114 protein-coding genes and 1 pseudogene (1 of these 115 cut by a window edge) are annotated in these 115,057 nt (G+C 49.0%); 44 read left to right on the top strand and 71 right to left on the bottom strand.

The genetic code is table 11. From position 1 onward, the window contains the following. From H6A12_RS01885 to H6A12_RS01845, 9 genes are all read right to left on the bottom strand, one after another. Positions 1-1,014, bottom strand: partial view of an NAD(P)/FAD-dependent oxidoreductase gene (locus H6A12_RS01885; protein WP_204444220.1) — the 5' portion only. 168 nt of this gene lie to the left of the window's left edge; the window shows 1,014 of its 1,182 coding nt (coding positions 1-1,014); the start codon lies at positions 1,012-1,014; its stop codon lies beyond the left edge, outside the window. A 100-nt stretch (positions 1,015-1,114) separates the two neighbouring features. Then, positions 1,115-1,273 carry a ribbon-helix-helix protein, CopG family gene (locus H6A12_RS01880; RefSeq protein WP_345941208.1) on the bottom strand — a complete coding sequence of 53 codons (159 nt, stop codon included), beginning with the start codon at positions 1,271-1,273 and terminating at the stop codon, positions 1,115-1,117. A 21-nt stretch (positions 1,274-1,294) separates the two neighbouring features. Further along, positions 1,295-2,347, bottom strand: coding sequence for a Gfo/Idh/MocA family protein (locus H6A12_RS01875; RefSeq protein ID WP_204444219.1), 1,053 nt, complete (start codon positions 2,345-2,347; stop codon positions 1,295-1,297). Between the two features lie 21 nt (positions 2,348-2,368). Next, positions 2,369-3,340, bottom strand: coding sequence for a sugar phosphate isomerase/epimerase family protein (locus H6A12_RS01870; protein ID WP_204444218.1), 972 nt, complete (start codon positions 3,338-3,340; stop codon positions 2,369-2,371). A 22-nt stretch (positions 3,341-3,362) separates the two neighbouring features. Then, the gene (locus tag H6A12_RS01865) at positions 3,363-4,085 is read right to left on the bottom strand and encodes a sugar phosphate isomerase/epimerase family protein (protein WP_204444216.1); all 723 of its coding nucleotides are present in this window, start codon (positions 4,083-4,085) and stop codon (positions 3,363-3,365) included. An 18-nt stretch (positions 4,086-4,103) separates the two neighbouring features. Continuing rightward, on the bottom strand, positions 4,104-4,901 hold the full coding sequence (locus tag H6A12_RS01860) for a sugar phosphate isomerase/epimerase family protein (RefSeq protein ID WP_204444214.1): 798 nt from the start codon (positions 4,899-4,901) through the stop codon (positions 4,104-4,106). Beyond that, positions 4,898-5,497, bottom strand: a complete 600-nt coding sequence (locus H6A12_RS01855; protein WP_204444212.1) for a uridine kinase family protein — start codon at positions 5,495-5,497, stop codon at positions 4,898-4,900. The genes H6A12_RS01860 and H6A12_RS01855 overlap by 4 nt, the downstream gene beginning before the upstream one ends. Beyond that, positions 5,487-6,578, bottom strand: coding sequence for a Gfo/Idh/MocA family protein (locus tag H6A12_RS01850; protein ID WP_204444210.1), 1,092 nt, complete (start codon positions 6,576-6,578; stop codon positions 5,487-5,489). The genes H6A12_RS01855 and H6A12_RS01850 overlap by 11 nt, the downstream gene beginning before the upstream one ends. A 64-nt stretch (positions 6,579-6,642) precedes the next feature. Next, positions 6,643-7,650 carry a substrate-binding domain-containing protein gene (locus H6A12_RS01845; RefSeq protein WP_204444208.1) on the bottom strand — a complete coding sequence of 336 codons (1,008 nt, stop codon included), beginning with the start codon at positions 7,648-7,650 and terminating at the stop codon, positions 6,643-6,645. 190 nt (positions 7,651-7,840) lie between these two features. On the opposite strand from H6A12_RS01845, the gene H6A12_RS01840 reads away from it, so the two are divergent. The 3 genes from H6A12_RS01840 (at position 7,841) to H6A12_RS01830 (ending at position 10,699) form a co-directional block, all read left to right on the top strand. Continuing rightward, on the top strand, positions 7,841-8,293 hold the full coding sequence (locus H6A12_RS01840) for a hypothetical protein (RefSeq protein ID WP_204444206.1): 453 nt from the start codon (positions 7,841-7,843) through the stop codon (positions 8,291-8,293). A 148-nt stretch (positions 8,294-8,441) separates the two neighbouring features. Next, positions 8,442-9,671 carry a 6-phosphofructokinase gene (locus H6A12_RS01835; protein ID WP_204444204.1) on the top strand — a complete coding sequence of 410 codons (1,230 nt, stop codon included), beginning with the start codon at positions 8,442-8,444 and terminating at the stop codon, positions 9,669-9,671. Further along, a complete protein-coding gene (locus H6A12_RS01830) occupies positions 9,668-10,699 on the top strand; it encodes a transglutaminase domain-containing protein (protein ID WP_204444202.1) in 1,032 nt (343 codons plus the stop codon). The genes H6A12_RS01835 and H6A12_RS01830 overlap by 4 nt, the downstream gene beginning before the upstream one ends. A gap of 40 nt (positions 10,700-10,739) precedes the next feature. On the opposite strand, the gene H6A12_RS01825 is transcribed toward H6A12_RS01830, so the two are convergent. The 8 genes from H6A12_RS01825 to H6A12_RS01790 all read right to left on the bottom strand — a co-directional run bounded on the left by H6A12_RS01825 (position 10,740) and on the right by H6A12_RS01790 (position 22,675). After that, positions 10,740-11,555, bottom strand: a complete 816-nt coding sequence (locus H6A12_RS01825) for a LicD family protein (RefSeq protein ID WP_204444200.1) — start codon at positions 11,553-11,555, stop codon at positions 10,740-10,742. A 12-nt stretch (positions 11,556-11,567) separates the two neighbouring features. Further along, a complete protein-coding gene (locus H6A12_RS01820) occupies positions 11,568-12,992 on the bottom strand; it encodes a lipopolysaccharide biosynthesis protein (RefSeq protein WP_204444198.1) in 1,425 nt (474 codons plus the stop codon). A 16-nt stretch (positions 12,993-13,008) separates the two neighbouring features. Next, the gene (locus H6A12_RS01815) at positions 13,009-14,001 is read right to left on the bottom strand and encodes a glycosyltransferase family 2 protein (RefSeq protein WP_204444196.1); all 993 of its coding nucleotides are present in this window, start codon (positions 13,999-14,001) and stop codon (positions 13,009-13,011) included. Then, complete coding sequence (locus tag H6A12_RS01810; protein WP_204444194.1) at positions 14,001-15,434, bottom strand: O-antigen ligase family protein; 1,434 nt, start codon at positions 15,432-15,434, stop codon at positions 14,001-14,003. Before H6A12_RS01810 ends, H6A12_RS01815 begins: the two co-directional genes overlap by 1 nt. Positions 15,435-15,494: 60 nt before the next feature. Then, positions 15,495-17,312, bottom strand: a complete 1,818-nt coding sequence (locus H6A12_RS01805; RefSeq protein WP_204444191.1) for an aminotransferase class I/II-fold pyridoxal phosphate-dependent enzyme — start codon at positions 17,310-17,312, stop codon at positions 15,495-15,497. A gap of 18 nt (positions 17,313-17,330) precedes the next feature. After that, positions 17,331-18,452: an NAD/NADP-dependent octopine/nopaline dehydrogenase family protein gene (locus H6A12_RS01800; RefSeq protein ID WP_204444189.1), complete on the bottom strand. Its 1,122-nt coding sequence runs from the start codon at positions 18,450-18,452 to the stop codon at positions 17,331-17,333. Between the two features lie 181 nt (positions 18,453-18,633). Beyond that, a complete protein-coding gene (locus H6A12_RS01795) occupies positions 18,634-20,706 on the bottom strand; it encodes a glycoside hydrolase family 3 C-terminal domain-containing protein (RefSeq protein ID WP_204444186.1) in 2,073 nt (690 codons plus the stop codon). Positions 20,707-20,794: 88 nt separating this feature from the next. Continuing rightward, positions 20,795-22,675, bottom strand: coding sequence for a beta-N-acetylhexosaminidase (locus H6A12_RS01790; protein WP_204444184.1), 1,881 nt, complete (start codon positions 22,673-22,675; stop codon positions 20,795-20,797). A 501-nt stretch (positions 22,676-23,176) separates the two neighbouring features. Here H6A12_RS01790 and H6A12_RS01785 point away from each other — a divergent pair. Beyond that, positions 23,177-23,401 carry a helix-turn-helix domain-containing protein gene (locus H6A12_RS01785; protein ID WP_204444182.1) on the top strand — a complete coding sequence of 75 codons (225 nt, stop codon included), beginning with the start codon at positions 23,177-23,179 and terminating at the stop codon, positions 23,399-23,401. A gap of 20 nt (positions 23,402-23,421) precedes the next feature. Here the strand turns inward: H6A12_RS01785 and H6A12_RS01780 are convergent, their stop codons facing one another. Both H6A12_RS01780 and H6A12_RS01775 read right to left on the bottom strand, forming a co-directional pair. Continuing rightward, on the bottom strand, positions 23,422-25,191 hold the full coding sequence (locus H6A12_RS01780; protein ID WP_204444180.1) for an ABC transporter ATP-binding protein: 1,770 nt from the start codon (positions 25,189-25,191) through the stop codon (positions 23,422-23,424). A 13-nt stretch (positions 25,192-25,204) separates the two neighbouring features. Next, positions 25,205-26,956: an ABC transporter ATP-binding protein gene (locus H6A12_RS01775; protein WP_204444178.1), complete on the bottom strand. Its 1,752-nt coding sequence runs from the start codon at positions 26,954-26,956 to the stop codon at positions 25,205-25,207. 244 nt (positions 26,957-27,200) lie between these two features. Between H6A12_RS01775 and H6A12_RS01770 the strand changes: the two genes are divergently transcribed. From H6A12_RS01770 to H6A12_RS01755, 4 genes are all read left to right on the top strand, one after another. Next, on the top strand, positions 27,201-28,727 hold the full coding sequence (locus H6A12_RS01770; protein ID WP_204444175.1) for a YifB family Mg chelatase-like AAA ATPase: 1,527 nt from the start codon (positions 27,201-27,203) through the stop codon (positions 28,725-28,727). A 116-nt stretch (positions 28,728-28,843) separates the two neighbouring features. Continuing rightward, positions 28,844-29,101 (top strand): hypothetical protein, encoded by a 258-nt coding sequence (locus H6A12_RS01765; RefSeq protein WP_204444173.1) that lies wholly within the window; start codon positions 28,844-28,846, stop codon positions 29,099-29,101. Between the two features lie 19 nt (positions 29,102-29,120). Then, on the top strand, positions 29,121-29,609 hold the full coding sequence (locus H6A12_RS01760; RefSeq protein WP_204444171.1) for an RNA polymerase sigma factor: 489 nt from the start codon (positions 29,121-29,123) through the stop codon (positions 29,607-29,609). Further along, positions 29,599-30,378, top strand: a complete 780-nt coding sequence (locus H6A12_RS01755) for an anti-sigma-I factor RsgI family protein (RefSeq protein WP_204444169.1) — start codon at positions 29,599-29,601, stop codon at positions 30,376-30,378. The genes H6A12_RS01760 and H6A12_RS01755 overlap by 11 nt, the downstream gene beginning before the upstream one ends. A gap of 99 nt (positions 30,379-30,477) precedes the next feature. Here the strand turns inward: H6A12_RS01755 and H6A12_RS01750 are convergent, their stop codons facing one another. From H6A12_RS01750 to H6A12_RS01725, 6 genes are all read right to left on the bottom strand, one after another. Further along, complete coding sequence (locus H6A12_RS01750; protein ID WP_204444167.1) at positions 30,478-32,178, bottom strand: recombinase family protein; 1,701 nt, start codon at positions 32,176-32,178, stop codon at positions 30,478-30,480. 87 nt (positions 32,179-32,265) lie between these two features. After that, complete coding sequence (locus tag H6A12_RS01745; RefSeq protein WP_204444165.1) at positions 32,266-32,544, bottom strand: hypothetical protein; 279 nt, start codon at positions 32,542-32,544, stop codon at positions 32,266-32,268. A gap of 9 nt (positions 32,545-32,553) precedes the next feature. Next, entirely contained in the window at positions 32,554-33,438 is an 885-nt protein-coding gene (locus tag H6A12_RS01740; RefSeq protein WP_204444163.1) for a ParB/RepB/Spo0J family partition protein, read from the bottom strand. Further along, a complete protein-coding gene (locus tag H6A12_RS01735) occupies positions 33,435-34,742 on the bottom strand; it encodes a relaxase/mobilization nuclease domain-containing protein (RefSeq protein ID WP_204444161.1) in 1,308 nt (435 codons plus the stop codon). The genes H6A12_RS01740 and H6A12_RS01735 overlap by 4 nt, the downstream gene beginning before the upstream one ends. A 46-nt stretch (positions 34,743-34,788) precedes the next feature. Continuing rightward, positions 34,789-35,091: a plasmid mobilization protein gene (locus H6A12_RS01730; RefSeq protein WP_204444159.1), complete on the bottom strand. Its 303-nt coding sequence runs from the start codon at positions 35,089-35,091 to the stop codon at positions 34,789-34,791. A 623-nt stretch (positions 35,092-35,714) separates the two neighbouring features. Continuing rightward, positions 35,715-36,389 carry a DNA/RNA nuclease SfsA gene (locus tag H6A12_RS01725; protein ID WP_204444157.1) on the bottom strand — a complete coding sequence of 225 codons (675 nt, stop codon included), beginning with the start codon at positions 36,387-36,389 and terminating at the stop codon, positions 35,715-35,717. 164 nt (positions 36,390-36,553) lie between these two features. Between H6A12_RS01725 and H6A12_RS01720 the strand changes: the two genes are divergently transcribed. From H6A12_RS01720 to H6A12_RS01690, 7 genes are read left to right on the top strand one after another with little or no spacing between them, the layout of a single operon-like run. Then, positions 36,554-36,760: a helix-turn-helix domain-containing protein gene (locus H6A12_RS01720; protein ID WP_204444156.1), complete on the top strand. Its 207-nt coding sequence runs from the start codon at positions 36,554-36,556 to the stop codon at positions 36,758-36,760. Between the two features lie 15 nt (positions 36,761-36,775). After that, on the top strand, positions 36,776-38,182 hold the full coding sequence (locus H6A12_RS01715) for an HsdM family class I SAM-dependent methyltransferase (RefSeq protein WP_204444154.1): 1,407 nt from the start codon (positions 36,776-36,778) through the stop codon (positions 38,180-38,182). Then, a complete protein-coding gene (locus H6A12_RS01710; protein WP_204444151.1) occupies positions 38,175-38,948 on the top strand; it encodes a DNA methyltransferase in 774 nt (257 codons plus the stop codon). Before H6A12_RS01715 ends, H6A12_RS01710 begins: the two co-directional genes overlap by 8 nt. Positions 38,949-38,953: 5 nt before the next feature. Beyond that, positions 38,954-39,409 carry a hypothetical protein gene (locus H6A12_RS01705; protein WP_204444149.1) on the top strand — a complete coding sequence of 152 codons (456 nt, stop codon included), beginning with the start codon at positions 38,954-38,956 and terminating at the stop codon, positions 39,407-39,409. Positions 39,410-39,420: 11 nt separating this feature from the next. Then, positions 39,421-39,768: a hypothetical protein gene (locus tag H6A12_RS01700; RefSeq protein ID WP_204444147.1), complete on the top strand. Its 348-nt coding sequence runs from the start codon at positions 39,421-39,423 to the stop codon at positions 39,766-39,768. Between the two features lie 15 nt (positions 39,769-39,783). Continuing rightward, the gene (locus H6A12_RS01695) at positions 39,784-40,671 is read left to right on the top strand and encodes a hypothetical protein (protein WP_204444145.1); all 888 of its coding nucleotides are present in this window, start codon (positions 39,784-39,786) and stop codon (positions 40,669-40,671) included. Between the two features lie 4 nt (positions 40,672-40,675). Beyond that, positions 40,676-41,155 carry a hypothetical protein gene (locus H6A12_RS01690; protein ID WP_243415255.1) on the top strand — a complete coding sequence of 160 codons (480 nt, stop codon included), beginning with the start codon at positions 40,676-40,678 and terminating at the stop codon, positions 41,153-41,155. A gap of 46 nt (positions 41,156-41,201) precedes the next feature. Here H6A12_RS01690 and H6A12_RS01685 read toward each other — a convergent pair whose 3' ends face one another. From H6A12_RS01685 to murQ, 9 genes are all read right to left on the bottom strand, one after another. Continuing rightward, positions 41,202-41,576: a TnpV protein gene (locus H6A12_RS01685; protein WP_204444141.1), complete on the bottom strand. Its 375-nt coding sequence runs from the start codon at positions 41,574-41,576 to the stop codon at positions 41,202-41,204. 4 nt (positions 41,577-41,580) lie between these two features. Then, on the bottom strand, positions 41,581-41,766 hold the full coding sequence (locus tag H6A12_RS01680) for a hypothetical protein (protein ID WP_204444139.1): 186 nt from the start codon (positions 41,764-41,766) through the stop codon (positions 41,581-41,583). A 217-nt stretch (positions 41,767-41,983) separates the two neighbouring features. Then, complete coding sequence (cysK, locus tag H6A12_RS01675; protein WP_204444137.1) at positions 41,984-42,922, bottom strand: cysteine synthase A; 939 nt, start codon at positions 42,920-42,922, stop codon at positions 41,984-41,986. A gap of 72 nt (positions 42,923-42,994) precedes the next feature. Continuing rightward, a complete protein-coding gene (locus H6A12_RS01670) occupies positions 42,995-44,134 on the bottom strand; it encodes an exo-beta-N-acetylmuramidase NamZ family protein (RefSeq protein ID WP_204444135.1) in 1,140 nt (379 codons plus the stop codon). Then, entirely contained in the window at positions 44,131-45,177 is a 1,047-nt protein-coding gene (locus tag H6A12_RS01665; RefSeq protein ID WP_204444133.1) for a serine hydrolase domain-containing protein, read from the bottom strand. The genes H6A12_RS01670 and H6A12_RS01665 overlap by 4 nt, the downstream gene beginning before the upstream one ends. 14 nt (positions 45,178-45,191) lie before the next feature. Further along, positions 45,192-45,896: a PIG-L deacetylase family protein gene (locus H6A12_RS01660; protein WP_204444131.1), complete on the bottom strand. Its 705-nt coding sequence runs from the start codon at positions 45,894-45,896 to the stop codon at positions 45,192-45,194. 25 nt (positions 45,897-45,921) lie between these two features. Next, a complete protein-coding gene (locus tag H6A12_RS01655; RefSeq protein ID WP_204444129.1) occupies positions 45,922-46,896 on the bottom strand; it encodes a GNAT family N-acetyltransferase in 975 nt (324 codons plus the stop codon). Between the two features lie 94 nt (positions 46,897-46,990). Beyond that, positions 46,991-47,878 (bottom strand): N-acetylglucosamine kinase, encoded by an 888-nt coding sequence (locus H6A12_RS01650; RefSeq protein ID WP_204444127.1) that lies wholly within the window; start codon positions 47,876-47,878, stop codon positions 46,991-46,993. After that, the gene (murQ, locus tag H6A12_RS01645; protein WP_430623622.1) at positions 47,875-48,777 is read right to left on the bottom strand and encodes an N-acetylmuramic acid 6-phosphate etherase; all 903 of its coding nucleotides are present in this window, start codon (positions 48,775-48,777) and stop codon (positions 47,875-47,877) included. The genes H6A12_RS01650 and murQ overlap by 4 nt, the downstream gene beginning before the upstream one ends. Before the next feature lie 192 nt (positions 48,778-48,969). Here murQ and H6A12_RS01640 point away from each other — a divergent pair, with 192 nt between their 5' ends. Next, positions 48,970-50,112 (top strand): aldo/keto reductase, encoded by a 1,143-nt coding sequence (locus tag H6A12_RS01640; protein WP_243415254.1) that lies wholly within the window; start codon positions 48,970-48,972, stop codon positions 50,110-50,112. A gap of 70 nt (positions 50,113-50,182) precedes the next feature. Here H6A12_RS01640 and H6A12_RS01635 read toward each other — a convergent pair whose 3' ends face one another. The 3 genes from H6A12_RS01635 to H6A12_RS01625 form a co-directional block, all read right to left on the bottom strand. Continuing rightward, positions 50,183-51,694 carry an IMP dehydrogenase gene (locus H6A12_RS01635; protein WP_204444123.1) on the bottom strand — a complete coding sequence of 504 codons (1,512 nt, stop codon included), beginning with the start codon at positions 51,692-51,694 and terminating at the stop codon, positions 50,183-50,185. A 124-nt stretch (positions 51,695-51,818) separates the two neighbouring features. Next, entirely contained in the window at positions 51,819-53,570 is a 1,752-nt protein-coding gene (gene pyk / locus H6A12_RS01630; RefSeq protein ID WP_204444121.1) for a pyruvate kinase, read from the bottom strand. A 135-nt stretch (positions 53,571-53,705) separates the two neighbouring features. Continuing rightward, the gene (locus H6A12_RS01625; RefSeq protein WP_204444119.1) at positions 53,706-54,464 is read right to left on the bottom strand and encodes a heparan-alpha-glucosaminide N-acetyltransferase; all 759 of its coding nucleotides are present in this window, start codon (positions 54,462-54,464) and stop codon (positions 53,706-53,708) included. Between the two features lie 179 nt (positions 54,465-54,643). Between H6A12_RS01625 and H6A12_RS01620 the strand changes: the two genes are divergently transcribed. The 15 genes from H6A12_RS01620 to H6A12_RS01550 all read left to right on the top strand — a co-directional run bounded on the left by H6A12_RS01620 (position 54,644) and on the right by H6A12_RS01550 (position 70,021). Beyond that, positions 54,644-55,027: a cell division protein ZapA gene (locus H6A12_RS01620; RefSeq protein ID WP_204444117.1), complete on the top strand. Its 384-nt coding sequence runs from the start codon at positions 54,644-54,646 to the stop codon at positions 55,025-55,027. Continuing rightward, a complete protein-coding gene (locus H6A12_RS01615; protein ID WP_204444115.1) occupies positions 55,017-57,092 on the top strand; it encodes a U32 family peptidase in 2,076 nt (691 codons plus the stop codon). The genes H6A12_RS01620 and H6A12_RS01615 overlap by 11 nt, the downstream gene beginning before the upstream one ends. Positions 57,093-57,108: 16 nt before the next feature. Then, on the top strand, positions 57,109-57,564 hold the full coding sequence (gene dut, locus H6A12_RS01610) for a dUTP diphosphatase (RefSeq protein ID WP_204444113.1): 456 nt from the start codon (positions 57,109-57,111) through the stop codon (positions 57,562-57,564). After that, positions 57,554-57,823 carry a DUF4321 domain-containing protein gene (locus H6A12_RS01605; RefSeq protein ID WP_204444111.1) on the top strand — a complete coding sequence of 90 codons (270 nt, stop codon included), beginning with the start codon at positions 57,554-57,556 and terminating at the stop codon, positions 57,821-57,823. Before dut ends, H6A12_RS01605 begins: the two co-directional genes overlap by 11 nt. 6 nt (positions 57,824-57,829) lie before the next feature. Then, complete coding sequence (locus tag H6A12_RS01600) at positions 57,830-58,384, top strand: Maf family protein (protein ID WP_204444109.1); 555 nt, start codon at positions 57,830-57,832, stop codon at positions 58,382-58,384. 162 nt (positions 58,385-58,546) lie between these two features. Next, positions 58,547-59,566, top strand: coding sequence for a rod shape-determining protein (locus H6A12_RS01595; RefSeq protein ID WP_204444107.1), 1,020 nt, complete (start codon positions 58,547-58,549; stop codon positions 59,564-59,566). A 149-nt stretch (positions 59,567-59,715) separates the two neighbouring features. After that, positions 59,716-60,585: a rod shape-determining protein MreC gene (gene mreC, locus H6A12_RS01590; RefSeq protein ID WP_204444105.1), complete on the top strand. Its 870-nt coding sequence runs from the start codon at positions 59,716-59,718 to the stop codon at positions 60,583-60,585. An 18-nt stretch (positions 60,586-60,603) separates the two neighbouring features. After that, the gene (mreD, locus tag H6A12_RS01585; RefSeq protein WP_204444103.1) at positions 60,604-61,125 is read left to right on the top strand and encodes a rod shape-determining protein MreD; all 522 of its coding nucleotides are present in this window, start codon (positions 60,604-60,606) and stop codon (positions 61,123-61,125) included. A gap of 20 nt (positions 61,126-61,145) precedes the next feature. Continuing rightward, positions 61,146-63,389, top strand: a complete 2,244-nt coding sequence (locus H6A12_RS01580; RefSeq protein ID WP_204444101.1) for a peptidoglycan D,D-transpeptidase FtsI family protein — start codon at positions 61,146-61,148, stop codon at positions 63,387-63,389. 117 nt (positions 63,390-63,506) lie between these two features. Further along, a complete protein-coding gene (locus H6A12_RS01575; RefSeq protein ID WP_204444099.1) occupies positions 63,507-64,229 on the top strand; it encodes an AAA family ATPase in 723 nt (240 codons plus the stop codon). A gap of 46 nt (positions 64,230-64,275) precedes the next feature. Continuing rightward, positions 64,276-64,674, top strand: coding sequence for a methylglyoxal synthase (gene mgsA, locus H6A12_RS01570; RefSeq protein WP_204444097.1), 399 nt, complete (start codon positions 64,276-64,278; stop codon positions 64,672-64,674). Between the two features lie 193 nt (positions 64,675-64,867). After that, positions 64,868-66,208 carry a histidine--tRNA ligase gene (gene hisS / locus H6A12_RS01565; protein ID WP_204444095.1) on the top strand — a complete coding sequence of 447 codons (1,341 nt, stop codon included), beginning with the start codon at positions 64,868-64,870 and terminating at the stop codon, positions 66,206-66,208. A gap of 19 nt (positions 66,209-66,227) precedes the next feature. Next, the gene (gene aspS / locus H6A12_RS01560; RefSeq protein ID WP_204444093.1) at positions 66,228-68,012 is read left to right on the top strand and encodes an aspartate--tRNA ligase; all 1,785 of its coding nucleotides are present in this window, start codon (positions 66,228-66,230) and stop codon (positions 68,010-68,012) included. A gap of 43 nt (positions 68,013-68,055) precedes the next feature. Continuing rightward, positions 68,056-68,688, top strand: a complete 633-nt coding sequence (locus H6A12_RS01555) for a hypothetical protein (protein WP_204444091.1) — start codon at positions 68,056-68,058, stop codon at positions 68,686-68,688. A 34-nt stretch (positions 68,689-68,722) separates the two neighbouring features. Then, positions 68,723-70,021, top strand: a complete 1,299-nt coding sequence (locus H6A12_RS01550; RefSeq protein ID WP_204444089.1) for an AI-2E family transporter — start codon at positions 68,723-68,725, stop codon at positions 70,019-70,021. Between the two features lie 58 nt (positions 70,022-70,079). On the opposite strand, the gene H6A12_RS01545 is transcribed toward H6A12_RS01550, so the two are convergent. From H6A12_RS01545 to uxaC, 6 genes are read right to left on the bottom strand one after another with little or no spacing between them, the layout of a single operon-like run. Further along, on the bottom strand, positions 70,080-71,255 hold the full coding sequence (locus tag H6A12_RS01545) for a Gfo/Idh/MocA family protein (RefSeq protein ID WP_204444086.1): 1,176 nt from the start codon (positions 71,253-71,255) through the stop codon (positions 70,080-70,082). After that, positions 71,248-72,105, bottom strand: a complete 858-nt coding sequence (locus H6A12_RS01540; RefSeq protein ID WP_204444084.1) for a sugar phosphate isomerase/epimerase family protein — start codon at positions 72,103-72,105, stop codon at positions 71,248-71,250. Before H6A12_RS01540 ends, H6A12_RS01545 begins: the two co-directional genes overlap by 8 nt. Positions 72,106-72,107: 2 nt before the next feature. Next, entirely contained in the window at positions 72,108-72,878 is a 771-nt protein-coding gene (locus H6A12_RS01535; RefSeq protein WP_204444082.1) for a sugar phosphate isomerase/epimerase family protein, read from the bottom strand. Positions 72,879-72,900: 22 nt separating this feature from the next. Further along, entirely contained in the window at positions 72,901-73,719 is an 819-nt protein-coding gene (locus H6A12_RS01530; protein WP_204444080.1) for an SDR family oxidoreductase, read from the bottom strand. Then, the gene (gene uxuA, locus H6A12_RS01525) at positions 73,712-74,752 is read right to left on the bottom strand and encodes a mannonate dehydratase (protein WP_204444078.1); all 1,041 of its coding nucleotides are present in this window, start codon (positions 74,750-74,752) and stop codon (positions 73,712-73,714) included. Before uxuA ends, H6A12_RS01530 begins: the two co-directional genes overlap by 8 nt. Beyond that, a complete protein-coding gene (uxaC, locus tag H6A12_RS01520) occupies positions 74,749-76,122 on the bottom strand; it encodes a glucuronate isomerase (RefSeq protein WP_204444076.1) in 1,374 nt (457 codons plus the stop codon). Before uxaC ends, uxuA begins: the two co-directional genes overlap by 4 nt. A 110-nt stretch (positions 76,123-76,232) precedes the next feature. Here uxaC and H6A12_RS01515 point away from each other — a divergent pair, with 110 nt between their 5' ends. Then, positions 76,233-77,072: an AraC family transcriptional regulator gene (locus tag H6A12_RS01515; protein ID WP_204444074.1), complete on the top strand. Its 840-nt coding sequence runs from the start codon at positions 76,233-76,235 to the stop codon at positions 77,070-77,072. Positions 77,073-77,151: 79 nt separating this feature from the next. Here the strand turns inward: H6A12_RS01515 and H6A12_RS01510 are convergent, their stop codons facing one another. Next, positions 77,152-77,388, bottom strand: coding sequence for a helix-turn-helix domain-containing protein (locus tag H6A12_RS01510; protein WP_345941210.1), 237 nt, complete (start codon positions 77,386-77,388; stop codon positions 77,152-77,154). A gap of 128 nt (positions 77,389-77,516) precedes the next feature. Between H6A12_RS01510 and H6A12_RS01505 the strand changes: the two genes are divergently transcribed. Beyond that, positions 77,517-78,146 (top strand): hypothetical protein, encoded by a 630-nt coding sequence (locus H6A12_RS01505; RefSeq protein ID WP_204444072.1) that lies wholly within the window; start codon positions 77,517-77,519, stop codon positions 78,144-78,146. Positions 78,147-78,219: 73 nt separating this feature from the next. Here the strand turns inward: H6A12_RS01505 and H6A12_RS01500 are convergent, their stop codons facing one another. From H6A12_RS01500 to H6A12_RS01435, 15 genes are all read right to left on the bottom strand, one after another. Beyond that, the gene (locus H6A12_RS01500) at positions 78,220-78,525 is read right to left on the bottom strand and encodes a DUF3592 domain-containing protein (protein ID WP_204444070.1); all 306 of its coding nucleotides are present in this window, start codon (positions 78,523-78,525) and stop codon (positions 78,220-78,222) included. A gap of 30 nt (positions 78,526-78,555) precedes the next feature. Further along, the gene (locus H6A12_RS01495) at positions 78,556-79,659 is read right to left on the bottom strand and encodes a hypothetical protein (protein ID WP_204444068.1); all 1,104 of its coding nucleotides are present in this window, start codon (positions 79,657-79,659) and stop codon (positions 78,556-78,558) included. Then, entirely contained in the window at positions 79,656-81,002 is a 1,347-nt protein-coding gene (locus H6A12_RS01490) for an MATE family efflux transporter (protein WP_345941207.1), read from the bottom strand. The genes H6A12_RS01495 and H6A12_RS01490 overlap by 4 nt, the downstream gene beginning before the upstream one ends. A gap of 330 nt (positions 81,003-81,332) precedes the next feature. Further along, entirely contained in the window at positions 81,333-83,483 is a 2,151-nt protein-coding gene (locus tag H6A12_RS01485) for an InlB B-repeat-containing protein (protein WP_204444063.1), read from the bottom strand. A 619-nt stretch (positions 83,484-84,102) separates the two neighbouring features. Next, a complete protein-coding gene (locus tag H6A12_RS13655; protein ID WP_204444061.1) occupies positions 84,103-85,305 on the bottom strand; it encodes a helix-turn-helix domain-containing protein in 1,203 nt (400 codons plus the stop codon). 426 nt (positions 85,306-85,731) lie between these two features. After that, on the bottom strand, positions 85,732-86,133 hold the full coding sequence (locus H6A12_RS01475) for a hypothetical protein (RefSeq protein ID WP_204444059.1): 402 nt from the start codon (positions 86,131-86,133) through the stop codon (positions 85,732-85,734). Positions 86,134-86,447: 314 nt separating this feature from the next. Next, positions 86,448-87,002: a HipA domain-containing protein gene (locus H6A12_RS01470; RefSeq protein ID WP_204444057.1), complete on the bottom strand. Its 555-nt coding sequence runs from the start codon at positions 87,000-87,002 to the stop codon at positions 86,448-86,450. Then, positions 86,999-87,421, bottom strand: coding sequence for a helix-turn-helix transcriptional regulator (locus H6A12_RS01465; RefSeq protein WP_204444055.1), 423 nt, complete (start codon positions 87,419-87,421; stop codon positions 86,999-87,001). Before H6A12_RS01465 ends, H6A12_RS01470 begins: the two co-directional genes overlap by 4 nt. An 87-nt stretch (positions 87,422-87,508) precedes the next feature. After that, complete coding sequence (locus H6A12_RS13755; RefSeq protein ID WP_430623621.1) at positions 87,509-87,655, bottom strand: conjugal transfer protein TrbL family protein; 147 nt, start codon at positions 87,653-87,655, stop codon at positions 87,509-87,511. Between the two features lie 176 nt (positions 87,656-87,831). Further along, positions 87,832-88,809, bottom strand: coding sequence for a hypothetical protein (locus tag H6A12_RS01460; RefSeq protein ID WP_204444053.1), 978 nt, complete (start codon positions 88,807-88,809; stop codon positions 87,832-87,834). 110 nt (positions 88,810-88,919) lie between these two features. Further along, positions 88,920-90,359, bottom strand: a complete 1,440-nt coding sequence (locus tag H6A12_RS01455; protein ID WP_204444051.1) for a right-handed parallel beta-helix repeat-containing protein — start codon at positions 90,357-90,359, stop codon at positions 88,920-88,922. A gap of 62 nt (positions 90,360-90,421) precedes the next feature. Then, positions 90,422-91,138: a signal peptidase I gene (locus tag H6A12_RS01450; RefSeq protein WP_204444049.1), complete on the bottom strand. Its 717-nt coding sequence runs from the start codon at positions 91,136-91,138 to the stop codon at positions 90,422-90,424. 209 nt (positions 91,139-91,347) lie between these two features. Beyond that, on the bottom strand, positions 91,348-91,893 hold the full coding sequence (locus H6A12_RS01445; protein WP_204444046.1) for a TasA family protein: 546 nt from the start codon (positions 91,891-91,893) through the stop codon (positions 91,348-91,350). Continuing rightward, positions 91,886-92,356, bottom strand: coding sequence for an LPXTG cell wall anchor domain-containing protein (locus tag H6A12_RS01440; RefSeq protein WP_204444044.1), 471 nt, complete (start codon positions 92,354-92,356; stop codon positions 91,886-91,888). Before H6A12_RS01440 ends, H6A12_RS01445 begins: the two co-directional genes overlap by 8 nt. Before the next feature lie 402 nt (positions 92,357-92,758). After that, a complete protein-coding gene (locus H6A12_RS01435) occupies positions 92,759-93,181 on the bottom strand; it encodes a hypothetical protein (protein ID WP_204444337.1) in 423 nt (140 codons plus the stop codon). On the opposite strand from H6A12_RS01435, the gene H6A12_RS13750 reads away from it, so the two are divergent. Further along, on the top strand, positions 93,062-93,478 hold the full coding sequence (locus H6A12_RS13750) for a hypothetical protein (RefSeq protein ID WP_430623623.1): 417 nt from the start codon (positions 93,062-93,064) through the stop codon (positions 93,476-93,478). The two genes, H6A12_RS01435 and H6A12_RS13750, sit on opposite strands and share 120 nt — an antisense overlap. Positions 93,479-94,062: 584 nt before the next feature. Here the strand turns inward: H6A12_RS13750 and H6A12_RS13745 are convergent. From H6A12_RS13745 to H6A12_RS13350, 3 genes and pseudogenes are all read right to left on the bottom strand, one after another. Next, a pseudogene (locus H6A12_RS13745) lies at positions 94,063-94,455 on the bottom strand (relaxase/mobilization nuclease domain-containing protein); the annotation flags it as partial. A 111-nt stretch (positions 94,456-94,566) separates the two neighbouring features. Then, positions 94,567-94,842, bottom strand: a complete 276-nt coding sequence (locus H6A12_RS01425; protein ID WP_204444335.1) for a plasmid mobilization protein — start codon at positions 94,840-94,842, stop codon at positions 94,567-94,569. Further along, positions 94,740-95,177, bottom strand: a complete 438-nt coding sequence (locus H6A12_RS13350; RefSeq protein WP_243415258.1) for a cysteine-rich VLP domain-containing protein — start codon at positions 95,175-95,177, stop codon at positions 94,740-94,742. Before H6A12_RS13350 ends, H6A12_RS01425 begins: the two co-directional genes overlap by 103 nt. A gap of 337 nt (positions 95,178-95,514) precedes the next feature. On the opposite strand from H6A12_RS13350, the gene H6A12_RS01415 reads away from it, so the two are divergent. From H6A12_RS01415 to H6A12_RS01365, 10 genes are all read left to right on the top strand, one after another. Continuing rightward, positions 95,515-96,651, top strand: coding sequence for a DUF6076 domain-containing protein (locus tag H6A12_RS01415; protein ID WP_204444040.1), 1,137 nt, complete (start codon positions 95,515-95,517; stop codon positions 96,649-96,651). A 21-nt stretch (positions 96,652-96,672) separates the two neighbouring features. Further along, positions 96,673-97,551, top strand: coding sequence for a sigma-70 family RNA polymerase sigma factor (locus tag H6A12_RS13345; protein ID WP_243415253.1), 879 nt, complete (start codon positions 96,673-96,675; stop codon positions 97,549-97,551). Between the two features lie 197 nt (positions 97,552-97,748). Beyond that, positions 97,749-97,943 (top strand): hypothetical protein, encoded by a 195-nt coding sequence (locus H6A12_RS01400; protein WP_204444038.1) that lies wholly within the window; start codon positions 97,749-97,751, stop codon positions 97,941-97,943. A gap of 179 nt (positions 97,944-98,122) precedes the next feature. Beyond that, on the top strand, positions 98,123-99,934 hold the full coding sequence (kdpA, locus tag H6A12_RS01395; protein ID WP_204444036.1) for a potassium-transporting ATPase subunit KdpA: 1,812 nt from the start codon (positions 98,123-98,125) through the stop codon (positions 99,932-99,934). A gap of 12 nt (positions 99,935-99,946) precedes the next feature. Then, on the top strand, positions 99,947-102,016 hold the full coding sequence (gene kdpB, locus H6A12_RS01390) for a potassium-transporting ATPase subunit KdpB (protein WP_204444034.1): 2,070 nt from the start codon (positions 99,947-99,949) through the stop codon (positions 102,014-102,016). Positions 102,017-102,029: 13 nt separating this feature from the next. Further along, the gene (kdpC, locus tag H6A12_RS01385; protein WP_204444032.1) at positions 102,030-102,638 is read left to right on the top strand and encodes a potassium-transporting ATPase subunit KdpC; all 609 of its coding nucleotides are present in this window, start codon (positions 102,030-102,032) and stop codon (positions 102,636-102,638) included. 7 nt (positions 102,639-102,645) lie between these two features. Further along, positions 102,646-102,918, top strand: coding sequence for a CBS domain-containing protein (locus tag H6A12_RS01380; RefSeq protein WP_243415252.1), 273 nt, complete (start codon positions 102,646-102,648; stop codon positions 102,916-102,918). 307 nt (positions 102,919-103,225) lie between these two features. Continuing rightward, positions 103,226-104,137 carry a magnesium transporter CorA family protein gene (locus tag H6A12_RS01375; protein ID WP_204444030.1) on the top strand — a complete coding sequence of 304 codons (912 nt, stop codon included), beginning with the start codon at positions 103,226-103,228 and terminating at the stop codon, positions 104,135-104,137. Between the two features lie 41 nt (positions 104,138-104,178). Beyond that, positions 104,179-106,881, top strand: a complete 2,703-nt coding sequence (locus H6A12_RS01370; RefSeq protein WP_204444028.1) for a sensor histidine kinase — start codon at positions 104,179-104,181, stop codon at positions 106,879-106,881. Next, positions 106,874-107,575: a response regulator gene (locus tag H6A12_RS01365; protein WP_177646901.1), complete on the top strand. Its 702-nt coding sequence runs from the start codon at positions 106,874-106,876 to the stop codon at positions 107,573-107,575. Before H6A12_RS01370 ends, H6A12_RS01365 begins: the two co-directional genes overlap by 8 nt. Before the next feature lie 73 nt (positions 107,576-107,648). Here H6A12_RS01365 and H6A12_RS01360 read toward each other — a convergent pair whose 3' ends face one another. The 9 genes from H6A12_RS01360 to H6A12_RS01320 all read right to left on the bottom strand — a co-directional run bounded on the left by H6A12_RS01360 (position 107,649) and on the right by H6A12_RS01320 (position 114,987). Next, positions 107,649-108,026 carry a TnpV protein gene (locus tag H6A12_RS01360; protein ID WP_177646899.1) on the bottom strand — a complete coding sequence of 126 codons (378 nt, stop codon included), beginning with the start codon at positions 108,024-108,026 and terminating at the stop codon, positions 107,649-107,651. A gap of 2 nt (positions 108,027-108,028) precedes the next feature. Further along, positions 108,029-108,214, bottom strand: a complete 186-nt coding sequence (locus H6A12_RS01355) for a hypothetical protein (RefSeq protein WP_177646896.1) — start codon at positions 108,212-108,214, stop codon at positions 108,029-108,031. Between the two features lie 246 nt (positions 108,215-108,460). Continuing rightward, a complete protein-coding gene (locus H6A12_RS01350) occupies positions 108,461-110,107 on the bottom strand; it encodes a recombinase family protein (protein WP_204444026.1) in 1,647 nt (548 codons plus the stop codon). Then, entirely contained in the window at positions 110,031-110,957 is a 927-nt protein-coding gene (locus tag H6A12_RS01345) for a recombinase family protein (RefSeq protein ID WP_204444024.1), read from the bottom strand. The genes H6A12_RS01350 and H6A12_RS01345 overlap by 77 nt, the downstream gene beginning before the upstream one ends. An 18-nt stretch (positions 110,958-110,975) precedes the next feature. Continuing rightward, positions 110,976-112,508 (bottom strand): recombinase family protein, encoded by a 1,533-nt coding sequence (locus tag H6A12_RS01340; RefSeq protein ID WP_204444022.1) that lies wholly within the window; start codon positions 112,506-112,508, stop codon positions 110,976-110,978. Between the two features lie 111 nt (positions 112,509-112,619). Beyond that, positions 112,620-112,790, bottom strand: coding sequence for an SHOCT domain-containing protein (locus H6A12_RS01335; protein ID WP_204444020.1), 171 nt, complete (start codon positions 112,788-112,790; stop codon positions 112,620-112,622). After that, complete coding sequence (locus H6A12_RS01330; RefSeq protein WP_204444018.1) at positions 112,783-113,139, bottom strand: type II toxin-antitoxin system PemK/MazF family toxin; 357 nt, start codon at positions 113,137-113,139, stop codon at positions 112,783-112,785. The genes H6A12_RS01335 and H6A12_RS01330 overlap by 8 nt, the downstream gene beginning before the upstream one ends. 117 nt (positions 113,140-113,256) lie before the next feature. Then, positions 113,257-113,691: a hypothetical protein gene (locus H6A12_RS01325; RefSeq protein WP_204444016.1), complete on the bottom strand. Its 435-nt coding sequence runs from the start codon at positions 113,689-113,691 to the stop codon at positions 113,257-113,259. A 585-nt stretch (positions 113,692-114,276) separates the two neighbouring features. Further along, positions 114,277-114,987: an ImmA/IrrE family metallo-endopeptidase gene (locus H6A12_RS01320; RefSeq protein WP_204444014.1), complete on the bottom strand. Its 711-nt coding sequence runs from the start codon at positions 114,985-114,987 to the stop codon at positions 114,277-114,279. Between the last annotated feature and the right edge of the window lie 70 nt (positions 114,988-115,057).

Below are 115,057 nucleotides of genomic sequence, written 5' to 3'. Positions count from 1 at the left end.
TGCTAAGAGATAGTTTTCGCTCGTGCGCACATCCGGGAATGATGGACGTACACCGCATAGCATCTCACCGCACTGCTCTTCAAGCTGTGTATAGCATGGTGCATCAGGCGAATCCTTGACCGGAGAGGACAGCACGGACGAAATGACAGCGACACGGTCGTCATGGGTGCACAGAATCATCGGCTGACCCATCGCAGGCAATAAGACAGGTTTGTCTTCGTATCCTGAAAAGTCGGATACCGGCGCAGAAACCGCCATACGCACGACACGTGTAATTTTTGAAAGTGACGGTGCAAACGACCGCGGCACTTCCCCTGCGCAGACGATGCGTTTTGCTTTGAGCTGACGCTGTGATTCGGTTGTGAGAACAAAACGGCCGCAGGAGCCGGTCAGAAGCGCCACAGGCGTGTGTTCGAATACACGGGCACCCAGATTCACGGCTTCCACCAAGAGCGTATGAGCGAGCGCACAGGGGTCGCAGACGGCGCAGGCGTGCGGGAGCATCAGCGCACTGCTGCACGAAACGGAAGTGATGTCGCGGAGCGTGTCGGCGTTCACCCATTCGACGGCAAAGCCGTTGTGGCGGCGGATGCGGTATTCTTCCTCCAAGAAGGACTGCTCCATGCGGTTTTTGGCGAATAAGAGTGCATCCCGGCGGACAAACGGAATGTCGTGGTGCTCGCAGAATGATGCAAGCAACTCGATTGCGTCCTGATAGTCATGGAATACGCGTACGGCATTGGCGGTGGTGATGCGTTTTGCAAGGCGGGAAAGCGACGCGGCGGCAAGCCGTGTCATTGCGGGCGGAAACGACACATCCTCCGCACCGATTTCGGCAGGTGCAAGCAGTGTGACGTCCACGCCTTTTTTTATAAGCTCATAGGCAGTGAGGCATGCGGCAAGCGCGCCGCCTAAAATCACGGTATTGCACGATGCATTTGCCTGCATCCACGGATACTGCGGGATGTCTTCGCTTAACGTCCACGGCGGACGGGTGTAAACAGACGGTTTCAAAACAGACCATCTCCCTTTTGTTTTTTAAAAGTAGTATGGGGAGAAACACGTTTATTTATGCGACAAAAAGAAAAACGCCCCGTTTATACGGGGCGTTTGTTCATTTGATTTTTGTGTCGTGTTTTTGCAGATAGGCTTTTAGCACAAGGTTAATATATTGCGAAAGGGAGCGGTCACAATCCTCCGCAAGAACACGCAGCTTTTTGACGATATCCTCATCGAGTGTAATGCTGACTTTTTGTTTTAGCGGTTTCATCATGCGCTCCTTTCTTTCTGCCTATTACGCTTCAAACGGCAAAACCTGATTCAGTTCCGCCGAACGCAGTGCCGTTTCCATCACACGCATCACGCGCAGGAGCTCGTCGTGTTTGATGAGCTGTTCTTCCCTGCCCTCGATGGCAGCCATGACGTTGCGATAGAAATCTTTGATGTCGGAATCGACTTTGACAACCGGCTCGGTGTGAATCGTGTCATCGGTGCGCGGCGCCATTGTTTTGGTGAGACCTGCCGCAGTTTTGACCGGAACAGCATCGTTTTTGTCCCAGTCGGTGATGCGCACGATTTTGCCGTGAACCAAAAAGTCGTCGATCTGCACACTGCCGTTTTCGCCGAGCATATACCAGCGCGGCAGTTCGATGAAGTTGCTGGTGCCGACTTCAAGCAGTGCGGTTTTGCCGCTCTCGAAGGTGAGAATCAGCGTAAAGCCGTCATCGACTTCGTAGTTTGTGACGTGGTTTACTTTGCAGTAAATCGAGGTGATCTTCTCTTTGACCATCAAAAGCATCTGGTCAATGATATGAACGCCCCAGTCGAGCATCATGCCGCCGCCGTGCTCTTTTTTGCCGCGCCAGTCGCCCGGAATGCCGCGGGAGCCGTGCACGCGCGATTCAATGTTGAACACATCGCCGAGTGCGTTTTCGTCATACAGCTTTTTGACAGTCAGAAAATCCTCATCCCAGCGGCGGTTCTGATGCACGGTGAAAATCTTGCCGGTGCGTTTCGATGCGTCGATCATTTCGAGCAGATCTTCGCTCGAAAGCGTGACCGGTTTTTCGCTTACAACGTTTTTGCCGGCTTCCATTGCTTTGACTGCAATCGGTTTGTGGCAGTCGTTCGGTGTGGAAATTAAAATCATGTCGACGGTTTCGTCTGCGAGCAGTGCGTCAAGGCTCTCATATGCGCGGTAGCCGAGTTCGCGTGCCGCTTCCTGACGTTCTTCTTTGATATCGAACATGCCGGCGATTTCCAGGTTTTCAATGCCTGATTCAATCAGCTCACGGTGCCAGTTGCCCATGCCGCCGAAGCCCACAATGCCAAGTCTGTGTTTTGCCATGGTCGTTTTGCCTCTTTTCTCTTATGCCCACCACATTGCGCCGAGCTTTTCGTGGGTCAGTACTTCTTGTAAAAAGTCGATTGCTTTGGTAAGACCTTCGTTGACGGACATGAGCGAATCCTCATGCTCGATCGAGAGGACGTGGTCATAACCGGTCATGACGAGGTTCGAGATCATGTCTTTCCAGTATGCGTAGTCGTTGCCGTAGCCGCAGGAACGGAAGATCCAGCTTCTGTTGATCTCGTCGCCGTAGTGTTTCGTGTCGAGCACGCCGTTTGCCATCGTGTTATATTTATCGACTTTCGTGTCTTTTGCGTGGAAGTGGAAAATAGCGCCCTCTTTGCCGAGAATGCGGATTGCATATGCCGGGTCAATGCCCTGCCAAATGAGGTGCGACGGGTCGAAGTTGACGCCGATTTCCTCGCCGACAGCCGCACGCAGACGGAGTGCTGTCTCCGGATTGTAGACACAGAAGCCCGGATGCATTTCGAGTGCAAATTTATGTACGCCGTGCTGTTTTGCGAATGCAACTTTCTCTTTCCAGTACGGGATCAGTTTTTCGTTCCACTGCCAGTTGACTACCTCGGTGAAATCTTCCGGCCACGGGCAGACGACCCAGTTCGGATGTTTCGAGGTTTCGCAGTCGCCCGGACAGCCGGAGAAGCAGTTGATGACCTCGACGCCCAGTTTTTCTGCGAGCAGAATGGCGTCGGTCAGATCGTCGTCGAACTGTTTTGCGATCTCTTTGTTCGGATGGAGCGGGTTGCCGTGTGCCGACAAACCACTGATGATCATGCCGTATTTTTCGATTGTTGCTTTGAATTCATTGAGTTTTGCTTCATCGTTTAAGAGCACTTTCGGGTCAGCGTGTGCTTTGCCCGGATAGCCGCCGCAGCCGATCTCGACTGCCTCGATGCCCTTCGGTTTTAAATATGCCAATACTTCATCCAATGGTTTGTCGCCCATCAGATTGGTCAATACACCAAGTTTCATACTGTTACGCTCCTTTTTTTCCTCACAGGGATGTTACATATGCAAAGTCTGCGCGGATGGCTTCGATCTGCTCATCTTTTTCTTCGGTGGCTTCGCTTTCGACGACTGCCCACGAAAAATCGTGCGCTTTTGCGTAGTCAAACACTGCTTTTAAATCGACATTGCCTTTTCCGGCAAGAGTGCCCTCTTCCATTGTGCCGTCTTTTGCATGGAAAATGCCGGTGCGGCCCTCATAGAGGGACAGATATTTGATCGGGTCTTCGCCGCCGCGGTATACCCAGTAGACGTCGAATTCGAGCTTTAACTCCGGCACTTCTTCTGCGAGAATATCGATCAGATACTGATCTTCGTCTTTTGCGAATTCGTGGTTGTGGTTGTGGTAGTAAAGCTCCATGCCTGCCGCTTTAATTTTCGGCAGTGCTTCTGCCAGTTGTTTTGCAACTGCGCGGGTGTCTGCCGCTGTTTTGATATCCGACCACGGGCAGATGATACGGTGGTTGCCGATTGCTTTGTGGAATGCGATCATGTTGTCGGTATCGCCGCAGATTTCTTCAAGCGGGATGTGCGCGCCCATTGCGCAAAGACCGGTTTCTTTGAGCCAAGCGGCAACGTCGTCTGCGCTGTGGCCGAAGAAGCCTGCAAATTCCACACCGTCATAGCCGATGTCAGCAACGGCACGCAAGCCTGCGTGAAGATCCTCTTTGCACAGTGTGCGGATCGCATACATTTGTACGCCGTATTTCATGAAAAACACTCCTTACTCTTAAAACATCAGGCTGCGGATATATTTGATTGTATATTCCACACCCTTGTCGCCGAGCTCGCCCTGCCATACCGGCGAGTGCGGCTCGATGGACAGTGTTCCGTCATAGCCGTTTGCATAGAGCACTGCCATAAATGCACCCCAGTTTGTACCGTCTAAACCTGCCGGCGGATCGTCAAACCGCTCGCCGTCGATCATGAGGCTTCCCTTGATGTGCACATGTGCAAACCGTTTGCCCCATTTTTTCATCTCGGAAAGATAGTTCTCGCCGTTTGCATATACCGAATGCGACGGGTCGTATTTGATCCACAGGTCTTTAAGATGGCCGTGAATGACGCTCCATGCCGGATCGGAGTGGATGAAGTTGCCCCAGTGGCAGTTGCAGGTTGCAATTTTAATGCCGAACGGTTTTGCAAACTCAATCAGTTCCGAAAGATAGTTGATTGCACAGGTGTAGTTTTCATAGAGCGAAAGCTCCTCGACATAGTCGACACCCAGCACATAAACGCCGCAGCCGAGTGTTGCTGCCGCTTCGATGAGCGTGTGGTCGGCAATGCGTTCAGCCTCGTTGACGCTGCCGTCCGGCAGAGTTTTTTTGCCTGCCCAGCGGCCGACCGAGCCGGTGAACAGACCCAGTTCATCGAGGTTTTTCTTGATTTCGGCAGCGCGTGCGCCAAACTCCGCATAGCGGTTGTCGGCGTCTGCATTGACGCAGAATTCCACAAAATCAAGACCGAGTGCTTTTACTTTTTCAAAGCTTTCGCGTTCAAAGCTGTAGCTGATAATTCCAAGTTTCATGTGGGTTCCTCCCTCGTTTTCCTTGATGAAAGGCGGGCAGCGATGGCATCGCACAGCCAATCGACGCCCCGGTGCCGGAATGTACCGGATAAAATGAGATCTGCGCGGTTTTTGGTGGGTTCGACAAGCTCGTCGTGGCGAAAACAAACGGTGTCCAAATATCGGTCGGTGATTTCGTCAAACGTCTGCCCCATTGCCATATGGCGGCGGATGCGGCGGCAAAACCGCTCCTCTGCACGCAGATCGACAAAGACGGACAAGTCGCTTTGTTCGTAAATTTCGGGAAAATAGAGCGCAAACAGTCCCTCGACCAAAACCAAATCGTAAGGGCTCATAAATGCTTCCTTGCAGTCGGCAAACAGCCGCGGCAGTTCGAGCGTATCCGGGTGGTTATGCTCGGGATAGACCTTTTTCGTAAACGGTGCAGTAACGTTAGGCGGGTTTTTCTTAAAATAGTGATCCATATGGAGCACACGCACATGAAGGTGCGAAAACCGTTCCTCGATCCGATTGCACAGCGTCGTTTTCCCCGAACACGTCCCGCCGCCGACCGCGACGATCAGCGGGCGGGCAGTGCGGCTTTGATCAGTCTTCATTGTTCAAATAAACCGGTTTGCCTGTTTTTGCAGATTCGTAGATTGCTTCGAGAATCTCGGTGACGACAGCTGCCTGCTCCGGCAAAACGGTGAGCGGCGTACCTTTTGTGATTGCGTTGATCCAGGTGCGGCACTCGAAGTCCTGCGGCTCGCCGCCCAGGTCACCGTCAAAGTAGTCAACGCCGCCGGACTGCAGGTTCGGCTCTTCGACATACTGTTTGTTGTATTTGACGCCGTTGATGCGCAGGCCGCCTTTCATGTCTGCACCTGCTTTTGTACCGCAGAGCGATGTTTTTGCCTCATCCACGTCGAGGGAATTAAGCGCCCAGGAGGACTCGAGGATGATGGTTGCACCGTCTTCCATGGTAATGAAGCCGAATGCGGAATCCTCAACGGTGAATTTCTCCGGATCCCAGTCGCCCCAAGCGTTGCCTGCTTCTTTCTGATCACCGAGTTTTTTGTAGGTGGTGCCGACAACCATTTTCGGTTTGTAGTTGTTCATCATCCACAGGGTTAAGTCGAGTGCGTGGGTGCCGATGTCGATCAGCGGACCGCCGCCCTGCTCGTATTCATTTAAGAATACGCCCCAGGTCGGAACGGCACGGCGACGGATTGCGTGTGCTTTTGCGAAGTAGATCTCGCCGAGCTCGCCGTTTTCACAAGCGCGTTTTAAGTACTGAGAATCCGGACGGTAACGGTTCTGATAGCCGATGGTGAGGATTTTGCCGGTCTCTTTTGCAACTTTGACCATCTCTTTTGCTTCGGCATATGTTTTTGCCATCGGTTTTTCGCACATAACGTGTTTGTCTGCACGCATTGCGTCGATCGAGATAAAGCTGTGCGAACGGTTCGGTGTCAGCACGTGAACTGCATCGATTGTTTCGTCTTTTAACAGCTCTTTGTAGTCGGTGTAGACTGCTGCGCCTTCAACACCGTATTCTTTTGCGGCTTTCACTGCGCGTTCTTCAATGATGTCGCAGAATGCAACAAGTTCTGCCTCTTTGACTTTTTTGAGCGCCGGCAGATGTTTGCCGTTTGCAATGCCGCCGCAGCCGATGATACCAATTCTGACTTTTTCCATGATAAAAACCTCTCCTTTTTTATAGACGAGCCGGAAATGTTCCGGCGTTTAATGGACGTTTGGTTTAAGTATGCTTTTCCACCGAGTTTCGCTCGATGATCTCGTGCGGCAGTGTGATTTTCACCGCACGGTTTTCTTCGCCGCGCATCGCGTCAAGCAGAAGCGATGCCGCTTTGTAACCGATTTCATAGCGCGGCTGCTGCACCGTTGTCACAGCGGGCAGAAACGCCTTTGAAATTTCGGCGTTGTCGAATCCCATGACGGAAATATCGCCGGGAACGGAAATCCCTGCTTCGACGAGTGTGCGGATCGCACCGATTGCGCACGAATCGGAAATGCAGAACACCGCGTCAGGCAGTTCTTTGCAGGATATAAGCCGCTTTGCTGCGCGCACGCCTGCGTTGATTGAAAAGCCCTCTTCGATGATCCAGTCGGGATTCGGTGTGAGTTCGTAATCGGAAAGCGCTTGCAGATAGCCGTCCTTGCGGCAGATCGACGACGAAAGCGTGTCGCTCGCACCGAAAAACGCAATCTGCTTGTGCCCGTTTTGAATGAGGTACGAAATTGCGTCATAGGCGGCCTTTTTATTGTCGATCGAAACCGACGCCGCTAAAAAGCCGTCCCGCGGCTCGCACGCCTGTACCACAGGAATCCCGCGGCATGCTTCGGTGAGCGCTGTGCCCTCCTGCTCCGCCGATAAAAACACCGCACCGTCGACAAGCTTCGTCTGCAGCAGCGTGATTGACTGCTGTTCGAGTACGGGATCACCGTGTGTCATGCAGAGCATCACGCTGTAATGCTCCTTTGCGGCGCATTCCTCAATGCCGCGCACAACCTGCGAGTAAAACGGGTTTGAAATCGTGTTTAAAAGCACAAGGATTTTTTTCGTTGCGCCCTGCCGCAGATTCCGTCCTAAGAGATTCGGCGAATAGTGAAGCTTTGCGATGGCGTCCTGCACGCGAAGCTTTGTCTGCGGAAGCACGTTTGCCTCTTTGTTCAACACGCGTGAAACGGTTGCCACCGATACGCCTGCAAGCTTTGCCACATCTTTGATCGTTGCGATGATCCTCACCTCCCAAAGCGTTCATGTAATCCGTTACATCACGCGTTTAGAATAGCACAGAAAATCCAATTTGTAAAGAACATTTTGAGAAAAAAACAAAACATTTTTTTGGTGAGCAAGCCGGCAGAAAAAACACACTTGTAAACGGCAGAAAAACACGTTATACTTTAAAAAAGAGGAAAAAAGAGAGGGATGCTTTATGCGTGTTTGTCCGAAATGCGGCACGGTGAATAAAAACGAGCGTGTAACGTGTGCGGAGTGTCAGTCGTATATCGGTGCGGTGGAAATGACCGGCGACAGCTCATATGTCAAACAGAGTGTGGAGGCGGTGGCGAAAAAAACACAGCGGAAAAATCTGATTCATATGATTTTGTTTATTGTCATTTATCTTTCGCTTGGCGCATGCATGATTCCGGCGTGTCTTGCGGCACACGGAAATCTGAACCGACTGCTGATTCTTTTGCCGTTTTTCATTCCGTGCGGAGTGCTGTTTTTCTTCCCGTATGACCGGGTGTATCGGGTGATTCTGCGTAAACGCGGCAAGCCGGATCGTTATTTAAGCGAAAGCTGGACGATTTTTTTCCGCGTGCTGGCGTGGCTTTCGCTCGTTGTGATGTATGTGCAGTTTTATGATAATCTGGCGCGTGTCTGAGCACGGCAGCAATTTATTTGAAAAAATATAGGGAATGTCATGATTTTTGATTCGACATTCCGTCAATTCCTTGCGCAACTTGTTAAAAATAAGTATACTGAAGAGTAGTAACGGATACAATGAAACGAATACATTGCGTGGAGGAATTATGAAACAACATATTCTGATTGGATTGTCCGGCGGCCCGAGTGCTGCGATCAATGCGTCGATGGCAGGTGTGATAAAAGCCGCAGTGGAGTCATCGCATTACGACAAGGTATACGGCGCGCTGCACGGCGTTGAGGGCGTGCTCGCCGGTGAAATTATCGACCTTTCCCCGTTTTCCACAGACGAACAGCTTTCCTTGCTGGTTCAGACCCCTGCGATGGCGCTCGGTTCCTGCCGCAAAAAGCTTACCCCCGATGATTTTCCGAAAGTGGAAGAAGTGCTCTGCCGCTATGAAATCGGCGTGTTTTTCTATATCGGCGGCAACGATTCGATGGATACGGTATTAAAACTCAGCCGGTATTTAAAAGAAAAAGGCTCTCCGATTCAGGTGGTCGGCGTGCCGAAAACAATCGACAATGACCTGCCTGTCACAGACCACACACCGGGCTTTGGCAGCAGTGCGAAATATCTGTACCACACAATGCACGAGATCATTCGCGACAGCGAGATCTATCCGGTGAAAAACGTCGTGATCGTCGAGATCATGGGCAGAAACAGCGGCTGGCTTACGCTTGCAGGCGGACTTCCGATGTTTTTGGGCGGCGTGTATCCGCAGATTGTGTCCATTCCGGAGACCCCGTTTGATGAGTGTGCGTTCCTTGACACCATCCGCGAGGAATTAAAAACGCGCCACACAGTCATCTGTGCAGTCAGTGAGGGTATACGTACAAAAGACGGCAGCTATGTCGGCATGGAAACAAAGAGCGGCGCCGTCGACACATTCGGCCATGTATATTTAAGCGGTGTCGGCAAATATTTGGAGATGCTCGTTTCGCGTGAAATCGGCTGCAAAGTGCGTTCGATTGAGCTGAATGTGCTTCAGCGGTGCGCATCGCATTTGGCGTCGAAAACAGACCTCGACGAGGCGGTTTCGATCGGCAAAGCGGCTGTCAAAGCAGCAGAGGACGGAAAAACCGGCATTATGATGGTCTACCGCCGTACAAGCGATGCACCGTATACGATTGAAATGGATGCAGTCGATGTTGCACAGGTTGCAAACCTTGAAAAGAAAGTGCCGGAGAAGTGGTTTAATCTGTACGACGAATCGGTCAAACAGCAGATCTGCACGTATCTTTTGCCGCTCATCAAAGGCAATGTGACACCGATCTGTGATGAAACCGGTATCCCGCGCTATGTGAACATCCGCTCGATTCACGAGGAAAGAGAATGATGCGCAGACTGTGTTTGCGGCTTGTCTGTTTACTGACTGCCGCTTTGCTGACAGGATGTGCGGGAACGACTCAAATAAAGGACGAAAAAAACCCCGACTGTTTGAAACGAAACAGTCGGGGTTTGTTACATGCGGCGGAGTCGTTTGCGCCGTCTGTTGTACTCACGGAAACGACGCCTGCGGAAGTATCGGACATATTTTCTGATCTCCTTCGATGCCGTGCCGATTTATTCTGGCTGTCGCCTGATTACCACTATGAAGCGCAGGGCAAAACGGTGCGCGTCTTTTTTTCATATCGGATGGAGCAGGCACAGGCCGAGCACACAGCACAGCAGCTAAAACAGCGCGCCGACGAGATCATCTCGTCGGTGAGTGCATCGCTGCCGGTGGTGGAACGCACGCGGCTGCTTCATGACCGGCTGATTGCGTCGGTGTGTTATGAAACGGGCGGGTCGGATATGCCGCTTTTTGATGCGCTGATGACAGGCCGTGCGAACTGCGAGGGTTATGCGCGTGCGCTTCAGTATCTGCTGATGCGTGCGGGCATTTCGGCTTACTATGTCACCGGCGATGCGGACGGCCCGCATGCATGGCTGATGGTGCAGGACGAAAACGGTACATGGGCGCACGTAGATCCCACATTTGACGATATCGTGTGTACGGACGGGACATCGTTTGGCTCCTATGCATATTTTTGGCTCAATGACCGCGACATCTCGCGCACACACACGCTTTCTGATACTGGCATTCCCTATCCGGCAGCCGACACAGAATCGTATCCCGGCATGGTGCATGCGGGCGATCCGGATACGTTTGCACAGACGGCACGAACGGCACTCACACAGTCATCAGCGCACGGAAACGGTGCGGCGGAGATTTTGTTTAGCAAGGGCGTCAACGAGAACACCCTTTCCCTGTTAGATCAGGCAGTGATGCAAGCGGCTGAATCGTTCGGCGTGACGGTTGCGCGGCGGGTCACATCAAAAAACAGCCGCATTATTTCGTATGCAATCAAAACTGTGCAGTAAAAACACCGGCGCGGATATTCCCGCGCCGGTGTTTTGCTGTTTATTTGATTCGATATGCCGTGAAGGTATGCTGTGTCACCTGTTTTTCTTTGGGCGGCGGTGTCATATAGTCGCCGTAAACGGTGCGCAGGAACAAGTCGTACTGCGCAGGAATATAAACCATCTCCGACTCAAACGGTGCAAGGATTCGTTCTTCATAGACCTCATGCGGCATTGCGGTGCAGTTGAGCCCTGCAATCGCCGACAAATGAACGAGCTTTGAGGTGTCATACGGATAGGACGAAAGCAGTTTGGTCTGCTTTTTGACAAAATAGCGCGGGCCAATGAGCCGTGCAAACGGGACAGTCAGATATTTTACGATTGTGCGTGCAAGGCTCTTGCCTTTTGTAAGCTTCATCGATGCCATCTGAACAAGCATCCAGTTGCGGTTAATCTGTTTTTCATACGATGCATATGCCGGATCGTTCGGATCGAGTGTGCCGTCAATCGGGAAAATGTCGATATAGACGCCGAGCGAACTGCCCGGTGCCACGAGTGTTTCAACCAGACGGGTGTTTGTGTCAATCACTTTTGCAAACGGATACGGATATTTTGCGTCGTTTTGGTGGCAGACGGTTTTAACATGATCGCCGAATCCGTTTAACGTCAGCGATACAAATTTCTCATAGTCAGGACGCGGCATCATGACGTCGATGTCATCGTCCCACGGAATAAATCCCTTGTGACGAACAGCACCCAGCAGCGTGCCGTAGGTCAGCGTGTAGCGCAGGTTGTGTGCTTCGCAGAACGTGTGAAACTGCTTGAGGATATCAAGCTCGATCTGCTTTAATTCATCCAATGTAAGTGCCTGATTCATGGTAAAACTCCCCTATTCTGACCGGTTATGACGTCTTTTCATCATGGATAGAAGCTTTGCATATGCAATGCGGACGTAGTCTTTAAACAAAAACAGCGTAATTGCCGCAGCGATTACGAACATGAGAATGTCGAGCCAGATGCTGCTGTACAAATAGACCACGGAGAACAGCACGCACAGCGGAATCATATACAGCAGTGACTTCCAGCCGAACCGCAGCGGAATCGACTGTTTGATAAACAGAATCCGGACAAAATCGCAGACAAAATAGCCGCACAGCATTGCAAGTGAAGCCGCCTGCACGCCGATCAGGTCAATGAGCAAAACGGCGATCACGACGTTTACGGTGCAGGCGCACAGTGTGGAGACAAAAATCGTCTGATTTCGTTTGTAGGCGGTTAAAATATTGCCCAAAAACGTGCTCATGATGCTCACAATCGTCGCGAGCATATAAAGCGGAATGATGGCCTTGACCGGACCGTATGTGCCGCGGATAAAAAACGGGAAAATGATCGAAATAAACGGCATCAAGAGCAGATAGCCGCAAAACAGCGCTTTTGCGTAAAGCTGTACAGCCGTCGAGTAAAACGCACAGGTTTCCTTGCTTTGGTCGGATTTGTTGAATGCAAGCTCCTGCCATGCCATCGAAAAACACGAGGTGACAAGGCTGATCATGACGGCGAATTTGCCCGCCATGCCATAGTAGCCGGTCTGTTCACTGCCAAGCTGTGCAAAGACGAAAATCGTGTTGAAGCCGTTTAGCATCCAGTAGCACGCGGAGTTGATGCACAGCGGCAGAGAAAACCGCAGAATCTGACGAACCAGTTCTTTTTTGATGCCGGCGGATTTAAAGTTTGCAAACAGGCGGACCTTTGCTTCGAGAATGATGCACTGAGCGAAAATACCCAGCACATATGCGATGTACAGCGCGCTGTAATCGAAGTTTAACAGCAGTACGAGCACAAATGTCACACCGGCATTCACAAGCGTTGATACAATGCCGGATACGGCAAACAGCGAATTGTTTCCGAGCGCGCGGGAAATATAGCTGTAGAGATTCTGGAAGCACAGCGACGCGCCGTATAACAGCACAAGCCATGGATATGTCATCGGAGAAAACGCGTTAAAGATGAAAAACGCGCCGATATACAGTGCCAGAGAAGAAACAAACAGCACGATGCCGCTGTAAATGACCTGATACTGTTCCTTTTTCGATTTGTAATCGAACATAAAGCGCATGATGCCCGCCCAAACGTCCAAAAACAGGACAGAGGAAATGAGCGTGGCATACGAACAGCTGGTGTTATAAATACCGAAATCGGCTTCGGGAATGTTTGATGTGAGAATCGGCAGAAGGAAAAACGTGATGATTTTTGTGCCGACACTGCCGAACAGATAGATGACCGTCGATTTCGCGATTTTTTTGATTTCGTTCATACGTTTCCTTTCTGAATCAATGCAGTTTCTTTTTCAGATGGAATGCCATGCAGATGGCGCGCAGATAGCACCGTACGCCCAAAAAGCGCAGAATCGGCAGAAACGGCCGGTGTGTGCGCTGTGCGGAATGGGCGCAGATATCTTTGTGTGCGGCAAACAGCTCGATGGCTTTTTTGCGGTCGCATTTGTCCATGTCGTAAATGGAAGTTGCAATATTGACATAGCCGCGTGCAAGCCGGCCGGTCATCACCGGCGACGAAAGCGGCAGACCGTCGGCGGACGCAAAAAACGAAAACCAGCGGGTATACATCTTGTAACTGCTCTCATAGTGCGAGAGATTTGCTTTTTGGTGAACGAGCGAACCGGACACATCGATGCGGTAGAGATACATCGTATTGTCTGCGGCGCCGAATGTGCGCGCATGCAAAAACGCATCCAACAGCCAGTTGCCGTCCTCGTTCATGCTCATCGTCTCGTCAAACAGCAGATTATGTGTGATGAGCATCTCTCTGCGGTAGACATTCGCCCAGATTGCCCACGGGAAATCGGGCCAGGTGCCAAACAGATACGAAAGCGTGTGATCTGCATCGGTCAGTTTTGAGGCATCGAACGAATAGTCGCTTCCCGGCTGTATCGTGTTGTTTTGATACGTCTGATAGTTTTGCAGGATGATATCGGCGTGCGGATTTTTTTCAAGATACTGTGCAAGGCGCGAGAGGCTGTTTTTAAAAAGCAGGTCGTCGCCGTCGAGCCAGACGATATATTCGCCTTTTGCGGCGAATAGTCCTGCGTTGCGCGCCGAGGAAACGCCGCCGTTTTGCTTGTGAATCACACGGATGCGGTCGTCCTGTGCGGCACATTCGTCGGCGATTTGACCGGAACGGTCTTTTGCGCCGTCATCCACCAGGATAAGTTCCCAGTCGTGAAAATCCTGGGAGCGCACAGAATGAACCGTCTGTGCAAGATATGCTTCCACCCCATAAACCGGAACGATGATCGAAAAAAGCATCAGCGCGCCTCCTTTTTTTCATGCAGTCTGCGTGCAAAAACAGCGGGTGAAGTGCGGCAAAAACAGGTGTGCAGGAAAAATCCCGTCACAGCGAAGAATGTGACAGCGGCGGGCGTGTTTGCGAAAAACAGTGTCGATTCAAACGTGCCGTATACACCGATGCAAAGGATTGCCGCGAGCAAAAACAGCAGTTCAAAGCAGATTGTGCCCTCTTTTTCCTGCTGCGCACGCATCGCTTTTGTGAAAGCAGTGAAACAATACACAAGAATCAGAATAAAAATCAAAAATCCGAAAATACCGATGCTGATGAGCAGCTGCAAGTAGCTGTTGTGCACACCGCCGCCGTCAATGCCGTTTAAATTGGCATCGGGTACGGTTTCGCGCACTGCCTGTGCAATATTGCGCGGTCCTACGCCGAACAGCGGATGCCGTGCGAACGTTTTGAGCCCGGAAGTGAGCAGCAGCATACGGAATGAATCGGATGCTTCCGCGTTTTCTTCGGTGCGGTTTGTGTCAGGCGGTGTCTGGGTGCTTCCGTTTGAGGATGAGCTGCCTCCTTCTTCGGACGAAAACCACGACGAAACAGTCGTCTCAATGGTGTGGCCAATCTGCGGAAGCGCTTGTCCGGCATAGGACATCGCCTGAAAAACAAGCACGCCCGAAACCATGATGAGCGCCGCGCAGCCAATCGCCTTTTTGAGATTTTTTGAATACCGGCGCGCCGCATAGATGCACGGCATCAGCGCGATGAATACCCCCATCATCACGAGAAGCGACCGTGAACCGGACAAGCCAATGAGCGATGCTTGCAGCAGCATATTTACGATCATGAGCGCGCGGAATTTATGAAAAAGCATCCAGTATAAAAAGCTCAGCAGAATGGACATCGCGCAGATAAAGCAGTTGTTCGGGTTATAAAACAGTCCCGTAAAACGCGAAGTCGTTGCTTTGAGCGGGTAGATATTCAAAAACTGCATGACAAGGCATGCGGCGGCAACCGCGAGGGTTACAAGCACGGTTGTGAAAATGATGAGTGAAAACAGCCGTCTGGCCTGTTCTTTTTTGGAAGAAGCAATGACATAACAGCAGAAAAAGACCTGCAGGCCGCACGAATACCACGCGGAAAGATTGCTCACGATGTTTTGCGGGACATGAATCAGAATGCTCACCACGGAAACAGCAAAAAACGACACGATGAGATAGAAAAGCAGCCACAGCCGGTTGCTTTTCTTCGAAAATGATTTTTGCCGTACAAGATGTACTGCCATCAGCGGCGCGCCCCATGCATAGAGGATGAGATTCAAAACGGAGCAAAGCGCCGGCGGGAAGATGATCAGATACTGTGCAATCATCACAGCGGTCAGTGCGCACACGAAACCTTCTGTGCCGAAGATATGGGAACAAACGGAAAAAATCTTGCTGTTTTTATTCAAATAATAGGCACCTCTTTAAATAGATAAAACGAAACAAATAACAAAACGAACGAGCAGCAGTTACTCACTTAACAGCTGTTTGAGTGCGCGGACGAGCACATCATTTTCTTCGGGACGTTTGACGGCAATGCGGATATACTGTCCGCCGTCAAAGCCGCGTTTTGTGCTCAAGTCTTTGATGAGGATGTTGTGCGCACACAGCAGATGCTCGGTGACTTCTGCGGCGGTGTGCGGCGGCAGAATCTCGCACATCAGATAGTTTGCCTGCGAATCGATGACGCGCAAGCCTTTGATTTCGCGCAGTGCGGATACATAGTCACGGCGCACGTCATAGAACCGGCGCAGTGCAGCTTGATAGTCTGATTGATATTTTTCCGCAATCTGCATATAAAATTCGCCGAACGAGTTGATGTTCCAGATCGCCACATCCTGTTTGATAAACGAAATGAGCGATTCGTCGGCGCTTGCTAAAATGCCAAGCCGCACGCCCGGCACACCGTACGATTTCGAGATACTTTTGACGACAATCAGCTGCGGATACGAGAGAAGAAGCTCGGTCGATAAGAGCGACGGGGACTCCTCTTTATCACAGAAATCGACGAACGACTCGTCCACGATGAGGCGTGTGCCGGTTTCCTCCGCCCATTTTGCGAGGCGCAGGACATCGGCTTTTTTAATATAGTTGCCCGACGGGTTGTCCGGGTTGATGAGTGTCAAAACGCTGACCGGGTGCGCGGTGTAAAACGCGATCAGATCATCCGCCGTATACGAAAAATCGCTGTTTTGCGGCATAAACGGGACAATCTCCTCGCCCGCTCTGCGGTTTGGATATTCCTCAAAGGTCGGGAAAATCACGCCGATTTTTCCGGACAGCTTGGTCATGAGCGATTTAATGAGCTCTGCCGCACCGTTTCCGACAACGACATGCGAAGCCCGCAGACCGAACAGTTTTGCGGCAAGCAGGCTGTTGACGCGCATGCCCGACGGATAGTTGGCAATAAGCACTTCGAAATTCGCTTTGATTTCGTCCATCAGCTTCTGGCACGGATAAAACGGATTGACGAGATAGCAAAAATCAATCAGATGCGGATAACGCCAATAGCCGCCGAACCGGCTCTGAAGTTTTTTGAGGCGGTCTTTATCGTTTGTGAAGATCGACTCTGCAATGTCTAAATCCTGAACGTCGTCGATTTCGTACCATGCTTCGTCGTGCAGGCGGATTGCTTTGATGTCCGGTTTGTCGAGCAGGGTAATGACTTTTAATACCTGTTCGTAATATTCGTTGTTGCCGAGCGCTTTGCAGTATGCCTCCAAAAACGGCACATAGTGCGAACGCGAAAACTCTTTTGAGAATTTATAGATATTGACCGTTTTATAGTAGTTTTTGATGTCCTCAAAGCGGAATTCGTTTTTCGAACGGAAGCGGACGATGTTGTCCTCATCGTCGAGCTCGACGACTGTGCCGTCCATCCAGCTTTCAAATTTTGCAACGAGTGCCAAAGACGGCTGCGGGTCGTTTACAATGCGGTCAAGCACCGCATCCTCAAAGACAAGATCGGATTCGAGCAGGAGTGTATCCTCGTTTAAGAGATGGTCTTTTGCGAGATACAGCGAGTAGATGTTGTTTGTCTTGTTGTAGATCTTGTTTTCGACAAATTCGATCGGTGTTTTGACCGAAAGGGTTTTTATATATTCTTTGAGCTTTTCGCCCTCATAGCCGACGACGAGAATAATGCGGTTTAAACTGAGGCGGTCAAGCGATGTGAGCATCCGCTCAATCATTGTAACGCCGTTTACTTTTACCATACATTTGGTTGCGTTGTTTGTCAGTTCTTTTAATCGTTTGCCCATTCCGGCAGCCAAAATAATCGCTTGCATTGATTCGTCACCCTTTCTTCATACGATACTGGTCTGATAAAATGCATATAAATCATCTGCGCTCACAAGAGAAAACCGCTGGGGAATTGCAGTTTGTTTGCAGTCTACGCCGCACAGTATGCCGTCTTTTAAATAATGCACACCGGCGATTGATTCATACCATGAGAGGATTTTATCCATATGCGGCGTTTTGACGCCGGCAATTTCACCGAAGCCGCGCAGAATGCAAAGGCCAAACGGAAAATCCTCTGTAAAATAGCGCGACGAAAGATCCACCCTATAGCCGCCGTCTGCGGGCTTCATCGGCGATCCGATGCCGCGGAATGAACGGATGCTGCGGATTTTTTGTGTGAGAAGCGCCGGCGTTTTTGATTCATAGTGAACAGGAAGCGGAATGACACCGCTTAAATCAAAATCGGAGAGCGCACGGCAGATCGATTGCAGTTCACTGTCGCATGCAAACAGCAATTCGGACGAAGCGTCGTCCCATTCTTCATAAAACAGGATGTTATGGTCATACAGCGCATCAATCGGACGGTTTGCATACATCGCATACAGCCTTGAGGTGTGAAGAATCGGATTTGACGGCGTGAAGGTGATTGAGAGATAATTTTTCATCACGGTGCAGTCAATCGACAGCAGCTCTTTGATAACCGCGCACAGTGATGACGCCCGGCTTGCAGGAAATGCGGCAATGCGCACGGATGCTTTTTTCTGTGCACGTACATGCGCGCCGTATTCAATCAGCCGGCTGATAAACGGCACACGTTCAAACCCAAAGAACGTGCCGCCTGCTTCGATAAAAGAACGGCAAAAAAATTCCGCTCCCCCTGTCCCCGGGACAACGCCGACTGCCGTTTCCTTTTTGAGATACGGCGCAATTTGTGCAAAGCTTTGCGGGAAAACAGAAGATGGAACGGTGAAAAAGACAATCTGTGCATCTGCTGCGATTTTCGGGTCATCTGTGATGCGGACGCCGGAAACCGCTGTTTGGATGTCTGTATCGAGATCCGTCATGACCAGTGTGGGTTGAAATTTGGATGGTTTGGATGTCATGATTGTGACAGCTGCACCGTTTTTGGCCATTTGCACCGCCATTGCAGTTCCGATGTTTCCGCCTCCGACAATCGTTATATTCATAGATCAGGCTCCATTCCATTCGGGAAATCAATCAATATTTTTTTCTAACGACACACAATCTGATTTTATTTATTATATTCTTTTTTGACCGTACTGTCAATTCGATCACGCGAAAAACGCCCGAATGAAGCCGTTTTCCTGCTCCATCCGGGCGTTTTTTGTATAAAGTGCAATCAAAAAATTACATGCCAAACGATGCGTTTGCGTATGGCAGCGCGTGGAAGGTGATGTGCTCAGGCAGATAGCGGCTGCCGTCTTTGTCGGTGAGCAGAATAAACGTCGGCTCGACCTCGAGCGTGACGGTTTTTGTTTCGCCTGCCTCCAAAGCAACGCGGTCAAATGCGCACAGCTTGCAGTTTGGCGTGATGTAACGCTCTTTGCCGTATGTCGCATAGATTTCGACAACCGTTTCGCCTGCTTTGTCGCCGGTGTTTGTCACATCGACTTCGAGCGTATAGCGGCCCGGTTCGTCGTTTGCAGTCACACGCGGTGCACCAAACGAGAATGTCGTGTAGGAAAGACCGAAGCCGAACGGATAGAGCGCGTCATTCTTCATATAGCGGTAGGTGCGGCCCTCCATCGAGTAATCGGTGAATGCCGGCAGTTCGTCGAGCGAACGGTAGAATGTGACCGGTGTTTTGCCGCTCGGGTTGCGCACGCCGAATAAAAGATCAGCGATTGCGTCGCCGCCCATAACGCCCGGATACCATGCAAACAGAATCGCATTCATGATTTCGCTTGCGCGGTTTAAGTCAAGCGCACCGCCTGCAAACGGCACAAGAACCGTCGGTTTGCCGAGTGCGGCGATTTTCTCCATGAGTTCCGGCTGAAGTCCCGGGAATGCGCCCGATTTGTCGCCTGCGCCGTATTCGTTGTTTGCGTCGCCCTCTTCGCCTTCAATCGACGGGTCAAGACCCATGCACAGAATGACTGCGTCTGCCGCTTCTGCAACAGTGAGCGCCTCTGCGAAGTTATCGCGCGGACCGGCACAGCTCTCGTCGGTCAGTGCACACAGCGGACAGCCTGCCGCATACAGCACGCGTACGTCATCGCCGCAGACACGTTTTACGCCGTCAAGCACGGTGCGGTAGTCGCCGGAACGGCCGTTGTAGTTGCCTTCGAGGACTTTCGTGCTGATTGCATTCGGGCCGATGACTGCAACGGTTTTGAGTGTATTTTTATCGAGCGGCAGAACACCGTCGTTTTTGAGCAGAACGGCGCTGCGGACTGCTGCTTCGTAGGAGAGTTTGCGGTGTGCGTCGCATTCGACGAGCGAGTAATCGGTTTCTTTGTTGTAGCTGCACTCCGGATCGAACATGCCGAGTTTATAGCGGATTGCCATCAAACAGGTGACTGCGCGGTCGATGTCCTCTTCTGTGACGCGCCCTTCGTTGTATGCCTGCAATACGTGCAGGTAAACCTGTCCGCAGTTTAAGTCACAGCCGGCTTTTAATGCAAGTGCCGCCGACTCGATTGCCGTGTGGGTCACGAGGCAGAACATGTGCATGTCAGCCAGTGCACCGCAGTCGGAAACGAAATAGCCGGTGAATCCCCATTCTTTGCGGAGTTTTTCTTCAATCATCGGGTGTGCGCACGACGGAATGCCGTTGATCATGTTATATGCACCCATGACCGACTGGACGTCGGCTTCCTCGACGCACCATTTGAATGCCGGGAGATAGGTGTCGTTTAAATCAAAGTCATTGACAACACTGTCGAATCCGTGGCGGCCGCCCTCCGGTCCGCTGTGTACAGCAAAGTGTTTTGCACAAGCTGCCGCATGCAGATAGCGGTCGTCATCGCCCTCCTGCAGCGATTTAATGTATTCCTCGCCGCACACACTGGTGAGTACCGGATCTTCGCCGTAGGTTTCCTGTCCTCTGCCCCAGCGCGGATCGCGGTAGATGTTGATGTTCGGGCTCCAGAAGGTCAGACCTTTGTAAATGGAGCGGTCGCCTTTTGCAGCTGCGGCATTGTATTTGATGCGGCCCTCGAGTGCGGTGATGCGGCCGCAGTCACGCAGTGCCTCGCGCGAAAAGGTTGCGGCGAGTGCGATCGACTGCGGGAAAATGGTTGCGATGCCGGCACGTGCCACGCCGTGCAGACCTTCGTTCCACCAGTGATATGCCGGAATGCCCAGCCGCTCGATTGCCGGTGCTTCCGAGCAGAGCTGAGAGGTTTTTTCCTCGATTGTCATCTTGGAAACGAGCTCTTTTGCTTTTTGTAAGTACAGTTCATGCAGTTCCTGTTTCATGAGAAATGCTCCTTTTTTTCAATATGTGTCCGCACACGGGCGGCAACACAAACCGGCGGAATTCGCCGGTTTGTAATTTTTAATTTTTTTAATACTGGGTGTTGACGTTTGGCGTCGAGATGTAGTTCCAGAAGTTGCAGTCGACGTTTACATCCTTGTCCTCACCCGGGGTGCGGCAGTCGAACGGCAGACGCTCGATTTCTAATTCCTCGATGCGGTCGATATCGCCTGCAAGATATGCGTTTACCGTGTCTTTTGCCGTGACAATGCGCTGTTTTAAGCCGCCGATGCGGAGGTCCTGCACATCGAAGCCGCCCGGACGGTTCTCGTTGTACCACTGGGTGCGGAATGCGTGATAGAACGATTCAATGCGGCAAAGAAGCTCGTCAAATTCCTCGTTTGCCATTTTTGCAAGTGCTTCACGGTCATTCTTGTCATATGCGGCTTTTAAGCGGATGCCGATGTCGCATTTGACTTCGAGCACATGCGCGAGTTTTGCGAGGGTATCGAACACATACGAAACCGGCAGATCGCGCGAAGCCAATGCGGCGAGCGTGCGCTCACACTGCGCAAAGTGTGCCGGGAACGTTTCGTTTACATGGCAGTCGAACAGTCCCATGAGCACATCCTGGAAGAACAGGTATTTGCCCGGGTTTGTGTGCGGTACGATCGGTTCCACTTTGGTGGTGCGGTTGATGTCGCACATTTTTAAGAACTCCTCGGTGGTATAGCCGGTCATTGCCAAAACGGCATTGTTCACGCGTGCGTCGACATCGTCTGTGCCGTAGCTTTCCTCTGCGAACAGCGAAAGCACCGGCAGAATCGAATAGATCGAAGCCTCGCCGCCGTTATCTCCCCACTCGGTTGCAAATACGGTGTCGATGCCGTTTGCGCGGCACGCGTCGAGGGCGAGTTTTGTGACGTTCATGCTGTGATCGGTCGACGGAACGATACTGCTCCATTTCCAAGCGCCGCCTGCAAATGCGATCTTGTTGTCGAATTGTAAATGGCTCTTAATGCGTTTGTCATACAGATCATACGAGGTCGAGTAGTAGTCCCAGTAAACCAGGGTGACGTCTTTCGGCACGAGGTCGAGCAGGTTCTGGTCGAGCTCGCCGTCTGCGTACAGGCCGCCGAACATGAGGTTAAAGAACATGTCGCTCCAGATCATCGGTTTTAAATCGTATTTTTTGCAGATGTCGAGCACACGGCGCAGATGGTTGCACATCAGCTCGAAATGCGGTTTGTAGCCGTGTTTGTTCAAGTACTGGCCGCGGCCTAAGTAATATGCCTCGTCCATGCCGATGTGGAACACAGCGGTGTCGACGCAGTCGTGCCACGAACGGATGACGTCTTCAATGAGCGTGTATGTTTTCTCCTCCTCCACGAGCAATGTGTCGCCTGCGTCGCAGATGTCGCGGTGGCATGCCCAGCGGAGTGTCTGTGCTAAATGTGCAAGTGTCTGAATGCACGGAACGATTGTCACGCCGAACTGTTTTGCAAAATCATTTAATTCGCGGACGTCTTTTTTCGTGTAGCCCATGCGCATATAGCCGAAATACGGATGCTCCGGCACTTCGAATGTCTCTTCGTTATAAAGCAGGATGTTGTCGAGTCCCATGAGTGCGGAGTACATGATGACTTCTTTGGCTGTTTTCATATTTAACACAGCGTTGCGGGAGTTGTCGATCATGTGGCCGTTAAACGCAAACTGAGCTTTTTCATGGAGCGAAACGGTGTCGTCTGCTTCATGCTCCATGAGAGTTAAAATACCGCGGAAAAATTCGCACGGTTTTTCGAACACGATGTGCGCGTGTCCGTCTTGTTTCATAACAGTCATGCCATCATTTCCGGCTTCGCACGAAAGGGTCAGCCCGTCGTCTGCAAGGCGCACCGGAACGATTGCGGAAAGCAATTCAATCTGCGGTGCATATTGGGATGATGAGGCATCAAGTTTTAAAGTAAGCATTGGTCTTCTTCCTCCAAAAAATCGGTGTGATTTTCACACAATCTCTGCCTTTATTATACGGGCGGGATTTTAAAAAGTAAAGAGGAAATGAAGATGAATTTTTCGCAATTATTGCGCTACTTTTTTGAAGTGGTTTCAGAACAAACAGACTGTTTGTTGCGGTACTTTGAAAATATTTTTCTAAAAGGCCATGATATGAGTTTTAAGAGTAAAAATATAATTCGCCATATAATATACACAGGAATAATAATGAATCGAAATTTGCGTAAATAATAATATTTTCGCTCCATCACAAGAACGTGTTTCCATTCACCACATCCTTCGCATAAATCCAATGATTTTGAAATAATATATTTGCGTGGCGGGTCGTTTCTGTTGTTTATTTTATTCCAACATTCCAGACAAAAGGAAGCCATAAGAATCACCTCAAATATATAATAGGTCAATTTCACCCTAATTTCAATAGGGGAATTTGCCATACTCTAAAATGGGTGAAGCAATATGAACCGAATCCGCGCACTGCGCAAAGAAAAGGGATATACGCAGTTAAAAATCCAGATGATGACCGGTATTGACCAAAGCGACTATTCAAAAATCGAAACCGGCAGACGGTATCTGACATTCGAGCAATGCCGAAAACTTGCAGTCGCACTCGAAACGAGCATGGACTATCTTGCGGGACTGACCGACGAAAAACAGCCGTATCCAAGAAAAAAAGAGGACTGAAATTTCAGTCCTCTTTTTTGTTATCCTTCGATCTGTGCGGTGTACAGATGATAATAAAGTCCTTTCTTTGCCATCAGCTCGTCGTGACTGCCGCTCTCGGCAATGCCCTTGTTGCTGATATACAAAATACGGTCGCAGTTTTTGATCGTGGACAACCGGTGCGCGATAATGAACGACGTCCGTCCTTTTAAGAGCGCATTCAAGCCCTCCTGCAACAGCCGCTCGGTCTGTGCGTCGATCGAGGAGGTTGCCTCGTCGAGAATCAGAATCCGCGGATTCGAAAGCAGTGTGCGTGCAAACGCAATCAGCTGTTTTTGTCCCTGCGAAAGCCGCGAGCCGCGCTCGTTGACTTCGGTGTGGTAGCCTTTTTCCATCGCCATGATGAAGTCGTGCGCACGAACCGTTTTTGCCGCCGCGATGACTTCTTCGTCGGTTGCGTCAAGCCGGCCGTAGCGGATGTTGTCGAGAATCGTGCCCGAGAAAATGAAGCTGTCCTGGAGCATGATGCCCATCTGCGACCGGAGCGAATGGAGCGTTACACGCGACACATCGTGGCCGTCGAGCGTTACAGCGCCGCCGGTGACGTTATAAAACCGCGAAATGAGGTTGACTACCGTTGTTTTGCCGGCGCCGGTCGGGCCGACGAGTGCAATCGACTCGCCTGCACGCACATGCAGATCCATGTGCTCTAGAATATTGATCTCGCCGTCATATGAGAAGGTTACGTCGTTAAAGTCGACTCGTCCCTCAATCGGCGGGAGCGCGCCGGCATCCGGCGCATCGTCGATGGTGACCGGCTCGTCGATCATCTCGAAAATACGCTCGAGGTATGCGACGGCGTTGATAAACGTGTTATACAGGTTCGAAAGCTGTAAAATCGGCTGCCAGAACCGCCATGCATACGAGGAAATTGCAATGAGCGTACCGATTTTCACGGCAGGACCTAACATAAACAAGCCGATCAGGTACATCGCCGCAATGACGATGGTCGAGATGTTGTCGACCGAATACCATACAAGGTTTGAGGTAAACTGCGCTTTCATCCAGCTTTTGACGTATTTGCGGTTTAATTTGTCGTAGATTTCGGCGTTTTCATCCTCGCGGACAAATGCCTGTGTGATTTTTGCACCGTCCAAACTCTCGTGCAGGTAGGCGTTTAAGTTCGAGCCTTTGTTCGACACATCCTGCCAAGCACGGCGCTGTGCCGGTTTTAAGAAGAACACGACCACCACGAATACCGGAATGCCTGCCATGACGATGAGGCTTAACCGCACATCGCATAAAAGCATGAACACAGCAATCAGAATGAGGTTGAACGTTTCTAAGATGAAGTTGATGATGCCGTTTGAGAGCGCGTCCGACACGTTGTTGACGTAGTTGATGACACGGGTCAGAATCTTGCCGTGCGGACGGTCGTCGTAAAACTGAAACGGCAGCTTTTGTAAGTGTGCAAACAAATCCTTGCGGATATCATAGATGATTTCCTGGCCGACGATTGTCATGTATTTCGAGCGAATCCAGCCGAACAGAATACTGAGTGCAATCGAAATCGCCATTGCGACAGCGAGCCAGACAAGCAGCATATAGTCCTTGTTCGGGACAGCTACATCGATCGCCGTGCTTATAAGCAGCGGGCCCACAAGCGCGCAGACCGCCGAAATCGCAGAGTAAACAAGCGACAGGATCATTTTTTTGCTGTGGCGTTTGACATACACGCCGGCACGCAGTAAATGTTTTACGTTAAATGGGGTTTCGAGTGTTTCGTCGACGTCAAATCGGTTTCTTGCCATGATGATTCCCCCTTTATTCCGTCATGCCGTTTTGGAGCAGGTATACTTCGCGGTAATAGCCGGGCTGCTCCTTTAATTCGTCGTGTGTGCCGTACTGCACAATGCGGCCGCCGTCCAAAATGACGATTTTGTCCGCTCGTTTGGTGGTGGAAATACGCTGTGCAATGAAAATCTTTGTGCAGGGGAAATCGAGCGAATCGAGTGCGTTTTGGATTTCTTTTTCGGTTTCCAGATCGACTGCCGAGGTGGTATCGTCGAGAATGAGGATCGACGGACGCACCGCGAGCGCACGCGCGAGTGCAATACGCTGTTTCTGACCGCCCGAAAGACCGGTGCCGCGTTCGCCGATCAGCGTATCAAAGCCGTCGGTGAGCTTTTCGGCAAAATCAACGGATGCCATTTTTGCATATCGTTTGACTTCCTCCTCCGAAAGCGTCGAATCACCGTACGCAATGTTGCCGTCCACGGTGTCGGAGAACAAGAAGACATCCTGTGTTGCAATGCCGATGCTTCTGCGCAGGTCGTGAAGCGGCATCATGCCGACCGGTGTGTCGTCTACAAGGACTTTGCCTTCGGTGGCGTCAAAAAACCGCGGGATTAAGTTAATAAGCGATGTTTTGCCCGAGCCGGTCGGTCCCATGATGGCAACCGTTTCGCCCGGATTGATGGTCAAATCAATGTCCGAAAGCACCTGTGTGCCGTCTAACTTTAAGCCGGCGTGGGAGAAGGTTACTTTGCCTTTTACGCGGCCTAAAACCGGTGTGGCATCCGTACGGGTGATGATCGTCGAACGGGCATAATAAAGCTCAATGATTTTGCTTGCGCTCGCAAAGAAACGCTGCAGGTCGTTGATGTGCATGCCGAGCATGCGCATCGGGTTTGTGAGCGTCCAGGAAAGCGAGTTAAACAGCGTAAAGGTACCGATGGAAATGCGGCCGGTAATCAGGAAAATACCGCCCACCAGCAGCACGGAAACGGCAAGCGACTGCGACAGCGCATCTAAGATCGGGCTGTAGCGAAGCCAAGTCATCGTTGCGGCAAGATTTGCTTTTTTAAACGCTTCGTTTTTTTGGTCAAACTGTTCGTTTTCGTAATCTTCGCGTGCAAACGCTTTGACGACACGGTTGCCGGAGATGTTTTCCTGTGCGCCGGTGTTCATTTGCGAAAGCCGTTCACGCAGATCGACGTACATCGGGCCGATGCGCTTTGCAAAGCGTTTTGTGATGAGGAAAATAAACGGTGTGACCGCCAACAGCGTCAATGCAAACAGCCAGTCGGCAATCAAAAAGCAGATTGTCGTTGTCAAAAAGAGCACGATGCACTCTAAAAGCTGGCGGATGACCCAGCAGACCGTGTGACGGATCATGTCCATATCGCCGGTCAAGCGTGTCATTAAGTCGCCGGTGCGGTTTTTGCTGTAAAACCGCATATCCTGCTCCTGCATGTTTTTGTAAAGATCGCGGCGCAGACGATATGTCAGCTGCTGGGAGCAGTGCTCATAGGTCATGACGACGCCGTATGTAAATGACGTACGCAAAAGCGTAAAGCCCACAAGTAAAATGAGCCAGAAAATGAGCGTCTTAACAAGCTGCTCTGTGACCGGCGTGCCCGATTGAATCGGGTTAAAGACCGTGTCCATGATCTGTGCGGTAATGAGAGAGCCCATAAGCTGTGACGCTGCAATCAGCACCGAGCCGAACAGCGCAAAGATATAGCGCCCGTGATAGCCTTCCATGCGCGCCCAGACCCATCGAAGCTGAAACATAAAATCCCCTCGTTTCTTTTGTCTGGTATAACGATTGTAAAAAAAGAAAATGTCAGTGTCATTATAGCCGAACAAATGAAAAAGTAAAGAGGAAAACCCGTTTTCGGAACGAAAATTATGCATAAACTTCAATGCGTTTTTTTGGTTATTTTTTTTAAAAACAAAAACGCCAAAGGAAAATGTTGTTTCTTTTTTAAAAATCGAGTATACTCAAAAGAAACGGGGAAAACGAGGGGACGTTTGCATGAACAGTGTAAAAAGTGCGGGACTTTTCGGATTGGCGGGCTATCTTGTGGAGGTGGAAACCGATTTTGCGCCGGGGCTGCCGCGGTTTGATATTGTCGGACTGCCGGATACCGCTGTGCGGGAAAGCCGCGACCGTGTGTGTGCGGCACTCAAAAACTGCGGCTATACCCTGCCGGCGGCAAAAATTACGGTCAACTTGGCGCCTGCCGACTTAAAAAAAGCGGGACCTGTGTATGATCTGCCGATTTTTCTGTCGCTTCTTTTATCGAGCGGACAGCTTGCTTTAAATTTATCGAAATGCATGTTTGTCGGCGAGCTTTCGCTGTCGGGTGCGCTGCGTCCGGTTGTGGGTGTTTTGCCGATGGTGCTGAGTGCGCGCGGCGCGGGATGCAAGGCGGTGTTTGTTCCCGAAGAAAACGCAAAGGAAGCCGCTGTTGTACCGGGTATTACCGTCTACGGCGTGCCGCATGTAAAAACATTGCTCGCCTTTTTTGAAGATAAAACGTCACTGTCCCCGACGGCATATGTGTCACCCAAGAATCAGCCCGTGCCGTTTGTGCCGGACTTCTGTGAAGTCAAAGGCCAGCAGGGTGCAAGGCGTGCGCTCGAGATTGCGGCGGCAGGCGGTCATAATGCTTTGATGATCGGCGCACCCGGTGCGGGAAAAAGCATGCTCGCAAAGCGTATCGGCTCGATTTTACCTGACATGACGTTTGAAGAATCGATCGAAACGACAATGATTCATTCGGTGGCGGGACTCATTGACCGCGATGCACCGCTCATTACAGCGCGGCCGTTCCGCTCGCCGCATCATACGATTTCCGCACCGGGACTTTCGGGCGGCGGCTCGATTGTGCGTCCGGGTGAAATTTCGCTTGCACACAACGGCGTTTTATTTTTGGACGAACTGCCCGAGTTTTCGCGCGCCGCCATGGAGGTGCTCCGCCAGCCGGTTGAGGACGGCTGTGTTACGATTTCGCGCGTGTCAGGCACACTCACCTATCCGTGCTCGATGATGGTGATTGCCGCGATGAATCCGTGTCCCTGCGGCTATTACGGCCATCCCACAAAGCAGTGCACCTGTACGCCGAAGCGTGTCGAACAGTATCTTTCGCGCATCTCGGGGCCGCTTTTAGACCGGCTTGACTTGCATATTGACGTGCTTCCGGTGTCGTTTGGGGAGATTTCGTCGAACACACCGGCGGAGTCGAGTGCGGCGATCAAAGCGCGCGTGGACAAGGCGCGTGCCGTTCAGCACGAGCGGTTTCGCGGAACGAATATTTTATCAAATGCAAAAATTCCGCCGGCAAGACTGCAAACCGACTGCCGCATGACCGATGATGCAAAAGCGATGATTCAAAAGGCGTTTGATAAGCTCTCGCTTTCCGCGCGTGCATATGACCGGATTTTAAAAGTGTCGCGTACGATTGCCGATCTGTCCGGCGACGAGGTGATAAATACCCGCCATGTTGCCGAGGCAATCCAGTACCGGAGCCTTGACCGCAAATATTTCGGCAAAAAATAAGTGTCGGCGAATCGGGAAAATATTTTTAAAAAAATTTTTTCATGCATGAATGGATTGTATGATTTCAATCGTATTGTGATTGAGGAAACTCAAAACACAGATGGTTGGAAGAATTTATGATGAAGAAAATAATCATTGGCACATTGATTGCGGCGCTGGCAGCCGTGTGCTGTACGGCAGCGGTATGGGCAGCACCGAATTCCGGCGCAGGCGCAAACTTTGCGGACGAAAACGGCGACGGCGTCTGCGATAACCGTGGAACAGCCGGCACAGGCGCAAATTTTACGGATGAAAACGGCGACGGTGTCTGCGACAACCGGGCGGACACACCGGCACAAAACCGCAGCCAAAACCGATTCAGGCGAAATCAGTGAGAACAGGCAGGTTGATTGAATGCGCAGTGAGGATGAAGTGAATCGTGCAATCGGGCAATATGCCGATATGATCAAACGAATTTGCCTGATTCATCTCAAAAACGACGCCGACACCGAGGATGTGTTCCAGACGGTGTTTTTAAAATATGCGCTCAGCCGGATTGCCTTCGAAAACGAGGCGCACGAAAAAGCATGGCTCATTCGCGTGACAATCAATGCCTGCAAAGACGTGCACAAGAGCTTTTTCCGCACGCACACGGTTTCCATGGATGCATTAAAAGAGATGCAGGACAACAATCCCGCAGTGCAGAACATGGAGGTATTGGAGGCGGTGTTAAAACTGCCGGAAAAATACCGCCGTACAATCTATCTGCATTATTATGAGGGATACACTGCCCCGCAGATCGGCACGATTCTTGGCAAAAACGTGAATACGATTTACACATGGATGCAGCGTGCAAAGCAGATGCTTAGACAGGCGCTTGGAGGTGAGCAGGATGCAAAATGAAATCAAGGCGGCATTTGAATCGGTCCATGCAAACGACGCCATGAAAGCGCGTACGATGCAGTTTGTGTCAGATACGCTTGCGAAAAAGCAAAAACCGTATCGGCGCGTTTTGTTTAACAAATGGGCAGTTGCTGCATATGCATGCCTGCTTTTGTGTGCTGCCACGGCAGGATATGCGCTTTATTTTACACCTTCTTTGGTCATCAGCATGGATATCAATCCCTCCATCGAGCTGCAAATCAACCGGTTCGGCAAGGTGATCGGTACGAATGCGTATAATGAGGACGGCGAAGCGCTCGCACAGTCGGTGTCTTTGCTGCATAAGGATTATAACGAGGCAGTCAAGACGGTTGTGCAGAGTGAATCGATGCAGCAGTATCTGAAAGAGGATGAGTTTTTGTCGATTGCAGTCATTTCGGAGAATGAAGCACAGAGCGACGAGGTTTATGCAGCTGTTTCGCAGTATACGCAGAACAAGGAAAATATCGAATGCTGCAAAGTGAACGAAAGCGATGTAGCGGACGCACATACATTCGGGCTGTCGTACGGAAAATACCGGATGTATCTTGAGGTGCTTGCATACGATCAAACGATCACACCTGAGCAAGTCAAAGGGATGACGATGCGGGAAATCAAAAATCTGCTCGACGAGGAGCAGCAGGACACACAAAGCGGACAGCAGAATGGAAACGGCAGTGCGCAGCAGGGTGCAAACCAGGACGGACAGGGAAACAAACATCAATACGGCCCGGGCGGCAAAAATCAGTAAGAAAAAACAGGACGAAGCAAATGCCAACGCCAGATAAGGAAGTATTTATGTAAGGGGTACGGTGTAACTCAGAAAAATGGGTTACGCCGTACCTTTTTGTTATGCTACAAAGCGGAAGTCCTGTGGGTTTTCCCGTATTTCCTGCATCATAGCAAGGATTTCCTGCTCGGTGGGAATGTCTATCATTCCCGCCGCCGTGAAGTAAATATCCACCTTCACATAACAGTGGCCGCTTGACTTGTCGTTGTTGTGGACTTCAATGCGCTCAATCAGAGAGTTTACAAGTGCCGGGGTAAGCTTTGCAATATCCGTAAGTTCACGAAGCGTTCGGAGCAGCAGCCTTAAATCCGTAACCTTCTGCTTCGCTTCCTGCAAGGTCTTTTGACTGTCGGAAACCTCCCGCATCAGAGCTTTCTGCTCTTTTTCGTAGTTTTGAAGCATTTTGGAAAAGCGTTCATCAGAAAGTATGCCGCTTGCGTTCTGCTCGAACACCTTTTCAATCAGCCTGTCGATTTCGGCAATTCTCTTTGTGCCCTGTTCCACCGTCTGCTCCAGCCTTTTGTGTTCCTTCTGCCGCATGGCGTTTGTTTTCTTCGCCAGCATATACAGAAATACTGTTTCGTGGCACTTCACAAACTCCGATAAACCGCTGATGGCTTCAAACACAATCTTTTCCAGCACAACATCCCGGATATAGTGGATTTTGCAAGTCCCTCTGCCGTCCTTGTAGTTGGAACACCGCCAAAATTCCTGATTGCGTTTCAGGCTCTTTGCGGCGCAGAAATGCAGCTTTGCGCCGCAGTCGGGGCAGTACACCAATCCCGAAAACAGACTTGCTCTGCCTGTGGCGGTCGGTCTGCGGCGGTGTTTGCGAAGCTCCTGCACCCTCAGCCATTGTTCCTCCGAGATAATCGGCTCCTGCATATTCGGGATAACCTGATGTTCCTCCGCCGGTTTGTAAATGGTTTTATGCACCTTGTAGCTGACGGTGGTGGTCTTGAAATTCACCGCACAGCCGGTGTACTGCCTGTTTTCAAGAATACCGACAACGGTTTTCTGGTCCCAACAGTACGGATTAGCCGGTACTTTCTGTGCGTGACTTCTGCCGATAGATTCATAGTAAGCAGAGGGAACAAGGATTTGTTCTTTCTCCAACTGCCTCGCAATCTGCGACGGGCCACGCCCTGCAAGGCAAAGCGCATAGATTTTGCGTACCACTTCGGCGGCGGGCTCGTCAATCAGCCATTTCTCCTTATCATTCGGGTCTTTCCTGTACCCAAACGGAACAGAAGAAGATACCCGTTTGCCGTTATCTGCTTTTGACTGCCATATCGCACGGATTTTCTTGGAGGTCTGCGCCGCATACCACTCGTTGAAAATATTGTGGAACGGCATCATCTCCACGCCATCGCCAGTCAAAGTATCTACTCGCTCCTGTATGGCGATAAAGCGGATACCCAGCGACGGATACACCACCTGCGTCAATCTTCCCATTTCCACCTGTTCACGCCCGAAACGGGATAGGTCTTTCACAATAATGGTGCCGATTTCTCCGTTCTCCGCCATACGCTCCATACGCATAAAATTCGGTCTTTGGAAAGTGGTGCCCGATACGCCGTCATCCACGAAAAACATGGTGTTGGTGTATCCCTCTTTTCGGGCGAAGTCCTGCAAAATCTGCTTTTGATTCGTGATGGAGTTTGATTCCTCGTCCTTGTTGTCATCGTCCACGGAAAGCCTACAGTAAAGCGCCGTGATTTTTTCATCTGCCTGCCCGTTTGGTTTCGTTTCTGTTGTCATCGTTCATTTTCTCCTTTCCGGCAACAGGGCATAGCAAAGGCATATTCATCCTACTATACCCTATTGCCTTTTTCTATTGTGCGATGGTTAAATCAGCTTTTCGGACAGAATCAGTTCCTTGAATTGCTCCATTACGCATTGCCTGCCTTTGGGATTAAAATGCGTGGAGATTTCGTAGGTTGTCCCGCCAATCTTCAGCTTGAAATCGTCCTCCCCGAAGCGGCGCATCCTGCTGTAATCCAGACTGCGTTCTCCGTTTTGAGGCAGCATATAATCCACAAGACAAACCGGCTCGGTTTCGTCGATCGGCTCAGGCGGCAGAGCATATATAACTTCGTTATTCGGGTAAATCTCCGTTTTCTTCATACTGCCACCTTACCTTTCATCACGGCTGTTTCGCTTGCGTTCAAGCCGACGCTGATGTTCATACAGCAGTTTCAGAATGGTATCGGTCATCTGCTTCTGCGTGTAGTTCTTTGGGAAAAACGCCTTCAAATCCTGCACCTTAAAGCTGATACGCTCGGCCTGATTGGCTTTTTCCTCCGCCATAATCTCATAGATGCTGTCCGAGGAAAGCGTACCCTGTTGCGCCGCCTTTTTCATACGGATGCTCTGTGCGTGGGAAGGGGTGCAGTCGTTCAGGCTTATAGCGTCCAGCAGGATGTTCTGCTGTTCTTCGGACAGATAGGAAAGCTCAACGGCGGGGCTGAGGGCAATCACACCCTCGTCTACCTTTTGGAGCAGTTCGGGAACGAGGTGGGTTAAGCGGATATACCGGAACACTTGGTCCCGGCTTTCATTCCGTGCTTTGCCGATTTCAGCGGCGGTGTCCGACTTTGTCGCAAGCTGCGACAAAGTTAAATCCGTCCGCTTGCCCTGCGCTTTCATTGCCTCCATTTTCATTTTGTAGGCAAACGCCTTTTCGCTTGGAAGCATCCGTTCACGGTGGAGATTGCTGTCCACCACCGCAATTATCGCTTCGTTTCGGTCAAGGGGATAGATCAAAGCAGGCACTTCCGTCAGTCCTGCTTTTACGGCGGCGTGCAGCCTGCGGTGTCCGCTGACCACTTCATATTCGTCCGTATTTTCAATCGGGCGGACGATCAGCGGAGAAATAATACCCTGCGCCTTAATGCTTTCTGTAAGACTGTTCATATCTTCATCGTCCAGCACCTGAAAGGGATGTCCCTCAAAGGTGCGGAGCTTATCTGTTCTGATGTTTGCCGCCCTTTTCTTCGGCGGGCTGCTTGTATTTGTCATCGTTCATACCTTCTTTCTTTGTGTTTTATTGCTATGGCAGTTTCCATCTGCCGTTCGGTTTCCAGCAGTTTTTCAAATCTCGGTATCTTTTCGAGAATCGCCCTTGCGGTAGACAGTTCCTTCCGCAAAGGCTTGATTTTTGCGGTAATATCCCTCGCTTCGGCGTTCAGCGTTTCGCTTTTCTTATGGCGGTTGCGGTTATATACCGCTTGCCGCTCCTTTTCCAAAGCGGAGATTTGCACCCGTGTTTCGCTGATAAAAGTAACAAGCTCCTGCGGAGAATCCATCTGCTTCTCACACAGGAATCTGTATTCTTCAAGGGTTTTATCCAGTTTGACAACCTCCCGCCGCATTTCGGGCGAAAGCGGACGGGGAGAGGCGGGAGCGATATTGTTGCCTGTAATCAGCTTGCATAACTCGATAATCAGTTCAAACAATATCTGTATACCGTCCATCTTTTTCATTTTGCGGTATTCAATCTCAAGCAGAAGCAGCGATGTATATTTTGGCTTGTGAAAAGGCACATAGCCGATATACCGCTGATTGCCAAGCAGCCGTTCACGGATGGCGGCAGGGGTGTATTCCTTGCCCAGTCGCTCCAAGCGCACCGCCCTCTGCCAGCTTGGCGCTTTGACGGAATAGTGGGCGAAGCGCCCGTCACGCCGTATCTCATAGCCCATATCTTTGAGGCGTATCTCAAAGGCTTTGAAATTGGTGGACTGGGCAAGCGCAGCGTCAATATCCGCTTTCAAAAGCTCTCTGTGCGACATACCGACGCTCTGCTTCAGCCAGTATTCCTTTTTCTTCCCGCCGTAAAACTCGGCTTCTTTTAGGACGCTTTTTCCGTATTCCAGACATACGGCGTCAGAGATTTCACGGAGCCTGTGATGGTCGGAGATATGGTTTTCGAACTTTCTGCCGGTCTTAAAGGATACGGAGTTTATCACAAAATGGTTATGGAGATTATCGGTATTGAGGTGGGTGGTAACAACAATTTCATATTCCTTGCCCCACATACGCCTTGCGGTTTCCAAGCCGATTTTATGCGCTTCTTCGGGAGTTACTTCGCCGGTCTGAAAGCTCTGATACCCGTGATACGCCACATTGCCGCCTGTTTTGCCGAAGCGCTTTTTTGTTGCCGTCATACGCTCATAGGCTCTTTTTGCATTGCAGTTGATACCGCTGACATACATACACGCATCGGTCTTTTTATCATTGGAAACATACTGCAAGGCGACGTAGAGATCGCTGTCCACATACCTTTTGTCGATGGTTTTATCGGGATTTTCCGCATAGTCTATCACTTCCTTCAGCCTGCTTTTCACAGGCCAGAATCCCGTAGTTGCCACATCATACCACCAACCTTTCCTTTTGCGGTAAGATAAGTTCGACGGTTATCTCATCAATCAAAGCGATAATTTTTTCTTCCGTGTCCGCTGAAATTTTGCCTTCGCATACCACACAGAGTGCGTCCAATTTATCGCTGAAGGAGAAGAACACTTCGGGTAAAACAGCTCTCGGCATATATCCCAAAGCTCGCTGCCTAAGATATTCCGATACGGTCAGACCGCACCTATCAGCGTTGCGCTCAATCAGATTTTTTTCTTTTTCGCTCACACGGATAAACAGGTTTTTGTTCTTTATTTCATTCATACAACATCAATCCTTTCTTTGAATTCGGGGTATTAGGGGCGGCAGCCACTAAAGTGAAATCGGCACTTGCTGCCGATGAAAGCGGAAACTGTCAATACAGTTTCCCTGCTTGTTACGGTATACGACATCTACGCTGTCTTTTTCCCGTGGCGTTTTGCCGGTCTGCCTGAATGTCGTTTTTCTCTCCCTGCCCCGGAGTCTCACCGCAGCGTTGCTGTGCTCGCTCCTATCAAAGGGAGATCATCGCACGGTCATATCCCATCCAGCCGGTCATTCTGTTGTAACCGGCTTTCAGGTAACAAAAAAAGCCGGCACACAAATGCGTACCGACTTCCCGCAAAAGGATAGACCTATCCCTTGCGGTGGTGGCTTCACATTCATGTAACCGGCTTTGAAATTCAAAGTCGAAACTGTCCTTTACGCTTTTCTGATTGCCGACAGTTCAAGGCAATTCAGAAGCGGCGGTATTTTCTCTTAGCATACCGCAGGCATTGTCCGGCTGAAAGCCGTCTCTCTCACTCTAATGTGAAGAATGCTATTCAGTTGTAGCTCTCTTTTGAGAGTATTTTATTATACCTTATAGAACAAGTGTTTGTCAAGATTTTTGTAATAAAACGAGAATTTTATTTAAATGAATATATCAATTTGTTAATGTGAATTTTATATGACTCGTCGAGTGAAATCTTTATGCAAGTTATTTTACCGCCCAATCTTGAAAACTCAGCTAATAATTGGCCGACTCTTTCTGTTGTATCAATTTCTATTTTCTCAATTTGAGGTGCAAACGCCACTATAAAATATTCAGCATTATATCCTTGGGATAATAATGAGCAAATACATTGTAGCTGTTTGATCGCCCTTTGAGTTTTCATATTTGGTATCAGCAACACTTGCTCTGCTGTAATTACACTCTTTACCTCAACCAACGTTTTAGATGTCTTTGAGTAAAAATCGCATTTATAATTCTCAATAACTTGCTCAGGATAAAATAAACCTTTATTTTTGTTTCCAGTTAAGATTGCTTTAATAATGTGATTGGCAAATCCTGTATCAACAATCAAATAATCTTTGTCGTTTCGTATCGCAAATAAAGTATATTTAATTCGTTTGGCTGCTTTGGTCGTTTCTCTTATCAAAATTTCTTTATCATCAAGCGATATTAAACTACTGAGTTTACACGTAATTGGAACATAACACTCAAGGATTTCATCATTATATGAAATTTTGCAAATAAACCTGCTTTTTCCTTCTGACACAAATATAGCTTTATATAGTTTAAAATCAATAATATTCAACATGCAATCTACCTCGTGGTTAAAATTGTATCACAAATACCCAAGTTAATCAATCTCAAACAACCGATAGGCGGGAATTTTTTTCTTTTATATCGCAAAATTATTGCAACCTATCGAGTTCCATGTTATAATTAAAATGGTTATATCTGAAAGCGAGGTTATTCGTTATGGCTGTTTCGTATAATAAACTGTGGAAACTTCTCATTGATAAGAATATGAAAAAAATGCAATTGAAAGAAGCCGCAGGTATTGGTTCTACAACTTTATCAAAACTAAGCAAAAATCAGCCTGTATCAATGGAAGTAATGATGAAACTGTGTGGTGTCTTGGATTGTAATATTGGAGACATTATGGATATTATTGAAAAAGAATAGAAAGGAGAGCTTGCTATGAGTCTTGCTCAAAACGCTTACATAGATGCTTCTAATGTATATGAAAGCTCTCTTGAAAACAGCTATAAAAAAGACAATGGAGTTTTTTATACAGACTTACCACTTGCTGAAAAAATGTTAATGGAACTAAAACTTCCGAAAGATACAGTGATCATGGATCCTTGCTGTGGTTCAGGAGTATTTCTTTATGCCGCAAAAAAGCATGGATTTGTTAACCTTTTTGGTGCAGATCAAGATAAAAATGCTATCAAGTTTTGCTTAAATAACATTAACAATGTTTCTTTTGCTGCTTGCGACTCCATTGGCAGAACGGCTTCTACTCTATTGAGTGAATTTGAATTATCTGATCAACCGGATGTTGTTATAGGTAATCCCCCTTATGTTCCTTTGTTGGGTGATATTGAATTAAACTGTGATTATCTTTTCAGACGTAGAGTATCTGATTTTGGCAACAATCTGTTTGTGGCAGCATTAATTCGAGCTTTTGAGATTGTAAAAACCGATGGTATTGTATCTTACATAATTCCAAAAAACTTTCTACACGTAGCTGGATATAGCTTGTTGCGAAGAACTATTCTTGAAGAAAAAACGATTATATCCATTATTGATATCGGCGCTTATTTCAAGAATGTTCGAGGAGAGCAAATTATTCTTACAGTTAAAAATTGTGCAGCAGATAGAAAGCATAAAATCAAATTAAAAAAATTGTCAAGCAACCGCTTTGTATCTATGTGCAGTATTCCTCAATCATTTTACAAAGATGAAATTCTAATCTTTAACTGTTCAGAGGATTATTCGACTTATAAAAAATTAACTTCCTCATATCAAACTTTATCTGATTTATGTAATGGTTATGTTGGTAGAGGAAAATCTATGTCAAAAGATGCGATAGCAGGAAAAGAAATACGTAAATTTGGGTATAAAAATCATACTGTGCCTACAACAGGTAATAAGGTTTTTATTCAAAATATTTATAGTGCAGAAGCAGGTATAATAGCTGCTTTTGGCGGTAATATGGAAGCAACGCAGACAGTTACTGTATTCACGGACGGTGACGAAAAAATGTGTCGTTACATATTAGGCATACTTCATTCTCGCTTGTGCAATCTTTTCTTGTACAAATACTGTTATAATTACTCCAAACTTACAATGCATACAGATGCAAAATACTTAAAAAAAATACCACTTCCGTCAACTAATCAACAAGAAATATATTTTGATTCTATACTCAGTTTAGTTAGCAGATTAGAAAGCAATGATTATATGAGTCAAGAATGGTTCGACTGTTTAGAGGAATTAAATCAGATAGTGTACAAAGCATACGGTATTAACAAAAAAGAATCCGATTATATTGATTGTGAAGTAAAAAGAATTCAATCAAAAAGGTGGATACCCAATGGATAACTCTAAAAAATGCAATGATCTCACCGGCAAGGAGTGGCTTCAAAATTCTTTTAGCATTTGGCGAGATTTATCGAAAACAAAAGAAGAGAAAGAATTTAAGCATCCCGCATCCTACCCGGTTTCGTTGTGCGAAAAACTAATACGCACTTTTTCAAAAGCAAATTCGCGTGTATTAGATCCTTTTAATGGTATTGGTTCCACAACTGTTGCTGCACAAAAACTTGGATGCGAAGCTGTAGGAATCGATTTATCTGAGGATTTTTGTAATATAGCAAAACAACGTGTGGGCAAAGATGATAAAATTCAGATAATTAACGGTGATAGTTTTGAGGTGCTAAAAACACTTCCTGCAAATCACTTCGATATTTGTGTTACATCCCCACCGTATTGGGATATTCTCAATATGAAACGAAGTGCCGACCAAAAGAATGCTGTAAATTACTCTGATAAGACCAACGATGTGGGAAATATTGCAAATTATAGTGAATTTATAAATACATTATCAAACCTTTTTGCTTCAGTTAGTAGAGTTTTGAAAAAAGGTGGTTATTGTATCGTAAATGTAATGGATATTCGTAAAAAAAGCAATTTTTATCCTTTGCATAGCGATTTAGCTACAGCATTACAAAAAATTGGATTCATTTACGACGATCTAATTATTTGGGATAGACAAGCAGATTACAATAATATGCGGCCGCTTGGATATCCATACAAATTCCGTATCAATAAGGTTCATGAATACCTTTTGATATTTGTTAAGGAGTAGATGTTATGGCATTATTAGGATCCAGGGCTCTCGATATAGAGGTTAACACCGCAGACTTTTGTTTGATTTTAGGGTATTTATGTAGCCCTGGAAGAATCGGGCTTATTGAAGCACAGATTCCAGAAGAAAAAGCGTTTATGTTCGAAAGAGAATTTCCTGATGAAGAATATTACCCTATAACTCAAGGTGAAACGACAGGTGGATATTCGATGAAAAGAAGCCATCAACTTCGTATTTATTTTAACAATATAAATAATTGTCCTTCTGTTCTTCTTCCTTTTTTAGGCGAGGGAAACACTAGTTATGTGAGAAGAATCAATAAAGGCAAGTTTGTAGAGAAAATTGTTAGAGATTATGGCTTCCATTTTGGGGAATATCAAAATGTTGCAGCCATACGAGCTATTGTCTCACGCTTACATCCTGCAAATCTTACAGACTTTGATCGGGGATATAATTTGTAATGGAGGATCATATGCTAAAAAGAATTTTAGACTTTTTAAATGATATTAAGCAGAATGGCGGAGACTTCTTTATAGAAGCAGAAGCAAAACCGGGAACAATGGCCAAATTTATCAACGATTATAATCAAACTCATACTCCTGCTATCACATTATATAGCGAGGGAATAATTGTTTTACAAGAAGATGCTAACAAATGGGCTCTGGAATTAAGGCTCTATGTTCCTATTGCCCCACCCGCTGACATAGCACACTTATTTGGAAAAAACAGAGTTTATAAGGCCGAGTATTTATATCGTCTTAATGATAATAGAATTATTCGGGAATTATTCAACAATGGATATAGAATAGGCTTGAATTAAAAGGATTGTGATTGTATGAATCTAGAGATGTCTTACCTTTTAGGTATGATTTGTGGCAATGGAGAAGTGAGACGTGATGCATCAGAAACCACCATATCTGTTGAAATTCCACATAAAAAACTGGTAACAGAAAATAATAACGATGTTAGAATATATGTACGTGCAAGTATAACCGATATTCGCACAGTATTAGAACCTCTAATCGGCACAGGATTGAGCTTTACTCAGCAGGATAATTATTCTATTATCTCTTTCACTAAGAGAAATGACGAATATATGATGCGAGAAATTTTACGTTATATCGGCAATGCGGTATCCCACGAAAATATTAGAATTGATGAAGAAATTTTTTCCTTTACTCGTGATGAGAAGATATCTTTTTTGCAAGGATTTGCTGATGTGACGGGTTACATTCGCAGAAGTAACTACTTTTTTAAAAACTATATGCATCGTGTTTACTTAGAAGTGCCACATAATTGGTATTTGGTTAGCGATGTTTGTCGTTTACTTAAAGATGTTAATATTCCTGTACAGGCAATAGATTGGGCTCATCCCAATATGCGTGACGGCAATCTTGTTAAATTCAAGGAAGGGAAGCCTGATTTTTGGAAAAAAGAACATCAAATTAAAATATGGGCGAATGAATTTTTGCCCATAGGATTTGCTGTTCTGCACAAAAGAGAAGCTCTTGCTCAGTTTGCAACCGAATTAATCGATGGTCTTGAATCAGAGGGGAAAAAACCTGAAGAAGTAACTCACAAATTCTATTGGGAAGGCCGCGAAAGAAATAAAAACAAACCACATCACCCAAGCGAAAATGATGGCTTTATTCCATCCGAGATAAGAGGCAAACACTATGATTCGTGGAAGCAAATAGCCAAAGATTTAGGATATGGAGAATAAAGATATGAGAGAATTTGACTTATACCCACCAATGCAGCTATGGCTTAAAGCATACCTGAAAGATAAATACAAATCTGCTGAGGAAATAATCGTAGTTGACTCACACAGCGAACGATTGGATAGAGTTCTTAGAAAGTACGGTATCATTCAAGAAGAAGCTATCGGTGTAGATATTCAAATTGATGTTCTCGGCATAGTAAAGAAGGCAGATGAGTTCAAACTGTTTCTTATTGAAGCAAAAAAGACAAGTTTAACTCTGCGTGATTTAGGACAACTGTGGGCATACTGCAAACTAATCGATCCGGAAGAAGCGTTTTTAATGACATCTGCGGACTTGGGATCGTTAAATAAACTTTTGAATGTTTATAAAAGGGAAGATTTGCTTGATTTTGGTGATGGTAAGCGTATTAAAAAGATGAAAATAGCTATCTGGAATATGCAAGCCAATGCTCCTAATTCCGCGAGTATGATTCCGAAAATCTAATTATTAAGCGAAAATGGCAAGGTGAAACACCTCGCCATTTACTAGTTTATCGGAATATCACATCATTATATATAATTTCATTAATAACATCTATAATGTCGTTGTTTCTGTGCACCCATTCAAAAGGATTGGATTTTTTAAGTTCTTCAGTAACTTGGTATAACGATTTATATAGCGGTACCATATTTTCATAGATGCTATTTGCTAACTCGTCAATATCAGCAAGATAGCTATATAAATCACCACTTGTAATCAAATTAGTATAAAATATTTTTCTATGTTGTTTAATGTATTGAAGGTGTCTTTGCCCCCACAATCCTATCGGCACTACGTCTTTGGCAGGAAGGGCGAGACAGGGGATAAGATAATCTCCCTGTTGTTCGTATGTGCCACCCATCTGTTCAAATATTGTCTTTTTCATAACCTTAAACCTCCGTGATTCTGATTTTGAATTTCTTGACAGGTGCGTTGACTACTTTGATTAGAACATCATCTACTGCGTCCGTATATCTGCCTTCTGCCAGCAGATTGTTCCGCAGCGCATTAAGAGCATTTAGAATAATTCTCCGTTCACTTTCATCAATCGCTATGTAGTGTTTTTGATTTCGCATATCCGCTTACCTCCTTCACTCACATTGTAGCAAGGAAGGTCTTGTTTGACGAATGTGCGATTTCATTTTTGAACATAAAGAAAGACAGCGTAAAAAGCATTTCTGCCTTCTACGCTGTCTTTTTGCCTTTGCAACACCCATAAGCTGTATTTCAATATTGTTTTCAAATTACTGCCTTATATGGCGTTAGCAAACGCTTCGTCCTGTTTTATTTTGCTTATGCGTTTTCGCCTGCAAACAGCGGGGTCGACAGATAGCGGTCACCCGTGTCCGGCAGGAGTACGACAATGCGTTTGCCGCGGTTTTCCTCCTGTTTTGCAAGGCGGGAAGCCGCCGCGAGCGCTGCACCCGACGAAATGCCGGCGAGCACGCCCTCGGTTTTTGCCAGAAGCCTTGCCGCTTCGAACGCTTCCTCGGTTTTTACCGTCATGACCTCGTCAAACGCTTTTTTATCGAGCAGACACGGCACAAAGTTTGCACCGATGCCCTGAAGCTTGTGCGGGCCTGCGCGGCGTTCGCTTAAAAGCGGCGAATCAAACGGCTCGACTGCCACGATTTTAACGCCCGGGCAGTGTTCTTTCAAAAACCGTCCGCATCCGGTGATCGTGCCGCCGGTGCCGACGCCTGCGACAAAGATGTCCACCTTTCCGTTTGCATCCGAGAAAATTTCGGGTGCCGTCGTTTCATAGTGGGCGCGGGCGTTCGATTCGTTTGAAAACTGTCCCGGAATCCATGCACCGGGAATCTCCTTTGCGAGAGCATCGGCGCGGTCCACCGCACCCTGCATGCCCTCGGATGCCGGCGTCAGCACAATCTCTGCACCGTATGCCGCAAGGAGCATCCGGCGCTCGACGCTCATCGACTCCGGCATCGTGAGAATCACGCGGTAGCCGCGCGGCACACCGATGCTTGCAAGTCCGATGCCGGTGTTGCCGGAGGTCGGTTCAATCAGCGTATCACCCGGACGGATGCGGCCCGAAGCTTCCGCGTCTTTGATCATATAATACGCCGCACGGTCTTTAACGCTTCCTGCCGGATTTAAATATTCAAGCTTTGCCGCGATTTCTGCGGCTGCGCCGATTTGTTTTTGATAGTTTGAAAGCAGTAAAAGTGGCGTTTTGCCGACTGCTTCGGTCAGTGAGTATAACATTGCCATGAAAAATCCCTCCGATATACACTTATCTTACCCGATTTTTAATGCTTTGGTCAACAAACAGACTGTGAATCTTTATGTGTTTTGATATGGACGGATTTTTTCTGCATAATCGCCGCATGCGCGTGCGCATTCCGATAAAAACCGGTCTGCGTCAAACGATTCGCTCCGGAAAGCATCGGTGCCTAAAAGCAGGTCGATAAACGGCGGGTTATGCGCTTTGACCGGCGGCAAAAACGAAAAGTCCGGATGCGTTTTGCGGATGAGATCGAACAGCCGAATGGCCGTTTCAAACGGACGGAACGTATCACGGTCGGTGATGTGGAGTGCGACACCGCGGCAGAGCTCACCTGCATGTTTTGAAAACGTCGGTGTAAAATAACAGCTCCGAAGCCGCACACCCGGCAGATTCCGTTCGTTTAACTCGTCGGCAATCCGTTTTGCGGACAGCCACGGCGCACCAATGAGCTCGAACGGCTTTGTGGTGCCGCGTCCCTCGGAAAGATTGGTGCCCTCCGCCAAACACGTGCCGATATAGCAAAGGCACGAATCAATCGTCGGCAGGTTCGGCGACGGCATCACCCACGCAAGGTCGGTTTCGTCGTAATAACAGCCGTTCCAGCCCTCAGCGCTGATCACTGTCAGGTCACAGCCGATGTGCTCGGTGTCGTTGATATAGCGGGCATATTCGCCGATTGTAAGTCCATACCGCGTCGCAATCGGGAACCGTCCCACAAACGAGCGAAACGCCGGATCGAGCACGGTGCCCTCGATTTTTCGTCCGATCGGGTTAATGCGGTCTAACACAACGAGCCGCTTGTTCGCCGCGGCACAGTCCGCCATTGCATAGGAGAGCGTGTATAAATACGTGTAAAACCGCGCGCCGACGTCCTGAATATCGAACACGATCACGTCCAATCCGGACAGGATTTCTTCGGAAATATGCGGCGAATCGCCGTAGAGGCTGTATACCGGCAGACCGGTCGAATCATCCGTGTAGCATTCGACATGGTCGCCCGCCTGTTTTTCTCCGCGCACACCGTGCTCCGGCGAAAACAGACAGCATAAGGTGCACACCGTGGTAAGCCGGTCAATCGTAGCGCGGAAACGGCGGTCAATGCCGGTCGGATTGGTGATAAGTCCCACCCGTGCGCCTGAAAGAACTGCGGCAATCCGGTCGGGGCGGTCAATGCCGCACAAAACAGTTTGTTTCATTTGCTTCCCTCCATTGCACTGCACACCGCGTTATAAAACCGGCGGCGGAACGAAATAATTTTCTGATTTTCGCGGCCGTAGTGGACGCGGTTTGTGAGCAAAAGACCGTAAAACCCCGTTTTGCGGTCGACAAACAGCGACGTGCCCGTAAAGCCGGTGTGACCGAAACTGCCGGGCGAAAACAACTCGCCGCCCGGATACGGCTTGCCCGGGGTGTACAGATAAAATCCAAGACCGCGGCTCTCGGTGCAATGCGGCGTAAAATCATTGATTGCGAGTTCGAAAACACGGCTTGAAAGATATCCCTTGCCGCCGTTTGCGAGCATCTGCGCAAACGCTTTCATGTCGTCCATCGTTGCAAAAATACCGGCGTTTCCGGCAACGCCGTTTAAAAAGCGGGCGTTTTCGTCGTGCACTTCGCCGCAGATGTAGTGGTTTGTGATCGGGTCAAGCTCGGTTGCGGCAAACGGCAGATAGTCGTTTGGGCAGTAGCTTGCGTATTTCATGCCGAGCGGGTCGAACACTTCCTGCCTGACAAGCTTGTCGAGCGGCATGTCATACACCTGTTCGAGAATTTTGCCGAGCAGGATGTATCCCATACAGCTGTATACGGTCTGTTCGCCGCATTTACAAACAGGCTCTGAACGCAGAATCGCATCAGCGGCTTCGTCGCGGGTGATCTGCATCGTATAAAGCGGCAGGTGCGCCGCAATGCCGGAGGTATGCGTCATGAGTGCGATAACGGGGACGTTCTCCCTGCCGCAGCATGCAGGGAAAAAGTCCGAAAGGGTGTCATAGAGCGAGAGTTTTCCCTGATTGATTGCACGCAGAGCGGCCATCGTGGTGCCGACCACCTTCGAAAGCGACGCTAAGTCAAAGCGCGTGTCTGCGGTCATCGGTTCTTCTTCGGGGAAGATCTGGCGCATGCCGCCGTAGGACGTGAACACTGCACCGTTTTTCGTGCCGATAATGGCACAGTATCCCGGGAACGCCCGGTGATACATCCCCTCGCCTAACAGGGACTGAACAGTATCAAACTGCATCGTATGCCTCCCTGTTAAAATTCTGTGCGGTATACGCGGCGGTCCATCTCCTCGCGGGCAAATGCCTGCGCATACGTTTTGCGCATTTCAATGCCGCGTACGCGCATCAAATGGGTGTAGTAATCCTTGTATTTAAAATCTTTCGAGTTTACGGTGAACCAGTGGTGCGAAATCGCTTTTTCCCACAGTGCAAAGCCTTCGTCGCTCACTTCAAAATAGATGTCGCGTGCGAAATTGTACGGATCTTCCCAGTTTTCGCAGTAGTAAAGCTCTTTTGCAAACTGTGCGGGATATTCGCGCTCAACCGACGGCAGTCCTGCCAAAAGCTGTGCGTCAAACACAAGCTGCTGGGTCGCAATGTGGTCTTTGTGAATCGAGCCTTTCCAGTGGGTTAGAAGCACATCCGCTTTGTATTTGCGGATTTCGTCGCACAGCTTAAAGCGTGTTTCGTCGTTTACAGGCAGTTCGCAGTCCGGATAGTCCCAGACAACGCTTTCGCCGCCGAGCATTTCGGCAAAAATCCGCGCTTCCTCTACCTTTTGCTTGCGGTATTCGGGCACAGTCATGTGCGGCGGGCATCCGCGTTCGCCGGCAGTCAGCGCCACCGTCACGATTTTATAGCCTTTTAATGCCATGGTCGCAAGCACGCCGCCTGCTGTCAGTTCCATGTCGCCGATATGACCGCCCACAGCCATAATGACCTTTTTGTTTCCTTCCATCTCAAAAAATCCCCTTTCGTTTTGCTTATTTGATTTTTTTCTCCATGTCCGCCCAGGTTTTCACGATTTTAAACCCTGCCGACTGATAGATATACCGTGCCGGATTCGTTTCTCCGGTAAACAGTGTCATGTAGGATGCGCCGATCTCTTTTAGCGAGCGGCACAGCACAGAAAACAGCACGCTGCCAAGCCCGTATGCGCGGTAGTCGGAGTGAATGCCGATGCCTGCAAAATAGCCGCGGCCGCTCTCCTGCACATGAATGGGACCCGTGAAGCCGACGGCTTTTCCGTTATGGTGCGCGATGATGACCGGGTCGCCGCCGTCCTCGCGTGCGATGTTTCCTAAAATTTCGGTTTTCCAAAGCTCGCTTCCAAGGTCGTCAAACAGCTCTTCCATGCCGAAATGACGCTCCTTGTCGTAATAGCCGACCGCCAAGTCGTGTTCGCGCAGGCCGTCGATGCGGGCTTGAATTTTCGGCTTGATCGCAAAGCCGGCAAGCGGCTGATAGAACGAGTTTTGATACACGGTGTCCAAATATCCGTTGTTTTTAAAGAACAGATAGCCGTCCGACGCCACGTCAATGCCCGGTGCGTTCGGGTGGTCGTGTCCCGGTGTGCCCGGTACGATCCAGGTGAGGTTCACCGGGTTAAAGAACGTGATTTCATACGACTGAATGGGTGCGGCCTTGTGAAGCGCTGTTTCGAGTGCGGCAAGAAGACGGGTGCCCAAGCCGTCGCGGCGGTGTGCGCGGTCAACGACGATCATCGTGATATAGCCGACTGCTTTTCCTGCATTGATACAGCCGCTTGCAAAGCCCAAAACGGTGTCGCCCTCTTTTTCGCAGACGTTTATTTTTGTGACCGTGTCGGTGCTGCGGATGAATGTCTGGTAGAATTCTTCTTCACTGAGCGGACGGTATACCGTTTCACCGCCGGTTGTGCGTGCAAACAGTGCGGCCGCCTGCGCGGCGTCCTTCCGCAGAATGAGTGGTTCGATCATGAATATCCTCCTTTTATGATAAAATAACTGTCGTTTTCTAAGCCTTTCAGCGCGTCGGGGAAAAACATGGCAAATGCCGTTACGGCATCATGGATTACCGCGTCTGATAGAAATAAAATCCGCCGCGACGTGCATCAAACGGCTCGTTTATAATTGTCACACCGTCGATTTGCTCATGCAGTGTGCGCGAAAACCGGTCGAATACGCGTTTGCATTTTGTGAGCACACTGCCCGAAACGGCAACGGCGGACAGGTTATTCTGACGGCAGAGCAAAATTGCCAGATCGGCGAGCGCATCCGCCGCATCGTTTAAGATGCTCTGGCATTCCTCGTCGCCCTCGTCAGAAAGCCGTTCAATGAGCGGCATCAGTGCGGCAATCTCGCCTTTTGTGCTTTTGTATGTAAAATCAATGAGTGCGCGCAGTTCGGTGATGCCGAGCGCATCGAATACCGCGCGGACGAGCGGCGTGTCAGGGTTTCGCGTATCAAATGCGCGGGTGATGTGCATGAATGCGTCAATTACAATCGAATAGCCGCTTCCCTTATCGCCCAAAAGATGCCCCCATCCGCCGGCGCGGAATGTTTCGTCTCCGACCTTTGCATAGCCGATCGAGCCGGTGCCCGCAATGACGAGCACGCCGTCCGCACCTTTTAATGCGCCGTACAGCGCGAGTGCCGCGTCGTTTGTGACAAACACGGAAAGTTCCGGATAGTGTGCGTTTAATGCCGCCTGCATCCGAGCTTTTTTGTCGCCTGTTTCCACACCGGCACAGCCAACGCACAAAAACGCGCATGTTCCGTCGGTCTGTTCTATGAGCGCGTCGGTCGTTTCAATGATATGCGCAAGTCCTTCATTAAAATCAACGGTCACGTTACCGAATGCACCTGTTGTGACCGAAAGCGGTGTACCGTCCGGGAGCAAAAATGCCTGCGCAGTCGTTTTCGTGCCGCCCGCATCGACACCGATGACATATTGGCTCATGATTCAATCGCCTTCCGTACAAATCCGTCGGCATCGAGTAACAGCATCGCCGCTTCCTGCGCATCGACGCCGCGTTTGATCATGACGATTGCCGTTTTCGGATGATGACTGCACTGCGAAAGCGCCGCTTCGGCTTCCTCCTCGGAAACGCCGGTTGCGAGCATGACAATGCGGCGGGTGCGTGCAACCAGCTTTTCGTTCGTCGGCTGAACGTCCACCATCAGGTTTTCATAGACCTTTCCGAGCTTGATCATAACGCCGGTCGAGAGCATGTTGAGCACAAGCTTCTGTGCGGTTCCGGCTTTCATGCGGGTCGATCCGGTGACCACCTCAGGGCCGACAACCGGTGAAATCGCAATATCTGCTTCTGCGGCCATCTGGCTTCCTTCGTTGCAGGTGAGTGAAATAACCGGTGCGCCGCACGCTTTGGCATAGCGCATGCCGCCCAGTACATACGGTGTGCGTCCGCTCGCCGCAATGCCGACGAGCACATCGTTTTTACAAAAATCATGTGCGCGCAGATCGGCTTCGCACAGGGAAAAATCGTCCTCCGCACCCTCTCTTGCGCGAAGAAGCGCTTCTTTTCCGCCGGCAATCAATGCCACGACCAAATCGGGCGAAACGCCGTAAGTCGGCGGGCATTCGCTTGCATCGAGCACGCCGAGCCGTCCGGAAGTACCCGCACCGCAGTAAAACAGCCGGCCGCCTTTTTTTAATTGTCCGGTAATCACGTCAATCGCCTCGGCGATTGCGGGAAGCTCTCGCTCGACGGCGAGCGCGACTGTTTTGTCCTCATTGTTGATGCGTTTGACCATCTCGCGTGTCGAGAGCGTATCGATTTCCATGGTATTTGGATTGCGCTGTTCCGTCGCCATGGCGGAAAAATCAATCTTCATCAAAGTTCCTCCTTGCATTCTTCCGGTTCTTTGGTTTCATTATAGCGTTTGTTCTTCCTGTTTTCAATAGAGAATCATGAAAATGATCTTGGATTTTAATGAATTTGCACAAATGCTTGCGTCGAACAAAACTTATGATATAATGAGATCAGGTGCCGCGTGTATGCGGCGTAATTTTGGGAGGAAGTTTTTGTTATGATGCAATATCGCAAATTCGGAAATACCGGCGTGTCGATCTCGGCGCTCGGCTTTGGCTGCATGCGTCTGCCGGAGGTTGAGGAAAACGGCACATTCCATGTCGACTATGAAAAATCAAACGAGATGCTTCGCCGTGCGGCAGAGCTCGGCGTCAACTATTTTGACACCGCTTATTTTTACTGCCACGCCGATTCGGAGGTTGCTGTCGGCAAAGCGCTGAAACCCATCCGCGACAAGGTCTATATTTCCACGAAATGCCCGATGGAAAATGTCCATTCGCGCGAGGATTACCGCCGTCTGCTCGAGGACAGCTTAAGAAAACTCGACACGGACTACATCGACTTTTATCATTTCTGGGCGATCAACAAAAAGGTGTTTGACGAAAAAATCATGGGCCTTTCGCTCATTGACGAGGCGCTCAAAGCAAAAGCTGAGGGCAAAATCCGTCACATCTCGTTCTCGTTCCACGACGACCCGTCGGTGATTCAGTATATCCTCGAAAAAGCGCCCGAGATGGAAACGATGCTTGTCCAGTACAACATGCTCGACCGCAAAAACGAGGAGATGATCGCGTTTGCGGCAAGCCGCGGCGTCGGCGTTGTGGCAATGGGACCGGTCGGCGGCGGACGTTTGGCAGCACCGACTGCACTCGGCGAAAAAATTGCAAACAATGCGTCGCTGTCGACGTATGAGCTGGCATTCCGGTTCGTGCTCGGCAATCCGAACATTTCATGCGCACTTTCGGGCATGCAGACGCTTTCGATGGTCGAGCAGAACGTGGCGGTTGCTGAACAGAGCGGCAACCTCACCAAAGAGGACTTTGACAACATGACAAAGGCGCTCGAGGATCTGCACAAATTCTCCGAGCTTTACTGCACCGGCTGCGGCTACTGTCAGCCATGTCCAAAAGGCATCAATATTCCGCGCATTTTTGCCGACTACACCTATTATAACGTATACGGACTGTCAGAAACGGCGAAAAAAGATTTTTCTGCGTATGAAAACGGCACCGAAGATCAGGCACCGGGTGCAACGTCGAAAGACTGCGTCAACTGCGGCTACTGCGAGCGCAAATGTCCGCAGCATTTGTCCATCCGCAGCGAATTAAAACGCGTCGAAGAAGTGCTTCGCTCGCTGTAAAAAAACGCATCAAACAAAAAACAGACGATCAAACGATCGTCTGTTTTTTTATATCCAAGCGGGGATTTTCTTATTTTGCAGAATAGCCGGCGTTGCTGTCTTTTAATACGACGTCGTGTGCGCCGCCTTCCACAATACTGGTGGACGAAACGAGTGTGAGTTTCGCGTTTTTCTGCAGATCCGGAATATTGAGTACGCCGCAGTTGCACATGGTCGAACGCACTTTTGCGAGCGACTGGCCAACGTTGTCTTTTAAGGAACCGGCGTACGGAACGTAGGAGTCAACGCCCTCTTCAAACGACAGTTTTTTGTCGCCGCCCAGGTCGTAGCGCTGCCAGTTTCTTGCACGGCTCGAGCCTTCGCCCCAGTACTCTTTCATGTAGTTGCCGTTGATGATGACTTTGTTTGTCGGGCTCTCGTCAAAACGGGAGAAGTAACGGCCGAGCATGAGGAAGTCTGCGCCCATTGCCAGTGCCAGTGTCATGTGATAGTCGTGAACGATGCCGCCGTCGGAGCATACCGGAATGTAGATGCCGGTTTCTTCGAAATACTCGTCGCGTGCTTTTGCCACTTCGATGAGTGCGGTTGCCTGTCCGCGGCCGATGCCCTTCTGCTCACGGGTGATGCAGATCGAGCCGCCGCCGATGCCGACTTTGATAAAGTCTGCGCCTGCTTTAGCAAGGAACAAAAAGCCTTCGCGGTCAACGACGTTGCCGGCGCCGACTTTAACGGTGTCGCCGTATTTTTCGCGGATCCAAGCGAGTGTGCGGGACTGCCACTCCGAAAAGCCCTCGGAGGAGTCGATGCACAGCACGTCTGCGCCTGCTTCAACAAGTGCCGGAACGCGCTCTGCGTAGTCTCTTGTGTTGATGCCGGCGCCGACCACATAGCGTTTGGAAGCGTCGAGCAGTTCGTTTACGTTTTCTTTGTGTGTCGAATAGTCTTTGCGGAACACCATGTATTTTAAACGGCCCTCGCTGTCAACGAGCGGCAGGGAGTTTAATTTGTGATCCCAGATGATGTCGTTTGCCTCTTTGAGGGTGGTGGTGTCCGGTGCGCAGACGAGTTTTTCAAGCGGTGTCATGAACGAGGACACTTTCTCGTCGAGCGACATGCGGCTCACGCGGTAGTCACGGCTTGTGACAATGCCGACCAGACGGCCGTTTGCAGTGCCGTCCTCTGTGACAGCGACGGTGGAGTGACCGGTTTTTTCTTTGAGTGCCAGGATGTCTGCAAGCGTTGCATCGGGACGGATGTTTGAATCCGATGTGACGAATCCGGCTTTATACGCTTTGACGCGTGCAACCATTGCCGCCTCGTCTTTGACCGACTGCGAACCGTAGATAAACGAGATGCCGCCTTCTTTTGCGAGTGCGATTGCCATTTTTTCGCCCGAAACCGACTGCATGATCGCGGAAACAAGCGGAATGTTCATCGTGATGGCAGAGGTTTCACCTTTTTTGAATTTGACAACCGGTGTTTTTAAGCTCACGTTTGCCGGAATGCACTCAGCGGAAGAGTAGCCCGGCACCAGCAGATATTCTCCGAATGTGCGGGACGGTTCCTCAAAGTAAAATGCCATAGTCATCGCTCCTTATTCGACATGTTTTTGCACAATATATTACGCTCTTTTTTGTCTAAAGTCAAGAAATCTGTATTTTGCCGGCGTACAATTCGGCAAAACGCTCAGATTTCAAAATATCCACTCAGGTTTTGTTCGCCATATTGCAGACGATGCCGCGTTCTGCGTCGAGGGTCACGTTTGTGCCCGAACGCAGGATTTCGGTTGCACCTTTTGCGCCGACGAGCACCGGTTTGTTGAGTGCAAGTCCGACGATTGCCGCATGAGAGTTTGCGCCGTCCTGTTCGGTGATGATGCCGGCACAGTCTTTGATCAAATCCAAAATGGCATTCGAGGTCTTTTTGATGACGAGGATTTGACCCGGCTTAAAAAGCAAGCGTGCCTCTTCTTCCGATTCGCAGACGCAGAGGTCCGCGTGCACCTGATTTTCGGTGATGCCGGTGCCGGTGATTAAGATATCGCCGACAATGTGTACGCGCATCATGTTGGTCGTGCCCGAGATGCCCAGCGGAACGCCTGCCGTGATGCAGACCAAGTCGCCGTCTACGATGAGGCCGTGCTGTTTTGCGCAGTCGACTGCGTGGGAGAAAAGCTCCTCTTCCTGGTGTTTTTCTTCTAAGAGAATCGGTGTGACACCCCACGAGAGGTTCAGCTGACGGCAAGCCTGTTCATTCGGTGTGCCTGCAATGATCGGGCACTGCGGACGGTATTTCGAGAGCATCCGTGCCGTCTGTCCTGCGGTGGTGACGGTCAAGATTGCCGCCGCTTTCAAATCCATCGCGGTGGTAACGGTTGCGTGGGAAATTGCGTTTGTGATGTTCGGCAGTTCGCTCATCTCTCTTGCGCGGAACCGTTTTTCATAGTCGATTTCGCGTTCTGCGCGCTCTGCGATCATTGCCATTGTTTTTAATGCCTCAACCGGATAAAGGCCGGCCGCCGTTTCACCCGACAGCATGATGGCGCTTGTCCCGTCGTAGATTGCGTTTGCAACGTCGGTCGTTTCCGCACGGGTCGGGCGCGGGTTTTTAATCATGGAATCGAGCATCTGGGTTGCAGTGATGACCTGTTTGCCGGCATTGAACGCTTTTTTGATGAGTTTTTTCTGAATGCCCGGCAGTTCCTCAAACGGAATCTCGACGCCCATGTCGCCGCGGGCAACCATGATGCCGTCTGCCACGCGCAGAATCTCGTCGATGTTTTTGACACCCTCTGCGTTTTCGATTTTTGCAATGATGCGGATGTTCTTTCTGTCGACGGTGCTCAAAATGGTGCGGACATCTTCGATGTCCTCTGCGCTTCTGACAAACGAAGCGGCAATAAAGTCAAAGCCGGTTTCTGCGCCGAACAGGATGTCCTGGCGGTCCTGCTCACTGATATACGGCATCGACAGACGCACGCCCGGGACGTTTACGCCTTTGCGGTTTGAAACCGGGCCGCCGTTGTCAACACGGCAGACGATGTCGGTGTCGGTGTGGGAAAGAACGTGCATTTCGATCAGACCGTCGTCGATTAAGATGCGGCATCCATCGTAAATATCGAACGGGAGCTGTTTATACGAAATCGAAACGAGTTCATTTGTGCCGACGACGTCACGGGTGGTGAGTGTGAAGCGGTCGCCTTTTTTTAAGGTGATGCGGTCGTTTTCAAACAGGCCGATGCGGATTTCCGGACCTTTTGTATCAAGCAGCATTGCGACCGGCAGACCGAGCTCGCGGCGGATGCGGTCAACCTGATCATACCGTTTTTTGTGTTCTTCGTGCGTGGAGTGGGAAAAGTTAAAACGCGCCACGTTCATGCCCGAAAGCATCAGCTCGCGGACAATGTCATCCGATGCGGAAGCCGGGCCTAACGTACAGATAATTTTTGTCTTTCTCAAAGCAAAAAACCTCCTTCGAATTTAGGGGATCTCATTATTTTTCTTACCTATTTTAAAAATTCTACTGCTATTCTACACTATTTTCGCCTGAGATTCCAGTGGTTTTATCAAAAAACAAGCAGTGTGTTGTAAAGTTTACGTAAAGAGCGGGGAAAGCAGCAACAGCAAGCCGTACACGACCGGCTGATGTGCAAGGTAGACAATGAGCGTGTGGCGTCCGATGAAAGCGAGCGGCCGGCAATGGCGCTTATAGAAAAACGCAGGACAGCGGCCGGATTTGACAATCGTGCCGAACGAAACGCCAGCCAAAAAGGCGAATACCCACGGCAGAAGCGGAAAATAGTCGGACGAGAAAAACGAACTGTCCGGAAACCCTAAGAAGAATAAAAACGGTGTCTGATACAGCGCGCGCGGCAGTGAAACGGCGGCGCCAAACAGCCCGATTTCTCCCTGCGGCACGGAATAAAGCAAAAAGAATAAAAGCAGTGACACGGGAATGAGCACCGCAGGTTTTATTTTACCCGCAAGCCGCAAAAATAAAGGTGCAAGCATCATGCACACACCCAAGCAGTGAAGGATGCCGAACAAAACAAGCTGACTGGGCATAAAAATCCATGTGCCGACCGTTAGGATCATGCCGAACAAAAAGCACAGCGCGCCGCGCTTTACATTTGCGCGGGAGTAGTTTGCCGCCGTGCCGGAGATGAAAATGAACAGTCCCGCGAACAGCGGCTGAAGAAACTGCTGCATGATCGGCGAAAAAAACAGCGGAATCGACACGCCGAACAGTTCGGTGAGGTCGTATGCGGCGTGATAGAATACCATGCATAAAATCGAAAAGCCGCGCACCTCGTCGATTAGGTGCACACGGTGTGTCAGATCTTTTTGAAACAAAGGAAATCCCCCTTTTTTTACTGATAAAAGTATCGTACACGAAAGCGTGTCCTTTGTCAAAGAAAATTAAGAAAAACAAGCCGTGATTGACGGGCTTTTTCCTTTACAAACCGCAGGGATTGTATTATACTTTTTCTATAAAGAAGAAGCCGCACGTTTGCGGGAAACGGAGGAGCGCTATGAACCGGATTAAAATTATTCTGGCAGGAAAAGAATATACCATCCAGACAGAAGAAAGTGTAAGCTATGTCAAACAGCTTGCAGAATCGCTGGATGCAAAAATAGAAGAATTCATGCAGCAAAACGACGCACTTTCGATGACAAGTGCCAGCATGCTTGTCGCACTCGGACTGATGGACGACTGCATCAAAGCCGCAAGCGATAAGGATAACTTGAGAAAACAGGTCATCGACTATCTTGAGGAAGCAACCCGTTCGCGCACGGAGATTACCGAGCTTAAAAAAGAGATCGAATCGCTCAAACAGAAAAATGCGATGCTCGAAATGAAGCTCATGACGTTTGAGCAGAAAGAACCAGACAACGGAGGAACGTATGGCGAATAAACCGGAGCTTTTGCTGCCGGCCGGCGACATGGAATCGGTGGAAGCTGCCGTGCAAAACGGCGCAGACGCTGTTTATCTTGGGGCAAAATTGTTTTCGGCGCGGCAAAACGCTGCAAATTTTGATAAAACGCACTTGGCGGAAGCGGTGCGCTATGCGAAAATACGGGGTGTTAAGGTGTATCAAACGCTTAACACCCTGCTTTTTGACCGTGAGCTTTCGACAGCCGCGCGCGTGATTGCCGACGGCTGTGAAGCAGGGGTGGATGCATTCATTGTGCAGGACTGGGGTGTCGTGTCGCTGATTCGTTCGATTGCACCAAACATGCACATTCACGGCTCGACGCAGATGTCGGTGCACACGAAAAAAGGCGCCGAGGCGATGCGTGCGCTGGGTCTTTCGCGCGTTGTGCTCTCGCGGGAGCTTTCGCTTGCTGAGATCAAAGAGATCACACAGAGTGTTCCGATTGAAACCGAAGTGTTCGTCCACGGCGCGCTGTGCATGTCCGTTTCGGGACAGTGCTATATGAGCGGAATGATCGGCGGCAGAAGCGGCAACCGCGGCTGCTGTGCCGGAACGTGCCGTCTGCCGTTTTCGAACCGGAAAAACAAAGAGGACTATGATCTGTCGCTTAAAGATTTGTGCGCACTTTCACAGATTCAGGCACTCGCCGAAGCGGGCGTCACCTCGTTTAAGATCGAGGGTCGGATGAAGCGTCCGGAATATGTGGCGGCGTGCGCGCAGGTATACCGTGAACAGCTCGACGGCGGCAAAGGCGACGAAGCGCTTCTGCGCGATGTGTTTGCACGAAGCGGCTTTACGGACGGCTATCTGACGGGAAAACGCGGCGCGCCGATGTTCGGTGTCCGCAGCCGCGACGATGTTGTGCGTGCAACGCCGAAGCTTCTGCGCTCGCTTGCAAACTCGTATCAGACGGAAAACGGACGGATTCCGCTTTCGTTTTCGCTGTCGGTCAAAAAAGATGAACCCGTCTCATTAACCGGTACGGATAAAGACGGCCACACCGCATCGTGTACGTCCGATCCGCCTGAAATTGCACGTGAGAAAGCATTTTCGGCTGAATCGGGCGAACGGATCTTAAAAAAACTCGGCGGTACGATCTTTGTGCCCGGTGACATCACGGTTTCCTGTGATGAGGGACTGATGGTGCCCGTATCGAAATTAAACGAACTGCGTCGCGCCGTCTGTGCCGAAATCGAAGCACAGCGCGCACAATTTGTGCCGGTGCAGACGCATGCGGTCACACTGCCCGATGTGCCGAAGCATCCGGTCAAACGGCGGACGAATGATGAACCGTTTTTGTTTGCGCGGTTTGAAACGATTTCGCAGGTGCCGTTTTCGCAGATGGCGAATATCGGCCTGTTTGCGCTTCCGCTTGCAGAGGTGTCCGCACACACAGACGTGTTAAAACCCTATCAGGGACGGCTTTTGATCGAACTGCCGCGCATGATGGCGTCGCGCGAGGAATCGGTGATGAAAACGCTTTCTGCGCTCAAAGCGCAGGGATTTGAACGCGTTGTGTGCGAAAATATCGCGCATGTGCAGATCGCAAACGAGCTTCAGCTCGAACCGGCGGGCGGTGTGTTTTTGAATGTGACAAACAGCGAGAGTGCGCGTGTATTAAGCCGCATGGGTGTTTCTCATGTGACGCTTTCGTTTGAAATGAACGCGCAGGATGCCGTGCGGATTCAGTCGCCTATACCCTGCGGCGCAGTGGTTTATGGTTATCTGCCGCTGATGCTCGTGCGCAACTGTCCGGTGCAGGCAAAGACAAACTGTGCCTCCTGTGACGGACGCCCGACACTCACCGACCGGCGCAATACGCCGTTTTATGTGATGTGCCGAAAACCGTACGGCGCCGAGATTTTAAACGGCACGCCGCTTTGGATGGCGGACCGGATGCAGGAGCTTTCAAACCTCTCGTACGGACTGCTCTATTTTACGCGCGAGGATATGCAGACGTGCGCGTCGGTCATTCGGGATTACTGCGAAAAAACGCCGGCGAATGAGCCGTATACGCGCGGACTTTACTACCGGAACGTATAAAAAAGGAGCAGACAACATGGAATCCATACAAGTAAAACGGCTCAGCGAAACGGCGCGCCTGCCTGTGCGTGCAACCGAAGGAAGTGCGGGGTATGACCTCTTTGCCGATTGTGCAATAGAGATTGCGCCGGGTGCCATCGAGCGTGTAAAAACAGGCATTGCGATCGCGATTTTGCGAAACGACGTCGCCGCGTTTTTATATGCGCGAAGCGGCATTGCATCAAAATTCGGCGTGTCGCCTGCAAACTGCGTGGGCGTGATTGACAGCGACTACCGCGGCGAAATCATGGTGCCGCTATTCAATCACGGAAGCGCGCCGTTTTCGGTCAAACCGGGCGACCGGATTGCACAGATGGTGTTTGCGCCGGTGTTTCTGCCGCGCCTTATCGAAAGCGAAACGCTTGACGAAACATCACGCGGCGCGGGCGGTTTCGGCTCGACGGGAACAGGAGAAATGACACATGAATTTTAAAAAAACGCTGGTATTTATTCTGCTTTTATTGGGCGGTGTTGTGCTGGGCACAATGCTTACCACCGTGTGCGCATCGGTGCCGTGGCTTTCATTTTTGACAGCAGGCCAGACGGTCGGCGTCGGCGTGCCGAATCCGATCACGATCGATATCGGAATTGCAACGGTGTCGTTCGGCTTTTCCGTAAGCGTCAACATCATCAAGATTTTAAGCATTCTCGGCTGTCTTTGGCTGTATAAAATTTTTTCGAAAGGGCTTTGATTGGCTATGAAACTTGTCTTGGCGTCCAAATCGCCGCGGCGCATCGAACTGCTTTCGATGACGGGACTTCCCTTTTCGGTTCGTCCGGCTGATATCGACGAATCGGCAGTATCGGCGTGCTGTCCGCGCGAACTTGCGAAAACGCTGGCAGAAAAAAAGGCGCGCGCCGCATTTTTGGACGATTCGGAAACGGTGATCGGGTGCGATACGGTTGTTGCCATCTGTGAAGAAGCGCTCGGCAAGCCGAAAGACCGCGCAGATGCTGTGCGGATGCTCTCGATGCTGTCGGGCGTGCGCCACAGCGTGTTCACCGGCGTGTGCGTAAAGACCGCGTCCGGCGAACAGACCTTTGTGAGTGAAACGGGCGTGTGGTTTTATCCGCTGTCCGACACGGAGATTTTTGCCTATGCCGATACAGACGAACCGTATGACAAAGCAGGCGCATACGGCATTCAGGGAAAGGGCGGTTTGTTCGTCGAAAAGATCGAAGGCGACTATAATAATGTCGTTGGACTGCCGGTTTCGCGGCTTATGCGCATATTGCGTCCGATTTTTGAATAAAAAAGCCGAAAAAAGTCGGAAAATTCACAATTTAACGGTTGAGAATCCGTGAAAGTGCGGGTATAATAAAAAGGAATGAGAAGAAATCAAACAGCCCATATGTTCTGCGGCTGTTTTATCCATAAACAAGTGTGAGTAAACAGAGAAAATACGGAGGGTTTTATGTTTTTTACAAAAGATATCGGAATTGACCTTGGAACCGCAAATACACTCGTCTACATGAAAGGCAAAGGCATCATCATTCGTGAGCCTTCGGTCGTTGCTGTCGACATCAAAAACGACGTCGTCAAAAGCGTCGGCCAGGCGGCAAAAGATGTGGTCGGCAGAACACCGGGCTCGATCGTGACTGTTCGTCCGTTAAAAGACGGCGTCATTGCCGATTTTGACATCACCACAAGCATGCTTCAGGAATTCATCCGCAAAGCGCTCGGCAACTCGATGCTGACGAAAGCACGCGTTGTCATCTGCATTCCGTCGGGCGTCACCGAGGTGGAGCGCCGCGCAGTCAAAGAGTCGGCAGAACGTGCCGGCGCAAAACGCGTCATCATCGTTGAAGAGCCGATGGCAGCAGCAATCGGCGCAGGTCTGCCTGTTGCAGAGCCGACCGGCAGCATCGTTGTCGATATCGGCGGCGGTACAACCGAAGTCGCAGTCATTTCGCTGGGCGGCATCGTTGCAGCAAAATCGGTGCGTGTCGGCGGCGATAAATTCGACGTGGATATCATCAACTATATCAAAAAGAAATATAATCTCCTGATCGGTGAGCGCACCGCAGAGGATATCAAAATCAACGTCGGCAACGCATTCCCGCTCGATGAGGAGCTGACCACCGAAATCAAAGGCCGTAACCTGCTTACCGGTCTGCCGGAGAACATCGTTGTCACCTCCACAGAGATCCGCGAAGCACTCATCGACACATTACAGGAAGTGCTCGAAGCAGTGCGCGTCACACTCGAGAAAACACCGCCGGAGCTGGCTGCGGACATCATCGACCAGGGCATCGTATTAACAGGCGGCGGCGCACTTCTGCGCGGGCTTGACAAACTGATCGCACAGGAAACCGGCATGGAAGTCTATGCGGCAAACGATCCGCTCGACTGTGTTGCACTTGGCACCGGCGAGATCTTAGAGCACATGGATAAGCTTGCAAGCGTTGTGTCGAGCGACGACGTCAAATATTAAAAAAACGAATTTGCGCACAGCGCATCAGACAAAAGTTCCGCTTTTCCCTTTTTTAAAAATCAAAGCGGCAAAGGGAAAACTGGAGCTTTTTGTTTTTTGGGACAGGAAGCGGTGCGCAAAACGACAAAACTGTCAGGCGGAGGTGTCCCATGGGGGGATTTTTTAAAAGCAAACCATTTAAAATCATCCTTGCGGCGGCGGCCGTGATGTTTGGCATGATGCTGTATTCGGCATCGAGTGACGGAATCGCCAATATCCCGCGCAATCTTTTACAGATGGTCACCACCCCGTTTCAAAAAGCGGGTGCGTTTTTGAGCAGTACGGTCGGCGGTTGGTTTGATCCGCTTGTCAATGCGCGCGAAAATGCAGAAGAAAACGAGCGGCTCAAAGAACAGATTGCGGATTTAAACCGTCAGATGATCGACTATGAATCGCTCAAGGATCAAAATGAACAGCTCAAAGAAGCGGCACAGATCAAGGAATTAAACGAAGATTTTGAATTGATGCCTGCCCAGGTCGTCAGCCGTGATTCGGCAGACCGTGCCGGTTCCTTTATCATTGACCGCGGCTCGCTGCACGGCATTGAGAAAAACGATCCGGTGATTACGTCGGCTGGTCTTGTCGGCATTGTGACCGACGTGGGCCCGGTGAGCGCACGGGTGAAAACCATCTTGAGTCCGGAGATCGACGTGAGCGCCATCGAGTTAAATACCGAGCAGCTCGGTGTTGTAAGCGGCGACTATACGCTGTCGCAAAGCGGCAAAACGAAGCTTTCGATTTTGTCGGAAGAGGTGCAGATGGAGAAAGGCGGCATGATTATCACAGCCGGTTCATCGGGACTTTACCCGAAAGGCATTGCCATCGGCGAGATCGAGTCGATCGAAACCGAACCGCACGGCATCACGCGCTATGCGGTGATCCGCCCGTATGTTGACATCGAGTCGGTGTCGACCGTGCAGGTCATCACCTCGTTCTTAGGACAGGGCAGCCGGCTTGACGATTATGCAGACGCAGAATAAACAAAAGGGGTGTCACCAATGAAAAACAAACAGCTGCAGGCTGTTCTAAAATGGAGTGTCTATTCCCTCTTGCTTCTTGCGGCATATATGCTGCAGACCATGCCGGGTTTTTTGACGATTTTTGATGCAAAGCCTGTGTTTTTGGTGGCAGTGGCAGTCGGTGTTTCGATGTATGAAAACGTGCTTTCGTCCGGCATTTTCTGCGGCATTGCAGGACTTTTATGGGACATCTCGTCCGACCGGCTGTTTGGCTTTAACGGACTGATTCTGCTGTTGTGCGGCGTCACCATTTCGGTTGTATGCGTCTATTTCCTGCATACACGCATGTTAAATGCCGTCGGATTTTGTGCAGGAACGCTGCTTGTGCAGGGCGTGCTTGACTATTTGTTCTGCTTTTTGATCTGGCGGTATCCCGGGGCATATTCAGTGATTTACCGTCAGATTCTCCCCTGTGCGGCATATACGGTTGCCGTGTTTCCGCTCATTTATCTGCTCATACGAAAAATTGCGTTTTCATTCCATCATGCGCCGCGCGCATGACGAACAGAAAGGAGTCTCCCATGATCATTTCCGAAGCGAAAACACACCGCGCACGTACAGCCGTTTTGATCGGGCTTTGCGTTGTGATGTGCATTGCGGCATCGATTCGGGTGTTTGAATATCAGATTGTGGATGGGGCGGGGTATTTAAAACAGGCCAAAAGCGGTACCACAACCGAGATTGAGGTTTCTGCCGCAAGAGGCAAAATTGTCGACCGCAACGGCGTTGTGCTTGTGGATAATGCGGCGTCTTACAACGTGGCGTTCGACTTTTTGGCAATGGAAAAGGAAAGTCGTCTGACGCTTGACGACGAGGCGACAAACAAACTCATTTATACATTGATCCGGCTGTTTGAGGATCTTTCGGAAACATGGGAGGATAAACTGCCGGTTTCCGCCGATGCGCCGTATGAATTTCTGCCCGACAGCGACACGGAGATTGCGCGCCTCAAAAGTAAGGTCGGCGTCAACGAATATGCGACGGCGCAAAACTGTATGGAATGGCTGTTTCGTGAAACAGGCATCAAAAAATACCGCGACGAGCAGGGCAACTGCACGCACTGCGGCGAGCCGTACGACAGCTGTACGTATCAGGATTACAGCGAGGAATATGCAAGAAAGATTGCGGGTGTGCGCTATATGATGCTGTCCGCCGATTTTTCGGCATACAACACACGTTATACATTTGCAAAAGACGTTTCGGCGTCGACGGTTGCATTGCTGCGCGAGCTGTCTGACGAGCTTCCGGGTGTGACCGTGACGGAAACAAGCGAACGCGTCTATTTAAACGGCGACGTGGCATCGAACCTGCTTGGAAACGTCACAAAAATTTATGACGGTGAGTATGAAACAAAATATAAGGACTTATTTGCGGATAATCCGGGAAAACAGTATAAAATGGACGATGTAGTCGGCCGCGGCGGCATCGAAAGTGCGTTTGAGGAACAGCTGCGCGGTACACGCGGTACCATGACCGTCACCCAGAATGCACAGGGCGACATCATCGAGGTGCAGGAGAGCAGTGCGCCGGTTGCGGGACAAACCGTCCAGCTCACACTCGACTATTACCTGCAAAAAGATTTGCAGACCATCTTTGCCAATTATATCGACTGGTATAACAGCACCAGCGAGGAGCATTCGACCAACGGTGCAATGGTGGTGCTTGACGCAAAAACGGGCGGTGTGCTTTCGAGCATTTCGTATCCGTATTATGACATGGAAACATACCTGACCGACTATAAAGCAGTCGAATCGGCGGAAGGCAGCCCGCTTAACAACCTGGCACTTTCCGGATTGTTCCGTCCGGGTTCGACGTTTAAACCGATCGTTGCAACTGCCGGACTGGAGGAAGGCTATATCACGCCGGACACCACCGTTTACTGCAACGGCGACTACTACACCTACTATGCGCCGGACTGGACGCCGAACTGTGTCGGTACGCGTCATAAGGGCGGCGCAAATCTGGATGCTTCGACAGCGCTGTTCGATTCCTGCAACACATTTTTCTATGATCTCGGACGGCGCATGGGTGTTGATTTGTTCAATAAATATGCGGAAGGCTTTGGCTTGGGCGTCGAGACCGGCATTGAGATCTCTAACGCAGAGGCAAGCAGCCGTCTTTCCCACAAAGAAGACCCGAACTGGCAGGAGGGCAACAACATCCAGGCGGCAATCGGTCAGATGAATACGCAGGTCACACCGCTTCAGATGGCAGTCGAGGCAATGACGCTTGCAAACCACGGCAAACGGTATGCGGCACATCTGCTCGGCGCATTTTTGGATGAGAGCGGCAATGTCATCGAGGAACATACCCCGTCGGTGCTCTCGGAAATTCCGATGTCTGAATCGACCTATAACGAGGTGTCAGACGGCATGAACCGGCTGGCAGAGAGCTTCCCTGCGCCCTATCAGATCACTGATCTTGAAGCACTCGGTTATAAGGTGTATGCAAAAACCGGTACACCGCAGGTCACCTCGACCCGTACGCATCACTGCTTTATCGCTTATGTCGAGCGGTACGGCGAACCGGAATTTGCTGTTTCGGTGCTTGTGTATGACGGCTCCACCACCCAGCGTCTGCTGCGTGATATCATTTTGGCATATGACCGTGCGACCTATCCGGAAAATTATCCGGAGCAGTCCGAGGAACAGACGGAAGAAAGCACATCTGAGCCGTCTGCTGAATCGTCCGGTGAATCGTCGGCAGAATCGTCGGCCGACTCGTCTGCACAGACGGGTGAAGTTACGGAAAACGCGCAGGATTAACGCGAAAACCAGTCAGAAGCACAAAAAGTTTTCGTTTCACTCTTGCATTGACTGTGTACTATTGATATAATATAATTTAGATTCATAGCGATTTTCGCAAAAATACAGGAGATATGGATGGCAAAGATCATTTCTGTTCTTTCCGGCAAAGGCGGCACCGGAAAGTCTACGGTGACAGCGCTTTTGGGGATTGCCGCGGCAAAAGCAGGAAAACGGGTGCTGCTTGCAGATTTTGACGCACCGCTTCATTCGCTTGACCTGCTTCTTTCGATGCAGGATCAGATCGTGTTTGATCTTTCGGATGTACTGAAGGAAAAGATCCGCATCAAGCAGGCGATCTATCCCCACCCCGATTTGCCTTTGCTTTCGCTTTGCTGTGCGCAGCAGAGCGGGCAGGACCAATCGTCGCTTGTAAAACAGGCTGCACTGCTGCGTGGGATTCAAAACGGATATGATCTGATTCTGCTGGATCTTCCGGCAGGACTTTTTTGCAGTGCAGACATTGCAAACAGTGTTTCGGACGAAGCTGTTTTGGTGCTCACGCCCGACATCATCTGTGTGCGGGATGCACAGAAGCTTGCACCGATGCTCAGTGTTCCTGCGCGGCTTGTATTCAACAAGGTGGATCGTGATGCAGTCAAAAGCGGCGGGCTTGTGGATCTGGATGAAGCGATGGACCTGTGCGGAACGGCACTGCTGGGTGTGGTTCCGTTTGTAAAAAATGCTGCAGGTCTTGTCAATAAAGGCGGCGCCGGCGAAAAAAAGGTGATGCAGATTGCGGATGCGATCGTATCGCGGTTAACCGGCTCCTATATCCCGCTGATTTTGAAAACGGTATGAGAAGGGTTTTCAGGTGAGGGAAAATGATCAGGAAAGGATGTTCGGTATGACAATCGCATTGATTGCACACGATGCAAAAAAAGAGCTGATGATTCAGTTCTGCATTGCATATTGCGGGATTTTGAGCAAGCATACACTGTGTGCGACAGGAACAACAGGCAAGCTTGTTTCTGAGGCCACAGGACTTAAGGTGGAGCGCTTTCTGAGCGGAGCACAGGGCGGCGACCAGCAGATTGCCGCACGCATTGCCTGCAACGAGATTGATATGGTGTTGTTTTTCCGTGATCCGCATACGGTCAAGGAGCACGAACCGAACGAGATGACGCTTTTGCGTCTTTGTGATGTGCACAACATTCCGATTGCAACCAACATTGCAACGGGCGAAATGCTCATCCACGGATTGGAACGCGGCGATCTCGACTGGCGTTCGATTGTCCGGCGCTGAAAATTCGAAAACGAAAAGAGCCTGTCCAAGGAAATTGGACAGGCTCTTTTCGTTTTTTTCGTCAAAAAGGCTGTTGCGAAAAAGCCGGATGTGCTATAATAACAATGTATGAAAAAAATTTCCCCGGCGTTCTTTGCCGGATGCGGCGGTACACACCGCCCGATAGGACAAAAAAGGAGAAGTGATCCGAGAGATGAAAGCCCCAAGAGGCACGCAGGACGTTTTGCCTGCCCAGAGCCATCAGTGGCAGTTTGTGGAACGCACACTGCTTGAAACAGCGGCGCTGTTTGGATTCCGCGAGATCCGCACCCCCACATTTGAAGCGATTGAGCTGTTTTCGCGCGGTGTGGGCGACACGACCGACGTGGTGCAGAAAGAGATGTTTGAAGTCAAGGGACAAAAAAGCCGCGATGTATTTGCGTTAAAACCGGAGGGTACAGCAGGTGTTGTGCGTGCAGCGCTCGAACAGAGTCTGTTAAACGATGTGCTCCCGCTCAAAGCATGCTATATCACGCCGTGTTTCCGTCACGAGCGTCCGCAGGCAGGCCGTCTGCGCGAATTCCACCAGTTTGGCTGTGAGGTGTTCGGCGCCTCCTCCCCTGCTGCCGATGTGGAACTGATTTCGCTCGTCTGGCACATTTTAAACCTGTTTGGTGTCAAAGGCATCACGCTTCGCATCAATTCGATCGGATGCAAAACATGCCGTGCAGACTATCATGCGGCACTGCGCGCACACTTTGAGGCGCACAAGGACGAGCTGTGCGAAACATGCTTAGAGCGTCTTTCGAAAAACCCGATGCGTATCCTCGACTGCAAAGTCGACGGCGATAAAGAGTGCATCCGCACCGCACCGGTTGTGACCGACTTTTTGTGCGACGAGTGCGAAAAACACTTCACCGCAGTCAAACGCGGACTCGACAAGCTGGGTATTCCGTATGTTGTCGATCCCAAAATCGTGCGCGGCCTTGATTATTATACAAAAACTGTGTTTGAGTTTGTGTCGGACGAAATCGGCGCACAGGGCACGATCATCGGCGGCGGCCGTTATGACGGACTTGTCGAACAATTGGGCGGCAAACCGACACCGGCGCTCGGCTTCGGCATGGGCATCGAGCGGTTTTTGCTGCTGTTGAACGCACAGGGCATCGAATTGCCGGCGCCGCGCGGCTGTGATTTGTACATCGGTGCAATCGGTGCGCCGGCGCTCGAAAAGGCAATGGTGCTGTGCGACAAACTCCGCAGCGAGGGCTTCTCGGTGTCGTTTGACATTATGGACCGCAGTGTCAAAGCGCAGATGAAATATGCAAACAAGCTGGGTGCTTCGATGTCGATGATCTTAGGCGACAACGAGCTTGTCACCGGAAAAGCGAACATCAAAGATATGAAAACCGGCGAACAGCGTGAAATTGAATTTGAAACAGAGCTTTTGAACGTGCTGTACGACGCGGCGCTGGCGGCAGAAGCCGATGCCATCAGCGATCAGATCGGCAGCGATGCGTTTGCCCGCATCATGCAGATGGGTCAAAACGCATAACAGAGGAGGAAATACAAAAATGGCAGAATCCATGGGAAATTTGCGCCGCACACGTTACTGCGGCGAAGTGAGCGAGCAGGATGTGGGCACCAATGTCGTCGTTGCAGGCTTTGTACAGCGTCAGCGCGACAAGGGAAACTTGATCTTTGTCGATCTGCGTGACCGCACCGGCATCGTACAGCTCACCTTTGACGATACAACCGACCGCGAAGTATTCGCAAAGGCAAAATCGTTAAAAAGCGAATATGTGCTGATCGCAAAAGGCGAAGTCCGCCGCCGCGAGAGCGTCAATACCGAGATAAAAACCGGTATGGTCGAAGTGTATGTGTCGGAGCTTCGCATTCTGGCATCGGCACAGACCCCGCCGTTCCATGTAAACGACGACGGCAAAGTCGGCGACGAAATTGCACTGAAATACCGTTACCTGGACCTGCGCCGCGAAAAACTTCAGCGCAATATCCAGATGCGTCACAAAATCGCAAAAGTGACCCGCGACTATTTCTATGAAAACGGCTTTTTGGAGATCGAAACGCCGATGATGATGAAATCGACGCCGGAAGGTGCGCGTGACTATCTTGTTCCGTCGCGTGTGCATCCGGGCAAATTCTATGCACTGCCGCAGTCGCCGCAGATTTACAAACAGCTTCTGATGATCGCCGGCTATGACCGCTATATCCAGCTGGCACGCTGCTTCCGCGACGAGGACCTGCGCGCAGACCGTCAGCCGGAATTTACACAGATCGACTTGGAGATGAGCTTTGTCGATGTCGAGGATATCCTTGAGATGACAGAGGGTTACATCAAACGGCTGTTTTCCGAGGTGCTCGACGTGGACATCGCACTGCCGATTCCGCGTATGACATACAAAGATGCAATGGAGCGCTACGGCTCCGATAAACCGGATACCCGTTTTGGCATGGAGATCGTTGACTGCTCTGAACTCGTCAAAGACTGCGGTTTCGGTGTGTTCTCCGGCGCAGTGGCAGCCGGCGGAAGTGTCCGCGCAATCGTTGCAAAAGACGGCGCAAAAGTGCTCACCCGCAAAGAGATCGACAAGCTGACCGAGCAGGCACGCGGCATCGGCGCAAAAGGTCTGGCGTTTGTCCGCTGGGTTGACGACGCACCGTCGTGCTCCTTCTCGAAATTCATGAGCGAGGAAGAGCTTTCTGCACTGCTTGCGCACATCGGCTGTGAAAAAGGCGACGTCGCATTGTTCTGTGCAGACCGCGACCGTGTCACTCTGCCGACCCTGGGTCAGATTCGCTTGACCGTTGCGAAAAAATTAGACATTATCCCCGAGCAGTTCAACTTTGTCTGGATCACCGAGTTTCCGTTCTTTGAATATGACGAGGAAAACGACACCTGGCTCGCAATGCACCATCCGTTTACGATGCCGCTGGACGAGTGCCTGCCGTATCTTGACAGCGATCCGGGCGCTGTGCGTGCAAAAGCATATGACTTGGTGTTAAACGGCACCGAGCTGTCGAGCGGCTCGATCCGTATTACCGATTTTGAGTTACAGCAGAAAATGTTTGAGTCGTTAGGCCTCACCGACGAGGAAATCGAAGCGAAATTCGGGTTCCTTGTGAATGCATACCGCTATGGTGCACCGCCGCACGGCGGCATGGGCATCGGCCTTGACCGTCTGTCGATGATTATGTGCGGCTCGGACAGCCTGCGCGACGTCATCGCATTCCCGAAAGTCCAGAATGCAAGTGAACTGATGAGCGAATGCCCGTCTGTTGTAGATGCTGAACAGCTCAAAGAACTTCACATTGCATCGGTTTTAGAAGAAGCTGAATAATCTGACGGCTTCATTGCCATAACAAAGAGGAGGCGTTTTCATTATGGCTGACGCAATTCAACTGCTTATTACGTTGTTTTTACTCATTATGCTGATTCCACTGGGTATTTTGATCACTTCTTATGTCTTAGGCGCACTCGGCGTGCAGAAAATTGCACAGCGGCGCGGTGCACAGGGACTTTGGCGTGCATGGGTGCCGATTGCAAGACAGCAGCTTTTGGGCGAGCTTTCGGACTCGATGCCTGAAAAACAGCCGTTTTGCCGCAAATATCCGTGGCGTAAATGGTATCCGATTGCAGCGGCGATTTTGATTGGTGCAGCGGCGTTGATGCTGCTCATTACAGTGGCGCTGTGGATTGTGCCGCTGTTTCGCGCACTGCTGCAGATGCCTATGATTGGCGAAGAGGCGATTGAACGTCTTATGGTTCGCATGGCACCGATCCAGATGATCTGCACAATGCTTTCGCTTCTTCTGTCGGCAGCACAGATTGGTTACCGGGTGCTTGAAGCTTTTATTCTCTACCCTGTCTACTGCCGTTATATGAAAAAAGGAGCGATGGCGTTTTCCATCTGCGGCGCAATTTTTTCGATTCACTCGTTTTTCCTGTTTGCAATCCGTAACCGTATGGAAGAACCGGTTCCCCCTGTTTATACCACCTACACCAATGTGAGATAATGCATCCATCCGATCAACAAAGAGGAGGTGCTGTATGAAATTTCGATGGAATCCAAAATATCTGTATTGGGGTATTACAGCGTTTTTGGTCATCGTTGCAAGTGTGTTGTTTTATCTGCTGTTAAACCGCATGGACGTTGTGGTTTCGGTCATCAATTTTCTGATTGCGATTGCCACACCGTTTTTGATCGGATTTGTCACCGCGTACCTCTTAAACCCGGTGATGGAGTTTTTCGAAAAGCGGTGCTTTAAGCCGCTGCTCTCTAAAACAAACAAGCAGGTACATCCGAAGCTTGCACGCGTATTTGCACTGATCGTCACGTTTTTGCTGGCGTTTGCCGTGGTGGCAGCACTCGGCTTTATGGTGTTTCCGCAGCTGTTTCAAAGCATCAGCGGAATCATCGGCAACTTGTCGACTTATTTTTCACGGATTGAAAAATGGATTCTCGGCTTTGTGTCGGAAAACCAGGATATTGTCAACATGCTGCAAAAACAGTTCGACAACATCAGCAAAACAGTCACAAGCTGGGCGACAAACGATCTCTTGCCGCAGCTTACAAACCTGGCAGGCGGCTTGACAGTCGGCATCATTGGCGTGCTGGGCACGATTGTAAACATCTGCGTGGGTGTGATCGTGTCGATCTACATTTTGTTCAGCAAGGAAAAGTTTTTTGCACAGACGAAAAAAGTCTGCTATTCGATTTTTTCCATCAAAGCGACGAATCAGATGCTTCGTGTCACGCGTCGGGCAGATCGTGTGTTCGGCTCGTTTATCAAAGGAAAGCTGATTGAAGCGGTAATCGTCTGGGCGGTGATGTTTGTCGGAATGTCGGTGTTCCATATGCCGTTTGCCATGCTCATTTCCGTGATTGTGGCGATCACAAATATCATTCCGTTTTTCGGTCCGTTTATCGGCGTGATTCCGTCGGCAGTGCTGATTCTGGTGCTTGATCCGATGATGGCGCTCTATTTTGTGATTTTTGCGTTTGTGATTTTGCAGATCGACGCAAACTTCATCGGGCCAAAGGTGGTCGGCGGCTCGACCGGATTGTCGGCATTCTGGGTTATCTTTTCGATCATGGTGTTCGGCGGATTCTTTGGCCTTGTCGGTATGATTATCGGCGTGCCGCTGTTTGCGCTCATCTATTCGCTGGCGGCTGAGATTGCAAAAAACCGGCTTACACAGCGTGATATGCCAGTGAGCACAAAGGTGTATGAGTCGATCGACCATATCACTGTGGACGAAAAGATCGTCTATTGGCCATCAGACGGTATTCCCGAAGCGGGCGCACCCGAACCACCGGTTGAAAAAGAGACAGATGATAAACAATAAACCACAAACAAAAAAGACGAACGATTTTCGTTCGTCTTTTTTTACTGCGTTAAAAGCTTCAGCGCACGCTCCAGCGGCTGTTGTATGTGCCGCGCAGGTCGGCAATTTCGCTTACTGCGTGTTCTTTCACATGGGAATTTTTGCGCCGTTCATTGAGCATTGCTTCAAACTTGTCGCTGTCAATCGGGAGTGTGACCCAGTCGTTTGTCCAGTCGGAGAGGTGAATAGCATTCGATACGGTCAGGCCGCAGATGCCCTCCTCGCCCGGTGCGAGCAGTTCTTCTCCGTCCAAAATGGCGTTTGTGAAGTTTAAGAGGATGCCGTTGTGTGCCGTTTCCTCGCCTTCAACCGGGACGTCGTGCACCGTCATCTCCGGTGTCACAAAGCCCTCTTTGCTCGTAAAGCAGGTTTCGCGCTCCGGAACTGCCAGCTCGTAAAATGTGAGTTTGCCTTCCTCCCACACGAGCTTGCCGCGGTCGCCGGTCACCTCTAATCGGTTTGTACCGGGTGCTTCGCCGGTTGTCGTGATGAATACGGCGCTTGCACCGTTTGCGTATTCCGCATATGCCGTCACTTCGTCCTCGACCTCGATGTTGTGCCATTTGCCGTAGTGGCATGTTGCACGCACGCGGGTCGGCATGCCGAACATCCACTGCCACAGATCTAAGTTGTGCGGGCACTGGTTAATCAGCACGCCGCCGCCCTCGCCTGCCCAGGTGGCACGCCATGTACCCGAATCATAGTACGCCTGGGTGCGGTACCAGTTTGTAATGATCCAGATGAGGCGTTTGCATTCGCCCAGGCGGCCGCTCTTGATGATCTCGCGGATTTTCTGGAACTGCGGGTTGGTGCGCTGGTTGTACATGATGCCGAACACACGGTCGGATGCTTTTGCGGCGTCGTTCATCATTTGCACCTGATTTGTGTAAACGCCTGCCGGTTTTTCGGTCAGCACATGAAGTCCGGCGGCAAAGCCGTCGATGGCGATCGTCGGATGGAGATAATGCGGCGTTGCAATGAGCACCGCGTCAATCAGTCCGCTTGCAAACATCTCGTGATAGTCGGAAAACTGCGGCACACCGGGGAGATTTTCGCTCGCCCAGCTGAGTTTTTCGGGTGCAATGTCGCAGACTGCACCGAGTGTCAGCCGTGCAACGTTTCCTGCTAAAATGCTTTTTGCGTGAGCACTGCCCATGTTGCCGATGCCCACGATACCGATGCGCACTTCATTCATACGAATATCCTTTCTCATCTAAAAGCGCTTTGAGCGCACGAACGGCGCGGTCAAATGCAGCTTCGGGTGTTTTGTCGTGTGTGGTATGGGTAAGCGCTTCCGTCTGGAGCGACGAAAGGCCCGAAAAATCGAACAGATGCGGCTCGACCGATAGAATGCGCGGCGCATTCGTCTGTGCATACCGGTCAATCAGTGCGGACACATCGCCGTCACCGTCGCCGCAGGGCGTCACACTGCCGTCTTTGCGTGCGTCCTTTGCATGGAAATACGAAAGCTTCGGCAAAACGGCGTTATACAGCGTCTGCGGCACTTCGCCGCACTGTACGCAGTTGGCAGGGTCAAACACAAACGAAAGATCGGGCACGTTTTGCAAAAGATACGCACTGCGTGCCGCATTGTCGCCGAAGATGTCCTTTTCGTTTTCATGACAGCAGAGCACACCCTCGCGTTTTGCGTAATCGCACATTTGATTCAGCCGCTCGGCGACAAGCGATGCATATGCCATCGGTTCTTTGCCTTTTGGCATAAAAAAGCTGAACATCCGGATGCGGTCGGTATGAAGCAGGTGTGCGGCTTCCACCGCGCGGTAAAACTGTTCCAAGTGCTGCGCAAACGGTGCGTCAATGTCCACTTTTCCGATCGGCGAACCGAGTGCCGACACCGAAATCCCCGATTCTGCGAGGATGTGTGCCGCTTCCTTTAATTTGTCTGCCGGCTGTTCGATGGCCTGCTTGCCATCCAGCTGCCGCAGTTCAATGTGGGAGAGGCCGTTGCGGACAGCGGCGTCGATCTGACCAGACAGCGACGGAGACGATTCATCCGTGAATGCGGAGAGAACAAACATCGCCATGCTCATTCCTCCCCGATCATGCCGGCACGGACCAAGTTTTTGTAGCTTAGCGCAAGCTCATCGAACGGGTCTTTGCCGAATGTGTCGTCCTGCTCGACCATCGCATACGGAACGTTCGTGCGCTTGCAGGCGTCGAAAATCTCGTCCCAGCAGAGATTTCCCTCCATGACCGGTGCGGTGCGGTGTTCGCGTCCGTTCATGGCAAGATCTTTGAAATGGATTACGTCGATGCGGCCTTCAAGCATCTCGATCTGTTTTGCCGGGCATCGTCCGGAAAACTGCGTCCAGAACACGTCTAAAATAAAGCTCCATTCGTCCGGGTCGGTTTCCTCTGCCATGATGTCAAGATACGTCTTGCCCTCTTTGCGCTGATACTCAAAAAAGTGATTGTGATAGCAAAGCTTCATGCCCGCTTCCTTGAGCATTTTTGCCGCAGGTGCAAAGTCACGCAGAAATGCGCGGGTACCCTCGAGCGAACCCAGGTACCGCTCGGGCATCATGCCGATGCCGACAAAGTTTGCACCTAAGATCTGATGATCGCGGATGACCTGTGCCGTTTCATTCAAGATACGGTCGGGGGTTGTGTGGGTCACGATGATCGACAGTTCGTTTTCGTCGGCAATCGCACGTAAGTGTTCCGGCTCAATCTCGCCGAATGCCGATACCTGAAGCGATGTGTAGCCGATGTCATGCAGTTTTTTTAAAGAAGCTTCGATGTCCGCGGGTGTTTTGACAAAGTCGCGGATGGTAAAGCCCTGTGCACCGATTTTCATGAAAATGACCTCCTTTTTTTCATTATACACCCGAATACGCGGAGAATCCGCCGTCAATCGGGAGAACAACACCGGTCAAAAAACCGGATTGTGTTTCGTCGAGTAAAAACCGCACGGCACCGAGCAGTTCTTCCGGCTTGCCGAAGCGGCCGAGCGGTGTGTGCGCGATGATTTTTTGTGCGCGGGCGGTCGGTTCGCCCGATTCGTCAAACAGCAGTGCGTAATTTTGATTTGTCACAAAAAAGCCGGGTGCAATCGCGTTGACGCGGATATTGCATTTGGAAAAATGAACGGCAAGCCACTGCGTGAGGTTCGAAACGGCGGCTTTTGCGGCGGAATATGCCGGGATTTTCGTGAGCGGACGGAATGCGTTCATCGATGAAACGTTTAAGACACAGCCGCCGTTTTCTGCCATGACCTCGCAGAACACCTGTGTCGGCAAAAGCGTGCCGATGCAGTTTAAATCGAACACAAACGACAGATCGTCTGCGTTTAAATCAAAGAACCGGCGTGCATCGGCGGTTTCCTCCTCGCCCAAGCGTTCGGCAGTCGTGGTGCCGCGCGGATGATTGCCGCCTGCGTCGTTGATGAGCACGTCAATTTTTTGGAATGCGGCGAGTACGGTATCGCGTGCCGCGATGAGATTTTCCTTATCGAGCACGTTTGCACCGACTGCGATTGCATGGCCGGGCTGTGCGGCGTTGATTTCCTCGGCAATGGCGGTGACGGCCTGTTCGTTTTTGTCGAGCAGTGCGACAAAATGACCGTCTGCGGCGAGCGCTCTTGCAAAAGCGGAGCACAGCACACCGCCCGCACCGGTGATGACGATGACTTTATTCATGGGAAGCTTCCTCCTTTTGTGCGGCTTCAAACAGTCCGTTTAAATAAGCGGCGCCGAGTGCGCGGTCAAACAGACCATAGCCGGGGCGTCCCTCTTCGCCGAAGATCATGCGTCCGTGGTCCGGGCGGACATAGCCGTCGAATCCGTTTTGCACGAGTGCCTTGACCACGCCGTAGAGATCGAGCGCACCGCACGGATGTGCCGTTTCGGTGAAGCCGTGTTCGGTGTACGCGACGTTTCGCAGATGGGCAAACGGGATGTACGGCGCAAATTCGCGTGCGAGCGCCACCACGTCGTTTTGGGGATTTGCGCCGAGCGAACCGGTGCAGAGTGTGAGACCGTTTGCAGGCGACGGCATGATTTCACGCATCCGGCGGATGCTGTTGGCGTCTTTGATGATGCGCGGCAGACCGAACAGCCCCCACGGCGGATCATCCGGATGAATCGCCATGCGGATACCCGATTCCTCCGCAACCGGAATCACAGCGCGCAGGAATGTTTCAAAGCTTTTCCACAGTGTTTCCTCGCCGGCTTCGTGCCATCGGCGGATGAGCGCGCTGCACTCCGCTTGCGTATAGCTTTCGTCCCATCCGGGAAGCGAGAGCGGCTTTGTAACCGGGTCGAGCGCTTCGATTTCGCGGCTGTCATACGCCAGCGCGTTCGAACCGTCCGGGAGCGGGTTTTTGAGCGTCGTGCGCACCCAGTCGAATACCGGCATGAAGTTATAGCAGATGACTTTCACACCTGCCGCACCGAGCCGGCGCACATTTTCGCAGTAATTTTCAATCAGACGCGGCGCATCTTTGCCGCCCAACTTAATTTCCTCATGGACAGGAACGCTCTCGACGACTTCAAACGCAAGACCGTGTTCTTCTGCGGCGCGTTTGACTTCTTCAATCTGTTCGATTGGCCAAACCTCGCCGGTCGGCGTGTCATAGACCGCCGAAACAATCCCGCTCATGTTTGGGATCTGGCGGATATACGAAAGCGGCACGGGATCGTTTTTGCCGTACCAGCGGAATGTCATTTTCATGCGGGTATCGCTCCTTTCAAAAGTGAAGCACTGTTTTCATAACAGACAGCGCGGATGATTTCTTTTGCAGTATCTTCGTCCAAAAATTCGCCCGATTCGATCAGTCGACCCATCCATCCGCACAAAATCCGGCGGAAAAAGTCGTGCCGGACGTATGATAAAAAGCTGCGGCTGTCGGTGAGCATGCCGAACGAGGATTTAAGACTGCCGGTGCGTGCAAACAGCGAAAGCTGCTGTTCGATGCCGGCTTTGTGGTCGTTAAACCACCATGCCGCACCGAGAGATACGTTCCGGAAGCTTCCTGCCGCGCACAAGAGCGGCTCATACATGGCAGGGTTTAACGTGTATACAATCGTGCGGGGCAGCGTGCCGCGGTTGTTTGATTCGTTGAAAAACGCGGTCAAATCGGAAACCGGGATCGTGTCCCCCATACAGTCGCCGCCGCAGTCAGCGCCGAGCGATGAAAACAGCACGTCGTTTGCGTTTCGGGTGACGCACAAATGCATCTGGGACGTCATGTTTCGTTTGGTATATTCCTCGTTTAAAAAGCGGTAGCATGCGGTCAAAAATGCAGGAAGCGACGCGGAAACGTCTTTTCCATCCAGTGCATCGCGGAAGATCCGGTCGGCTTGTTTGTCTGTGCAGGTTCCGTGCGGAAAATACGGAACGCCTACGTCAGCGAGTGTGCATCCGAGCGAACAAAACCGGTCGAGCCGGACGCGTACCGCCTGTTTGAACGTGTCAAACGACGAAACCTCCACGCCGGACACCTCGGAAAGCGTTTGGATGTAAACGGGATAATCAGCCGCCGCGATGTTAATAAGCCGGTCAGTGCGGAATGTCGGCGTCACCGACACGGGGAACGTGCTGTCTGCGCGCAGTGCTTCGTGATAGCAGAGCGAATCGGTCGGATCATCCGTTGTGGCAAGTGATTTGACATTTGCGGCGAGTACGAGCGACCGCGGCGTCGGACAGCGCTTCTTTAACGCTTCGTTTGCCTCATGGTAGAGTTCCATTGCGTTTTCTTTCGTGAGCGTCACCGGTTTTCCGATCAAAAACGAAAGCTCCATGGCAGTCCAGGTGTAGAGCGGGTTACCGGGCGACTGTGTCACACACGAAAGATACGCGTTGCACCGCTCGTCAAACGATTGCGGCCCGGTGATGAGTGATTCATCGATTCCGCAGACGCGCATCAAGCGCCATTTGTAGTGATCGCCCGAGAGCCAAAGCGATGCAAGGCTTTCAAACGGGCGGTTTTCGAACAATTCTTTCGGGGAAAGATGGCAGTGATAATCAGCAATCGGCAGCGTTTTTGCGGTTTCGTACAGCCGCTTTGCAGCCGATGTGGTCAAAAAGAGTGATTTCTGCAAAGTTCCCACCTCCTTGATGTTAGCATAGCATATTGATTTGCAAAAAAAATCGCAATTTTTGCTTGAAACATTGCAAAAATTGCGATATGCTAAAAACTGAGGTGAAGCGCATGGCACAGATTGCAAAATTCAATTCTTCTCAGGTGATGATCGCCGGCGATTTTGAGGCGTATCACTACTGTGAGCCGTATTCGAAAACGCTCGATTTTCATACGCACGAATTTTTTGAATGCTTTTTGTTCCTGGGCGGCGATGTGACATATTATATCGAAGACCGGGTTTATCCGCTGATTCCGGGTGATTTACTGCTCATTCCGCCCGGACGAATGCACCGTCCTGTGCTTGCAGACGAGCGCGCACCGTATGACCGGATGGTTTTATGGCTCAGCGTGCCGTATGTGCATGCGCTGTGCGAAACAAACGATGTGTTTTCGTCGCTTTCTGCGCTTTCTTCACATGGAATCCACCGGATTCATCTGCCGGAAGAATCACTTTCGTTTTGCAAAGCGCTGTTTGAGCGCATGACGGACGATTCATTCAAGCAGACCTCGGGTGCAGCCATCACCCTGTTTTTAAATGAAGCTGCCCGCTGTGCCGCCGCAGACGAACAGCCTGCGCCCGCTGCCGATTCTCTGATGGCGCAGGTGCTTCGCTACATCGATGCGCACTACACCGAACCGCTCACACTTGACACGCTGTGCGCGCAGTTTTTCGTGAGCAAATTTCATCTTCTGCGCCAGTTCAAAGCGTACACGAATGCCACGGTGCACGACTATATCGTGACGAAGCGCATAAGCTTTGCACGCCAGTGTATCCGCGAGGGGATGACTGCGTCGGATGCCTGTATGCAGGCAGGATTCAATGAATATTCGAGCTTTTATAAATCATTCGTGCAGAAAACCGGCATGACACCTGCCGTGTTCAAACGGCACTGCATGGCAAAGCGATGATGTACCTATCTGCGCACTTCCGAGAGGCGCAGAAATGCCAGATCACTTATTTTAACGTGAAACCGGTCTTGACAAACTGTCAAGACCGGTTTTTGTGTGCGGACTTATCTAAGCATTCCTCTTCGCATTCTTCTTTTTCGGCTTCAATTAAAATATCACTTGCCTTGATATTCAGTGCATCTGCAATTTTGTATAGAACATTGACGGTAGGACTTCGCAATCCCAGTTCAATTTTGCTTAAATGACTTCGATCAATATTTGCGAGACCGCTTAATACTTCTTGTGAAAGCCGTTGTTTTTCGCGAAAACGCTTAATAACAACTCCTATTGTTTTAGTTCCAATGCGATCCCCCCCTATTGACTTTTATTGTACAAGCATGTAAAATAATTTTTGAGGTGTATTAGCCTCAAAAATAAAAAGGAGGAAGATCCTATGAAAAAACTATGCGTATTTTTTTAACCTTTATACTTCTTATCGGAGTAGCTGGATGTTCAAATTCTGTTACAACTGAGTCTGAAGTCGAAAAAAAGCCATCATGTTGGGCAGTTGATTCGTATGAAGATGACTTTGGAGATTCGACAAACGACATGTATCTCAGAGGAGTATTTCAAGGAACTTTCAGCCATGGAGCAGAAACAGGAAGTCAATTAGAAACCGTTGTTTTTTATGATGATCCGTCCAGTGTCGACACTTATTTTTCTTTTAGATTGCTTGAATATGGAAACAGTTCGGCTACATATGATTCAGATGAATTTATGCGTTTAAATTTAAAAATTGACGGGAGCGTTTATACAACACAGCTTTTTCCAGATCCTTTTAGCGGAGATTTAAAATTCTGGAAGATACTTCCCTCAAAGTATATAGAAAGTTCATGCATTGAAACAAATGAAAGAGATGTTGTCTGGGATGCTTTGCTGAAAGCGATGCGGGAAGGTCAGACTGTTTCTTGCAATATTATTGTAGGCGATACCGTTGAGCAATTAGATCAGGCTTTGGGCGGTAATAGCGGTACGCAGTATACATTTAAAATTGATGGAACTGGCTTCGAAGAACAAGAAAAACAGTTGGACTAGTCAAAAGAATTCTTGATAAACAAAAACCGGTCTTGACAATTTGTCAAGACCGTTTTTTTGTGCGTGCTTTTCATTATGTGAACAAAAAGTCTTCATTATCGGGAAGATATGCCCGTTTGGGCTTCTGCGGATTGTAACATACGCGGACAGCATCGCCGACCTGTACTTGTCCAAGCGATGCGCTTGACCGCATGCCAACAGGAATGCCTATTGCACGATACGTTTTGACCGGCCGATACCGCAGCTGTTCAGTGCGTTTGTACGGCACACCCTCAACCGTATACGATACCGTCAAAAACCATGTATCGCCGTTATATCGCTTTTTGACTACCGTGCCCATTGTTTCTTTTGTGCATGCTTTCTTTTGAAACCGAAACATCCTGTGTTCTCCTTTGGATCGATGCACGTTTTATGCTTCCAGTGTGATGTAGATGTACGATTCACTCGATTCGTCGTATTCCTCTTCCGGTTCTGTCACATAGGAAACAGAATAGGATTCATCGACGGAAACCCTCAGATTTTCGTAGTACGAATGATCGGCAAATTGCTCGACAAACATCTCCGGCAGCGTGTATTCCGAAAGCATCTGTTCGGAAACGGCCTTTACATTGGAATCATTCATCATCACGTTTAATTTGAGCAGGTCAAGCGATGCTTTTTCGAGTGTTTCTTCTTTGGATGCATGTACATCGACGTCAATGCAATAGATGACCTCGCAGATTTGTCCGTCGTTTCCCACTGTGACCCAGATATACGACTGATACGGCTCGTCGTAGGCGTACAGGTAACCGGTCACATCATAACCGCTGCCGTTGTATCCTTCTTTTGGATCGTCAATCGATACATGATCGCAGTCGGTTTTAAACGAATCTTGGAGCGCATAGACCGATTTCGACGCCTGTACAATACCGGCATCCGCGTTTTGCTTTGCCGATACAAACTGTGGAATATATACGCCAATCAGCAGCAAAACCGGGATCAGAATAACCGCCAACACATAATTTCTCGCTTTTGGAACTTTGACGCCGTAAATCGCCGCAATACATTTTGCGTTCCGGCGAAGCTCGTTTGTCATCTGTGTGACGGTGGCAAGCGTACCGACAGCCGCCAGTGCGTTGAATGCATCCCCCATCGCGGAAGCATCCTCGCGGTTTGTATGGCGCAGCAGAGTTCCCATTGCACGGGCACCCATGGAAGCCGCCAGCTGTGCCGAATAGTCGTTGTTTGACAGCATGACGTTTGCCTGTTCGGCAATCCGCATCCATTTTTCTTTTCTCATGCCGATGCGGGGAATCAAAAAGCATACCACAAATGCAGTCAGAGATGCCGCGGCGATGCCCAGATATGTATACAGTCCAAGACCGTAAAATCCCCCTTCCCACACGATATCGTTGATCATGACAAGCACAATCCATGGAATACCGATGAGAATGGCTACAGCAAGACATGCGGCAGCTATGCTTGGGAGCAGGCAGTACCGTCTGATTTGTTTTTTCTCTTGTTCGCTGATCATATCATGTCCCTCCTGTCTGCATCTTCACCGGATGCATGCGGTTTTATGTGTGTATCGTTTGTTTTCCGAACGGCATTCATCACAAGAGAAAGAATCCAGGTCACAAGTTCCGATGCGGGGAAAGCCATCCATACACCCATGACGCCGAACATGGCGGAAAGCAGAAACGCCAGTGCAGAAATCGTGATAACACCTCTCGACAGTGCGATGGCAGAGGATTGTGCCGCTTTTCCGATCGCGCTGTAAAATCCGGACTTTATGATATTGACCGCGGCAATCAAAAAACCGGCAAAATACACCCGAATGCCCGGCGCCGCATAAGAAGCCAGTTCCGCGGAGCGTTCACTGTTGAAGACGGCGATCAGCTGATCTCCGAACAACACTGCAGCCGCAGCTGCCGTGACGGCAATCATCTCGGCGATTATGAGTGCGTGTGCATAGATGCGGCGTTCTTCTTTTGCGTCCGCTCGTCCGTGCATCGCGCTTGCGACAGGCTGCAGACCCAGAGAAACGCCGTTGAGCAGTGCGGTGCCGACCAGCGCAATATTTGCAATCACGCCATACGCCGCAACGGCAGTGTTTCCGGAGATGCTCAGAAGGATAAAATTAAAGACAAGTGTTGTGATGCCGCTGGACAATTCTCCGACAAACGCCACCACGCCTAAGCTGCACGAAGCGAACAGCTTGTGCAGTGACGGGCGTTTTTTTGTGAAAACGATGGAGCTGTTTTTCGACAGATAATGCACCATGCAGATACTCATGCTGACAATGGGAGATATACCGGTCGCCAGTGCTGCGCCGATCATTCCCATCCCCATCGGGAACATGAAAATGTAGTCAAATACAATGTTGAAAAGACCGCTGAGCAGTGTGGCGAGCATTGCGAGTTTCGGTGCATAATCGTTGCGGACAAATGCTGTAAACGTGTAATTGAGCATAAAAAACGGCGCAAATAACAAAACGATTCGCAGATACGGCACACCGATGGCTGCAATTTGTTCGTCTGCGCCCAAGAGGGCGAGAAACTCGCCGGGGAAACAGAGTCCTGTCACCACAAACATGCTGCTGAGAAGAAGCGTCCACCAAACCGAATTGGAAAAGAAATCGCCGGCAGAATCCTGTCCTGTCGCTTTGCTGAGCGTGTATCGTGTGGCAGAGCCGACGCCGATCATCGAACCGAGCGCATAAATTAAGCCATATACAGGCAAAACCAGATTTAATGCGGTGATGCCGTTTGCACCTTCAGCAATCGAAATAAAAAAAGTGTCGGCCAGCACATAGCAGGATGTTCCCGCCATCGCCAAAATATTTGGGACGATATATCGAATCAGCTGTCTGTTCACGTGTGTACCTCCAAAAATACAGCACCCCATTTTTGCGACTTCTAAGACCTAACGCCGCAAAAACAAGATGCTGTGATCATCTCTCTACCCGGTGGCAGTATACTATGTAATTGATTGGGTCTGTGAATGAGAACTAACACAATCATTATAGCGCATTTTTATAAAAACGCAACCGCAAACTTCGTGACAATCTCTTTTTCAAAAAACGCAGTAAAAAGCTGAATCCAAAGTGTGAATCGCGTGATTCTTTTTCTGTCTGCGTTTTTAAGCAGAGAGGCGGCAGCAGACTTTTTTTAAGTCTGCTGCCGCCTCATTCAATTTGTTAAGTGTTTAGTTGAATTGTTTCTTTTTTCTGTATGTTACTACGCTGAGCACAGCGCCGGACATCAGCAGTACCGCACTTAACATCAGCAACGCATTGTTGTCACCGGTGTCGGGAGAAGGTTCTTCCGGCGTTTTCTCTACTGTCCAACCGGCATATACCGTTTTATTGCCGTCAAGTGTAACAGAGGAAGCCTTTGTTGTCAATGTATCATCTGTATACCAGCCTGTAAAGCTGAAACCGTCTTTTTTCGGTGTATACTGTGAAAGATCAATGACTGTGCCCTCCTCAGCTGTCAGCGGAGCGATGCTGTCGCCGCCGTTGGTTTCAAAGGTGAGCGTATAGGTGACCGGAGTCACTTTTTGAGTGGAGCAGAAAAAGCTTTTCCAACTGTTTACGATCTCTTTTGGAATGACTGTTTTTTGTGTAAAGGGAGAACCGTCGATTTCTTCTGCGTTATTCTCCTGCAGCTCTAAAAATTCTTTTGCTGCCTGGAGATAGTCTTCCCATGCAAGTCCCCATGTTTCAAATACATCAATCAATTCGTCATTTGTCTTTATGCGAAGAATCAGATTGGCAGACGGTTCTACAATAAACTCTCCGTCCAGGTAAAATGCACCGGTGTTGCCGAGGCCGCCAATATTTCCGCCGGAAACAACAATGTTTCCTTTGTCTGATTCCTCTTCGCCCGAAGCGATCACGCCATAGCAGATGACGTCATCATAATTCTCTGCATATTTGATATATCCTAAGAAGTCAACATCACCGGCGAGGAATTTCACATCGCCCGCCAGGGCAACGATAGCAACCGAGCTGCTGTTTGCATATCCGCCATTGACGGTAACCTTTGCATCCTCATCGGCAAATACCACATTTCCGGCCTGGCTCAGAAGACCGCAGCTCGAATCCGGTGATACGCCGTCTATTGGGATCGCGTTGGAGCCGGACGCAAAAACCTCTCCGGCGTTGATGGTTACATCACCATATGCGCAGATTCCGCTGCACACAGCAGACTCCGTCATGCCGATTGACGTGGTTACTTTTCCGCTGTTAACGGTGACGCTTCCGGTTTCAGCAAAGATGCCAAAGCTTCCTCCGAGATAAAATGAGGGGGCATCGCTGCGGTCGCCTATTGCATTGACCTCTCCGTTTATCATCACGTTTTCATGGCTGTAGATTCCGGCGCTGAGAGCGGCTTCCCGTCCTCTGGTATATACTTTTGCATCGTCAATCGTAATGTCGCCGTAAGCCATCAGGCCGGCACCGACGCCTCCTTCGGCTGCGCTGGTAAATCCGCGGTCCTCGTAATTTGCCTGTACAACTGCATCGTTATCGATGGTGAGAGAACCCTGCAGGCTTGCGATATCCACACTGAGGCGTTCCGCTTCGCTGCTCTGTGCGTTTACTGCACCGCCGGAGATTTGAATATCTCCTTCTGTCGGTGCAATAATACCTGCGCTGTACAGAACATTATAATCTTCCCAGTATACGGTCTGGCTGTTGCTTTGCGCAGTCACATTGGAATCGTTGATTTCAATTCCCTTTTCGCCTGCGATGGCATAACTATAGCATGCGCTTCCGGCTGTTGCGTTTACGGCTGCATTTGTGATCGAAATGACATTTCCGCTGATCGCACTGCTTTTAAAACCGCTTTTCAGCGATGCATCGCCGCTTTCGGCAGTAACCTGTACGCCATCCTCAATCGAAATATCTTGTCCGTAAATGCCGTAAGAGGAATAGGCTGTCTCAGGAGCCTGCGGGGCGGCTGTAGCAGTCAGAACAGGGTCGGCAGCGTTTTCCCCGGCAAAAATTTTGATATCGCCGCTTTGACTGTAAACAGCGGCACAAATATTTTGGTCAGACACCCCTGACGAGGTGACGCTGTTTTGTCCTACAAGCTCGATCAACAGGGAGCCTTCCGCATAAATGCCGTAAGGTTCGTTTTCTGCTGTAATGGATGCATTGTTTAAAGTCAATACATTTTTCTCCGGATCGTACGATACCGTACCGTCTCCCAGCACATCTGATGCCGTTGCGTCGGTGATCTGCGTACCTGCGATATACGGATACTCGTCTTCCTCAAGAGCGGAAACGGACATGGGCATTAGTCCCGCGATCATTACCGCACAGAGCAGCAGACTTAACATTCGTTTTCTCATATGATTTCCTCCATTTCTTTCCTGCGTTATTTTTTAGGCAAACGCTTTTTATTTTTCACTGATACAGTCCCCAGGCAAACCGTCGGACACAAACAACAAGGTGTTCCGCAGCGGAAGATTGCTGTTATCGGTTCTCGATGGTAAGAGCAAAAGACGCTCATGCGGCGTGCGTACAGGCTGATTATTAAATCACGCCTTTCGTGTTGTGCCGATAGGTTTTTGTTGTGTTTTCATTCTCCTTCACAATGGCATGGGGAATCACTGCTTTTTTCGCAACACCCCCTTATGCGTATGCAGATTTTGTTGAAACAAAAAAGGGCACAATGTGTCCGCAGAATGGACGCATTGTGCCCTTTGATATGGCAATATAACATCATGAACAGAAGAAACAGGCGGAATGATTCTGCTGTCTATCCGGATCACAGCAGCTATTGAATAGTTGTACAAACTGTCTTTGTAACGCCTCATTTTTCCGCACCCGCTTTCTTTCCGGTAAGTCCGTTTGTGTATTTGGTAAAATAACACACTCTCATTATATCGTAAAAAAATCGGGAATACTATCACCCATTTGACCCCTGAAAATGGGGGGGAAGATCAGCAATTTTTTCTGTTTGGTTTTCTATTGAAGCATATATTTTTTCAGATCTTTGCGGGTTTCCACATGGAGCTTTCTCATCGCCTCGGAGATGTGGCCTTTCACCGTATTTGCCGATATATTCAGGTGTTTTGCGATCTCCTGCGTTGTCCAGCTGCGGGCTGCGAGCATGGCGATAGCGAATTCGGTAGTAGTCAAATCGTCCGCTACATCATGTCCGGTAATGGGATTATGAACTCTACGCCAACCGGAAGAGAATCGATAAGTAATGTCAATGATTCTTTTGAAATCCTCCGGCCAGTTTGGCTTGATGGTTGCCTCCAGCATGGCGCCCAAAAGTCCGTGATGTTCCCCGAATCCTTCGATAAGATCATCCGGGCGGGCAATCTTCCACGCCGTCAAAAGATGGATTTGCGCGCGATCCGGCTGCTTCAAGCTCATGTAGTCCATTACTGCCACCAAATGCAGATATATGGCGGATATCGGATAATCGTATGCTCCCATAGAAAGAGTGGCCTCCACAATTCCGGCACTTTGTCCATACTCTTCTTTGAGATAGAGATAGTGAGCCAGCACATACAGCGCAAACGCACGAACACCAGGCGGCAGCAGCGGAAGAAACGTTTCCATGGGCGGCATTTTCTCCGGCAAGGGAAGATGCAGCAACACCGCTGCCGCAAACGCTACAAACGCTTCTATCGCATGAACCGGCGGGTCAGTTTTTCCGCTGTTGGCAAGTGTATTTTGAATTTCCTGCAAAGCACGGCGGGCATGGTCGATCCTGCCCATGGTCAGACAGGAATAAGCAAAAATCCAGCAGGCAGAAAGACGAATGCCTCCATCCGTTGAGATGAGATAGGGTTCTGTTTCCTGCATGGCCTTTTCTGCCTGTCCGCTGAAATAGTGGTACTCTGCCATGGCAATGTCCTTTTTCGGCCCTGGTTTCATTTTTTCTATCGTTTCTATACAGTGGCCTGGCTCAAATGGTGTATTCATCAGAGGCATAAAGCCGGGAAACAATGCCGGTGCATTCGGTGATTTATGCGATACGGATTGTTTTTTCTGTTTTCGTGGATCACCGGGTTTATCTGCATTGGCGGGAATCAGCCAAGCTTTCCCGATCTTCTCCGCACCGGGGATGCGACCCTCAGAACAGTATTGATTGATTCGACGCTCCGATACACTCCATTTTTCTGCTGCCTCTCGAATGGATAAATAACGTTCCATAATACACCTCCTGAATAAAAATTACTTGTTTCATACATTTGTAATTATTTTTATTATAGACGAATTATCGCAGTGTTACAAGTCGTACAAGCGGAGGAAGAGCCGATATCCGACGTAAATATGCATATAGTGATAATTTATACATGGGTTTTGTTTACGAAGAAGATCGCTGATGATACTCAGCTGCGAGGCTTCCGCCGCGGGCATCTTTGCTGCAATAAAAGAAAAACCTACGATGCGCGAATTGCGCACCGCAGGTGCAGGCTAAGTCTGATTGATTTTTTTACCCCCGACGCGGGTATCTCATTTAACTGTAAAAGAAAACTTCGTGCGCGGGTTGCTCACCGCAGGTGCAAAAAAATAACGTCAATCCGCAAAAGCGAATTGACGCTGTTATTATCCAAATCTCCTCAACATACAATAAAATCAATCAAACTCTTCTAAATATACTGCTTTAAAAATTTGCAATTTCGCTGCATCAGATAAATCCTGCATATTGTTAATTGCAAGGTACATGTCCCAATCCTCACGCAAACCATACCATTCATCACGATGTTTAAACAAAAGTTCTCCTAACTCTAATGCTTCTTCACTCGCATGAAGCAAATCAGACCATTTTTCAAATCCAGCAAAATAAGCAATCATATGTTGTGCCTGCATCAATGTAAAATGGTCTTCATCTATATCCCAATCAACGATTAAGTCATCTATATCTTTAAAAAACTGTGGAGAATAAGAATAAAACTCATCTCCTTCTTCCATTTTTTTCGTTTTAAAGTCACGCATCAGGTTTTTTGCCTGCAGTTTAAAATACGAAATCCTGTCCATTAAATCGTCTCCCAATTATTCAATTATTTTTTTAGTGCACCTGTAACCACTAAAATAATTATAATTAACAAGGAGTTTGGACATTTAAAATGGCTGATCAAATCTTCGCACAGGTGAGCAGGTTTACCAAATAACCATTATTATTATAGCAAGCCTCTTTTTTTGTGTCAACCAAATTTCCCTATGTGTAGCATGCATTTCAAATCAGAACAGTTCATAAAAACGTTCAAATACACTCCCGAAGATGATGGATTCGTTTTCGCTGCGGCAACAGCCGGACGCGAGTTGCCCACCGCAGGTGCAAAAAAATAACGTCAATCCGCAAAAGCGAATTGACGCTGTTTATTCTTCGGATCATATAAAAAGCCCCAGTTGCCGTTATGACGGTCGAAGTTGCCGAGCAATGCGTCTGCGGCAAACATCTCCCAAAAGTGTTTCTTTAAGAGGACAGGATCAACATACTGCTGTTTTTCAATGGCTTCCAAAATATCTTCAAGCTCCGTACCGCTGCCGTTGGAATCGGAATCCAAAACGGTGTTTTTGATGGAGCAGAAATCGTAAAACTTCTTCCCGTCCTCGGTGAAGTCAAGACAGGCGCAGACGATTTTCTCTTTGCCGTTTACTGTAAATGTCCCCAGCATGGTTTCCTGCGCCTTGATGCCAAGCATATGAAAAATACTGCTGGCAATGTGTTCGCTGATGCAGCTATTGGTATAGGACAGCTCAGTTGGCTTTCCTTCGCCGGACGGCGGAAACTTGAGCATATATGGTCTGCCGTCGTATTCCACGGCAATTTTCTTGCCATTCGCTCCGTTATATGCCCGGTCAAATATACGAGGGCAGTTTGTAAAGTCAATCCCTTCTGTCATGCTTCTGCTCCTTTCCATAAATATTTTTGTCTGAGGTAATCAGCGTGTTCCGGCGTAATCACGCCTTCGCTGATTTCCGCCAGATTGATGCTGCCGTAAAGCTCTCCCCACAAGCAGTCAAGAATGGAAGAGTTGGTTTTCAGCCCTTCCTTATATGCGTCCAGATCGTGCTGGAGATAATCCGGCAAACCGTGTTCAAACGAGCGTTCACGTTCAGCCGCCCGTATGCCGCTTTCGGTCAGCATTTCCATTGAAACGTCCAAAGCCTTCGCCAGCTTATATACCGTTTCGGCAGAGCATTTTTCCAGCTTTGTTTTTCCGCTGCAAATATCATTGAGCGTAGCATGGGGAATGCCTGCTTCAACTGCCAATCGGTATTTTGTCATATTCCGCTTCTTGAGCAAACTGTCTATCATCATACAAATCACTCCTCTTTTTATTATATCGGCATACCGAAATAATATCAAGAGGAAAATCCATATTTCACAGAAAGTTTGCTTCTTTTGTTATCTTCCTGCGGCTCTGGCAACTGAACGCGTCAGATTGACCGCTGTGGTCGTTGCGTGAACAACGCTCATCATGTTGACTCTCACGCTTGAATCCAATCCGAACTGCTGAGGACTTCGGAAAGGCACTTTTTTAATGTCGGTCATATCAGACCGACGAAACGATAATACAGATTTTCAAGTGTGTTCACGGTTTTCACCCCTTTCCAAGCCAAACACCATACCACAGTCCGTGCCGCAAGTCCAGCACTTTTCAAAATAAAAAAGCGGCTACCGTTTCCGATAGCCGCCGTGTGGATTTCAGCGTTTTTTATGAGGATGCTTTATTCTGTTTTATCTGTATTCGCAGGTGCAGTTGTGTCCTCCGGCGCAGGAGTTGGTTCTGTGTCGGTGGGTTCGGGTTGTGTTGCAGTCGGAGCGGTTGCCGAGGGTTCGGGTGCGGTGGTTGCACTTTCTGCCGGAGTGCTGCTCGGCGTTGTCGGTGCAGTCGGTGTGGTCGGAGCAGGCTCGGTTGACGGCTCGGTAGTCACGGTGTTATCCGGTGTTTGGGTGTTGCTTTGCTGTGAGCCGGTGGCGGGGATAACATCGCCGTTATGAAGCGTAGCGGCGCGAGAGTAAGTTCCCCATTTGGGAGTTAGGGTGATTTCCGTGCCTGTGACTGCCTTTACGGTAAAGGTAAAGCCGGAAGTATTATTCACAAAAATCTGCTCGGTGTAGTAGGTTTCATCACCGATTTTTATACTGCAATAGCCTGTTGCGCCTGCCGTTCCGTTGGCTTTCAGTGTTATCACAGTGGTATCGCTTGTCAGCGTATATGCTGTTCCGGCTTCAGCAAGCTCGGGTGCGGTGGCATCCTCGTCAACCTGATACAGCAGCTTGTAGGACGAGCTTTGAATCTGCGTTGTTCCCGTTGAGGTGCTTGCGGTGAACCAAGCCCAGCTTGCACCGCAAAGGCAGATAGCACAGATGCAGATGGCAAGCATTGAGGGGGCAAGGATGTGCATAAGACCGTCCGAGCGTTTTTCCTTTGTGGCGTGCTTTGCCCGGTAGAAGAATACGGGGTACACCTTCATTACATTTCGCTCGGTCACAAACGGAATAAGGCTGAGGTAAAGGCAGCGGAGTTCTCTGCGCCAATAGCGATATTCGTTGTAGTCTGCTGCACGGTGCATCTCGGTTAAGAGATACTGCTTTTCACGGCTGAAATGATCGGCAAACTGTGCGAGTTTTATGACAATCAGCAGAAAGGCAGATACGATCAGAACGATCAAGCGTATCAAAGCGCCGCTATCGTTGTCCATAATGATGTATCTCCTTTCGATGGGATTTATGCAGGCAATCAAAAGACACAAGAATAACTTATGCCTTTTGATTGCCCCTCCACCCGAAGGTGGAGAGGACTTGAAAAAGGTTAATGAACCTTGTTTCCGTCAATAGTAACGGTGAGATGTGCTGCATCCATGCTGTTTTTGTTTGCCCACAGGTTGGAACCGGTGTTTTTGCCAGCAGCAAATCCGTTAACAGTAGCGTTGTTAACGGTCAAGGTATAGGTAGCGTCGTAATCATTACCGATTTCAATAGCCGCTTTACCGGCAGTGCCGTTCTTGCGGTCATTGAAGGTACAGTTGTTTACGACAAGATTGGTGTTCGCTGAGCCGTAGAGCAGGATTGCCTTGCCGTTGGTGTCGAAGATGCAGTCCTCAAACGTCACATCCGTGCCGCCCCAGGTCCAGATGGAGTACTGGTTGTCCATGGTATTTTCAAAGACGCAGTCGATGAAGGTGGCCTTGCCGTACAGGGTCAGCTTGCCCTTGATGGTGCAGTTCTTAAAGGTCAGTTCGTCGCAGACAATACCATCAAAGTTGCCTTCGCCAGCCTGAATGGTGAGGTTTTCGAATGTGAAAGAAGAGCCACGCTGATAGTTCAACTGTCCGCCCTCTGCGCTGACAGCATTTGTAATAACATCTACAGTCTGGCTGCCGTCACCGCTGAAAGTGATGTCGCGGCTCTTATCCCCCTCATTTGCAATGCCATTGTCAAGAGTGATGGTTTGACCCGAAGCAATAGAAATGTTTGCCTTCTTATCGGTAGCATTCGTGATTGCATCGTTTGCCTGCTGCTGATTAAAAACGATTACGGGATAAGTAGCATCCTTATCATACTGATCGTTGCCGAAACCGTCGCTCTCGACAGTGGCCTGCGTTGCCACGAAATTGACGCCGAAGTCGATAGACGGGGTATTTTCCTTGCTGATGGCGTTGGCTTCGTTACCGACGGATTCCGGCATGTAGACCTGCATGATGAAATAGACCTGCTGACCGGCGGTGAGAACCTGATCGCTGGTCATCACTTTTGTATCCTTGAAATTGGTTTCAGGATTCCAGCCGATAGCCTTGGAAGCATCGCGGTCAAATGCAATACCGACCATAATGCCGCCGATCTCATTGGCCTCCTGAATGGGAGAGGTCTTGACCTTCAGATAGTCGGAGAGAGCAAACTCCTTGCCCGCCTTGTTGATGCCCTTTGTCTCACTGACAAGGTTCATGCTCATGTTGTACTTCAGCGCCAGATTGCCCTCGTTGGAAATGCGGAACGCTACGACACGGGTGTAGCCCGGCTCGAAAAGCCCGTTGCCGAACAGATCGGCGTCTTCGTCGAGTTTTGCCCACTCTGTTCCGTTAAGAGTGTACTCCACTTCAATGTCCAGATTTCCTGCCTGAATCCGGTTGCCCGTATTCGTCACACTGTCCGTGAACCACGCAAAGGTGGTGCCGATGAGCATTACCACGCACATAAGGATAGCCAGTGTGCTGGAAACCAATGCCCGCTTGGTGGATTTACTGCTTGTCATTGTGTTTTACCTCCTTATTCTATATTTTTTAATGACAATATATAAACACGGTTTTCCCGTGATTACACCATAGGTGTGTCGGACGGTGTTTCGTCCGTTTTCGGCGTTTCGCCGCCGTTGCTTTGCGCCATCTGCGCTTTCATTTGCAGCAGTTCCTGCATCATACGCTGGGTTTCGGCACGTTCGGCTTCGATCTTATCTCTTTCTGCCTGTAACTCTGCCTGCTGTTCGGCTTTATATTTGCGGAACAGACGGATGCAGCGGATGCCCTCTAACAGAATGAGGAGCAGAAACGGAATGAGAACACAAACGATATAGCCGGGTGTGCTTTTCAAAAACTGAAAGAAAGTACCCACCTTCGGGATATGACTGCTGTATTTACCCAGCACATACGGATAGGTCACGACGGTTTCATCGTCGGTGTCTGTGGTTGTACCGTAGGTAACAAAGCCCGGTTCGCCGTTTGCGTCGGTGGTTAATTTTCGTATCTTATGGGTGACGGTTTCGCCGTAGTTGGATGTATTCTGCGAGGTATAGGCGATAATGTCGCCCTCTTTGAGCGTGGAGGGGTCAACCTCTTTCACGAGCACCAAATCGCCCGCATTGAAGTCGGTTTTGCTCATGGAGTCGGACAAAACGATGAGCGCCTTATAGCCGAATAAGCTACGGTCGGCACGGTCAAAGGTGGACACCGACACGATGGTGAATATCATCATAAAAACGGCAAGCGCCACCATCAGCCACACAAATATACTTCGGATTATTTTTAATGCTTTCATTTGCTCGCTCCTTGGCTTATCCCCGGCTCAGCCGAATCAGCTCGTTCATTTCATCGAGGGAAACGGTGGTTTCGTCCTCGGATTTATGAACATACAATTCGATATAGCATTAGAAATCGGCGTGTCCTTCGGGATGCCGGTATCGCATCCGCGCAAGCGCATTTGTCGGTTTCTGTGTTGGGTGTTTGCATTGACCGGTTCTTTCCTTTTTACCCGAACAGCTTATTCGGGTTGTTTTTCGTTTGCGTTGCCTCGGCGCAGAGGGTGAAGGTCAAATCCAAACTCTGCGTATCGTTTCCCGCCGTTTCGGGATAGTGAAACACAACTGTCAGATTGCGCCGCTGCCCGATTTTGAGGGTATCATCGGCGGCTATAACATTCTGTTTTGTCAGTTCGTTTGCCGTGCCGGAGTAGAGGGTCTTATCGCCGTCCTTTATCGTCACGGTCAGCACACGGCTGAGCTCGCCCGAAACATTATCGAGATAAAGGCGGTAATACACATCCCAGGTGCTGTCATTTTCAATAAAGAAGTTCTTTACAACGGTCATTCCCGGCTCAAAGAGAAATTCGTGCTCCCGAATGACGGGCTTGCCGTCGTTGAGGTTGATTTTTATCTCGCCTGTGCGGAACAGATTGTTTTCCACCGAAACGGAAGCATACACAAGGGCGAAGGTGGTAATGCAAAGGCAAACGACAAGGACGATAATGGCAATAATGCCGCCGGTCAGTTTTTTAACGGTTTTTGTTTCAGACATTTTCCTCATCCTCCTTACGCCTGCGGGTTACAAGCAGGATGATTATCATACCGAGTGAGCCGGCTGCAAGCACCGCCCACAGCAGAATGTTTGAAGTATCGCCTGTCTGCGGAGAATCGTCGAGGTTTCCTGTTTCCTCGACCCACCATTTGAAATCGGCAATCAAGTCATTATTCTGATAATCGTTGCCTACGCTTGTATCTAAATAAGCCGTAATTTCATAGTACAGCTCGTCGGTGGTAGATTTTTGGGACGCAAATTTGTGCGTCAGACTTTCGGGCATATCCCGCATAAGTCCGTCATACATCGTTTCGCCCGTGGAGAGCAGCTTGACACGCACCTTCAGCACCTCGGCTAATTTCTCATAGCCGGGGCGAATGGTAGCTTTGTAATGCACGGTGATTTTATCGTGGTAGGATACCCTCACACGGAAGTATTTTGTTTCGCTGTCGCCGGGGAACATATTACCAACCTGAAACGGCGTGTTTTCCTCCGGTTGTTTATTGTAGAGTTCAACAGTCGTTGCTTTCTTTTCTTTCGGCGGTTTTATCTACCTGCGACACAACTCTGACGGCCTCCTTTGTAAGAATAAGCACCTACTTATTCTGCCGGCAAAATAAATGCGGCTTAGTACCGCCTTTACCGAAGCTTTTCATAGAGTTTGGCACTCTGCGAGGGCTATTCACTCATATATACAAGGAAATTATAGTACCGTTCTGCGAAAAAATCCAGTGATTTCGATTGATTCCTGCCATTTTCCAAGAAAATTTCGGAATTTTGGTTGTCGAAAAGCGTCATGCCATAAACAACACTATTTTCCCGACAGGAATGGACAGTCCGGTGCGCAGTCAGAAAACAGTTAATTCTACTTGCTAAAATATATGGTGTCCGATCGGACAATAAAAACAGGAGGCTTCAAACGATGAAGAAGGGTGAAAACATTTTCAAGAGAAAAGACGGACGGTGGGAGGCTCGGTATATCAAGAGCTATGAACTGTCCGGCAAAATCAAGTACGGCTTTTGTTACGGTAAAACCTACAAGGAGGCAAAGGAAAAAGTCACAAAATACAAGGCGGCTTTGCTTGCAGGCAAACCGACACCGCAGACCGACACACGCCATCGCTTTGCTTTTTACTGCAACGAATGGTTGCGCTTGCGAAAGAGCAAAATACGGGAATCCACCTACATCAAGTATGATACGGTTTTGGAAAAGCATATCAAGCCGAAGCTGGGCGGATGCTTTCCGTTGGGAATTACTACAGGAGTTGTGGATGACTTTATCTTTCATTTTCATCTACTCCTATCTAAATATCTCGCACGGGCTTTTCTCTCAAGCTCGTGCTCTTGTTTTAATAATTCATACAAATTCGGAGACTTCTCCAAAATCTTCTCCGCACGGCGAAGCCTTTCACGAACAGGCTTCATTTGTTTACTGATCGCTTTTCGGCACTCTTTGTTTTGGCTTTCATCCTCCGGCGATTTCGGGCGACGGATACGGTTGCTAAGTGTTTTGCGCTCACGCTCCAAATCGGATAATTGTGCTTTGCTTTCGTCGATGTTGGTTTGCAAATCGGCTACGGTGTGAATATTCTGTTCCTTCATAAATCGGTAATCTGCTACAAGCTCTTTCAAATCCTTTTTCGCCTCCTTTTTCGCCGCCCTTAAATCAGGCGACAACAGCATTAAATCGGCAATCTCGGCGGCAATTTGGATTACTGTTATAACGAGATAGAAAATCGTATCTACTAAAACAGTTGCCGCATCATAACTGTGGTCAATGGCAAACTCAAGCTTTCGCAGTTCATTCTCCAGCGGAAACTTTTTCGGATTGTACGGCGGTCTGTATTCCAAAGTGAACAGGCGGTATCTGCACTCGGCGTTTTTATCCAACTGCGCCTGCACGATTTCTTTTGTAAAACCGATATTTGCAAGCCGAACAGAGCGCTCCCAGTGCTTTGCCTTTACAGAAAAACGAACGGGATCAAGCGTATATCCAAGCGCATATAACTGGCTTTCAAATTCTCTCGGAGAGGTTGCGAAAGTCAAGCAGTATTCTACATCCTCACGGAGATAGTCCCGGTGCGTTTTCTTGCCTGACTTGTGCCGCCAATAATCCTTTTTGTGTCCTCCGTAGAAGCTACTGTTTTCAAGAACAGAAAGACCGTGCTCCCGACACATTTCATCCGACACACGGCGAAGCTCCTTGTGGTCGCCGATTTTGTTTTGAAACTTTGTACCGTCCTTAAATGACACGGGATTTACAACGAAATGACAATGCACATTGTCAGTGTTCAGGTGAACTGTCACAAGCGCCTGATACCTATCGCCCCACATCTGTCGGGCGGTAGCTTTTCCGATTTCAAAAGCCTGCTCCGGTGTAACATCGCCCGTCGCAAAGCTTTGTATTCCGTGATAACCGACGACTTTGCCACGAATCCCGAACCGCCGCTGTACGGCATTCATTTCGGCATAGGCATTCTGCTTTGAGCAGTTAATACCGCCGACATACATTTTGCGGTCGGTCTTATTATCGTTCTCGGCGTAAGAAAGCGCCGCATACAAATCATCGTCAAGATATTCTCTTGCAGTGGTCTTGTCGGGATTGTCGGCATAGTCAAGCGTTGCTTTTAGGTTTTTGTATATAGGCCAGAACCCAGTAACAGCCAAAATACATCACCCCTTTCCCGGCAATAGAAAAGCTGCTGTAATTTCTTTCAGTACAGTTCGGATTTCTATATCCAGTTCCGGCGAACTCGCTTTATCTGCAAGCTCACCCAGCTTTTCAAGACAAAGAAAAAGAGCGTCAGGCGGAATACCTCTCGGCTCGTACCCTAACGCTCTTTGCTTTACATATTCAGTTGTTGAAAGCCCGCACTTTCGGGCTTTTGACTGTATTTTCTCTTCTTCTTTTGCCGTGACACGCACGGCAATTCGTATATCTTTCCCCATAATATCATCTCTCCTTTCCGGGGGGATTGGGGGGGTGGTAAGCCCCCAAAGAGCAAAGCCGCAAGAAAATCTGCGGCTTTTGATTGGGACTTTGGCACACAAAGTCCCTGCTTGTTACGGTGTAAGACACACACCGTAGGTGGTATTCGTCTGTTTTCTGTGACTTGCACCGTGAGGGAGCGAAGCTCACAGTTACCGTAGATAGAGATAAGCTGCACACAGCGGTGTGCTTCGCCATCGTCAAGCAGGATGCAGTTGCCGTCCTCATCACAGTTGGCACAAAGCTTTCTGACAAGACGGTGAACCTTTTCTACTTGCTTCGGTGTGATCTTCATCATAGACCTTTCCTCCCTTCGTTTTCGGGCAATAAATAAGCCGCCGGTTTCCCGACGGCAATGCCCTGAGTATTTGTGAGGTTTTCGCTCCCTCATATATTTTAATACACACGAAAACGAGTTCTTGGAAAAGTGAGATAACACACAGAAATCAAAAAGCGTAACACCGCGAACGCCTTGAAAATACGGAGTTTTTGTGATATAATAATCAAAAGTGTACTTTACGAAAACAAAAATGTTCAGAAAAATATTTGAAAAACTTTTTTGTTCCGATAAACTAAAGGGAGTTTTATGGGACACTTCTTTTGATAGTATTAGTATGGGGGTATAGCGGAATATGGATAAAATCAGCTTTTTCAGTGCCGATTATCGTGACGGCAGAGTGCATATCGGCGGCAAAAGTTATCCTGCAGGAACTTTTGCGGCGCACCTGCTGACACAATATTATATTAACGATACCGCTGCACGGATCATTGTGTTTACAAGTGATACTTGGCTTATAGAGGGTACTCTGGAAAAAGGATATTTGTTCGTGCCTAATTTTTTAAGAGCCGGTGCGGACATACTGAATATTTTTAACGCACTTCCTTGGTTAAAGCCTTTTGATATGCTTGATGTAGATGCTGAGCGTAACAGAATAGCGACACTTTTTACTGAGGAAAACGGCAATAGAATCGTTGAATATTTTCAGCGCCGTTCTAAAGTAATGGCTATGGATAAAGGACAAACAATGTTTAACATCCTCCCAAAAGAATTTGACGAGGACTTTTTCAAGGAAGCCGCCGCTTTGCTGAGTGAGGTTAAGAAAACTCTTGCCTTTTATGATGGTCTGAGAGACGACCTGATGAAATCCTTTGAACAACTTAAAACCTTTGCGAGTCGTGTGGATGAAGCCGACCGCTTTGACGAGGAACATCTGCTCCCGATAGCATTAGAAATATTCGGCTCGGTTCCGTTCCCTGTAACAACGGAATACGTCCCCATATTAAAATCCACACGAAGCAAAACGGAAACCCTTGCTCGCAGACTCTACTTTGACAGCTATTACAGTTTTGTGATTACCGACTTTTTTGAAGGCTTACATCACGGACATTATCCAAGGCAATGCGTTATCTGCAAAAAGTATTTCCTTATGACCTCTGCGGCACGGCAGAAATACTGTACGGGATATGCGCCGTTCAAACTAAAGGGCAAAGCCATTACTTGCCGAAAATACGCAGCAAGAATCAACCGCAAGGAACTTGCAGACGGAAACCCCGTTATCCGCATTTACAAAAACCGTTGTTCCGCTATCCGTGTGGAGCGACAGAGAGTAAAAATTGATAATGCTTTGGCAACTGCCGCCCTTGCTCTGGCAAAGGAATATATGCAGCTTGCCAAGAACGATCCCGACTATGCCAACGGGCAGTATGAAACGGATATGAGCCGTGAAAGGCTCTATGCCGAAGCCGACAGACGATTGAACGGCAAATAACACAGATTGGAGGTGAGTGCCGTGAAAGAAACGTATATTGACGAAAAGGATTTGAATATGTACCGCATTGTTCCGGCACCGCCGAAGTGGGATTTGCAGGAATATATTGTGACCTATCTGAAAGAGAAAGATAACTGCTATTTTGCTTGGTTTCTGCATTATTATGAAAAAACGCTTAACAACAATGTGCAGGGATATATGCGAAAGCTCTTTATGCCGGAGCATTTTGCGGATATGAAACAGGCGTATATCGCCGGCTTGCTCAAAGCATTAACGAATTATGATATTGAGCAAGGCGCACCGTTTACCTCATTCAAGGAACGGTATGTAGAACGGGAGATACTGGACTATGTGCGCTCTATGCGTACAGGCTTCACAGCACAAAGCATTGCGGAATATACCAAACTCCGCAAAGCAATGGCGGTGTGGGATAAATATGACCGCAGTTATGCTGATGCTGTACTTGAAACGGTTGCCGCTGAGCTTAGCGAAACCGTAGAAGATACAAAAGAAATTCTGCTCGGCGGCTTGCTTAACGAAAACCGTGTTGACCTCTATCAGCAGTATGCAGAGGATGATGAAGCGGAAAGCACAGAAGAAGCGCACCCCGAGACCACCTCCGACACGTACACGCTGTATATGAAGGGCGAACTATACGCCCGTCTGTGGGATGCCTATGACAAGCTCGAATACACGGAGAGAATGATGCTCGCCCAGCGGCTCGGCTTCTGCTTTGATTGTCACAGTACCTTCTATATGGATTATGATGACCTCGACGAATACGGCGATCCCAAGAAGAAACCCATTAAGCCGATGATGTATACCGACATTGCCACCGATCACGAATACAGCTCGGCAAATACGGCTCATAATAAGTGTGAAAAGCATTGGATAAGATAAGAAAAGCAATAAAAAATTTAATATGAATTAGCAAAAAGCGGCGGCAGGAAGATTCTATTCTTTCTGCCGCCGCTTTCTATTTTGGCAGGTAAGTTCCACTAATTGAGACTTTATTTTTTCTTAACAGTAATCAATGAGGTCTTTTTCCCGTTTTTATTTCTCCTGTGCTATTCTGTTAGCGTAAGGAGGGATTAAATATGTCAGCCATATTTAAAGCTATACACGAATTTGATAAGCGCATTGAAGCACGTGCGGAGCATTTCGCATTCAAGCATCCGTATCTGTCCTTTTTTGCGGTATTTATCGGTATGCTGATTTGTGTTCTCGTTGCCGTGTTTTTCTTCACCGTAATTATTACGGTTCCTATTGCTTTGATTTTCGGGTGGCTGTAAGCGCCTTAATATAGTTTTAATACGCTGTAAATTCTGCTAATCCCAATTTAATCTTTATGCTGTTAAAATATCAGGCAAGGAGGTAAGACTATGAATATTATAATCGGATTTATCGGTCTTTGTGCTGCGGCACTGCTAATCTATTATGTCTATATACTGATGAAAGGGGATGAACAAAAATGAGTTCGGTAATACAATACATACTTTATCTCGTCGTTCTTATTGCTTTGGCGATTCCGCTCGGTGCTTATATCAAGAAGGTAATGAACGGAGAGAAAACCTTTCTTTCAAAAATTCTAACGCCCTGTGAAGACGCTGTGTATAAGGTTATGCGCGTCAAAAAGGACGAGCAAATGAACTGGAAAAAATATGCCGTTTCAGTTCTGATTTTTTCAGGCATCGGTCTTGTTTTTCTGTTTTTGCTTCAGCTTTTGCAGGGAGTTCTTCCCGGAAATCCGCAGGGGCTTTCGGGCGTAAAATGGGATTTGTCCTTTAACACAGCGGCAAGCTTTGTAACCAATACAAACTGGCAGGCATACAGCGGCGAGTCTACATTAAGCTATCTTACGCAAGCGCTCGGACTTACCGTGCAGAACTTTGTTTCCGCAGCTACGGGCATTGCCGTGCTGTTTGCCCTGATACGGGGATTTATAAAAGTAAAAGCCGATGGCTTAGGCAGCTTTTGGGTTGATATAACGAGAATCATCATTCATATTTTGATTCCGCTTAATCTTGTAATCTCACTTTGTCTTGTAGGCGGCGGCGTTATTCAAAACCTTAAAGGAGCTGAAACCGTATCGCTCGTTGAACCGATTGCGGTAAGCGCAGACGGCGAAATCCTTGAAAACGCCGAGATTGACCTTGATACAAATACCGTAACAGTTGACGGTAAAAAAATAGAAGACGCCGAAATTGTTACCGAACAGTTTGTACCTATGGGCCCTGCGGCAAGTCAGGTCGCCATTAAGCAATCAGGCACAAACGGCGGCGGTTATATGGGTGTTAACTCCGCTCATCCGCTCGAAAATCCGAACGCCTTTACAAATTTAATTGAAATGCTTTCAATTTTGCTTATTCCTGCGGCGCTGTGCTTCACCTTTGGCAAGGCGGTAAAGAACAAAAAACAGGGCGTTGCAATATTTATGGCGATGTTTATATGCCTTGTGTTGGCGCTCGGCACGATCGCCGTCAGCGAACAGGTTGCAACACCGCAGCTTGCACAGGATGGCGTCAACATCTCTATGATCGACCAAGCAGGCGGCAATATGGAGGGTAAGGAAACCCGATTCGGCATTGCAACATCCTCAACATGGGCGGCATTTACAACGGCAGCTTCCAACGGCTCTGTAAACTCTATGCACGACAGCTACACGCCGCTCGGCGGTATGGTGACAATGCTCCTGATGCAGCTCGGCGAGGTTATCTTCGGCGGCGTTGGCTGCGGTCTTTACGGTATGCTTGCATTTGCCATTCTGACGGTATTTATAGCCGGGCTTATGGTCGGCAGAACACCTGAGTTTTTAGGCAAAAAGATTGAACCTTACGAGATGAAATGGTCTGTGCTTGTTTGCCTTGCTACGCCGATTGCCATTCTTATAGGCAGCGGTATTGCGGCGGTAGTTCCGAGCGTAGCGGACAGTCTTAACAATGGCGGAGCGCACGGCTTTTCCGAACTTCTATACGCATATTCTTCCTGCGGCAGTAATAACGGCTCTGCCTTTGCCGGATTTAATGCAAATACCGTATTTTTAAATGTTTCGCTCGGTCTTGTCATGCTGTTTGCCCGTTTCCTGCCTATCATCGGAACGCTGGCGATTGCGGGAAGTCTTGCAGGGAAAAAGAAGATTGCAACAAGCGCGGGTACACTTTCCACCACAAACGGTATGTTTGTATTCCTGCTGATACTAATTGTCCTTATTATAGGCGCGCTCAGCTTCTTCCCTGCGTTGGCATTAGGACCGCTGGCTGAATTTTTCAGTAATGTTATTTAAGGAGGCACTGTTATGGCATCGAAAACAAAAAGTGCTTTTGCCGATAAAAAGATGCTCGGCAGAGCCATAAAAGATTCATTTATAAAACTAAACCCCAAAACACAGGTGCAAAACCCTGTTATGCTTTTGGTGTATATTTCGGCTATCCTGACAACCGGGCTGTGGATTGTTTCTCTGTTCGGATTAAAAGACGCTTCAAGCGGCTACACCTTGGCAATCGCCATTATTCTGTGGTTTACCTGTATTTTTGCAAATTTTGCCGAAGCAATTGCAGAAGGACGCGGAAAGGCGCAGGCGGACGCTCTGAGAGCTTCAAAGAAAGATGTAGAGGTGCATAAAATACCATCTGCCGATAAAAAGGAGCAGATAACCGCCGTTTCTTCCGTTTTGCTTAAAAAAGGCGATATTGTCATTGTAAAAGCAGGAGAGCAAATTCCGGGCGACGGTGAGGTTATTGAGGGTGCGGCCTCGGTAGACGAAAGTGCTATCACAGGCGAATCCGCACCCGTTATCCGTGAGGCGGGCGGCGACAGAAGCGCCGTAACAGGCGGTACAACCGTACTTTCCGATTGGATTGTCGTGCAGATAACGAACGAAGCAGGCGAAAGCTTCCTTGATAAAATGATTGCAATGGTCGAGGGCGCATCCAGAAAAAAGACGCCTAATGAAATCGCGTTGCAGATTTTCCTTGTTGCACTTTCCATTATATTTATTCTTGTCACTGTGTCGCTGTATACCTATTCCATATTCTCGGCAAAGCAGGCGGGAATTGATAATCCGACCTCTGTTACTACCCTGGTAGCTCTGCTTGTCTGCCTCGCCCCTACCACCATCGGCGCCTTGCTTTCGGCTATCGGTATTGCGGGAATGAGCCGACTTAATCAGGCAAATGTTCTTGCTATGAGCGGCAGAGCTATAGAAGCCGCAGGCGATGTGGACATACTTATGCTTGACAAAACAGGCACGATTACACTTGGCAACCGAAAGGCGAGCGCCTTTATTCCGGTAGACGGTGCAAGTGAACAGGAGCTTGCCGATGCGGCGCAGCTATCCTCGCTTGCCGATGAAACGCCTGAGGGCAGAAGTGTAGTTATTCTCGCAAAAGAAAAATTTAATATTCGCGGCAGAGAGCTTTCCGACAAGAATATGACCTTTATCCCCTTTACGGCGAAAACCCGTATGAGCGGAGTTGATTACGACGGCAACGAAATCCGCAAGGGAGCCGCCGACACTATGCAGGAATATGTGACCGAAAACGGCGGCATTTATTCTAATGAATGCGACCGAATCGTTAAAGAGATTGCGAACCAAGGCGGAACTCCCCTTGTTGTAGCGAAAAATCATAAGATTTTAGGCGTTATTCATCTGAAAGACATTATCAAGCAGGGCGTAAAGGAAAAATTTGCTGATCTTCGCAAAATGGGCATAAAAACCATTATGATTACGGGCGATAACCCGATGACCGCCGCCGCTATTGCGGCAGAAGCCGGAGTGGACGATTTTCTTGCCGAAGCAACGCCCGAAGGCAAGCTTCATATGATACGGGATTTTCAAACCAAGGGACACCTTGTGGCAATGACGGGCGACGGCACAAACGACGCTCCCGCACTTGCGCAGGCCGATGTGGCGGTTGCGATGAACACAGGCACACAGGCGGCAAAGGAAGCGGGCAATATGGTTGACCTTGATTCGTCGCCGACAAAGCTTATTGATATTGTCCGCATCGGCAAACAGCTTTTAATGACAAGAGGCAGTCTGACCACCTTTTCGATAGCTAATGATGTGGCAAAGTACTTCGCCATTATCCCCGCCTTGTTTATGGGGCTTTATCCGGGGCTTTCGGCACTTAACATTATGGGACTTCATTCCCCGCAAAGCGCTGTTTTATCGGCAATAATTTACAACGCGCTGATTATTATTGCGTTGATTCCGCTGGCACTCAAAGGCGTTAAATACCGTGAGGTGCCGGCAGGCAAGCTCTTGTCACGCAATCTGTTAATTTACGGTCTCGGCGGTCTTGCGGCACCTTTTATCTTCATTAAGCTGATTGATATGCTGTTAGTTCTTTTCGGGCTTGCATAAGGAGGAATTTATAATGAAAACATTGAAAAATGTACTGCCGAGAGCGGCTATAATCTTTCTTATTTTTACATTGCTCTGCGGCGTGGTTTATACAGGTATTGTAACAGGCATTGCACAGCTTATTTTTCCTGATAAAGCAAACGGAAGTATTATTGAGGTTGACGGAAAAAAGTACGGCTGTGAGCTGCTCGGTCAACAGTATACGGATGACGGGCATATGTGGGGGCGCATTATGAATATTGATGTTTCAACCTACAAGGACGAAAACGGAAAAACTCTGATGTATGCCGCACCGTCCAATCTTTCCCCGGCAAGCGAAGAATATGAGGCTTTGGTTCGGGAGCGTGTGGAAAAGCTCAGAGCGGCCAATCCCGATATGGACGAAACGGCAATCCCCGTTGACCTTGTAACCTGCTCGGGCAGCGGACTTGACCCGCATATTTCACCTGCCGCCGCTGAGTATCAGGTAGCAAGAATTGCAAAAGCAAACAATATGACCGAGGACGAGGTGCGGGAGGTTATTCAAAAATGCACTGACGGTAAGTTCTTAGGTATTTTCGGTGAAGAAACCGTTAATGTTCTTAAAGTGAATTTGATGCTGGACGGAATTTTGGAGAAGTAATCACACTATGAACATTATCAAAATCATGATTCCGAAAATTTCCACCGTGTTCCTCCGTGAGAATGATACGGTCCGTCAGGGACTGGAACGCTTTCGTGCGCACGGATATACTGCCATACCCGTGCTGAATGAAGAAGAACAGTATGTGGGAAGTGTGACGGAGGGAGATTTCCTCCGTCACATTTTGGCTGTCGGAAATACGGATTTGAAAATTCAGGAGCGTTACCGAATTGGCGACATCATGCGCAAAGAATGTTATCTTGCCCTATCCATAAGCTAAACAAAAATCGCATTGACTTTGGCTTTATAGAAAACAATGCTTCTGCAAATGGCGATACCTACAACTGTCTTATCATTTCTACAAAGCAACATAGTATTATCTGTGAGCAAGCAGGATGTACGATAGAACCGCTGAATCCTTCAGGAAGTCAGACCGCTGTGGTATGGAAAAAGACCTCAAGCAATGCCCTTGCCAATAGCTTTTCTGATTTGCTTTTGTCAAATCAAGCGGCAATCAATGCGGAATATATAAAGTAGAAAATACTTTCATACTGTGATATAATAAAGAGCGGAAAGGAGGTGCTGTGATGCAATACTTCATTGATTCAAAAGACGGGAGTCTGCAAGCCGCCCAAAACTGCGGCGATAGAAAACCGTTTTTCACGGTTATGAGTACGGCGGAATTTCACGAATGTAAAGAACAACTGCCGTATTATAAAGAACTTCTCCACTGCCTCGGATCGATTCGTTACTGTAAAGCGGAAGTGTTCAAAAACTGCATCATCGGGACCTTACGCCTGCCTCAGAAAAGCGAACAGCGTTCACCGCAGCTTTCTTTCGGCTTTTATTTGACGGGACAGTCGCTCTTATTTGTCGAAGATGTAGGCGATTTGAAATTATGGGTAGACAAACGGATAGGTATGCTTCAGGAACTGAACAGCCCGGCTCAGCTTCTTTTGCAGTTTATGGAGCAAATGATAGAAGATGATGTTCTCTATCTTTCTCACATAGAGTCAGAAACAGAGAAAATGGAAGAAAATATCGGTTCCGGCGGTTCGGCAGACTTTTTCCCTTTGCTCACAAAACACAGGCAAAAGCTGTCCGAATTAAACGCTTACTATGAACAACTGACAAATATCGGAGAGTTGTTTCAATCCCGCGCGTGTTCTTCATTTGCAGACGATACGCAGGACTGGGATAAATTTGCCTATCGTGCCGAGAGATTGCAAAATCATGTTCAGCTGCTTCGTGAAAATATGCTTCAGCTTCGTGAGCTTTATCAGTCAAAGCAAGACGCACGGCAAAATAAAATTATGGGGATTCTCACAATCGTCACAACCTTTTTCCTGCCTCTTACTTTAATCACGGGATGGTACGGAATGAACTTTGCCTATATGCCTGAGCTTAAATGGCGGTACGGTTACCCGGTTGTTATACTTGTTGCGCTGATTATTGCAGTCGTCGAATTTATTTACTTCAAAAGGAAAAAATTCTTTTAATTTCGCTCTCTTAAAATATGAGACTTACAGGAGGTGTTTTTATGGACGAAACAAGGCAAAGCCCGGAACAGATTTTGAAGCAAATTGAAAAGGAAGAACAAAGCCTTAATCGCGGGCATTTGAAGATATTTTTCGGATATGCCGCAGGCGTAGGCAAAACCTATGCCATGCTGAAAGCCGCACATTCGGCAAAGAGGCGCGGTGTTGATGTTGTTGCAGGTTACATTGAACCGCACGCCCGTCCGCAGACCTCTGCACTTGTAAACGGGCTGGAATGTCTTCCGAATCTTGTTTCGGAATATAACGGAATTACTCTTTCGGAATTTAATCTTGATGCTGCGCTTGCCAGGCACCCACAGTTAATCCTTGTGGATGAGCTTGCCCATACCAATGCGCCTGTGTGCCGACATACAAAGCGTTATCAGGATATTGAAGAGCTGCTTAATGCGGGAATAGATGTTTATACCACGGTAAATGTTCAGCATATTGAAAGTCTCAATGACACCGTTGCATCTATAACGGGCATTATGGTACACGAGCGTATCCTCGATTCGGTATTTGATAATGCCGGTCAGGTTGAGCTTGTTGATATTGAGCCGCAGGAATTGATTGAACGGCTGCAAGCGGGTAAAGTTTATAACCCGACTCAGGCTGAGCGTGCAATAGAGAATTTCTTTACCGTGGAAAATCTTACGGCGCTTCGTGAAATTGCTTTGCGACGCTGCGCTGATAGAGTAAATCTGCTTACCGAAGCTGTAAGAATTAAAAGCCACAGCGATTATCATACGGACGAGCATATCCTTGTCTGCCTTTCATCATCGCCGTCCAATCCCAAAATCATTCGTACTGCTGCCCGAATGGCGAATGCCTTTAAGGGTGCTTTTACCGCGCTGTTTGTGGAAACCCCTGATTATCAGGTCATGTCCGAGGAAGATGTAAAGCGACTGCGGAGCAATATGCGTCTTGCGGAACAGCTCGGCGCAAAAATCGAAACTGTGTACGGGGAAGATGTACCTTTTCAAATAGCTGAGTTTGCAAGGCTGTCGGGCGTGTCGAAAATCGTGATTGGCAGGAGCGCTGCAACCCGAAGGAGCATATTCTCTAAACCTACGCTTACAGATAAGTTAATTGCAAGTACGCCGAATTTGAATGTGCATATTATACCGGACACAGAAGGAAAAAGTGTAGCATACCGTGTCAAAAAAGCAAGGAAGAAAAATGAAATCGTGTTCTCGGTTTCCGATCTCTTGAAAAGCGTTGCTATTTTGATTTTGTCAAGCTGTATCGGAATGCTGTTTCGATACTTGGGCTTTGCAGAAGCCAATATTATAACGGTATATGTTCTCGGTGTCCTTGTAACCTCGGTTGTGACAAGGCATCGAATTTACAGTCTGATATCCTCTATTGTCAGCATATTGGTTTTCAACTTTTTCTTCACCGAACCGCACTTCACTCTTCAGGCTTACGATCAAGGCTATCCTGTCACCTTTTTGATTATGTTTTTGGCGGCGCTGCTTACAAGCTCTCTTGCCGTAAAGCTCAAAAATCATGCAAAGCAGGCTGCGCAGGCTGCTTACAGAACCAAGGTGCTGTTTGACACAAACCAGCTTTTACAGCAGGCAAAGGGCAAAAACGAAATCGTTTCTGCAACGGCAAATCAACTTATTAAACTGCTCGGTAAGGATATTGTGTTCTATTTGTCAGAAAACGAAACTTTAAGCGAGCCGCATATTTTTACCGTTTCAGGTGACAAAACGGACGAGGAAATAACCGGTATAAATGAAAAGGCGGTTGCAGAGTGGGTACTGAAAAATAACAAGCACGCAGGCGCTACTACCGAAACGCTTTCAAGTGCAAAATGCCTATGCCTTGCTGTAAGGGTAAACAGCCGAGTCTACGGTGTTGTCGGCATTTATATAGGCAATGAGCCGCTTGATTCGTTTGAAAAGAGTATTCTTTTGTCTATACTCGGCGAATGTGCTTTGTCGCTGGAAAACGAAAAGAATGCAAGAGAGAAAGAAGAAGCGGCAATTCTCGCTAAGAATGAACAGCTCCGTGCCAATCTCTTGCGGGCTATTTCCCACGATTTGCGAACGCCGCTTACTTCCATTTCAGGCAATGCAAGCAACCTTATATCAAACGGCAATTCCTTTGACGAAGCGACAAAGAATCAGCTTTATACCGATATTTACGATGACTCTATGTGGCTTATCAATTTGGTGGAAAATCTGCTTTCGGTCGCAAGAATCGAAGAAGGACGGCTTAATCTCAACATTACAGAGGATTTAGTAGACGATGTCATCACAGAAGCGCTGCATCATGTGAACCGAAAAAGCGTAGAACATCATATTACCGTTCGGCATAAAGAAGATTATCTGCTCGCCAAAATGGACGCAAAGCTTATGGTACAGGTTATTATAAATATTGTGGATAACGCCATTAAATACACGCCTAAAGGTTCTAATATTTTGATTAAAACTTGGAAGCAGGAAGATAAAGCTGTTATAACCATTGCCGATGACGGCGACGGGATACCCGATGATATGAAAGAGCGGGTATTTGATATGTTTTACAGCGGTGCAAATAAAATAGCCGACAGCCGCCGCAGCTTGGGGATGGGCTTGTCGCTGTGCCGTTCCATTGTAAATGCACACGGCGGCAAAATAACCGTTTCAGACAACACACCGCACGGCACGGTGTTCACTGTTACATTACCTGCCGGGGAGGTAGAAATTCATGAATAAACCATTGATATTGGTTGTTGAAGATGATAATTCGGTCAAAAATCTTATTACAACAACCCTTAAAGCGCACGATTACAGATACTTAACCGCACCTAACGGTTCCACCGCCATTTTGGAAGCGTCATCGCACAATCCCGATATTGTCCTCTTAGATTTAGGACTTCCCGATATTGACGGCGTTGATGTTATTAAAAAAATCCGCACTTGGTCGAATATGCCGATTATCGTTATCAGCGCACGAAGCGAAGATACCGATAAAATTGACGCACTCGATGCAGGCGCCGACGATTATCTGACCAAACCGTTTTCGGTGGAAGAACTTTTGGCAAGGCTCAGGGTAACGCAAAGGCGGCTTAATATGATACAGAACGAGACCGCCGCCGAAGCGTCCGTTTTCACAAACGGTCAGCTTCGTATAGATTATGCCGCAGGATGCGCCTATTTAGGCGATGAAGAATTGCACCTTACACCTATTGAATATAAACTTCTGTGTCTGCTTTCAAGAAATATAGGCAAGGTTTTAACCCATACCTTTATTACACAGAGCATTTGGGGCAGTTGTTGGGATAACGATATTGCCTCTCTGCGCGTCTTTATGGCAACGCTCCGCAAAAAACTGGAAAAGGACGCAGATTCTCCACAATATATCCAAACACATATCGGCGTTGGTTACAGAATGATGAAGGTTGAATAATTTGTTAAACAAAAAATGAATACGCAAAAACGGTGCTGTAAATCCTTTTGATCTTTACAGCACCGTTAATCTTTTATGAAAAAATCAATTCATTATTTATGACTTCCTTTGCTCTGCTGCGGATGTTATTCATTTGAGCAACCCATTTCATTTGATTATCCGCTTTGAGTTTCTCGGTAACACCCTCATGCTCCGCTATCTGTTTTACCAAGCGAAAAAACATCTCCTCAGCCTGTTTGTCAATATCTGAGAGGTAGCCGTTCAGTTTACCGCTTGTCAGCAGATTGAGATAAAAGACCTTACGATTTTGCTTGATATACTGCAAATGTCGCTGTCCCCATAAACCGACAGGCTGTTGTTCTCCTTCGGGCAGTTTTAAACACGGTAGATAGTAGTCACCTTGAAGTTCGAACCAAAGACCGTTCTTTTCGTCATAAATGTACTTTTCCATAATCACGCCTCCTTGTAAATTACTTTGAATTTCTTTTGTTTTGCACCAATGATTTTCAATAGAACTTCATCCACCGCATCGGTGTACTTGCCGTCAGCAATAATCTTGTTCCGCATTTCGTTCAGGCAGTTCACAATCACCCGCCGTTCAAAATCATCAAGCACTATGTAATACTTCTTATCTCGCATATCGAATCCTCCTTTGCCTGTATTGTAACAAAGGAAAGCACAATTAACGAATGTGCGGACATAACAAAACCCGCCACCTTAGACTTTCATCTAAGATGGCGGTTTCTGTTTCGTATCAGAGCATCACCTTGACGGCGAAGCCGCCGCTAAAGAAGCAAGTGTTCGTCCAATACACGTTTGTCTAAGGACTATAAAAAAGATATTTTTTCGATTTTGGCTGATGGAGTTGAACTCTTGCATAAGCGGTTACGCCTGCTCTACATCACATTCAACTTCAAGGCCGCCGATAAAAACTACCTTTATTTTCTCTTTTGATTCGACGACCACACATTGAAGGATTTGCCTGACTATCTGATCGTCATAGGTAAGCGGATGGTTTTTCATGCCTTCAAGGACGGTGAATATCTCGTCCAGCCGAGAGGTGATATTTTTGCGATGTTCCTTTTCCGCACTGTACTGTGCCAGCTTGTTTTCAAGCATTCTTTTTTCTGTGATCAATGATTCGATACGGGGATCGGAAAGTAAGCTCCCCTGATTCTGCACAGTTACGCTGTTCAGCATTTCTTTAAATTCTCTGTCAATCTGTGCAATGCGGATTTGAATTTCAATGCTGTCATCCGCTTGCGTTTCACAACCTAATCCCATTTGAATGTGCATTTTGAGTGTTTGCAGTATTTCGGGATTCACTTTTGCCGTTTTCAGAATGGTTTCCATGATCGCATCCTGTAAGGATGCTTCTTCCATTGTAGGTGATTGGTGGCAGTATTTCTTGCCGTAATCGAGGCGGCTGATGCAGCGCCATACGATCTTCTTCTGACCGCCTACTGTCCATGTGCATCTGCGGTACGGTGTTCCGCATTCTCCGCAGATCAGTAATTCGGTGAGAGCATATTTACCGCAGTATTTTCCTTGCTCCGTCTTTGTGCCAACCTGTTTTACCTTTCTCTTTCCGGCGCGGCGGGCAAGTTCTTCCTGCACTCTGCCGAAGGTGGCGGAGTCGATAATCGCCGGATGATTGTTCTCGATATAATACTGGGGACGTTCTCCTGTATTTACTCGAACCTTTTTGCTGATGCAGTCTTCAATATAGGTTTTACCCCGTAAGGCATCACCCTTGTATTTCTCATTGGACAGGATGGAGCGAATCACCGTTGCTTGCCATTTGCTTTTCCCGGAAGGTGTCGGGACGCCTTGTCCGGTCAGCTCGTTGGCAATGTCCTGCATACTTTTTCCGGCAAGGAACTGCTCGTAAATAGAGCGTACAATGGCCGCTTGTTCTGGATCGATTTCCGGTTTGCCGTCTGCGCCTTTTCGGTATCCAAGGAAGGATTTGTAGGCGAAGAAGACATTGCCTTCTTTTGCACTCTGCGCTTTTCCCCAAGCTACATTGTGGCTGATGTTTTCAGATTCGCTCTGTGCGATGGAGCCATATATAGTGATATAAAATTCCGCGCCGGGATCGGTGCTGTGGATGCCCTGTTCCTCAAAATACACATCTACACCCAGTTCTTTAAGCAGCCTGACATATTTCAGACAGTCCACAGTGTTTCTTGCGAACCGTGATATGGATTTGGTGATGATCATATCGACCTTGTGCCGTCTGCAGGCTTTGATCATTTTGTTGAATTCATCGCGCTTTCGGGTGCTTGTGCCTGTGATTCCCTTGTCCGCATAGATTCCGGCAAGCTGCCAGCCTTTTTCACGGTTGATGCGTTCCGTATAATATTTTACCTGTACTTCATAGCTGTTAAGCTGTTCTTCCTGCTTGGTGGATACGCGACAGTAGGCAGCCACCCGCTTGCAGGTATACTGTGCGCTATACACATTGACCGGCTGAATTGTCGGCGGAATTGCGCGTACTCTCTTTTGAGGCATTATGGCAGTCTGTTCCATTTGTGTTCTCCTTTCTGATCTGGCGACCGTTTTTCAATGTGAGGCAAACGCTTCCGTCGCGGTTTAAGCTAATGGAGGAGACGGTGCGTTCTGTAAGTTCTTGGTTGTATTGAGAAAGCGGCCCTGATTTTTCAAAGGCCGCTTTTAGCATTTCTGTCACGCTCTCGGTGGTATCCATCTCAGAATACCGGAGCGAGGCACATTCAAATATTTTGTTTTTCAGTGTTTCCTTTTCCATTTCGGAACTGTCCAGCAGCCGCCCGATTTCATTTTCCAATCGGCGAAGACAGGAGGACGGCTCCTTTTGTTTGAGCGGTACATTGATCAGTCTTGTATCAGCAATAACTATGTTCAGACATTCATTAACATCAGCAAGCAGTTTGTCATCGACGATTTTTATAGTGGTTCCGCACTCCTGACAAACCCACTTTTCACCGAATGATGTTCGGCTGTCATGCATACGGCGCATGGGATGACCGCATTCTCCGCATACCACAAGTGCAGATATTTGAAATATTACCGCACCTCGGTCAACGGCCTTCTGTGTGTTTCGCTCGGCTTTTACCTTCTGAGCCTTGTCGAAGGCGTCTGTATCTATAATCGGCGGATATGTTTCATCACCGAGGTATCGGACATCTTCCACAATCCGTTTCAGCCGTGCTTTGTTCCAGCCGGTAACGCCGGGCATATATTCGGTACCGCAGGCATTCAGTTTTTTGGCTATTTGCAGCAGTGAGCTGCCCTGCAGATAATTCTCATATATGCTACAGACGATCTGGCTTTCCGCAGGATGCCTGATGATTTTGCCGTTGTCAAATTGATATCCAAAGGGGATGTTGCGTATTTTCATGCAGTGTACTCCTTTCCGTTAGATTTTTTCTGTGAGGACAAGCCCTCCCGCAAGCCGAAAGCTCAGTTTCTGTCCGCTGATGACCGTGATGCTCTCAACGATCTGCTCGAACAGATCTTCATCGAATGTATCGGCAGGAATATATTCGGCAAGCGTTTCATCGAGAGTGTGAAGGGTATCTATCAGTTCATCGTCCTCATCTTCCATGAGAATGCGGCGGCGCTCTGAACGAAGCTCGCTGACCTTTCGGCTCAGTTCGCCGGATTGTGCTGTGAATTCGGCGTTGTTCAGAATCCCTTTGTTATGAAGCTGTGTTACTACAAGGTTCTGTGCATTGATATCAGCGATCAAGCAGTCTATCTGATATACCTTTTCATGATTTCCGCTGACGCGGTTCTGCATTTTTTCAAGCTGTCGGATTAGGTCACCGAGCAAGTCTTCACGGTTTCTTACAAGCTTGTCTGTCATCCGTACAAAGGCTTCTTTTACTGATTCTTCAGATATGCGTTCGCTGGTACATTCCAAGCGTCCCGATGCTTTGTAGGAGCATACCCAATAGGCTTTTCCATTGACAATCTGTCTGCGGTAGTTGTGTCCGCAGACGGGACACTTCAGCATTGTGCTTAAGGGGTATCGGTCTTTTTTCACAAAACAGCCCTTGGACTTGCTCTTTTGCAGTTCCTGCACAGCCTGATAGGTTTCTCTGCTCACAATGGCGGGATTACTGTTTTCAACATAAAACTGTGTCCTTTCACCGTGGTTCCGTCTTTTGCGGTACGGCAGAACATCGGTAGTGTAACTCTTTTGCAGCAGCGCATCTCCCATATATCGCTCATTGTTGAGAATATAATCGATGGTGAACGAATGCCATGTTGTGTATCCGTACCGTTTGGGAACTTCCTCTGCATTGAGCTGATTAGCGATGGCCTGTTTGCCGCAACCTTGCAGGTAGAGGTGAAAAATCCGGCGGACAACTGCCGCCTCCGTATCATTAACACGAAGCTCTCCATTTACGAGTTCATACCCGTAAGCAGCTCGACAGCAGTTGAATTCGCCGGATTCCATTCGCTTCTGATAACTCCACCGCATATTTTCGGAAATCGTTTCTGATTCTTTCTGTGCAGCCATGCCGGGGAAAGTCAGGATCATTTCAAGATCAAGGGTTTCCGTGTCGATGCCCTGTTCTTCGAAGTAAACGCTGACACCTATTTCCCTTAACATTCGTACTACAGTCAGCAGCTCTGTGGTATTCCGTGCGAAGCGTGAGATGGACTTGGTAATGATACGATCAATTTTTCGTTTTTTACAGTCATAGATTAGCCGGTTGAAATCGTCGCGCTTTTTCATCTCCGTTCCGGTGATGCCTTCATCAGCATAAATGTCTACCAGCTCATATTCGGAATGTGCTGCCGTGTAGTCGGTGTAATACCTGACCTGTGCGGCGAAGGAAAGAAGCTGATCATCGGAATTGCTGGATACGCGGATATACGGAGCCAGCCGGATGAGCTTTTCTTCCTTTTTAGGGATAGTTAGTTCAGTAATGGTTTTCATCATGGTTTTTCCTTTCCGCAGACGGTTTGTCCGCTTGTATTACCGCTTATCCTTGCGGCAACACGAAGGATACCACAAGAGTTCGCATACATCCAGCGACTATGGTGAAAATTAAGAGACAAGACATATCTTTTTCTGCGGATCGTAATGCTCCGCTGTGTGGCGGAGGATACGGTTATATTCTTCCTCGGTAATCAGCTGCATGGACAGCAGAAGGCGAAGCATATTGATGCTGTAACAGAGAGAGGCTTTCTGAACAGCGGCGTTTTCTTTTTCAGTCATGGACTGCACCTCCGAATCCAAGGCTGACCACCATTGCGGCCTCGACACGCCCCATATCCTCTTTGGAAATCTGTCCGAGATAATCGGACAGGCGTGTTTTATCAATCGTGCGAACCTGTTCCAAAAGCAGCGTAGATTCGCTCTCTAAAAAATCACAGTCAACGATGACGTGGGTAGGCTGTGATTTTTTCTTCTGTATCGAAGTGAGCGGTATCACAATCGTAGTAGGGCTGAACCGGTTTCCGATGTCGTTTTGCAGAATCAGAACGGGACGCATACCGCCCTGTTCGCTCCCGATGACGGGAGATAAATCGGCGTAGTAGATTTCGCCGCGCTTTATATTTTTCATTCCTATATACCTCCGAGTGGTTTAAGTAAAAGCACAGGGGCAAAGGCCAGACCTCGCCCCTTATGCTGTAAAATCGTTTTGCGTTTGCATGATCATATTTGTTCTCAACTTCCGTGATCAACGGCGCTCATGCAAACAACCGATAGCTGCTCGGTTCCCCAGGAATTTCACCTCCGCGTGGTTCTCACCCGGCCGCCCTCTTTGGTTGCGACGGATCGCGGCTCTTTCATGCCGTTTCACGCTCGACTTTTGACTGGACGGGGTGTTGGCTTTCCGCAGTGCGTCAATTTCCATTATCTTGAGGACTGTATTATCAGGAATATTTTCTGTGTCGATAAATTCCTTGAAATTCTCGTACGCGCCTTCCTCGCCGCCGATGAGCCCGCTCATCTGAATTTCGTGGGCAAAAAAACTGGTGTCATTGTTTTCAATGCCCCATCCGGTCCTGCGGTAGGCGTGATATACCTCATGTGTGACCTCGACTTCTTCATTCCTGTGGGTGACGGTGTTATAAACCATAAGGGTATATTTTTTGTTTTTGTGGATGGCCATTTGCCTTTCCTCCGTAATTTCGAGATTTTGATGGGTGGATCAAAATCCCGGATTACGGATATCTGGCTATTGCGCTCTGCCAATAGACTGTATACATAAAAATCCTTTCCGCAGCGGCTCAGCCGAGGAAAGGACTTGTTATCATCGTACAAAGCGGATGCGAAGGCACAAAAAAAGCACCGTAAAAGCAGAATCACAGACAGGGGTTATCCTGTCGGATTCCGGCTTTGTACGGTGCTAAGGCAGTCACGATCTTGAGATCGGCTCCGCATACGCGATTAAAAGTCGTTATTTACTATTCATTTTTCAGAGTAATCCTCGCCATAGTATTTTACCTTGAGGCGTCTGACTCCTTTCTGTCTTCGGAAATAGGCGAAGTTCATAACATATTGTGCTTTACACTTTGGACATTTGGAAAGGAAATGTCCTTTTGCATCGGAAAACACTTTGTCGATTACGAAATTGCATCGCGGCCATCTGATCTCACGCAGCGTTAATTCAGCCGCTTCTTCTTCTCATAAATCGAGCTTCTTCTGTGTATCAGGCGGAGGCAGGGGACGGTCGTACCTCTGTTTGCTCTGACAGCTATCCATTTCTATCACCTACCTTTATCTTATCAAAGTATTCTGCCATATCCCGTTCTTCCAGCAGATCGTATTTTCTCAGCTGAATCAGCATCGCTGTAAAAGATACGCCAAGCTCATCTGCCATCGCCTGCATGACCAGCTTTATTTCAGGCAGGAAAACACAGTCGCCGTATACGGGAATCTTGCTTTTTCGGAAATGCCTGCGGACAGATGCGGTAAGAAGCTCTTTCGGCATAAGGATGATGGCTGCCATTGTGTTTGCCTGACACTCACTGAGATTCATTCTGTCACGAAGTTCATTCAGATCATATCTTCTTTCTGTATCATAGACTCGGTTAAAACAGGGAGCTGCATGAGTCGGATCAGCCCTGTTGATCAGGATATGGCTGATTTCATGTGCCAGTGTAAATCGACGCCTGCTGCTTTCGCATGGATACTGCAGGAAACTATCGAGGACGATGGTTTCTTTCGAAAATACGATTCTTTGTTTCTTTCCATTGCGAAAGACTGTCAATGCACTTTTTCCGTCCGAAGTGAAGCCGATCTTGTCCGGATCGCTTTCCGCAAATTTTTCATACCGGACAGTCAGCCCAAGATACGCCGCAACAGCGTCAATATCTATCCGCTTCGGTGGAGGCTTCCCGCAGGCCACATGAACCAGTCCTTCCGCTATTTGTTCGATTTCTCTGTTGGACACATATACCTGCATCTTAACCCCTCCTTCATTCAATGTGCTTACAGTGCTTTAATGACATTTTGGGCAACACCCTGAATAGTGC

The organism is Merdimmobilis hominis (assembly GCF_016901855.1).
GTDB lineage: Bacteria > Bacillota > Clostridia > Oscillospirales > Ruminococcaceae > Paludihabitans.
Note: the sequence above shows the minus strand (reverse complement) of the source record. Positions and strands in the feature narration are given on the sequence as shown.

Bases quoted from the DNA above. Each gene is read 5' to 3' on its own strand.
- H6A12_RS01880 (WP_345941208.1), bottom strand. From the start codon at position 1,273: ATGATGAAACCGCTAAAACAAAAAGTCAGCATTACACTCGATGAGGAT.
- H6A12_RS01875 (WP_204444219.1), bottom strand. From the start codon at position 2,347: ATGGCAAAACACAGACTTGGCATTGTGGGCTTCGGCGGCATGGGCAAC.
- H6A12_RS01870 (WP_204444218.1), bottom strand. From the start codon at position 3,340: ATGAAACTTGGTGTATTGACCAATCTGATGGGCGACAAACCATTGGAT.
- H6A12_RS01865 (WP_204444216.1), bottom strand. From the start codon at position 4,085: ATGAAATACGGCGTACAAATGTATGCGATCCGCACACTGTGCAAAGAG.
- H6A12_RS01860 (WP_204444214.1), bottom strand. From the start codon at position 4,901: ATGAAACTTGGAATTATCAGCTACAGCTTTGAACGCGAAAGCTTTGAA.
- H6A12_RS01855 (WP_204444212.1), bottom strand. From the start codon at position 5,497: ATGAAGACTGATCAAAGCCGCACTGCCCGCCCGCTGATCGTCGCGGTC.
- H6A12_RS01850 (WP_204444210.1), bottom strand. From the start codon at position 6,578: ATGGAAAAAGTCAGAATTGGTATCATCGGCTGCGGCGGCATTGCAAAC.
- H6A12_RS01840 (WP_204444206.1), top strand. From the start codon at position 7,841: ATGCGTGTTTGTCCGAAATGCGGCACGGTGAATAAAAACGAGCGTGTA.
- H6A12_RS01835 (WP_204444204.1), top strand. From the start codon at position 8,442: ATGAAACAACATATTCTGATTGGATTGTCCGGCGGCCCGAGTGCTGCG.
- H6A12_RS01830 (WP_204444202.1), top strand. From the start codon at position 9,668: ATGATGCGCAGACTGTGTTTGCGGCTTGTCTGTTTACTGACTGCCGCT.
- H6A12_RS01825 (WP_204444200.1), bottom strand. From the start codon at position 11,555: ATGAATCAGGCACTTACATTGGATGAATTAAAGCAGATCGAGCTTGAT.
- H6A12_RS01820 (WP_204444198.1), bottom strand. From the start codon at position 12,992: ATGAACGAAATCAAAAAAATCGCGAAATCGACGGTCATCTATCTGTTC.
- H6A12_RS01815 (WP_204444196.1), bottom strand. From the start codon at position 14,001: ATGCTTTTTTCGATCATCGTTCCGGTTTATGGGGTGGAAGCATATCTT.
- H6A12_RS01805 (WP_204444191.1), bottom strand. From the start codon at position 17,312: ATGCAAGCGATTATTTTGGCTGCCGGAATGGGCAAACGATTAAAAGAA.
- H6A12_RS01800 (WP_204444189.1), bottom strand. From the start codon at position 18,452: ATGAATATAACGATTGTCGGAGGCGGAAACATCGGAACTGCAATGGCG.
- H6A12_RS01795 (WP_204444186.1), bottom strand. From the start codon at position 20,706: ATGAAACAGGAACTGCATGAACTGTACTTACAAAAAGCAAAAGAGCTC.
- H6A12_RS01790 (WP_204444184.1), bottom strand. From the start codon at position 22,675: ATGCTTACTTTAAAACTTGATGCCTCATCATCCCAATATGCACCGCAG.
- H6A12_RS01785 (WP_204444182.1), top strand. From the start codon at position 23,177: ATGAACCGAATCCGCGCACTGCGCAAAGAAAAGGGATATACGCAGTTA.
- H6A12_RS01780 (WP_204444180.1), bottom strand. From the start codon at position 25,191: ATGGCAAGAAACCGATTTGACGTCGACGAAACACTCGAAACCCCATTT.
- H6A12_RS01775 (WP_204444178.1), bottom strand. From the start codon at position 26,956: ATGTTTCAGCTTCGATGGGTCTGGGCGCGCATGGAAGGCTATCACGGG.
- H6A12_RS01770 (WP_204444175.1), top strand. From the start codon at position 27,201: ATGAACAGTGTAAAAAGTGCGGGACTTTTCGGATTGGCGGGCTATCTT.
- H6A12_RS01765 (WP_204444173.1), top strand. From the start codon at position 28,844: ATGATGAAGAAAATAATCATTGGCACATTGATTGCGGCGCTGGCAGCC.
- H6A12_RS01760 (WP_204444171.1), top strand. From the start codon at position 29,121: ATGCGCAGTGAGGATGAAGTGAATCGTGCAATCGGGCAATATGCCGAT.
- H6A12_RS01755 (WP_204444169.1), top strand. From the start codon at position 29,599: ATGCAAAATGAAATCAAGGCGGCATTTGAATCGGTCCATGCAAACGAC.
- H6A12_RS01750 (WP_204444167.1), bottom strand. From the start codon at position 32,178: ATGACAACAGAAACGAAACCAAACGGGCAGGCAGATGAAAAAATCACG.
- H6A12_RS01745 (WP_204444165.1), bottom strand. From the start codon at position 32,544: ATGAAGAAAACGGAGATTTACCCGAATAACGAAGTTATATATGCTCTG.
- H6A12_RS01740 (WP_204444163.1), bottom strand. From the start codon at position 33,438: ATGACAAATACAAGCAGCCCGCCGAAGAAAAGGGCGGCAAACATCAGA.
- H6A12_RS01730 (WP_204444159.1), bottom strand. From the start codon at position 35,091: ATGAATGAAATAAAGAACAAAAACCTGTTTATCCGTGTGAGCGAAAAA.
- H6A12_RS01725 (WP_204444157.1), bottom strand. From the start codon at position 36,389: ATGTTGAATATTATTGATTTTAAACTATATAAAGCTATATTTGTGTCA.
- H6A12_RS01720 (WP_204444156.1), top strand. From the start codon at position 36,554: ATGGCTGTTTCGTATAATAAACTGTGGAAACTTCTCATTGATAAGAAT.
- H6A12_RS01715 (WP_204444154.1), top strand. From the start codon at position 36,776: ATGAGTCTTGCTCAAAACGCTTACATAGATGCTTCTAATGTATATGAA.
- H6A12_RS01710 (WP_204444151.1), top strand. From the start codon at position 38,175: ATGGATAACTCTAAAAAATGCAATGATCTCACCGGCAAGGAGTGGCTT.
- H6A12_RS01705 (WP_204444149.1), top strand. From the start codon at position 38,954: ATGGCATTATTAGGATCCAGGGCTCTCGATATAGAGGTTAACACCGCA.
- H6A12_RS01700 (WP_204444147.1), top strand. From the start codon at position 39,421: ATGCTAAAAAGAATTTTAGACTTTTTAAATGATATTAAGCAGAATGGC.
- H6A12_RS01695 (WP_204444145.1), top strand. From the start codon at position 39,784: ATGAATCTAGAGATGTCTTACCTTTTAGGTATGATTTGTGGCAATGGA.
- H6A12_RS01690 (WP_243415255.1), top strand. From the start codon at position 40,676: ATGAGAGAATTTGACTTATACCCACCAATGCAGCTATGGCTTAAAGCA.
- H6A12_RS01685 (WP_204444141.1), bottom strand. From the start codon at position 41,576: ATGAAAAAGACAATATTTGAACAGATGGGTGGCACATACGAACAACAG.
- H6A12_RS01680 (WP_204444139.1), bottom strand. From the start codon at position 41,766: ATGCGAAATCAAAAACACTACATAGCGATTGATGAAAGTGAACGGAGA.
- cysK (WP_204444137.1), bottom strand. From the start codon at position 42,922: ATGGCAATGTTATACTCACTGACCGAAGCAGTCGGCAAAACGCCACTT.
- H6A12_RS01670 (WP_204444135.1), bottom strand. From the start codon at position 44,134: ATGAAACAAACTGTTTTGTGCGGCATTGACCGCCCCGACCGGATTGCC.
- H6A12_RS01665 (WP_204444133.1), bottom strand. From the start codon at position 45,177: ATGCAGTTTGATACTGTTCAGTCCCTGTTAGGCGAGGGGATGTATCAC.
- H6A12_RS01660 (WP_204444131.1), bottom strand. From the start codon at position 45,896: ATGGAAGGAAACAAAAAGGTCATTATGGCTGTGGGCGGTCATATCGGC.
- H6A12_RS01655 (WP_204444129.1), bottom strand. From the start codon at position 46,896: ATGATCGAACCACTCATTCTGCGGAAGGACGCCGCGCAGGCGGCCGCA.
- H6A12_RS01650 (WP_204444127.1), bottom strand. From the start codon at position 47,878: ATGAGCCAATATGTCATCGGTGTCGATGCGGGCGGCACGAAAACGACT.
- H6A12_RS01640 (WP_243415254.1), top strand. From the start codon at position 48,970: ATGATGCAATATCGCAAATTCGGAAATACCGGCGTGTCGATCTCGGCG.
- H6A12_RS01635 (WP_204444123.1), bottom strand. From the start codon at position 51,694: ATGGCATTTTACTTTGAGGAACCGTCCCGCACATTCGGAGAATATCTG.
- H6A12_RS01620 (WP_204444117.1), top strand. From the start codon at position 54,644: ATGAACCGGATTAAAATTATTCTGGCAGGAAAAGAATATACCATCCAG.
- H6A12_RS01615 (WP_204444115.1), top strand. From the start codon at position 55,017: ATGGCGAATAAACCGGAGCTTTTGCTGCCGGCCGGCGACATGGAATCG.
- dut (WP_204444113.1), top strand. From the start codon at position 57,109: ATGGAATCCATACAAGTAAAACGGCTCAGCGAAACGGCGCGCCTGCCT.
- H6A12_RS01605 (WP_204444111.1), top strand. From the start codon at position 57,554: ATGAATTTTAAAAAAACGCTGGTATTTATTCTGCTTTTATTGGGCGGT.
- H6A12_RS01600 (WP_204444109.1), top strand. From the start codon at position 57,830: ATGAAACTTGTCTTGGCGTCCAAATCGCCGCGGCGCATCGAACTGCTT.
- H6A12_RS01595 (WP_204444107.1), top strand. From the start codon at position 58,547: ATGTTTTTTACAAAAGATATCGGAATTGACCTTGGAACCGCAAATACA.
- mreC (WP_204444105.1), top strand. From the start codon at position 59,716: ATGGGGGGATTTTTTAAAAGCAAACCATTTAAAATCATCCTTGCGGCG.
- mreD (WP_204444103.1), top strand. From the start codon at position 60,604: ATGAAAAACAAACAGCTGCAGGCTGTTCTAAAATGGAGTGTCTATTCC.
- H6A12_RS01580 (WP_204444101.1), top strand. From the start codon at position 61,146: ATGATCATTTCCGAAGCGAAAACACACCGCGCACGTACAGCCGTTTTG.
- H6A12_RS01575 (WP_204444099.1), top strand. From the start codon at position 63,507: ATGGCAAAGATCATTTCTGTTCTTTCCGGCAAAGGCGGCACCGGAAAG.
- mgsA (WP_204444097.1), top strand. From the start codon at position 64,276: ATGACAATCGCATTGATTGCACACGATGCAAAAAAAGAGCTGATGATT.
- hisS (WP_204444095.1), top strand. From the start codon at position 64,868: ATGAAAGCCCCAAGAGGCACGCAGGACGTTTTGCCTGCCCAGAGCCAT.
- aspS (WP_204444093.1), top strand. From the start codon at position 66,228: ATGGCAGAATCCATGGGAAATTTGCGCCGCACACGTTACTGCGGCGAA.
- H6A12_RS01555 (WP_204444091.1), top strand. From the start codon at position 68,056: ATGGCTGACGCAATTCAACTGCTTATTACGTTGTTTTTACTCATTATG.
- H6A12_RS01550 (WP_204444089.1), top strand. From the start codon at position 68,723: ATGAAATTTCGATGGAATCCAAAATATCTGTATTGGGGTATTACAGCG.
- H6A12_RS01545 (WP_204444086.1), bottom strand. From the start codon at position 71,255: ATGAATGAAGTGCGCATCGGTATCGTGGGCATCGGCAACATGGGCAGT.
- H6A12_RS01540 (WP_204444084.1), bottom strand. From the start codon at position 72,105: ATGGCGATGTTTGTTCTCTCCGCATTCACGGATGAATCGTCTCCGTCG.
- H6A12_RS01535 (WP_204444082.1), bottom strand. From the start codon at position 72,878: ATGAAAATCGGTGCACAGGGCTTTACCATCCGCGACTTTGTCAAAACA.
- H6A12_RS01530 (WP_204444080.1), bottom strand. From the start codon at position 73,719: ATGAATAAAGTCATCGTCATCACCGGTGCGGGCGGTGTGCTGTGCTCC.
- uxuA (WP_204444078.1), bottom strand. From the start codon at position 74,752: ATGAAAATGACATTCCGCTGGTACGGCAAAAACGATCCCGTGCCGCTT.
- H6A12_RS01515 (WP_204444074.1), top strand. From the start codon at position 76,233: ATGGCACAGATTGCAAAATTCAATTCTTCTCAGGTGATGATCGCCGGC.
- H6A12_RS01505 (WP_204444072.1), top strand. From the start codon at position 77,517: ATGCGTATTTTTTTAACCTTTATACTTCTTATCGGAGTAGCTGGATGT.
- H6A12_RS01500 (WP_204444070.1), bottom strand. From the start codon at position 78,525: ATGTTTCGGTTTCAAAAGAAAGCATGCACAAAAGAAACAATGGGCACG.
- H6A12_RS01495 (WP_204444068.1), bottom strand. From the start codon at position 79,659: ATGATCAGCGAACAAGAGAAAAAACAAATCAGACGGTACTGCCTGCTC.
- H6A12_RS01485 (WP_204444063.1), bottom strand. From the start codon at position 83,483: ATGAGAAAACGAATGTTAAGTCTGCTGCTCTGTGCGGTAATGATCGCG.
- H6A12_RS13655 (WP_204444061.1), bottom strand. From the start codon at position 85,305: ATGGAACGTTATTTATCCATTCGAGAGGCAGCAGAAAAATGGAGTGTA.
- H6A12_RS01475 (WP_204444059.1), bottom strand. From the start codon at position 86,133: ATGGACAGGATTTCGTATTTTAAACTGCAGGCAAAAAACCTGATGCGT.
- H6A12_RS01470 (WP_204444057.1), bottom strand. From the start codon at position 87,002: ATGACAGAAGGGATTGACTTTACAAACTGCCCTCGTATATTTGACCGG.
- H6A12_RS01465 (WP_204444055.1), bottom strand. From the start codon at position 87,421: ATGATGATAGACAGTTTGCTCAAGAAGCGGAATATGACAAAATACCGA.
- H6A12_RS13755 (WP_430623621.1), bottom strand. From the start codon at position 87,655: ATGACCGACATTAAAAAAGTGCCTTTCCGAAGTCCTCAGCAGTTCGGA.
- H6A12_RS01460 (WP_204444053.1), bottom strand. From the start codon at position 88,809: ATGGACAACGATAGCGGCGCTTTGATACGCTTGATCGTTCTGATCGTA.
- H6A12_RS01455 (WP_204444051.1), bottom strand. From the start codon at position 90,359: ATGACAAGCAGTAAATCCACCAAGCGGGCATTGGTTTCCAGCACACTG.
- H6A12_RS01450 (WP_204444049.1), bottom strand. From the start codon at position 91,138: ATGAAAGCATTAAAAATAATCCGAAGTATATTTGTGTGGCTGATGGTG.
- H6A12_RS01445 (WP_204444046.1), bottom strand. From the start codon at position 91,893: ATGTCTGAAACAAAAACCGTTAAAAAACTGACCGGCGGCATTATTGCC.
- H6A12_RS01440 (WP_204444044.1), bottom strand. From the start codon at position 92,356: ATGTTCCCCGGCGACAGCGAAACAAAATACTTCCGTGTGAGGGTATCC.
- H6A12_RS01435 (WP_204444337.1), bottom strand. From the start codon at position 93,181: ATGAAAGATAAAGTCATCCACAACTCCTGTAGTAATTCCCAACGGAAA.
- H6A12_RS01425 (WP_204444335.1), bottom strand. From the start codon at position 94,842: ATGGGGAAAGATATACGAATTGCCGTGCGTGTCACGGCAAAAGAAGAA.
- H6A12_RS13350 (WP_243415258.1), bottom strand. From the start codon at position 95,177: ATGAAGATCACACCGAAGCAAGTAGAAAAGGTTCACCGTCTTGTCAGA.
- H6A12_RS01415 (WP_204444040.1), top strand. From the start codon at position 95,515: ATGGATAAAATCAGCTTTTTCAGTGCCGATTATCGTGACGGCAGAGTG.
- H6A12_RS01400 (WP_204444038.1), top strand. From the start codon at position 97,749: ATGTCAGCCATATTTAAAGCTATACACGAATTTGATAAGCGCATTGAA.
- kdpA (WP_204444036.1), top strand. From the start codon at position 98,123: ATGAGTTCGGTAATACAATACATACTTTATCTCGTCGTTCTTATTGCT.
- kdpB (WP_204444034.1), top strand. From the start codon at position 99,947: ATGGCATCGAAAACAAAAAGTGCTTTTGCCGATAAAAAGATGCTCGGC.
- kdpC (WP_204444032.1), top strand. From the start codon at position 102,030: ATGAAAACATTGAAAAATGTACTGCCGAGAGCGGCTATAATCTTTCTT.
- H6A12_RS01380 (WP_243415252.1), top strand. From the start codon at position 102,646: ATGAACATTATCAAAATCATGATTCCGAAAATTTCCACCGTGTTCCTC.
- H6A12_RS01375 (WP_204444030.1), top strand. From the start codon at position 103,226: ATGCAATACTTCATTGATTCAAAAGACGGGAGTCTGCAAGCCGCCCAA.
- H6A12_RS01370 (WP_204444028.1), top strand. From the start codon at position 104,179: ATGGACGAAACAAGGCAAAGCCCGGAACAGATTTTGAAGCAAATTGAA.
- H6A12_RS01365 (WP_177646901.1), top strand. From the start codon at position 106,874: ATGAATAAACCATTGATATTGGTTGTTGAAGATGATAATTCGGTCAAA.
- H6A12_RS01360 (WP_177646899.1), bottom strand. From the start codon at position 108,026: ATGGAAAAGTACATTTATGACGAAAAGAACGGTCTTTGGTTCGAACTT.
- H6A12_RS01355 (WP_177646896.1), bottom strand. From the start codon at position 108,214: ATGCGAGATAAGAAGTATTACATAGTGCTTGATGATTTTGAACGGCGG.
- H6A12_RS01350 (WP_204444026.1), bottom strand. From the start codon at position 110,107: ATGGAACAGACTGCCATAATGCCTCAAAAGAGAGTACGCGCAATTCCG.
- H6A12_RS01345 (WP_204444024.1), bottom strand. From the start codon at position 110,957: ATGAAAATACGCAACATCCCCTTTGGATATCAATTTGACAACGGCAAA.
- H6A12_RS01340 (WP_204444022.1), bottom strand. From the start codon at position 112,508: ATGAAAACCATTACTGAACTAACTATCCCTAAAAAGGAAGAAAAGCTC.
- H6A12_RS01335 (WP_204444020.1), bottom strand. From the start codon at position 112,790: ATGACTGAAAAAGAAAACGCCGCTGTTCAGAAAGCCTCTCTCTGTTAC.
- H6A12_RS01330 (WP_204444018.1), bottom strand. From the start codon at position 113,139: ATGAAAAATATAAAGCGCGGCGAAATCTACTACGCCGATTTATCTCCC.
- H6A12_RS01325 (WP_204444016.1), bottom strand. From the start codon at position 113,691: ATGGCCATCCACAAAAACAAAAAATATACCCTTATGGTTTATAACACC.
- H6A12_RS01320 (WP_204444014.1), bottom strand. From the start codon at position 114,987: ATGCAGGTATATGTGTCCAACAGAGAAATCGAACAAATAGCGGAAGGA.